The sequence below is a fragment of the Streptomyces sp. NPDC001700 genome, assembly GCF_053596435.1.
In genome coordinates this window covers 56,489-169,727 of sequence record NZ_JBSFGE010000006.1, presented here as the reverse complement: position 1 = coordinate 169,727, position 113,239 = coordinate 56,489, and the positions used below count along the sequence as shown (strand labels likewise).

Genomic DNA, 113,239 nt, shown 5'->3' with positions numbered 1-113,239 from the left:
ACGGGAAGCTGATCGCGCTGTGCTACGGCGTCGCGCTGCTCTTCCTCGTCCTGCTCGCCGTGGCTCTCAAGGCGGTCACCGGGCTGAGCCTCTGGAAGTTCGTCCGGTACAGCCGTGAGGAGATGCTGCTCGCGCTCGGCACCGCCTCCAGCGAGAGCGTGCTGCCGCGCATGATGCAGAAGCTGCGGGCGGCCGGATGCCGCGAGGACGCGGTCGGTCTTGTGCTGCCCACCGGCTACTCCTTCAACCTGGACGGCGCGTCGATCTACTTGTCCATCGGCACGCTGTTCATCGCCCAGGCGGTCGGCGTCGACCTGAGCCTCGGCCAGCAGATCACCGTCATCCTCGTGCTGATGCTCACCAGCAAGGGCATGGCGGGCGTGCCCGGATCGGCCTTCCTCGCCTTGTCGGCCACCGCTTCGGCCCTCGGGACGATCCCGGCCGCCGCCGTGGCGCTGCTGCTCGGGGTGGACCGGATCATGGACTCGATGCGGGTGGCCACCAACCTGCTCGGCAACTGTGTGGCGGTCTTCGCCGTCGCCCGGTGGGAGGGCGCGCTGGACACCGAACGGGCCAAGCGGGTCCTCGCCGGTGAGGAGCCCGGTGACGAGTCCGGCGATCAGCCCGGCGGGAAAGCCGGTGAGCAGGCCGCCGTCCCGGCGGCGGCCCCCGTGGTACCGGCCCCGGCCGCGCGCGGCTGACCGCCTCCCGGCGCCCCCCCGCGTCAGCAGCGGCTGCCGGGGGGCCCGGAGAGGCTGTCGAGCAGGTCGCCGAGGGCGTCACGCTGCTGATCGCTCAGCGGTGCCAGGACGTCCTCGGCGGCGGCCCGGCGCGCGTCGTGCAGGGCGCGCAACGTCGAGCGGCCGGTCTCGGTCAGCTCGATCCGCACCACCCGTCGGCTGGACGGGTCCGGCGCACGGCGTACTGAGCCGTGCGCCTCCAGTGCGTCCACCAGCGAGGTCACCGCGCGCGGGACCACCTCCAGCCGCTCCGCGAGGTCCGCCATCCGCGGCGGCCCGTCGTGGTGTGCCACGGTGCGCAGCAGCCGGGCCTGCGCCGGGGTGATGCCCAGCGGCTCCATGTGGCGCTTCTGGGCGCGCTGCAGTCGGCGGGTCAGGCGCAGCAGCTGCTCCGCGAGGCGACCGGATGCCTCGGGGCCGGATGTCTCGGGGGTGGACATGATCGCAGTCTATCGGACCCCGCTCATTGTGAGTATAGGTAACAGTGAGCTATCCTCGGTAAGTCCGTGCCGTCTGCCATCAGAAGGAGCCCATGCCTCACGACACACCGCCGTGGACCCCGTCCACCCCCGACCCGGAGCGGCCCGCGCAAGTGCGGCGCATCCTCCGGCTCTTCCGCCCCTACCGCGGCCGTCTCGCCCTGGTCGGCCTGCTGGTCGCCGCCTCCGCCCTGGTCTCGGTCGCCTCGCCGTTCCTGCTCCGCGAGATCCTCGACAACGCCATCCCCGAGCGGCGCACCGGTCTGCTGACCCTGCTCGCCCTCGGCATGATCGCGGCCGCCGTCGTCAACAGCGTCTTCGGCGTCCTGCAGACCCTCATCTCCACCACCGTCGGCCAGCGCGTCATGCACGACCTGCGCACCGCCGTCTACGACCGGCTGCAGCGCATGCCGCTCGCCTTCTTCACCCGCACCCGCACCGGCGAGGTGCAGTCCCGGATCGCCAACGACATCGGCGGCATGCAGGCCACCGTCACCTCCACCGCGACCTCGCTGGTCTCCAACCTCACCAGCGTCGTGGCCACGGTCGTCGCCATGCTCGCCCTCGACTGGCGGCTGACCGTCGTCTCGCTGCTCCTGCTGCCGCTGTTCGTCTGGATCAGCCGCCGGGTCGGCAACGAGCGCAAGAAGATCACCTCGCAGCGGCAGAAACAGATGGCGACCATGTCCGCGATGGTCACCGAGTCCCTGTCGGTGAGCGGCATCCTGCTCGGCCGCACCATGGGCCGCTCCGATTCGCTCACCCAGGAGTTCGGCCGGGAGTCCGAGCGTCTGGTCGGCCTGGAGGTGCGGGCCAGCATGGCCGGCCGCTGGCGGATGTCCACCATCGGCGTCGTGATGGCCGCGATGCCCGCCATCATCTACTGGGCCGCCGGAATCGCCCTCCAGACCGGGGGCCCGGCCGTCTCCATCGGCACCCTGGTCGCCTTCGTATCGCTGCAGCAGGGGCTGTTCCGGCCCACTGTGAGCCTGCTGTCCACCGGGGTGGACATGCAGACCTCCCTCGCCCTCTTCGCCCGCATCTTCGAATACCTCGACCTGCCGATCGACATCACCGAACCCGCCCGGCCGGTGCGGCTGGAGACGGTGCGCGGCGAAGTCCGCTTCGACGGCGTCGACTTCGACTACGACGCCCAGGACCCGGCCTCGCCGCAGGGGACCCTGCGCGGGATCGACCTGACCGTCCCGGCGGGCGGCAGCCTGGCCGTCGTCGGGTCGACCGGCTCCGGCAAGACCACCCTCAGCTATCTGGTGCCCCGGCTGTACGACGTGACCGGCGGCCGGGTGCTGATCGACGGGGTCGACGTCCGGGACCTCGACTTCGACAGCCTCGCCCGCGCGGTCGGCGTCGTCTCCCAGGAGACCTATCTCTTCCACGCCTCGATCGCCGACAACCTGCGCTTCGCCAAGCCCGACGCGACCGACGCGGAGATCGTCGCGGCGGCCGAGGCCGCCCAGATCCACGACCACGTCGCCGCCCTCCCCGAGGGCTACGACACCCTCGTGGGGGAGCGGGGTTACCGCTTCTCCGGCGGGGAGAAGCAGCGGCTGGCGCTGGCCCGGACGATTCTCCGCGACCCGCCCGTCCTCATCCTCGACGAGGCCACCAGCGCCCTGGACACCCGCACCGAGCACGCCGTGCAGAAGGCCATCGACGGCCTCACCGCCGGGCGCACCACCATCACCATCGCCCACCGGCTCTCCACCGTGCGCGACGCCGACCGGATCGTCGTCCTCGACGGCGGCCGCGTCGCCGAGCACGGCACCCATGAGGAACTGCTCGCCCAGGACGGCCGCTACGCCGCCCTGGTGCGGCGCGACGCCCAGCTGTCGCCCGTCGTCCCCGTCGCGTAAGCCCCCCCGAAGCCCCTGTAAGCCGTAAGCCGTAAGCCCCGGAGCCCGGTGCGTCCGTCAAGAGAACTCGGCGCGCACCGCCTCCGTGTGCTCACCCAGCGCGGGCACCGGCCGCAGCGCCGCCTGCCGCCCCGCCACCTCGACCGGCGGCAGGAGGCCGCGCAGCGGCCCGACGGGCGAGCCGAACTCGCCCCAGCGCTCCCGGGCGGCCAGCTGCGGATGGTCGGCCAGCCCCGCGACGTCCCGCAGCCGGGCATTGGCGATGCCCGCCCCGTCCAGCAGGGCCACCAGACCGTCGGCCGTATGGTCCGCGAAGGACCGTTCCAGCTCGGCCGTCAGCTCCTCGTCATGGGTGCGGCGCAGCGGATTGTCGGCGAAGCGCGGATCGCGGATCAGCTCCGGGCGGCCCACGACGCGCTCGCACAGGGTGATCCACTCGCGGTCGTTCTGCACGCTGAGGAACACCTGCGCGCCGTCGCCGCAGCGATAGGCCCCGTACGGGGAGATCGACGGATGGCGGGCCCCGCTGCGCGTCACCCCGCCTCCGCCGTAGGCCTGCGCGAAGTACGGATGGCCCATCCACTCGCCCAGCGCGTCGAGCAGGCTGACGCTCACGTCCGTCCCCGCGCCGGTGCGCTCCCGCTCGTACAGCGCGGTGAGGATGCCGGTGTACGCGTACATCCCGCCCGCGATATCGGCGATCGAGATCCCGGGCCGGGCGGGCTCCTCGGGGCTGCCGGTGATCGACAGCAGCCCCGCCTCGCACTGGACGAGCAGGTCGTACGCCTTCTTGTCGCGGTACGGCCCATGGCTCCCGTAACCGGTGATCGCGCAGTTGATCAGGCGTGGATGGCCGGCCCGCAGCGCGTCCGCCGAGAGCCCGAGCCGGTCCACCGCCCCTGGCCCGAGGTTGTGCACGAACACATCGGCACGGGCCAGCAGCGCGTCGAGCAGGGCCCGGTCCGCGGCGTCCTTCACATCGAGGACGACGCTCTCCTTGCCGCGGTTGACCCACACGAAGTACGCCGACATGCCCTTGACCTCACGGTCGTACTCCCGGGCGAAGTCGCCCCGCCCCGGCCGCTCCACCTTGATCACCCGCGCGCCGAGGTCGGCGAGCTGGCGGGTGGCGAACGGGGCGGCGACGGCCTGTTCGAGGGCGACGACGGTGATGCCGTCCAGGGGCTGTGCGGGCATGGGGCGACTCCTTCGGTACGACTCCGCCACGACGGACAGCCCCTGTCTTCCCCGCGGTGAGCGGCCGCCGAACACCGCTCACCGCGCCGGATCCGGCCGGTTCAGCCGAGCAGCTTCCGCAGATAGGCGATCTGCTCACCCTGCTGGTGGGGGCCGCCGCCCTCGTGGCCGTTGAAGGACCACACCTTCAGCTCCTTCTCGCCCGCGTAGTGGTGGTACGCGGCGAAGCCGCACGAGGTCGGGGTGGTCGCGTCGCGCAGGGCGGTCGAGAAGAGCGCGGGCGCGGTGGCCCGGCCCGCGAAGTTGAGGCCGTCGAAGTGGTCGAGGGTCGCGAAGACCCGCTCGGTGAGATCGCGCTGACCGGCGCAGAAGCGGGCCAGCTCGCCATACGGATCGGCGTCCGTGATCTCGACGGCCCGCCGGATGTGCGTCATGAACGGCACGTCCACCAGCGCCGCCGTCAGATCCGGCACCAGCCCGGCAGCCGCGAGCGCCATGCCGCCGCCCTGGCTGCCGCCGCTGACCACGATCCGGCCTGGGTCGACCAGCGGATGCGCGCGGGCGGCCTCCACCGCGCGCACGGCGTCGGTGTACAGCCGCCGGTAGTAGTAGGTGTCCGGGGAGAGGATCCCCTGGGTCATCTTGCCCGGCGCCTCGGGGCCGGTGCCACTCGCCGGATCGGGGGTGACACCGGGGGAGTGCTGGGCCCAGCCCTGGCCCCGGGTGTCCATGACGAAGACCGCGTAGCCCACCGACGGCCACAGCAGCCAGTTGTGCGGCAGGCCCCGGCCGCCGTTGTAGCCGATGTACTGCACCACGCACGGCAGCGGGCCCGTGGCCTCGCGCGGGGCCAGCAGCCAGCCGCGTATCCGGTGCCCGCCGAACCCGGAGAACTCGACGTCGTACGTGTGCAGCCGGGCCAGGCCCGTGTCGGTCTCGGTGAAGACCGCGTCCAGATCCACGGTGCGGGCTTCGGCGAGGGTGCGCGACCAGAAGGCGTCGAAGCCGTCCGGCTCCGGCAGCGGGGGCCGGTATGTGCGCAGCTGGTCCAGGGGAAGATCGACGAACACGGGGCGAAGACCTCCGGGGAATCGGTACGGCGATGGCCAGGGGCGACGTGGCAAATGTGATGCGCGGCCGCCCCGGATTGTTCGGACATCCGATCAGCGTTCGACTTATCGGTCAAGAGGAAGTACGGGCCGGGGGAGCGGTACTGGACCGGACGACGAGCCGCGTGGACAGCTCGGTCCGCGTCCCCTCCGGAACCTCCCCCGCTCTCAGCCGCAGCAGCGTGCGCAGCGCCGTCGCCGCCATCTCGGACAGCGGCTGTCGGACCGTGGTGAGCGCCGGTGTCGTCCAGCGGGCCTGCGGCAGATCGTCGAACCCCACCACACTGACGTCCTCCGGCACCCGCAACCCCCGCTCCCGCAGCGCCCGGTACGCGCCGAGCGCCATCGGGTCCGAGCACGCGAACACCGCCGTCGGCGGCTCGGGCAGCTCCAGCAGCTCCGTCATCCGCTGGTACGCACCGGCCTCGCGGAAGTCGCCGTAGCGTACGTACGACGTCGGCACCCGCAACCCCGCCGCGGCCATCGCCGAGCGGAACCCGGCCACCCGGGCGCCGCTGCACACCTTCCGCCGGTATCCGCCGATCACCGCGATCCGCCGGTGTCCCAGCCCGAGCAGATGCTCCGTCGCGCTCACCCCGCCCTGCCAGTCGGCGGCACCCACGGACGCCACGCCCGGCGGCGGCACCGCCCCGGGGTCGATCATCACGAACGGGACCCGGTGCTCATCGAGCCAGGCGTACTGGGTGGGCGTCAGCTCCAAGAGGTGGAACAGCACCCCGGAACTGCCCCGGGCGCACAGCTTGTCCAGCCAGCCGCGCTCGGGCCGCCCGTCGCGGAGGCGCGGCAGCCCGGCCGACACCACCACCTCGAGGCCCGCGTCGTGTGCCGCCGCCTCCACGCCGTGCAGCACCGCCCCCGACCACGCGCCGTCCAGGGAACGCACCACCAGATCGACCAGGGCGGGCGGCCGGGGCGACTCCAGGCGCGGCTTGCGGACGTACCCCAGGCGGTCCAGGACCTCGCTGACCCGGCGGCGGGTATCGGGCGCCACGTCCTCGCGGCCGTTGACCACCTTCGAAGCGGTCGGCACCGAAACCCCTGCCTCACGGGCGATGACCGCCAGCGTCGGACCCGTCGACCCCGGGGAACGCGCCATCGAGATATCCCTTCCCGAAACCGCCCAAGCGCGACACCGACCGGGCAGAAACCGGTTACTACATTAAGGCCGCCTCAACTCGGACGGGAAGACCCGGGAGTTGAGGCGGCCCCTCGCTCCGAAACCGTCACAGGCCGTAGCGGTTCTTCAGATGGCGCCAGAAGTCCCGGTACATCCACTTGTCGAATTCGGTGATGCGGTCGGCGGATCCGGCCTTCATGAGGAAGCCGCCCACGCCGGTCGGGGACCAGTCGTAGAAGTCGTCCAGACCGTAGGTGTGCCCGATCTCGTGCAGCAGGATGTGAATGTTGTCCTGGTTCACCGTGCTCAGCATGTACTCACTGCCGATGCGCTGCCCCCAGTCGCCCCCGGCGCCGCCGCCGAAGCCCTTGGTCAGCCACAGCGACTGGTCGTAGTGGCGGGCCGCGCCGCCGGGGCACTTGGAGTAGTTGCCGTCCTGGTGGAAGAAGCGGCCGCAGTCCGGGGCGCACTGCGGGGCGCCGCCGCCGTCCAGGAGTCCGGTGTAGATGTCGACCGAGTTGTCGCTCCACTGCAGCGTGGAGCGGTTCTTGACGGCCCAGCCGACGATCTTGACTGGGACTTCCTGGTACGGGAAGTTCTCGAACCCCGCGACCTGGTCGATCCACTTCTTCGACTGGCGCTTGAGCGCCGTATGGATCTGGTCGCGCACCTGCGCCGTGACCGGCTGGTCGGATTCCCAGCGGACGCAGTAGTTCAGGCTGCCCTTGTTGGCCATCACCTGATCCCAGCCGTAGTTCTTGAAGCCGTACAGGTTGGGATAGGTGGACTCGACGTGCCGCCAGACCTCGTTCAGCGGCTGGACGAGGTTGCTCGGCGGGTTCCAGGTGTCCGACGCGCCCGTCCCGGCGGCGTCGGCGGGTGCGGTGAATCCGATGAGGGACAGCGCCCCGGCCGCGGTGGCGGTCAGGAGGGCGCGTAATCCGCGAAATCTTCGTTCGCGCATGGCGGCTCGCTTCCGTGTGGGGAACGGGAGCGGGCGGCGCACCCCCCGGGGAGTGGCCGTACGGGGACGCCGCCCGCACCCTCCAGTCGCCCCCGCGGCCCGGAAAGTTGCCGCCCCTTCCCGGATGCGCGCGGACTGACAAAGCAGCGTGCGCTCAGCCGCCGGTACGGGCGTCCTTGGGGCCGGTGTCCGGGACCTCCCCCACCCGGGCCGCGGCCGGGTCCAGCACCCGGGTGAGGAACGCCCGGGTCCGCGGATGCCGTGGCGCGGCCACCACCTGTTCGGGGCCGCCCTCCTCCACGACCACCCCGTCGTCCATGAACACCACCCGGTCGGCGACCTCCCGCGCGAAGCTCATCTCATGCGTGACGACCAGCATCGTCATCCCCTCGTCGGCCAGCGCCCGCATGACCGCGAGCACGTCCCCGACCAGCTCGGGGTCGAGGGCCGAGGTCGGCTCGTCGAACAGCATCAGCTCCGGGTCCATCGCCAGCGCCCGCGCGATCGCCACCCGCTGCTGCTGCCCGCCCGACAGCTGTGCCGGATAGGCGGCCTCCTTGTCGGTCAGCCCGACGCGGCGCAGCGTCTCCCGCCCGATCCGCGCCGCCTCGGCCTTGTCGCGGCGCAGTACCCGCCGCTGCGCGATGGTCAGGTTCTCCAGCGCGGTCAGATGCGGGAAGAGGTTGAACGCCTGGAACACCATGCCGATCCGCCGCCGCACCCGGTCGATGTCCACATCCGGGTCGGTGACCTCGGCCCCGCCCACGGTCACCGAGCCCGACGTCGGCTCCTCCAGCAGGTTCACACAGCGCAGCAGCGTCGACTTGCCGGAGCCGGACGGCCCGATGACACAGACCACCTCGCCCCGCTCCACGGTGAGGTCGATGCCCTTCAGCACCTCCAGCCCGCCGAACGACTTGCGCAGCCCCCGGATCCGGATCACGCTCCGGTCACCTCGCCTTCGCGGTACGGGCTTCCAGCCACCGGACCAGCTGGCCCAGCGGAACGGTGATGAGCAGGTAGCACAGCCCGGCGACCAGGATCGGGGTGAGGCTGCGGTGCTGATTGAGCGCGTCCCGGCCGAACTTGGACAGTTCGTACTGGTCCAGGGAGAGCCCGAGCAGATAGACCAGGGACGAGTCCTTGGTCAGCAGGATCAGTTCGTTGGTCAGCGGCGGCAGCACGATCCGGAACGCCTGCGGGATGACGATCGAGATCATCGCCCGGCCGTGGGACATGCCGAGCGAACGCGCCGCCTCCATCTGCCCCTTGGGCACGGCCCGGATGCCCGCGCGGATCGTCTCCGCCATGTACGCGGCCCCGACCAGACCGAGTGCCAGCATGACCGTCACATACCGGTCCAGCGCCACCTGGAAGGCGAGCGGCACGCCGAAGCCGAGCGCGATGAACACCAGCAGCGCCGGTACGCCGCGGAAGAACTCGATGTACGCCACCGACAGCCACCGGTACGGCGGCACCTGCGAGAGCCGCATCAGCGCGAGCAACAGCCCGGCCACCAGCCCGAAACCGAAGCCGAGCAGGGTGTAGACCACGGTGTTGACCAGGGCGGTGGTGATGATGTCGGGGAACTGGGACCGGGCGACGTCCGCGTCGAAGAACGCGCGGCGCAGTTCACCCCAGTCCGCGGCCAGGACGATGGCGAGCAGCACGGCGGCGAGCACGGCGTACTGCACCGTCCGTACCGCCCGCGTCCGCTGCCGACGGGTCATTGCCATAACGGTGCGGACTCCTCAGCTCCTGGGCGCGGTGCCGAACCACTTCCGGTAGATCGTGTCGTAGCGGCCGTCCTTCTTCGCGTCCGCGAGCACCTGGTTGATCTTCTTGCGCAGGGCGTCGTTGCCGGTGCGCACGGCGATGCCGTACTTCTCCCCGGTGCTGAACTCGGCCGTCACCTCGGTGTCCGGGTTGTCCTTGACGAAGTCGTACAGCACCCCGTTGTCGTTGATGCCCGCCGCGACCTGTCCGGTCTTGACGGCGGAGACCAGCAGCCCGAGGTCCTCGAACTGGACCAGCGTGGCGCCGACGGCCCGCTTCTGGGCGTAGGTCTCCCCGGTGGTCCCCTGCTGGACCGCCAGCCGCTTGCCCTTGAGGTCGGCGAGGGTGCGGTGCGGCTTGCCCTTCCGGGTGAGCAGCGCCTGGGTGGCCTCGAAGTAGGGGCTGGAGAAGTCCAGGTTCTTCTCCCGGACGGCGTTGATCGTCATCCCGGCCGCGGCGACGTCGCAGGTGGAGGTGTTGAGGTCCTCACCGGACTGGATGCCCTCGAAGGGCGTGTCCACGATCTCCTGCTTCACCTTCAGCTCCGAGGCGACGAGATCGACCAGATCCACGTCGAAGCCGACGATCTTCTTGCCCTGCCGCGACTGGAAGGGCGGATAGGGCAGATGAGTGCAGGTGGTCAGCTTCCCGGACTTCACCAGGCTGATGTCCGGGCCGCCGGAGTCCGACGGTTTGGTGCTGGTACAGCCGACGAGCAGGGCGGCAGCGGCGGCAGTGGCTATGACGGGCAGCGCGGAGCGAGCGGACACGGCACCTCCGGGACATGGTCGGCGAACGACCCCACGAGACACGTGATCAATGCGTCGGCCCGCATCCTGCCACTCTCCGTGCCGCCTTGACCCCGCCGTGTGCGTTGCGAGCGCATAACGGCGAGGAGGGCGCGCCCGCTAGCGCCGCCGTCGCCGCCTGCGGCGCTTGCTCCAGAACCACCCGGCCGGTGGCTCGTCCGCCCGCCAGGGCTGGGGCTCGGGTGCGCCGCGCCGCCGCCAGCGCGCGGTCAGCATGCGGGTGCGCGCGGCGGGCTCGGCGACCTCCGCGCCCCGGATGAAATCCTCGTCGAGAACGACCTCGTCCCAGCCGTCCGCCTCGTCCCCCCGGTCTGTGGAGCCGGTGCTCAAGGGGCACCTCCCGTCCGCCCGTGTGCCACTCGGGCACGAAGCGTGTTCCTGGAGCGGGAAACGTGTAGGACGCCCGCCGAGTTCCGAAGCGCTCAGGTTCCGCGGCGCTCAGGCGGGGATCCAGACCCGCATCGGCCCGGCCTCCCGGTTCGCCCAGGCGTAGTAGGGGATCGCCGTGACGCGCACCGGGTCGCCGACGCCACCGATGTCGCCCCCGCCGCCCGGGTACGGCCACCAGCCGTCGGGCGGGGCCGCCCTGCGCAGCGCCCGGGCCATGATCACGGTCACCCCGCCCAGCAGCCGCCTCCGGTGCTCGGCCACCAGATCGGTGCCCGCGTCGAGCGTGAGGCCGTCCAGCCGCAGCCCGGCGGGCTGGTCCGGCTGCTCCAGGCAGTACACCAGCGGTCCGTACTCGATCGCGGCGCAGCCGCGCACCGCGTCCACCCGTGGGTCGGGGCGGGTCAGCCGGGGCGTCAGCGGCAGGGTCAGGACCACGGTCTCGCCCGGCCGCCAGCGGCGCCGCAGCCGCAGCCAACCGCGCTCCGCGCGCCCGGTCACCGGCTCGCCGCCGACCGTCGCCTCGTACCGGTCGGCCCAGTGCGGAATGCGCAGCGACAGCGTCCAGTCCGCGTCCGCCGGAGCCTCGTCCACGACCACCGCGACCCGGCCCTCCCACGGATAGCCGGTGCCCACCCGCACCGCCCCGCCGCCCGCCGCGTACACCCCCGACGCGTACTGGTGCAGCTGCAGGCCCCCGGCGTCACCGCTGGCCATGTAGTACGGCAGGGAGGCCAGCAGCCGCATCACATTGGGCGGGCAGCAGGCGCAGCGGAACCATGGCGTCCGCCGCGCCTCCTGGTCGCCGTGCGCCGCCGTCCGGCCGTCACGGACCTGGAGCGGGTTCACATACAGCCAGCGCTCGCCGTCCAGGGAGACTCCGGACGCGAAGCCGTTGAACAGGGTCCGTTCGATCAGGTCGCTGTAGCGGGCGTCCCCCGTGAGCAGTGCCATCCGCCAGCTGAACTGGATCGAGGCGATGGCCGCGCAGGTCTCCGCGTACGCCCGGTCCGGCGGGAGTTCGTACGCGTCGCCGAAGGACTCCAGGTCGTGCCGGGAGCCGACGCCGCCGGTCAGATAGGTCTTGGTGGCGACCATGTCCTCCCACAGCCGCACCAGCGCGTCCCGCAGCTCCCGGTCGCCGGTCTCGGCCGCCAGGTCCGCGGCCCCGGCCAGCAGATACAGCTGGCGCACCGCGTGTCCGGCGACCGCCCGCGCCTCCCGCACCGGGACGTGGTCCTGCCAGTAGGGCGCCCCGGGGCGCGGCCCGCCGTCCGTCCCGCCGTCGCCGAGCGCGCCCGTACCGCGCCGGTCCACGAAGTACCCGGCCAGATCGAGATAGCGCCGCTCGCCGGTCTCCCGGTACAGCTCGACCAGCGCCGTCTCGATCTCCGGGTGCCCGCACACCGCGTCCACGGCCTTGCCCGGGCCGAAGACCGCGTCGATGTGATCGGCGAACCGCACCGCCACGCCCAGCAGTTCGTCCCCGCCGGTGGCCCGCCGATGCGCCACGGCCGCCTGGAGGAGATGGCCCGCGCAGTACAGCTCGTGCCCCCAGTGCAGCTCCGTCCACCGCCGGGCGCCGGGTCTGGCCTGGTAGTACGTCTGCAGATAGCCATCCGCGCCCTGTGCGCCCGCCACCAGGGCCGCCAGCCGCGCCACCTGCGCGGCCAGCTCCCCGGCGGCGGGCCCGCCCGGCTCCTCGGCGAGCTGCCAGGACGCGGCCTCCAGCCACTTGTGCACATCGGAGTCCTGGAACGGGAAGTCCCCCGTGAACCCCTCCGCCGCCTCCCCGGCGGCGGCCCGCAGATTGGCCAGATTGCCCGCCTCCTCCAGCCGCTCCGGCCCCTGCGGAACGCTGACCTCGGCGTTGACACGCCGTTTCGCGGCCCAGAACCCTCCGGTGATCCGGGCCGTGACGGGCGGCCGGAGAGCGGTGTGCGCATCCTGCGAGAGCCGGATCGGTCCTACGGACATCTGCCTACCCCTTACCCCGTACGTTCCGTGGCGGCCATGCCTTCCACGGTCTGGCGGGCCGCACGCGCCCTGTGGTCCATTCCACTGCACTTCGGCGCGGGAGTCAGGAGGTGAGACGGGGGAGATCGCGATGCGTGCGACGAGCCCACGGAACGTCAGGCGGCGGGCTCCTCGGCCCCGTCCACCACATGGGCCACGCCACACGTGACGTTGTCGGGCCCGCCCGCGCGGTTGGCGAGGGCGACGAGTTCGCGCGCCGCCTCCCCGGGGTCGGCCACCGAGGCCAGTACGCCCCGGATCTCCTCGGCGGTCACCACAGCGCTGAGTCCGTCCGAACACAGCAGATACCGGTCACCCGCCAGGGCGTCCCGCAGCGCCAGATCGGGTGCGAACGCCGCCCCGCCGCCCATGCCCCGCAGCAGCAGAGCCCGCCCGGGGTGGGACGCGGCCTCCGCCGAGGTGATGCGCCCCTCGTCGAGCAGCGACCGCACCACGGTGTGGTCGTGGGTGATCTGGAACAGCTCGCCGTCGCGCAGCAGATACGCCCGCGAATCGCCGATGTGCACCAGGCCCAGCCGGGACCCCGACCACACCAGCGCGGTCAGCGTCGTCCCGATGTCGCGCAGCGCGGGGTCGGACGCGGCCAGTTCCCGCACCGAAATGTGCGCCCGGCGCACCGCGTCCTCCAGGGCGCTCAGCAGCTCGGCGCCCGGAACCTCGGCCTCCAGCGGCTTGAGCGCCTCGATCGCCGCCTCGCTCGCATGGCGGCTGCCGCCGAAGCCGTCGGCGACGGCGAGCAGACGGGGACCGGCGTACCCGGAGTCCTCGTTGCTCATCCGGACCGATCCCCGGTCGGAGAGCACGGCGTAGCGGACTCCCAGGGTGCTGTGGGCAGAAGACATGGTGACGTCCTTTCCTGACAGCTGTGACAGCTGTGACAGCTGTGACAGCTGTGACAGCTGGTCGGCGAGGAAGGCGGCCAGATCACGCCGGGCCGCCGTATCGGCCTCGACCCGCGCCCAGTACGTACGGACCTCCCGCGCCGCCGCGCCCGGATCCAGCTCGCACACAGTACGGATGCGGGCCAGCGGCATCCCCAGCCGGCGCAGCCAGGCCACCAGCCGGGCGCGCTCCAGTTGCGCCGGGTCGTAGAGGCGGTAGCCGGAGTGCGGGTCGACACGGGCGGGCGTCAGCAGCCCGAGTTCGTCGTACAGGCGGAGCGCCTTGGGGGACAGCCTCGATGCCTTCGCGAACGCGCCGATCGTCAGCAGCCCCATGCTCGCCCTCCTCGCGCCGGGCACCTCGCCCGGTCACCACGATGCTGGAGCTTCCCCCTGGGAGAAGGTCAACCGACGTCAACCAAGGCCAATGAAGGCCAATCAGAGATCACATTCCAACTCGTATACCGCACTCATTTATATTTACCAGTCATATACTTTCATTCATCCTTCTTTAGGTATTCGTTGTGATTAGGGCGGGAACTGACGGGACATCCGCACAGACTCGTGGCAGCCACGAGGCGAGGGAGGACCCATGTCCGTTTCCACCACGCTCGGAACCGTGTGGGGCACCTGGATCAACCTGCAAGGCGGCATCCACTCCGAGCCCGCGCCGGTGGCCCAGGCCGACGACCGGATCCAAGTCTTCATCCGGGGCGGCTCCAACGTCCTCTGGAGCAGACTCGAAACCCGCGACGGGGGATGGGGGCCCTGGCAGCAGTACCCGGGCGTGTCCGTCGACGGCATCCCCGCCCCGATCCGCGGCAAGGACGGCAAGGTGCGGGTCTTCTACCGCACGCCCGGCAACAACCTGGAGGTCATCACCCAGACCTCCATCAACTCCGGCTACGGAGCGCCCCAGATCCTGGCCACCGGCATCGGGGACGATCCGGCCGCGGCGCTCGGCGCCGACGGCCGGATCTACGTGTTCTTCCCCGGCACCGACAACGCCCTGTGGTACCTGCGCAACCTGGATCTTCAGTACGAGACGTACGCCGCCGCGACGTCGCTGGGCGGCGGCATCTTCGCCACGCCGTCGCCCATCCTCGACGGGGGCGGGCGGATCGTGGTGGCGGTCAAGGGCAGCGGCGAGACCCTCTACACCATCCAGCAGCTGGCGCCGAACGCCGCCGTCTGGGAGCCCTTCTCGCTGAGCGCGCCCAACGTGACCAGCCGCCCGTCGGTGTGTCTGGACGCGGCGGGCAGGGTGCAGATCTTCTTCCGGGGGGTCGACGGCTCCGTCCGCCGCGTCGGGCAGAGCGACGACTACGAGACGTTCGGCGCCCCCGTGAGCCTGGGTGCCCAGATCGTGTGGCGGCCGACCTGCGGCCTGGGTCAGGACGGCCGGGTCAACGTGTTCATCAAGGCGACGGACAACGCCTTGTGGGTCGCCGTCCAGACCACGGAGAACGGCAACAGCTACACCGGCTTCCAGTCCCTCGGCGGGGTCATCGGCTCCGCCGGAATCAGCGTCCCCATCGCCAACGAGGAGAACCTGCTGTACGTGTTCCTCCAGGGCAACGGGCCCGCCAGGGACCTCTGGCTGCAGCGCCAGACGTTCGTCTGAGCAGCGCTCCGGGGGCTCCACGGTTTTCGAAACTTTCGCACCTGCCTCAGGGGCTGTCGAAAGTCATCAGAACCCTTAATCTCCGAACAAATTCGATCAATGAGCAGGTTGATCAACGGAGAGCGCAGGAGCCCCCACATGCCCACAGCAGGAGAGCACGGACAGCCCAGCCGCAGACGGGTACTGATGGGTGCCCTGGCCCTGGGAGCGGTGGCAGGAACCCCGGGCCTCGCCGAGGCCGCCACCCCCTCCGCGCGGGAGACCGCCGCCCGGGCCGCCCGGTACGCCAATCCGCTGGTCCGCAACCGCGCCGATCCGCACATCTTCCGGCACACCGACGGCTACTACTACTTCACCGCCACCGCCCCGGAGTACGACCGCATCATCCTGCGCCGCTCCAGAACCCTGAGCGGCCTGGCCACCGCGGCCGAGTCGGTGATCTGGAAGAAGCACACCAGCGGCGACATGGGCGCGCACATCTGGGCCCCGGAAATCCACTTCATCGACGGCAAGTGGTACATCTACTTCGCCTCCGCGCCCGCGAACGACGTCTGGAAGATCCGGATGTGGGTGCTGGAGAACGCCAGCGCCAACCCCTTCGCCGGGACCTGGACGGAGAAGGGCCGCATCGCCACCCCCATCGACTCGTTCTCGCTGGACGCCTCCACCTTCGTCCACCGTGGCACCCGCTATCTGACCTGGGCGCAGAGCAACCCGGACGTCGGCAACAACTCCAGCCTCTACATCGCCAAGATGGCCAACCCCTGGACCATCACCGGGCCGCAGGTGGAGATCTCCCGCCCCACCTACGCCTGGGAGACGATCGGCTACAAGGTCAACGAGGGCCCGTCCGTCCTCCAGAAGAACGGGCGGCTCTTCCTCACCTACTCCGCGAGCGCCACCGACGCCAACTACTGCATGGGGCTGCTCACCGCCTCCGCGGACAGCGACCCCCTGTCCGCCGCCTCCTGGAAGAAGAGCCCCCAGCCGGTCTTCACCAGCAACGACTCCACCAAGCAGTACGGCCCGGGCCACAACTCGTTCACCGTCGCCGAAGACGGCCGCACCGACGTCCTCGTCTACCACGCCCGCCAGTACAAGGACATCACCGGCGACCCCCTCAACGACCCCAACCGGCACACCCGTATCCAGACCCTCGGCTGGAAGGCGGACGGCACCCCGGACTTCGGCATCCCCGTGGCCGACGGGCCCGCTCCGGACACCGGGGCCGCCACCCGCTACACCATGACCGCCTTCACCAACAGCAGCGAATCCAACATGTACGTGTACGAGTCGACCGACGCGCTCACCTACACGCTGCTCAAGGGACCGGCGTTCACCCCGCCTTCGGAGCTGATCCGCGACCCCAGCATCATCAAGCACACCGACGGCTACTACTACATCGTCTACACCACCAACTGGACCGGGAACACCATCGGGTTCGCGCGCAGCCGGGACCGGGTCAACTGGACCTTCGTCCGCAACCACACGCTGCCGCTCGCCGGTGTCGAACGCACCTGGGCGCCCGAGTTCTTCGTCGACGGAGACGGCAGCGTCAACGTCATCGTGTCGCTGGACACCACCGCCACCCCGGACTACATCTTCCGGCCGCATCTGCTCACCGCCACCAACGCCTCGCTCTCGTCCTGGACCACTCCGAAGCCGCTCACCGGCCTGGACAAGGCGAACTACATCGACACCTTCGTGGTCCGCCACGGCGGGCAGTACCACGCGTTCACCAAGCACGAGACGACGAAGTACATCGAGTACGCGACCGCCACCAGCCTCGGCGGCCCCTACACTCTGCGCGGTACCGGCGACTGGGCGGGCTGGGGCAGCTGGCGCGAGGGACCGGCGCTGGTGCCGCTCGGAGGCGGCGGCTGGCGGATCTACTTCGACGGCTACGCCGAGCAGAAGTACTACTACAGCGACAGCCTCGACGGCTTCCGCACCTGGACGCCCATCCGGCAGCTGCCCGGACTCTCCGGCTTCGCCCGCCACTTCACCGTCCTGAAGGAGAGCGTGTGATGCGCGGACGTCTCTGGGCCCTCGTCGCGGCCGCCGTCCTCGCGCTGCTGGCCCCGCTGGCAGGTGCCGGTACGGCGCAGGCGGCTCCCGTCACCGTCGCCAACGCGACCCAGTTCACCACCACCTCGGGCGAAGCGCTGCACGCGCACGGCGGCGGAGTCATCAAAGTCGGCGCGTACTACTACTGGTTCGGGGAGAACCGCAACGCGGACAACACCTTCCGCTATGTGTCCGCCTACCGCTCCACCGACCTCAAGAGCTGGGAGTTCCGCCGCCACGTCCTCACCGAGGCCACCGACCCCGAGCTGGCCACCGCCAACATCGAGCGGCCCAAGGTCATCTACAACGAGCGCACCCAGCAGTTCGTGATGTGGATGCACAAGGAGAACGGCAGCGACTACAGCGAGGCCCGCGCCGCCGTCGCCACCTCCGCCACCGTCGACGGCGACTACACCTGGCGGGGCAGCTTCCGCCCGCTGGACCAGCACATGTCGCGTGACATCACCCTGTTCAAGGACAGCGACGGCACCGGCTACATGATCTCGGCCGCCCGGGAGAACTACGACCTGCACATCTACCGGCTGACCGACGACTACACCGGTGTGGCGAGCCTGGTGGCCAACCCCTGGCCCGGCGGCCACCGCGAGGCCCCGGCCCTCTTCAAGCGCGGCGACGTGTACTTCATGCTGACCTCCGGCGCCACCGGCTGGAACCCCAACCAGCAGCAGTACGCCACCGCCACCAGCCTCGCCGGTCCCTGGAGCGCGATGCGCAACGTCGGCGACGCCACCGCGTACGGCTCGCAGACCGCCTACGTCCTGCCGGTGCAGGGCGCCCGGACGACCTCGTACCTGTACCTGGGCGACCGCTGGGGCAACTCCTTCGGCGGCAAGGTCAACGACTCGCGCTATGTGTGGCTGCCGCTGAACTTCCCCACCGCGACCACCCTCACCATGGACTGGTATCCGCAGCTCACCATCGACACCGAGGCGGGCACCGTGACCGGCTCCGGAGGTCCGTACACCCCGCTGAAGGCCCGGCACAGCGGCAAGTGCGCCGACATCCTCTCCGCCGCGCAGACCGACGGCGCCGCGGCCGTGCAGTACACCTGCAACGGCGGCGGCAACCAGCTGTTCTGGTCCAGGAGCGCGGGCGGCGGATTCGTCCAGCTGATCGCGCGGCACAGCTCCCAGTGCCTGACGGTGGCCGGTGGCTCCACCGCCGACGGCGCGGCGGTCGTCCAGTCGGCCTGCGGCACGGGCGCGAACCAGCAGTGGCAGGTCACGGACACCGGCGGCGGCTACGTACGGCTCACCGCCCGCTCCAGCGGCAAGTGCCTGGACGTGGCCGACGAGTCGGCGGCGGACAAGGCCGCGATCGTCCAGTGGAGCTGCACGGGCGGCACCAACCAGCAGTGGCAGCGCGGCTGAACCTCCGGTGGGCGAGAGGCTGTTGACATCCCCGGAGGTGCCGGTAGCTTCACGTGCGCACGATGTCGGACATTGTTCGTAATTTCGAACCTCCGTGAGGAGAGTCATGAACGAACCAGTCGACAGACGGCACTTCATCGCCACCACCGCCACCGGGGCCGCCGCCGTGGTGCTCAGCGCGGCCGCCGGTGGCACGGCGGCCGCGACCACACCCGGCGGCGGACCGGCCGCGGCGTCGGACAAGCCCAAAGCGCTGACCAGCGTCCGGCCCTTCCCGCTCACCGCCGTGACCCTGCTCCCCGGCGCCTTCAAGGACAACCAGTCCCGCAACACCGCCTATCTGCGCTTCGTCGACATCGACCGGCTGCTGCACACCTTCCGCCTCAACGTCGGCATCGCCAGCAGCGCCCGGCCCTGCGGCGGCTGGGAGAGCCCGACCACCGAACTGCGCGGCCACAGCACCGGCCACCTGCTGTCCGGCCTCGCCCTGACCTACGCCAACACCGGCGACACGGCACTCCTCGACAAGAGCCGGAGCCTCGTGGCCGCACTCGCCGCCTGCCAGGCGAAATCCCCGGCCGCCGGATACGGGACGGGCTATCTGTCGGCGTTCCCGGAAAACTTCTTCGACCGGCTGGAGGCCGGAACCGGGGTATGGGCCCCGTACTACACCATCCACAAGATCATGGCCGGGCTCGTCGACCAGTACCTGCTCGCGGGCAACGACCAGGCCCTGGAGACCGTGCTGCGCCAGGCCGCCTGGGTCGACATCCGCACCGCGAAGCTCAGCTACGACCAGATGCAGCGGGTGCTGGAGACCGAGTACGGCGGGATGAACGACACCTTCGCCGATCTGCACACGATCACCGGCGACAGCCGGTGGCTGAAGGTCGCCGAGCGCTTCACCCACGCCCGCGTCTTCGACCCGCTCAGCCGCAACGAGGACCGGCTCGCCGGACTCCACGCCAACACCCAGATCCCCAAGATGGTCGGCGCCCTGCGGCTGTGGGAGCAGGGGCTGAACAGCCGCTACCGCACCATCGGCGAGAACTTCTGGAAGATCGTCACCGATCACCACACGTACGTCATCGGCGGCAACAGCAACGGCGAGGCCTTCCACGAGCCGGATGCCATCGCCGCCCAGCTCAGCGGCAGCTGCTGTGAGAACTGCAATTCGTACAACATGCTCAAGCTCACCCGGCTGATCCACTTCCACGCGCCCGAGCGCACCGACCTGCTCGACTACTACGAGCGCACCCTCTTCAACCAGATGCTCGGCGAACAGGACCCCGACTCGGCCCACGGCTTCAACATCTACTACACGGGCCTCGCCCCCGGCTCCTTCAAACAGCAGCCGTCCTTCATGGGCCCCGACCCGAACCAGTACTCCACCGACTACGACAACTTCTCCTGCGACCACGGCAGCGGCATGGAGACCCACGCCAAGTTCGCCGACACCATCTACACCCGCGGCGACCGCAGCCTCCTGGTGAACCTCTTCATCCCCTCCGAGCTGCGCTGGCAGGAGAAGGGCATCACCTGGAGGCAGACCACCGGCTTCCCCGACCAGCAGACCACCACCCTCACCGTCGCCTCCGGCGCGGCCTCCCTGGAACTGCGGGTGCGCATCCCCTCGTGGGCGTCCGGCGCCCGCGCCAAGCTCAACGGCACCACCCTCCCCGACCAGCCGAAACCCGGCAGCTGGCTGATCATCGACCGGCAGTGGAAGACCGGCGACCGGGTCGAGGTCACCCTGCCGATGGCGCTGCGGCTCGACCCCACGCCCGACGACCCCGACATCCGGGCCGTGCTGTACGGGCCGGTCGTGCTGGCCGGGGCGTACGGCACCGTCACCGGCATGACCATGCCGCGCCTCAAGCAGGACTCCGTGGTGCAGCAGGCCACCAGCCCGATGCGCTTCACCGCCACCGCCGACGGGCAGAGCGTCACCCTGCTGCCCATCGCCCGTGTCCACCACCAGCGCTACAACGTGTACTGGCTGACCGGGCAGCCGCCCACCCCGCCGCCCGCCTTCGCCGCCTGGTACCGCTTCGACGAGACCTCCGGCACCACCGCCGCCGACGCCACCGGCCGCGGCAAGACCGCCCGGCTCACCGGCGGCGCCACCTGGACGACGGGCAGGACCGGCGGCGCCGTCGCTTTGAGCGGCAGCAACGGGTACGTCACCCTCGCCGACGACCTCCTCGCGGGCGCCACCGCGTACACGGTCGCCACCTGGGTCCGGCTGGACGGCACGCCCACCACCTGGACCCGGATCTTCGACATCGGCACCGGCGTCACCGCCAACATGTTCCTCACCCCGGTCGCCGACTCCGGGAAGCTGCGCTTCGCCATCACCGCGGGCGGAGGCGGCGCCGAGCAGCGCATCGAGGCCGATCCGCTGCCCACCGGCCAGTGGGTCCATGTCGCCGTCGCCTACGGCGGCGGGACCGCCGTCCTCTACGCCGGCGGGCGCGAGGTGGGCCGCAACAACCGCGTCACCGTCGAGCCCGTCCACTTCGGCAACCACATCCGCGCCGCCTACCTCGGCAAGTCGCAGTACCCCGACCCGTACCTCAGGGCCGCGTTCGACGACTTCCGCGTGTACGGCCGGACACTCAGCGCGAATGAGGTCGCCACGCTGGCCGAAAGCTGACAAGCTCGGGCGGGCGGGCCACGGTCCGCCCGCCCCCGAACCGACCGGCATGGACAAGGACGACGTACATGGCCCACCTCGCGGCGGAGAACCGCTACGACTCCATGCAGTACCAGCGCTGCGGGCGCAGCGGTGTGCTGCTGCCGAAGGTCTCGCTCGGCCTGTGGCACAACTTCGGCGACACCCACCCGCTCGAAACCCAGCGCGACGTCCTCCGCCGCGCCTTCGACCTCGGCGTCACCCACATCGACCTGGCCAACAACTACGGGCCGCCGCCCGGCAGCGCCGAGAGCAACTTCGGTTCGGTCTTCGCCCAGGACTTCCGCCCCTACCGCGACGAGCTGTTCATCGCGAGCAAGGCCGGATACCTGATGTGGCCCGGGCCGTACGGCGAGTGGGGCTCGCGCAAGTACATGCTGTCCAGCCTCGACCAGTCGCTGACCCGCATGGGTCTGGACTACGTCGACGTGTTCTACTCCCACCGCTTCGACCCGGACACCCCGCTCGAAGAGACGATGGGCGCGCTCGACAGCGCGGTGCGGCAGGGCAAGGCCCTCTACGCGGGGCTGTCGAACTACCCGCCGGAGGCCATCGCGGAGGCGGCCGCGATCCTCAAGGACCTGCGCACCCCGTACCTGATCAACCAGCATCCGTACTCGATGCTCCAGCGCGGGGTCGAGGGCGGGGTGCTGGAGGCCTCCGCCGAGGCCGGGGCCGGTGTCATCGCCTTCTCGCCGCTCGCCCAGGGCCAGCTCACCGACCGCTATCTGAACGGTGTGCCCGCCGACTCCCGCATGGCGCTCGGCCACTTCCTCAAGCGCGAAGCGCTCACCGAGGAGCGCCTCGCGCTGCTGCACGCCCTCAACAAGATCGCCCAGGGGCGCGGCCAGACCCTGGCCCAGCTGGCGCTGGCCTGGGTGCTGCGGGATCCGCGGGTGGTCTCCGTACTGGTCGGCGCGAGCAGCGTCGCCCAGCTGGAGCAGAACATCGCGGTCCTGGACTCGCCCGGCTTCAGCGACGAAGAGCTGACCGAGATCGACCGCCTCTCCGCCGAGGCGGGCGTCGAGATCCCCTGACCGGGCCCCTGACCGGCCCCTGATCGCGCGCCGCGTCCCCGCTTCCGGCACTGACACCGGAAGCGGGGACGGGCGGGCCATCGCTCAGCGACCGGTGAAGCGCGGAGCGCGTTTCTCACGGAACGCGGCCATCCCCTCGGACTGGTCCTCGGTGGCGAACAGCGCGTGGAAGGAGCGCCGTTCGAAGAGCATCCCCTCGCGCAGCCCCACCTCCAGCGCCCGGTCCACCGCCTCCCGCGCCGCCATGGCGGCCGGTTTGCCGTAGGAGGCGACGGTCGCGGCCACGGCGGCCGCCTCCGCCATCAGCCGGTCGTCGGGGACCACCCGGGAGACCAGCCCGGCGCGCTCGGCCTCCTGCGCGCCCATGGTGCGCCCGGTCAGGATCAGGTCCATCGCCTTCGCCTTTCCGACCAGTTTCGTCAGCCGCTGAGTGCCGCCGATGCCCGGGATCACGCCCAGTTTGATCTCCGGCTGACCGAAGGTGGCCGATTCCGCGGCGAGGATGAGGTCGCACATCATCGCCAGCTCGCAGCCGCCGCCCAGCGCGTAGCCGGACACCGCCGCGATCTTGGGGGTGCGCAGCGCCGCGAAGGCGTCCCACCCCGCGAAGTAGTCCTCGGCGAACATCTCGACGGAGGTCTTCGGCCCCATCTCCTTGATGTCGGCGCCCGCCGCGAACGCCCGCTCCGAGCCGGTGATCACGAAGCAGCCGGTCCCGGGGTCGCGGTCCAGCGGCCGCAGCGCCTCGACCAGTTCGTCCAGCAGTCCGCTGCTCAGCGCGTTGAGCACCTCGGGGCGGTGCAGCGTCACGGTGACGACGCGCTCCTGCCGCTCGATCTTGATGAAGTTCACGGTGTCTCCCTCTCAGCGGGTCGGTCTACGAGTCCCAGATGGCGCCGTACGCGGGGATCCCACGGCACTCCAGGCCGTGGACCACCCGCCAGGTGAGCTTCTTGTTGGAGATGCAGATGACGGCCTCGGCCCCGAAGTCCGCGTACGCCTCGTACGCGAGCCGGACCATGTCGGGCTTGCCGTGTTCGGAGGTGTCCCAGATGACCGCGTCGGGCTGGACGGCCAGGATCTCGTCCACCAGGGCGTCGCCGTAGGTCGTACGGGGTGCGCGGGTCGCCCACACCAGCCGCGCCGGGACCTGCTGGGCCAGCAGATGGGGGAGACAGGGACCGATACCGCTGCCGGTGGCCACGTAGACCACCTTGTGGAACAGCGTCTCGATGTTGGCCACGCCCGCCGTGGTGATGCCCTTCACCCACACCTGGGACGGTGCGTCGTCGATGAACGTCCCGGTCCAGTCGCCGGCGCGGGAGATGGTGAGCCGGAACCCCGACTCACCGGGCGCGGGCACATTGGCGAACGAGTGCCATTCGCGCAGCGGGCTGCGGCTGATCGCCGTCGAGGACCCGGCGAACGGCGTCACCCCGTGGTTGAAGCGGGCGAGCGCCACATGGGTGGAGGGGCGTTCGACCGCCACCGCCACCCGGCGCAGCCGCAGCCACGGCAGCGCCACACTGAAGGTGATCACGGCCAGCACCCAGACGCCCGGGGCCGTCAGCAGCCGCCCGGCGGCCGACCCGTCGCCCGGCGCGTCGAGCGTGGTGAGCACCGTCTGTGCCCAGAAGAGGACGAGCGCCGCCCAGCCACCGAAGCGGTGGGTCTTCTCGAAGTGGTCGTGGAACCGCGCCCGGAAGGGCGGCAGCGCGGTGGCCGTGATCCCGAGCAGCAGGACGACCAGGGCGTACGAGACGGCGAGCGTCGCGGCCGGGGCGGAGTGGCGGGTCAGCGAGCCCACCAGGGCGAGGAACCAGAGCGTGCCCGCGAGAGCCCCGCCGACGTGCACCCCGCCGAAGTGGTAGACCTTCGCCAGCGTCCACCGGATCCTCAGCGGCCAGCTGGTGGGCGGCGCGGTGGCGATGCGGAAGAGCAGATTGATGACGTACTGCTGGCGGATGACGATGGCCACCGCGAAGTTGACGAGTGCCGCGTCGGAGAGCGTGCCGGGCGGCAGGCCGTCACCCGAACGGGACAGCAGGAAGGCCAGGTTGACCGCCAGGACCAGGGCGATCAGCCGGTTGTAGTGCATCAGGCGCGGATGCTTCAGCAGCCCGCGCACCCCCGGTGTCCGGGGCGGCAGCGGCCGCTCCGCGGCGCGCGGCGGCGCTTCGGTGCGGGGTGTGGTCACGACACGGGGTGTGGTCACGACGCCACCTCACCGGCGGTGTGGCGCTCGGCGGCCAGCCGCAGCAGGGCCGACTTATCGACCTTTCCACGGCTGGTGAGCGGAAGCGCCGGGAGGGTGTGCACGGCCACCGGCACGCAGTAGTAGGGGAGGGCCAGGGCCACGGCCTGCCGCGCCGCCTCGGGGTCGACCCGCAGCGGGGCGGCGAAGGACACCAGACTGCGGTCGTCCAGCTTGAGCGTCACCGCGCGCACGCAGCCGGGGACCGCTTCGAGGACGGCCGACACCGAGTCCAGCTCGACCCGGAAGCCCCGCACCTTGACCTGGTCGTCGGTGCGGCCCAGATGTTCCAGCTCGCCGTCCGGCGTCCAGCGGCCCAGGTCGCGGGTACGGAACATCAGCCGCCCGCCACCGAGGAACGGGTCCGGCGCGTACCGTTCTGCGGTGAGGTGCGGATTGCGCAGATAGCCCGCCGACACGCAGTCGCCGCCCGCCCACATCTCACCGGTCTCGCCGATGGCACACGGGCGCCGCTCGGCGTCCAGGACGTACACGGTGTTGTTGGGGGTCGGCCGTCCGATGGTCAGCCGCAGCGCCGCCGGGTCATGGCGCTGCATGGTGTTGACGATGGTGGTCTCGGTCGGTCCGCACGCGTTGTAGAACGTGCAGATCCGGGCCCAGCGGTCGGCGAGCGAGCGCGGACACGGCTCCCCGGCGACGGCCGCGACCTTGATCCGCCCGCACAGTTCCGGGTCGACCCCGCTGAGCACGGTCGGCGTCGCGATGACCACGTCCACCCGGCGTACGGTCTCGGCGATGTCCGCGCCGCGGATGACGAGGGTGGCGCCGTGGCTCAGACACCCGAGGATCTCCCACGCGGCCATGTCGAACGCCACGTTGAGGATCTGCGACACCCGCGTCCCGGGCCGTATCCCCAGGTCGCCGGGGGCGGTGAGCAGGAGGTTGCAGACATTGCGGTGGGTGACGGTGACCCCGTTGGGCGCTCCCGTGGTGCCGGAGGTGAAGAGCACATAGCAGCCGTCGTCCGGTGTCACGGGCCGGTCGGGGACGAACGCGGGTCCGTCCGTCTCGCCGTCGAAGGGTTCGGCCATCGCGGTGTCGAGCGGGATGAGGGTATGGCCGGGCGGCGCGGGGACGCGGTCCGCGTAGGCCGACGTCGTCAGGATCACCCGGGTCGATGCCGTACGGATGACATGGCCGAGCTGGGCCGGGGGCGCCAGCCCCGCGTCCTGCGGCACGTACGCCGCGCCCGCCTTCAGGGTGGCCAGCAGGCCGACGAGCATGGGGAGGGAGCGCCGGACGAACAGCGCGACGTTGTCCCCGGGACGTACGCCCAGCCGTGCGAGCCGGGCCGCCAGCCGTCCGGCCTGCCGGTCCAGCTCCCCGTACGTGATCGTCTCGCCGAGGTGCTCGGCCGCGACGGCGAGCGGGGTCGCGGCGGCGTGCCGTTCGATGGCCTGGTGGATCAGGGAGCAGGGCAGGGTGGCCACCGGACCCTGTCCGAACCGCTGGAACAGCCGCTGGTCCATGGCGGAGAGATGCCGGAGGGGATCGGCGGGTCGTGCGTCGTGAAGCATGGTGTGTATCCGCATATGTCGCCCACTCTCGTTCGACAAGTCGGTCATCGTTCGGCTGATGGAGCCGGGTGCGGGCATGAAGGAGCCCAGTCCGGGGGTGAAGGGTGAAGATGATGAGCCGTATGAGGTGCGCAGGTGGCACTGCGGCGAGGAGATCAGGCCGCCGCCGACCGGGGCACATGCGTATCGTGTGGCACGTGGTCACCAGCCGTCTCGCTTGCTTGAGAGCTTAAGGACCTGTGCGGCGCGCATGGAAGACGGGTGACGGGCGCGAGTTGGCCAGGATCCCACTAGAGTGCGCCCAGGCGGAAAGGTATGCCTTGCGGCCTTGATGCCGAACCTGGTAATGGCTGAAGCGGGGCGGCGCCACCGAAACTGACAGTATGTCAGCTCACTCGCCGATGGCCGAGATCCGCCCCGGGCCGCCGTCCGGATAACATGAACGGCCCGCCCGCACCGCCCACGCATCGCCGCACGGAGACAGAGCCTTGGCCACACAACGGATCCCGGTCCTTCTCCTCACGGGTTTCCTGGGTTCCGGAAAGACCACGATGCTCAACCATCTGATGCGCGACAGCGTGGACACCCGGATCGGGGTCATCGTCAACGACTTCGGCAGCATCAACATCGATGCCATGGCCGTCGCCGGGCAGGTCGACTCGATGATCCCCATCGAGAACGGCTGTCTGTGCTGCGCCGCGGACGCCTCCGAAATGGACGAGATGCTGGACCGGCTCACCGATCCGGAGCTGCGCATCGATGTCATCGTGATCGAGGCGAGCGGCCTCGCCGAACCGCAGAGCATGATCCGTACGCTGCTGTCCAGCGGCAATGAGCGCATCCGCTACGGGGGCCTGGTGGAGGTCGTGGACGCCGCCGAGTTCGCGAGCACCCGCGACCGCCACCCCGAGTTGGACCGCCATGTCCGCGACGCCGACCTGATCGTCGTCAACAAGACCGACCGGGTGGGGGAGGACGAGCGGCGGCGCGTCCTGGACACCGTCGCCGAGATCGCCCCGGGGCTGCCCGTCCTCACCGCCGAACACGGCCGCGTCGACCCCGGCCTCCTCTTCGACCACGAGCCCCGGGAGACGCCCGAGGAGCGCTTCCGGCAGCTCTCGTTCGCAGACGTTTGCGGCGAGGAGCACGACGACCACAGCCGCCATCTGCACGCCGCGTACAAGAGCGTCGAATTCGCCTCGGCCGAGCCGCTGGACCCGCGCCGCTTCATGGCATTCCTCGACGCCCGGCCCGCGGGCCTCTACCGCCTCAAGGGCTTCGTCCACTTCGCCGGTGCCGACCCACGGCGGAAGTACGGGCTGCACGCCGTCGGTGCGTACCTCCGCTTCCAGCCGGTGCCCTGGGAACGGGGGGAGCCCCGCGCCACCCAGCTGGTGCTGATCGGCACCGGCATCGACGCCGACACCCTCACCAAGCGGCTGACCGACTGCGTCGCGACCCATCCGGAAGAAGCCGACGAGCGGCACATGATGGGCGTCCTGCGCTACGTGGACGACGCGGACTAGCCGGGCGTTACGGAGTGCCGAAGTCCGGCAGGGTGACCGTCCCGTCCTCGGCGAGCGGGAACCCGGGGTTGTAGGCGACCTCCCAGGCGTGACCGTCCGGGTCGGCGAAGGCGCTGGAGTAGAAGCCGATGGCGTTGACTGCCGCGGGCTTGGTGACCGTCCCACCGGCCCGCTCCGCCGTCGCGAGCAGGGCGTCGACCTCTGCCTCGGACCGTACGTTGTGCGCCAGGGCGATCCCGCCGAACCCGGCGGCGGGCCCGGGCTCCAGCCCGCAGTCCCGCGCGAGCTTGTCCCGGTCCCACAGCACCACCCCCACCCCGCCCGCCTGGAAGAACACGGTCTCCTCGACTTCCTGCCCCTGCCAGCCCAGGGCCTCGTAGAAAGCCTTGGACCGGGCGAGGTCGGACACGCCCAGCGTGACCAACGTGATGCGCTGTTCCATGCGATATCTCCTTCGCTTTCCGGACGGAGATGGTACGCGTCCGGACGGAGTGCGAGAAAGCCGAAGCCCTGGGGCCTGTGGGTACCGTAAGGGGGCACCGAAGTGCTTTCGGGAAACCACCACAGCCTTTTCCGGCGGCTATTGCCGGTGCGCCTCGCCATGCCCTGTACTTCTCGAGGTGACACGGCGCGCTGAACGTTCCTGACCATCAATCCTGTCGTGAGTGGCAAACCCCTGCACAGGAAGGTGTAAATGGCTATGAGTGGTGCCTACTTAGGCGGCCTCAAGGACTCGCTGACCGGAAATCCCGAAGCCCGGCTGGTCTTTCTCTGCAATTTCGAGGTCGAGCACACGTGGGCGCGCGATTACATCGGACTGCCGCTGCCGAAACTGGCATCGGCTCCCACCACCGTGCAGCGCATGGAGGAACTCGGCGCCCTGCTGGCCGGGAGCGGCGACATGATCTGCCTGGGCGATCCGCTCGACCCCGGCTTCACGCGGTACGCCACCGACCTCGGCTTCCAGCTGCCGGCCGAACTCGTCGTCCCACGGGGCGAACCCGGCGCCAGTACCGGCGAACGCATTCTGGCCTCGCCCGAAACGCTGCGGCGCCTGGCCGACCTGGCCGATGGCCGCACCTATCTGATGCCGATGGGCACCTCCGCCACCGAGCAGAAGATCTCCGAGGCGACCGGCCTGCCGCTGGCCGTCCCGGACAGCGACACGATGGAGCGGGTCAACGGAAAGATCTACGGACGGCGCCTGGTCGACGAACTCGGCATCCGCCCGGTGCCCGGCGAGTGCTGCGAGACCGTGGACGAGCTGACGGCGGCCGTCCGGCGCGGCCTCGATGAGGGCGTGCCGCTGATCGTCAAGGAGTCGTACGGGGTCTCCGGCAAGGGACTCATCGTGCTGGACACGCCCGCCAAGGCCGAGCGCCTGCTGCGGATGGTCGACAAGCGGGCGGCCCGTACCGGTTCCCGCGCCATCCACGTGGTGGTCGAGCGGTTCCTGGCCAAGCAGTGCGATCTGAACTACCAGTTCACCATCGACCGCGTGGGAGGTGTCCACTTCGATTTCGTCAAGGAGGCGCAGACCTCGGGGGGTGTGCACCTCGGCCATGTGATGCCGACCCGCCTGGGCGCGGCCCAGCTGGCGGAGCTGGAGGACACGGCGGGCCGGGTCGGGAAGCGGCTGTACGAGGACGGACTGTTCGGCGTGGTCGGAGTGGACGCCATCCTCGGCACGGACGACACGCTCTACCCCGTGCTGGAGATCAACGCCCGGTTGAACATGTCCAGTTACCAGGGGCCGGTCACCGAGCGGTTTCTCTCCTCCGGTTCCGCGCTGGCCAAGCACTACGCGCTGGACCTCGAGGGCCCGGTCCGGTTCCACGAGATCGCGTCGGCCCTCGGCCCGCTGGCACCGAGCGGACCGGGCGGCACCGGTGCCGTCATCACCTGCTTCGGCACGGTCAACGCCGAGGCCCACCGGCGGCCCCCGTTCGAAGGCCGCCTCTACACCCTGCTGTTCGCCCGTGACCGCGACGCCCTGACCGCCCTCGACGCCGAGGTGCGCGAAGCGCTCGGCACCGTGCCGACCATAGAGGAGATCCGGTGAACGCGATGGAGTTCGAGATTCAGGGCGTGCCGGTATCCGAGCTGGCCCGCGAGTACGGCACCCCCCTGTACGTCTACGACACCGAAGCCCTGCGCACCAACTACCAGCGGCTGCGCGAGAACCTGCACCCGGCGGTCGATGTCTTCTTCTCCCTCAAGGCGAACCCGAACATCAGCGTCTGCTCCTACCTCGGCTCGCTCGGGGCCGGTGCCGAGGTGTCCTCGCTGACGGAGTTGATCACGGCGCAGCGCGCCGGCGTCGCCGCCGGGAACATCATCTTCCTCGGCCCCGGCAAGACCACCACGGAACTGCGCGCCTGCCTCGAGGCCGGTCTGCACGCCGTCGTCTGCGAGTCGCTGGAGGAACTGCGGGCGCTGGATGCCCTGGCCGTCGAGGCAGGCCTGACCGACGTACCGGTGCTGCTGCGCATGAACCCCGACTTCCAGACCAAGGGAGGCGGGCTCTCGATGGGCGGCAAGCCCCGGCAGTTCGGGGTGGACCTGGCGGCGCTGCGGGAGTCGGCCGCGAGCCTGGTCCGGGCCCTCCGGTCGGTGCGGGTGATCGGAATCCACGCGTACATGGGGACCCGCATCCTCGACTACTCCGACGTCGTCAACAACACCACCAACATCCTCTCCATCGCCGAGACACTCTGCGACGAGCTGGGCGTCCCGCTGCGGACCGTGGACTTCGGCGGCGGCCTGGGCGTGCCCTATTTCGACAACGAGAAGGAGCTGGATCTCAACGCCCTGCACGGCGAGGTCAACGCGGTCATCGAGCAGTTCGTCGAGCGCCACCCGCAGACCCGGCTGATCATGGAGCTGGGCCGCTATCTCACCGCGGTGGCCGGCACCTACGTGGTGCGTGTGCTCTACGTCAAGGAGTCGATGGGGGAGCGCTTCGCGATCGCCGACGGCGGCACCAACCACCACATGGCCGCGGTCGGCGTGGGCAGCTTCGTCAAACGCAACTTCCCCATCCGGTCGTTGAGCCGCTACCACGACCCGGCGACCTCCCCCATCACGGTCACCGGACCGCTGTGCACCCCCAACGACGTGATCGGCAAGCGGGTGGCGCTGCCCCCGGTCTCGCCCGGTGACCTGCTGGGAGTCGAGCGGTCGGGCGCGTACGGGCCGACCGCCTCGCCGGTGCTCTTCCTGAGCCACGGCTATCCGGCCGAGGTCCTCGTCCACGAGGGGACGCCGCACCTCATCGCCCGCCGTGACACCCCCGAGGACCTGCTGGACCGGCAGCACCTGGTCCGTTTCTAGCCACACCCCTCTGAACACTCCTCTGACCCGAACGGAGTTCCCATGGACCGCGTCGAACTCGTCCACCAGATCGAGTCCGCGCTGAGCGAGGCCCTTGAACGGCCCGTCGACAGCCTGACCGAGGACGTCCGGCTCTTCGACGACATGCACCTCGACTCCACCTCCGTGCTCGAAGTCCTCATGACGCTGGAGGACTCGGTCGGGGTGGAGGTCGACCCCGAGCAGCTGGAGATGACGGACTTCGCCACCGTCGGCAGCTTCACCGACTACCTGCTCCGGCAGCTGCCTGCCACGGCGGACCAGGCCTGATGGCCGGCAGCACACTGGCCGTACGGCACGGGGCGGCGGTCCTCGCCCCGCACCGCACCGTGCGCCCCGAGTTCTCGATCATGGCGGAGTACGACCGCGACCTCCTCGCGTCCTTCGGCCAGAGCCCGGATCCGGAGGCGGCCGGGGACCGGCCGGTGGTCACCCATGTCGATCTGGTCCGGCGACTGCTCGACGGCGATCCGCTCGGATCCGTGGAGCCGGACCTCGTGATGGTCGCCTATGCGCTGCCCGATGTGCACCCCTTCACCACCAGCTCCACCCAGCTGAACCGGGCGTTCGGCGACCGCGCGGCGAGCTTCGCGCTCGCCGAGCAGGGACTGGCGGCGCCGTTCTCGGCGCTGCGCATCGCCGCCGCGTACAGCCGACTCGGCCACTGCGACCAAGCCGTGCTCGCGGTGCTGGAGCAGACCACCCTGCCCAACCGCGACCCGCTGGTGCACAGCGCGGATCTGGTCGACTCCGGCGTGCTGCTGCTGTTGCAGTCCGGGAGCGAGGGGCCGGGGCTGGACGTGCACGACGTATGGGTCCAGCGCCGACCGGACGACTGCGCCCGGCGGCTCACCGCCCTCACCGCATCGGCCCGGTCCGGCACCTCGCTGCTCGTCGAGGGTCCTCGCAGCGGGCACGACATCCCGGCGGACGGCATGGAGGTCCACCGGCACGCCGAACGGACCTACTGCACCAGCGTCTGGATGGCGCTCGCCCAGAACCCCCAGTGGGCCGGGGAGTACGCCACGGTCGTCCTGCACGACACCGACCCGCGCTCGGGGACCTGCTCGGCGGCGATCCTGCGTACCGCCGCGCACCCGGAGTCCTCGCCGTGAGCCGGACCCCGAGGGGGGCTGGTCCCGGGACCGAGCCCGGGACCGTGCCCCCCTTCGTCGGGGTCGACCTGCTCCGCATCGGCGAACTCGACCGACTGGTGCGGCGCGGGTGGTTCCGGCACCTGCTGTATTCGGCCCCGGAGCGCCGGGAGGCCGGGACGCTGGCTCCCGGCCGATGCCGGGAGTTCCTGGCGGGCCGATTCGCCGCCAAGGAAGCGGTGCTCAAGGTGCTGGGCGTCGGGCTGCTGGCCGGTGTCCCGGCCTGGCAGATCGACATCGGCCGGACCGAGCGCGGCGCCCCTCGGGTGCGCCTGACCGGCGCTGCCGCGCGCCGCGCCGCCGATATCGGCCTGGACCGGATCTCTCTGTCGATCTCGCACAAGGAAGACCTGGTCATCGCCATCGCGGTGGGCTGGCCGACGGCCCTGCCGGTCCAGACGAAGAGGAGGACACCCGGTGCCGACTGATCCGACCGACCCGTCCACGGTGATGCTGCGGGTGCGCATCGGAGCCGAGGAGGCGCACTACGGCGGCGACCTCGTGGACGGAGCCCGGATGCTCCGCCTCTTCGGCGACGTCGTCACCGAGATCGCCATCCGCAGCGCCGGAGACGAGGGCCTGCTGTCCCACTACTCCGAGGTGACCTTCACCGCTCCCGTCCACGCCGGTGACTTCATCGAGGTCACCGGGCGGCTGACCAAGGAAAGCCGACTGCGCCGAACCGTCGAGCTGGAAGCCCGCAAGGTCATCGAGGCCCGCTACGAGGAGGGCCACAGCACCGCCGGGGTCCTCGACGAGCCGGTGGTCGTCTGCCGTGCGGTGGGGGTTGTGGTGGTGCCGGTGCACAAGGCCCGCCGACGCGCGCTGACGGTCTGAGCCCCACCACGCGGCTCAGCAATTCGCAGCTTCAGGAAGCACGGACACGAACAGGAGGACAACGGCGTGACCTTCTCGACCGCCTACACGCCCCGGCCGGGCGATGGGCCGCAGCGGTCCCTGGACGACCAGCCGACCACCCTGGAGGCGTGGGGGGCCTACGTACCGTCCCGCTCGGTCTCCCTGGAGGAGGCCGGCGGCCCCCTGGGCCTGACGCGGGCTCAGATGAAAGTGCTGCGGCGCGTCTACGGCGTCCGCGACATGCGGCTGGACCCCGAACAGTCGCTCTTCGACCTCATCCTGCCCGCCGCCCGCGCGGCGCTGAAGGAGGTGACCGACCCGAGCACGGTGAAGTACCTGCTGTACGGACACGCCACCCAGGAGGTCACCCCCTCCACCATGGACGCCGCCGACATCCTGCGCACCTCGCTCGGGCTCCCTGACGCACAGGCCTTCGGGCTCACCCAGCAGAACTGCGCGATCGGGCTCGCCGCCATCGACATGGCGGGCGCCCTGCTGGCGATGGACGGTGACCCGGCGGCGCGCGCCCTGGTCGTCACCGGCGAGAAACCCTTCGCGAAGCTGAACCAGGACTACCACTCCCTCGGTTCCGTGATGGGCGAGGCCGCCAGCGCCTGCCTGGTCGCCCGGGGCGGGCGGGGAGACCGGGTGCGCTCCTATGTCACCCGCACCCGCGGCGAGTTCGCCGACGGCATCCTGATGGACCAGGAAACCCGGGAGAGGGCCAACAACGCACACGACCCGGAGGTCTCGGACGTCATCCGCGAGGCGGTCGCCAAGGCCGGGCTCCACCTCGACGACATCCACCGGTTCGTGCACTACAACTCGCTGATGGTCGAGGTCTCCACCGAACTCGGCGTGGACCGCGACCGGTTCTTCACCGACAACCTCCCGAAGTACAGCCACTGCTACGCCTCGGACGTCCTGGTCAACTACACGACGATGCGGGACACCGGACAGCTGGAGGCCGGTCGGCACTACCTGTTCACCGCCACCGGCCTGGGCGCCACGTACTCGGCCATGGTCGTCACCCACGCGCCCGAAGGGGACTCCTGACACCGTGCGGAACCTCGAAAAGATCCCCGAACCACCCCGCAGCAGGCTCCGGGCCGGAGCGGGTTCCCTTCACTGGGCCTGGATCGTGGCCGGTGTCTCGTTCCTGGTCCTGATCGGCACGTCCGGCTTCCGTTCCCTGCCCTCGGTGGTCATGACCCCGATCCACGAGGAGATGGGCTGGTCCTACGGCACGATCTCCTTCGCGATCTCGCTGAATCTGGTGATCGTCGGCCTGGCGGCACCGTACGCGGCGGCGCTGATGGAACGCCTCAGCATCCGCAGTGTGCTCTCCGGCGCACTGGTGCTGATCGCGCTCGGCACCGGACTGCCCGCGTGGATGTCGGCGCCGTGGCAACTGGTGCTGCTGTGGGGCCTGCTGGTGGGCGCCGGGTGCGGCGCGATTTCCCTGGCCTTCGTCGCCACCCTCACCGAGCGGTGGTTCGTCAAACACCGTGGCATCGTCTCCGGCGTCCTCACCGCAGGCAGCACCGCCGGTCAACTGGTCTTCCTGCCCCTGCTGGGCGGGCTGAGCGACAACTCGAGCTGGCGCACGGCGTCGATCGTGGTGGCCCTGGGTTCCCTGGTCGCGGTGCCCTTCGTCGTCCTCCTCCTCCGGGACCACCCACGGGACAAGGGCCTGACCGCGTACGGAGCCGACGAGGCGCCGAAGGAGGAAACGGACGCGGAACCGGAGGCTCCGAAGGCTGAGGCGGCCACGGTCGGCGCGTTCGGGGTGCTGCGGCAGGCGGCCCGTACGCAGGACTTCTGGCTGCTGGCCGGTACCTTCGGCATCTGCGGCGTCACGACGTCCGGCTTCATACAGACCGACTTCATCCCGGCCGCGCACGACCACGGGATGACCACGACGGCCGCCGCCGGGCTGCTCGGCATCGCCGGGGTCTTCGACATCGTCGGGACCACCCTGTCGGGCTGGCTGACGGACCGGTTCGACTCGCGCTACCTGCTCCTCGTGTACTACACCCTGCGAGGACTGTCCCTGCTGATGCTCCCGTGGCTGTTCTCCGACACGGTGACGACCGGCATGCTGATCTTCACCATCTTCTACGGCATGGACTGGATCGCCACCGTGCCGCCGACCATCCGGCTGTGCCAGGACGCCTTCGGCTCGTCGGCCGGTGTGGTCTTCGGCTGGCTGTGGACCGCGCACCAGCTCGGCGGGGCGCTCGCCACCGCCGTGGGCGGGCTGATCCGTGACAACTTCGGCAGCTACACGCTCGTCTGGTTCACGGGCGCCGCGGTGTGCCTGGCCGCGGGGGCGATGTCCCTGGCGATCCGTCCGGCCAACCCCCTCGCGCGGAGCGGGGTTCGGCTGTGATGGCCGGGCCCGAAGCTTCCGGCCGGGCGCTGCGGACGGGGACGCGGACGCGGACGTACCGATGGTTGCGGCTCGGCTGGATCCTCCTCGTCGTCCTGGCCCTGCCTGCCACCTCGGCCGCCGCGCTGCCCATCCGGGCCACGGCCCCACCGGCGCCGTCCACCGCCTCGTGTTCCGGGGAACCCGCGGCGGACGGCTGGGCGCCGTCGTCGACCGCCATCGACGCGCAGGACAGCTACCACGCCTTCGTGGCGAACGGCTACCTCGGGCAGCGCGTCCCGCCCAACGGCACCGGGTACTGGGCCAGTGAGCAGAAGACCGGCTGGCCGCTGTACACGCCGCGCTACGACGGCTCGTACGTCTCGGGCCTGTACGCCCACAACCCGGCGACCACCGACGACCGGCAGGTCATCGCCGCCCTTCCCACCTGGACCGGGCTGACCGTCGGCGTCGGTGCCGACGTCTTCACCTCGGCGACCCCGGCAGACCGGATCTCCCGCTACCGGCAGACCGTGCTCCTGCGGTGCGGCCTGGTCCGCACCTCGCTGACCTGGACCACAGCCGACGGACGCGCCACCGACCTGGTCTACGAGGTGTTCGCCGCCCGCGACCGGGAGCACACGGCCGCGGTACGGGTACGGATGACCCCGCACTGGAGCGGTGACGCCACCGTCACCGACCTCATCGACGGCCGCGGTGCCCGGAGGCTGTCGGCGACCGGCGGCGGGCGCGAGCCCGGCCGCACCATGACCGTGGGATTCCGCGCCGATGGCACCGGGACCCGGGGCGCCATCGCCTCCACCCTCACCACCGGCCCCACCGTCCGCGTGCGCGACACCCGCCCGGCCGAGGAGAACCGGAGCCTGACGAACCAGCAGTCCGTCAACTTCCCGGTCCGCGACGCTCACACGTACACGCTCACCAAGTACGTCGGCGTCGACACCGCCCTGACCGCCGACGCGCCACGTCAGGCGGCGGTGGAGGCTTCCCGGAAGGCGGCGGAGCGGGGCTGGCCGGACCTGTTCGCCACCCACAGCGCGGCCTGGGCCGCGCTCTGGCGCGGCGGCATCGAGGTCGCGGGAGCGCCCGACCTCCAGGCATGGATCCGCTCCTCGGAGTACGGGATGCTCTCCAACGTCCGCGCCGGCTCCGGCAACAGCGTCGCGCCGACCGGACTGACCAGCGACAACTACGCGGGCCAGGTGTTCTGGGACGCCGACACCTGGATGTTCCCCGCGCTGCTCGCGAACCAGCCGCAGCTGGCCAGATCCATCGTGGACTACCGCTACCGCACCCGTACGGCGGCCCGCGCCAATGCCGAGCGGTATGGCTACTCCGGTCTGTTCTACTCGTGGACCAGCGGTGGCCAGGGCGACCTCGAAGAGTGTCACAGCTGGGGCCCGCCGCCGCACTGCCTCATGCAGATCCACCTCCAGAGCGATATCGCCCTGGCCGTCTGGCAGTACTACCAGGCGACCGGCGACCGCGACTGGCTGCGGACACGTGGATGGCCCGTACTTGAGGGCATCGCCGAGTTCTGGACCGGGCGGGTCACCCGAAACACCGACGGCAGCTACTCGATCGAGAACGTGGCCGGCCCCGATGAGTACAGCAACGGCGTCACGGACGGGGCGTTCACCAACGCCGGCGCGGCCACGGCACTGCGCGACGCGACCCGCGCCGCGCGGGTGCTCGGACACGACCCGCCCGCCGACTGGACGCGGATCGCGGACCGGCTGCGCGTCCCGTACGACGGCGACCGGCAGGTGTTCGAGCAGTACGCGGGCTACGACGGCTCGAAGATCAAGCAGGCGGACACCGTCATGCTGATGTACCCGCTGCGGTGGCCCATGACCAGCGAGCAGGCGTCCCGCACCCTGGACTACTACGCGGTGCGCACCGACCCGGAAGGCCCTGCGATGACGGACGCGATCCACGCGATCGACGCCGCGGCCATCGGCGAGCCGGGCTGCTCGACGTACACCTATCTGATGCGCTCGATCGAGCCGTTCGTCCGTGGGGCCTTCCATCAGTTCTCCGAGGCGCGCGGCGCCAAGGCCGGAGCGGACGACCCGCTGGCGGGCGCGCCCGCGCACAACTTCCTCACCGGGGCGGGGGGCTTCCTCCAGGCGTTCACCTACGGCCTGGCCGGACTGCGGTGGGAGGAGGACCGGGTACGACTGGACCCGGTGCTTCCCCCGCAGCTGGGGGACGGGGTGCGGCTGAAGGGGCTGCACTGGCGGGGCCGTACGTTCGATGTCGCGGTCGGGCCCCACCGCACGACCGTCCGGCTGACCGGTGGCAGCCCGTTCGAGGTCGAGACCGCCGAGGGCACCCGGACGGTCACCACCACGGCCCCGGCCGTGCTGGAGACCCGTCGCCCGGACCTCGCGGCCACGGCCAACGTCGCCCGGTGCGCGACGGCGACGGCCACCTCCGGGCAGCCGGGCATGGACGCCCGGGCGGCGGTGGACGGCAGCACCGCCACGGCCTGGGTCCCGGCCCAGGCGACCGGCAGCCTCACCGTCGACCTGGGACGCGCACGCCGGGTGACCGGCATCTCGCCGGAGTGGACATCCACCGCGCCCGCCTCGTCCACCGTGGAGGTCTCGGTCGATGGGCGGCAGTGGAGTCCGGTGGAGAACGCCTCTTCCGGCGCGCTCCGGCACCCCGCGCACGTCCGCTACGTACGGCTCACGCTCGAAGCGGACAGCAGCGGGGATCCTCCCGGCCTCGCGGAGCTGACGGTCCGCCAGGGCTCCGCGAGCCGGCCGCCCGGCGACCGGTAGCGGGACCCACACCGGAACCCGGGCCCCCGCCGCACCGTGCGGCGGGGGCCCGGGTTCCGTGCGTCCCGGCCGGCCGTCAGGGCATCGGCAGCGCGCTCTCCCGCCGGGCCGGGGTGGCCGACTGAGCCAGCGCGAAGGCCAGTTCCGGCCTGCCGGAGATCTCCAGCTTGCGATAGGCACTGGTCAGATGGATCTCGACGGTGCGCCGCGTGACGAAGAGGGCCTCCGAGATCTCGCGGTTGGTCCGGCCCTGGGCGGCCAGCTCCGCCACCCGGCGCTCGCTGGGGGTGAGCCGCCGCGCATCCGATGGCCTGGCCGCCCGAAGTCTGCCTCCGACCAGCGGCAGCGTGACGCGGACGCGGTCGGCCAGGCAGCTCGCGGAGCACTCCTCCGCCACCACCAGCGCCCGTTCCAGGGAGGACCGTGCCGCGTCCCGCCGCGCGAGGCGCTGGCAGGCGGCACCGAACTCGTTCAGCGTGTAGGCGAGTTCCACCCGCGCCGGTGAGTGCTCCAGCATGTCGACGGCCTGGGAGAGGAATTCGAGTCCCCGCTGGCCGCCGGTGACCGTGCCCAGCGTGCGGAGGCTGACGCCGATCGCCTTGTGGGTGCCCCATCTGCGCGACAGGTCCAGATCGCGGTTGGCCATGTCGATCGCCGAGGTCCGGTCACCGGCGGCGGCATACGCCAGGGCGGCGTAGGAGCGCCACCGGGCGGCCGCCGGAGTGATCACAGGGCCCGCCTCCTGGTACCGGCCGCACTCCAGCAGGGCCGCCAGCGCGGCTCCTGGATCACCTTGCTCCAGCCGCAGCCGCCCGTGGGCCAGCAGATAGGCGGACCTGGCCCAGGCATCGCTGACGAGGCTGTCGGTCGGGTGCGTCTGCAGCATGTCCTGCGCCATATCGGTGGCCCCCAGGTCCAGCAGCAGGTTGGCCACGGCCGCGAACGACGGTAGGGCGGGACGCTCCGGGGTTTCCCGCCCGACCACGTCGAGCAGGGCACGCGCGTGGCCGAGCCCCTCCTCCACCCGACCGGAGTGCCAGGCCACCGTGGTCAGCCCGAAGCTCGCCATGGCGGACAGCCGCCCGGAGCCGCGCCGTGCGGCGTGGTCGGCCATCCGCTGGAGCCAGCCGGCCGCCATCTCCGGATGGTCGGCGGCGACGAGGGAGAGGAGGAGGGGTGGGAAGAACCGCACCATGGCCCCGTCCAGCTCCATCCCACCCCGCAGGGCGCGCCCCGCCAGGGCGCGGGCGTGCTCGGCGGTGCCGTGACCGGCCTGAGCGTGCAGGGCGCACACGGCCAGCCAGGCCCGCTCGCCGGGAGTATCGCCGCGTAAGGAACGATGCGAACGCGCCTCCACCAGCTCTGTGCCGATCGACGCGGCGGGGCCGTCCTGCCACGCGGTCATGACCAGGTGCGCTTCCAGCCGCAACCGCCACTCGTCGTCCTCGGGCGACTCGCCCAGCTCGGCCAGTACCTGCCGCAGCGCGGTTATGGCCTCCTGGGTGCGCCGGGTGGTGCACAACGACACGGCCAGCCCGCTGACCGTGGCGGCCCGCCCGTGGGCGTCCTGACGCAGCAGCAGTTCCTGCTGGAAGTGGTAAGCCGCGGCGGTGGGATTGTCCAGCATCTCGATCGTCGCGAGTTCCGACCGAAGGGACACCTCCGCCTGCGGGGCCGGGGACTCCGTCAGGGCTTGCCGCAGATAGCGGGCCGAAGTGGCCGGGGCGCCGCGTGCCGCCGCCCGCCGCGCCGCGTCCTGCAGCACCGCGATGCGCCACTCGTCTCCGTTGGGCTGGGTGAGCATCAGATGGTGGGCGACTCTCTCACTGCTTTCGCCCTGGTCGCGCAGCAGCCGGGCGGCGCGCATATGCTCCTCGGCCAGCTGCGCCGGAGTCATGGCGCGGAAGAGGGCGGGCCGTACCAGGGGCTGGGTGAACCGTGGAAGCTCCTCCTCGGCCAGGACGCCCATGCAGCGCATCTCCCGTACCGTCTCCTGCGCGCGGAAGGGGTCGAGACCGGCCAGTGCGGCTACGACGGGAAGCCGTGTGCCGTCACCGAGCACCGCCAGCGCCCGGCTCATCGCCATGACCGCTGTGGACTGCCGGGCCAGGCGCATGGCGATGGTCTTCTCCAGTACGCGCTCGTTGAGTTCGGCCACGCGGCCGGCCTGAGCCGCGTCCGGTCGCACACCGTTCCTCACCAGGACCCGCAGCAACTCGTTGAGCAGCAGGGGATTGCCTTCGCACACCTCGTGGCACGTGGCACAGAACTGCTCGTCGGCGCGTCCGCCCATCCGGTCCTGGACCAGTCGGCGCACGCTGCCGGGGCTGAGCGAGGAGAGTTCCAGGGTGATGGCGCCCGGCTGGAGGGCCAGTTCGTCCAGCATCGGCGCCGATTCGTGCCCGCCACCGCACCGGCGGGTCGTCACCAGCATCACCGGGAGGCCGTCGATGCGGCTCGCCAGGCAGCGAAACCAGCTGAGCGACATCTGGTCGGCCCAGGTGGCGTCATCCAGGACGAGAGCCAACGGGCCCATCTCGCAGGCGTTGACGATCACCTCGTAAAGATCATCGCCGATCTCGCATGACACCTCGGCGTCGTCCCCGGACGCCCGGCACTCCTCACCGGACCGGGCCAGCAGGGCCTGGGCCGCCGGGCGCTCCTGCAGAACACGCCGGTCCGCATCGGAGAGCGCGGCGAGAAGGGAGTCGAACAACTGCCGTGCCACGGTCCATGGCCGGTGTTCCCGCGACTCGATGCCATGCGCACGCGCCACCAGCAGGCCACGGTCGCGCGCACCGGCGATCCAGGCGTTCAGCAGTGAGGTCTTGCCGATTCCTCCCGCACCCTCGATGCATACCAGCGAACTGACACGGTCGGGTAACCGCTCGGTGAGCCGCCCTAACACGGCTAGTTCTTCCCGCCGGTCGAGGAGTTCGTACTGAAGAGTGGTAGTAGCGGGCGAATACGGTGCCGGGCGAGACGTCTCGGGTGAAATCGTGTCCGTGGGGCGAGCGGTCAAGGGGAGATCCCTTCTGGAAAGTCTAGTGTGTCCACTAGTACTTTGACGTGCGACCATGCGGAATTCGGCCGTGTCCGCGCGGCAGGGCATGACTGATGAACGCAGGGCGGGGGGTGAAAGCATGAATGTTCGCAACCCTGTAACATCGGCGTTAAACCTGCTGTTTTGGAGCCCCCGAAATTCCGGTTGTGAGTGGGGGAAGTCAGCATCAGTCAATTGCACCTCTCCTGATTCCTCCAAGGTAATGAGGGGGCTATGGGGAATCAAGAAGGCCCTGCGCGCCATAGTCGAGTGACAGCCGTCGTGCGGAATTCCGCCAGACGTCCGTCAGCGTTCCAGGAGTACCCGGGCGTCCCAGGGCTTCAGCCTCAGCTCCTCCCCGGCCTGGTGATCCGTACCGTCGAGCACGTCCCGGACCCTGGCGGGGAGCCGGACCGCCACCTCGTCCCAGGACCAGTTGTGCACGAAGCGCACCCGGCGGCCGTCGGGAGCGGTGGCGCCCGTGCTGGTGACGCTCTCCTGGGCGAACCTCCAGCCGCCTTCGCGCTCCGGGACGGCCCAGCGGAACAGCGAGGTGGCCAGGGCGGGGTCCGGTACGGTGCCCACGTACGTCACCCGCCCGTCGCCGTGGGAGTGCGTGGTGACGGCGGGCCAGCGGCCGAAGTGCGGGTGGTCGTATCCGGCCAGGACCTGTGCGCCGTCGGCCTGGAGGCCGTCCACCCAGCGCGTGGCCGACGCCCCGCTCGGCAGGGCGAGGGGGGACCCGGGGGCGGGGTGGACCGGCACGTCCTGGGAGAGGTTGCTGAACTCGTCGTACCAGGCGCCCGCCGCCTCCGCGAGGCGCGCGGGCATGACGTCGGTGCGGGCCCGGGCACACGGGTTGCCGTAGCCGGTGCGCGGGCCGAGCACGAGGTGGCCGCCCGCGGCGGCGTAGGCGGCGAGCCAGTCGAGCGTCGCGTCGTCCGCGGTGTAGAGGCCCGGCACGACGAGGACCGGGTGCCGCTCGGCGGCGACGCGCGCGGTGGTGCCGGTGAGGCGGTCGGCGTGCAGGAGGCGGACCTGGAGCCCGGCGTCGAACGCCCCCCGGTAGAAGGGCTCGAAGACGCCCTGGTACGAGCGCCGGTCCGGGCCGCCGTCCGGCTCGGCCAGCGGCGGCTGGAACGCCAGCGCCCACTTGCTGGCGGACGAGTAGACCATCGCCACATCCGCGTCCGGTGTCAGCCCGGCGACCAGGTCGCCCGCGCTCTCCAGCTCCTGGCCGATGCGGGCGATCTCCCGGTAGACGCGCCCGGGACGGCCGTTGTGCGGCAGGACACCGCCCCAGTAGGTCTCCGTACCGAAGTGCAGGGTGTGCCAGTGCCAGTACTCGATCATGCGTGCCCCGCGCGAGATCAGCGCCCAGGCGGCCTGTCGCCACTGGCCGTCGTACGCGGGCCGGTTGTTCCAGGAGTGTCCGATGGCCTGGGCGTCGGTCTCGGTGACCAGGAACGGCTCCTGGCGCGAGGAGAACATCCGGTCAGCGCTCTGGTACAGCGCCCATGTCCCGTTGGTCGTCCACGTCTGGCCGCCGGTGCCCGGGTCGGGCAGGGCGAGGCCGTCCTGCATGGTGTAGTACGGGTTGCCCGCCGTGATGTCGAGTCGGCTCGTCAGGGCCTGGTCGTCCAGGGCAGGCCGGTCGTAGGCGACGCAGGTGGTGACGAAGTGTTCCGGGCGGGCGTACTCGCGCACGATGTCCGCCTGCCAGCCGATGAACCGCGTGGTCTCCTCGGCCTGGAAACGCCGCCAGGCCAGGTCGTACTGCGGCTGCGCGTTGCCGTCCGGGGTCCACAGGTCGGCCCAGGTGGAGAGCCGGTGCGACCAGTAGACCAGGCCCCATTCCCGGTTCAGGGTCTCCACGTCGCCGTAGGCCGCGCGCAGGTGGTCCACGAAGCGCTGGAACACGCCGTGGTTGTGGAACAGTTCGTTGCCCGGTTCGTTGTCGACCTGGAAGCCCAGCAGCGAGGGGTGGTCGGCGTAGCGGGCCAGGATCGCGCGGACGACGCGTTCGGCGTGGAATCGGAAGGCGGGGTGGGTGAAGTCCACTTCCTGGCGGGCGCCCCAGGGGATGCGCTCGCCGGTGCGCCGCTCGCCCGCGATCTCGGGGTACAGCCGGGCGAGCCACGGCGGTACGGCATAGGTCGGCGTACCGAGGACGACACCGATGCCGCGCTCATGCGCCCCGTCCAGCACCGGCCGCAGCCAGTCGAGGTCGAACCGGCCGTTCTCGGGTTCCCAGGTGGACCACACCGACTCGCCGACCCGGATGACGGAGAATCCCGCCCGCTCCATGAGGTCCAGGTCGGTCTTGAGCCGGTCGTAGGGCTGGTACTCGTGGTAGTAGGCGGCGCCGAACAGCACACGCGGGGGAAGCTGGGGCAAGAGTCCTCCTCTATCGACGGTGACGGGAGAGAGCCGGGACGGCGGACGTGGCCGAGGGGCGGGATCAGCCCTTGACCGCGCCCGCCGACAGTCCTTCGAGCAGTTGCCTGCGCAGCAGCAGGAAGACCAGGACGGTGGGCACGGTGGCGAGCACCGATCCGGCCAGGACGAGGTCGTACTGACGGTTCTCCGCCTGGAAGAGCGTCTGGAGCCCCAGGGGGAGGGTGAACTGATGGATGTCGGAGACCAGGACCAGCGGCCACAAGAAGCTGTTGTAACTCTGCAGGAACGTCCATACCGCCAGTGCGCCCAGCGACGGGCGCAGCAGTGGCAGTACGACCTGGCAGAAGATACGGAATTCCCCGCAGCCGTCGATGCGGCTCGCTTCCAGCAACTCGTCCGGGACGCTCTGGATGATGTACTGCTGCATCATGAAGATCCCGAACGCGGGCGCCACCCACGGCACGATCAGGGCGAACCAGGGATTGCCCAGCCCGGTCTTGACGAGGATCACGAAGAGCGGCACGAGGATGACGGCGAACGGAATCGACAGCGAGCTGAACATCACCGCGAACAGGAATTTCCGTCCGGTGAAGCGGTACTTGGCGAACCCGAATCCGGCCAGCGCGCAGACGAAGACCGATACGGCGGTCGCCACGATCGCCACCACGGTGCTGATCAGGAACCAGCTCAGGTATGGCTGGCTGTCCAGCAGATGCCGGTAGTTGGCGAGGGTCGCCGGGCTGGGCAGCAGCCGGGGCGGGTAGGCGAAGATGTCGCCACGCGGCTTGAACGACCCGCTCAGCGCCCACAGCAGCGGCCCGGTGAAGGCCAGCAGCAAGGCGGTCAGGGCGGCGTAGAGCAGTGCGCGTGGAGCGGCCCGGGGCCCGCGGGCGCGTGCCGGGGACGAGATCCTCATGAAGACCTCCCGATGCCGAGCAACCGGTTGAAGACCTGGCTGATGGTGAAGACGAGGACGAACAGCACGACCCCGGCCGCCGCCGCGTAGCCGAACTGCTGGCGTTCGAAGGCCGCCCGGTAGATGAACATCGCCACCGAGAGCGTCGCGTCGCCCGGTCCGCCGCGGGTGAGGAGGAACGGCTCGTCGAAGATCTGTGCCGCGCTGATGAACGAGGTCACCGCGACGAACCCGGTCACCGGCTTCAGCGCCGGGAGGGTGACGGTGGTGAACGTGCGGAACCGGCCCGCTCCGTCCAGCTCCGCGGCCTCGTACAGCTCACGGGGGACGTTCTGCAGCCCGGCGAGGAAGAAGACCGTCAGGTAGCCCGCCCAGCGCCAGAGCATGATGAGGCTGATGCTCGCCTTGGCCAGGGTCGGATCGCCCAGCCAGTCGAATCCGCCGAGCCCGAACACCGCCCGGAGCACCGAGTTGGCCAGGCCGAACTGCCGGTCGAACACAAGGCTGAAGATGAGGGCGACCACGATGGGCGAAACCACCATGGGAATGAAGAAGGACACCCGGAACAGATCCCGTGCCCCAAGGCCCCGGGCGTTCAGCCCCTGGGCCATCATCAGCGCGACGGGGACGATGACGACCACGCTCACCAGGACGTAGACGCCGGTGTTCTGCAGCGCGCGGTGGAAACTGACGTCGGTGAGCAGATGCGCGTAATTGCGCAGTCCCACCCAGCGCGGGGGGCCGAGCCCGACCCATTCGCACAGGCTCAGATACATCGACACGAGGATCGGCACGACCATGAACAGGACGTACAGCACGTAGAACGGCGCGATGAACAGGTACGGAGCACGGGAGGGACCGCGCGGTGGCCGCGACGCGCGGCCGCCGGACGCGACCGCCGGGGGAAGGGGCTCGCGGAGCCGTTCCGCGGGGATGCTGGTCATCTGCGGTTCCTATCGGCTCGCCTGGGCACGGAAGTCGGAGGCGGCGCGCCGCAGCGCCTCGCGCGGGGACAGGTCGCCCCGGTACGCGCGGATCAGATAACCGCTGAGAACGTCCGTGAGGATGGACTGGTCCGGGCTCTGGTAGTAGGCGGGCACATGGTCCGCCAGCGGGGCGTACACCTCGAACAGGCGCTGTCCGCCGCAGAACGTGTCCTCCAGGGCGAGCAGTTCGGGGCTGCGGAAGACCGAGCGGCGGGTCGGCAGGTAGCCCAGTTCGCGGTAGCGGCGGATCTGGGCGTCTTCGGTGAGCCAGGTGGTACGCAGGAAGTCGGCGCTCGCGGTGGTGTTCGCCTTGCCCGTGATCGCGGTGAAGCCCGTGCCCCCGGCGACCGAGGTGCGGCCGCCCCCGGCCGAGAACCTCGGGAGCGCGCGGATACGCCACCGGCCCGCCTGCTCGGGGACGTTCGGCCGCAGCCCGAAGGTCTTGTACCAGCTCGCCATCCACAGTCCCGCGACGCTGCCGCGCTTGAGGGCGGTCTGCATGCTGGGGCCGTAGAAGTCGGCGACGTCCACGAGGAAACCGCTGCGCAGCCCGTCACAGATGAACCGAAGCGTCTCCTCCGCCTCGGGCGAGTCCAGGGTGCTGCGCCGGTGTGCGTCGAACAGCGCGCCCCCTCTCTGGTAGAGGAGGATGGCGAAGAGCTGCACCACTTGGTTCAGATCGCTGCCGGTGGCCACCGCGCCCAGGGAGACCCGGTGCTTGCGGTACAACTTCTCACCGGCCCGGGCCAGTTCCTCCCACGTACCGATGTCCACTGGTATGCCGTATTCGGACAGGAGATCGTCGCGGTAGTAGTAGACCGTGACGGGTGTGTCCGAGTCGAGCGCGTAGAGCCTGCCGTCGACCGTGTACGGGGCCCGCCGCGCGGCGATCAGGTCGTCGCCGAGGGGTGCGACGTCCTTCGTCCAGTCGCGCAGCAGCCGGGCCGAGAGGTCGCCGCGCAGCATGCGCGCGTAGTTGCCGATCTCGAAGCCCATCACATCAGGGGTGCCGCGTCCCGCCACGGCCTGGGCCAGGAGTTTGGTCACCAGGTCCTGGGCTCCGGCGCGGGTGACACGCAACCGGTAGGAGAACCGGGTGGCGCGTTCGGCCCGGGGCGCGGCCCCGGTGAAGTAGTCCTGGTATCCCTGGTCGTGGGTCCACAGGGACAACGTCACGGGACCGGAGGTACGCACGCTCGGCGCCCGGCCGCCTCCGCAGGCCGAGGCCGTTCCGGTCGCGGCGAGGGCGCCGGCTCCGGCGGCCCAGCGCAGCACGGACCGGCGCGGGGCCGTGCCGTGCCCGGCGCTCGGCGGAGGCGGCGGGGGTGGTGGTGCGCGGTGTGGTCCTGAGGCCGCTGTGGGTGCGGGGAATCGGGGGAGGCTCTTCATGTGCGGCTCCTCGTCAAGAGGTGCGATGTGCCGAGTGGTGTGGGCATGACATATCCATGCGTGATGCCGGGCGTGGTGCCGGGCGCGGTGCGATATGGAGGGGCTGCCGGTCCTACGGGCGTGGGGGCCGCGCGCTGGACTGGCGGACCACCAGCCGGGCGGGCGGATCGGCCCGGGTGGGTGCGGGGGTGTCCGGCGTCTCCAGCTGATGGGCCAGCAAGTCGAGTCCGTGAGCCGCCACGGTGTCGAAGTCCTGGCTCACGGTGGTGAGCGGCGGCGAGAGGTAGGCCGCGGACGGAATGTCGTCGTACCCCACGACACTGACCTGGTCCGGTACCGCGCGGCCTGCCTCGGACAGCCCGCGCATGACACCGATGGCCATGTCGTCGTTGGCCGCGAACACGGCCGTGACCCCCGGAGTACGGGCCAGCCGCAGCCCCGCCTCATAGCCGGACGAGGGCGACCAGTCGCCCTCGATCCACTCCGGTTCCGGCGCCCCCGCCTCCCGCAGCGCCTTTCGCCAGCCCTCCATGCGGTCCCGTGCCGCCCACCACCTGTGAGGTCCGGCCACATGCCACACGGTGTCATGCCCCAGGGAGAGGAGATGCCGCGTGGCCGCCACGCCGCCGCCCACTCCGTCCGCGCCGGTGACCAGGGCCCGGGTGCCCGGGGCCAGGGCCGGCATCCGGCCGAAGCTGAGGATCGGGACCTTCGGGTCGAGGGGAGCGGCCTCGCCCTCGTCGATCGGCTCGGACAGCACGATGCCGTCCACACCCTGGTTCAGCAGGGACTCGACGGCACCTTCGATACCGGCGGGTTCGCCATTGAGCGTGGTCACGACGCTGAACGAGTAACCGGCGGCGCTCGCCGCCCGCTCCAGCGCGAACAGCAGCGACGAGGGGCCGTAGAGCGCGGTTCCCAACGACACCACGCCGATACGGCGGAAGCGCCCTCGCAACAGCGCCCGGGCAGCGGTGTTGGGCCGGAACCCCAGCTCGCGGGCGGCCCGCAGCACCCGGTCGCGGGCCTGGTCGCTCACATAGGGCTCCCCGTTGACGACCCGGGACACCGTCTTCTGCGACACCTGGGCCAGCCGGGCGACCTCCTGCATCGAAGGGGGGCGATGCCCCTGCCCGGCCCCGGAAGAGGCGTTCTGGGATTCGGTGGTGGGCACGGACGCTCCCTTCGAGCACGATCCCGGACGGTGCCGGATCAGGTGTTGACTACGTAGTCACACTGACCGGCACAACGTCCCGTCTGCTCTGACTACGTAGTCAGGCGACTATGCGTCCGTCCTCCGGGCACGTCAACCCTTCGCGCGAACCGTCCTGGTTCAGCCCTGGCCGGTGTCCGTTCCCGGAGCCTTGCGCGTGACGTCGCCGGGGGCGGTCCGGATGACGCGCGGGGTGTTCGGGGTGTCGGCCGAAGCGTCGTCGGCCTTCATGGCCTTGGCCTCGCTCTTGAAGATGCGGGCCGCCTTGCCCGCGGAGCGGGTGAGGTCGGGGAGCTTCCTGGCGCCGATCAGGACGATGGCGACGATGAGGAGGAGAGCGAGCTCGCTGAGGCCGAACATGGGTGGGTGGTCTCCTCCGGTTGATGGCGGCCCGTGGCGAGGGGCCGCGAACGACGACGTCAATCTACAGCACTGTAGAAATGCGGGCCAGGGCGTCATTGAGCCGCGTGCGACTCGGCGGTCTGTGGTGTCGGTGCCGAGGGGGCGAGCAGGTAGGAATGGAGCTGCCCGAGGAGTTCGGCGATGTTCTCCTGGTCGGCGCGGTAGCGGACCAGTTTGCCGGTACGTATCGACTGGAGCAGCCCTCCGCGCCGGAGGACGGCGAGGTGTTCGGAGGTGGTCGACGGGCCGAGCCCGGCACGTTCGGCGGCCTCGCCGACCGTCAGCTCCTCGCCATCGGCGAAGTGCGAGAAGAGCTTCTGGCGCGTCCCGCTGGCCAGCGCCTTGAGGAACACCTGAAGCTCGTCTCCGGGCAGGGCGGCGGCCCCGGGGTGCGTCTCCCGCTCCACCCCGCCCTGATCATCGGCCGCGAGCGGTTCGAGGTCGAACTCGGCCGGAGGGATGTCCAGAGCGAAGCAGGCCTCGCGGACGACGGCCCGTTCGTTGTCGTCGAAGTGGCCGTCGGCGCCGCCGATGACGATGCCGATCTGGATGACGGCCCGCGCCTCCGCGGGCTTCTTCTTCGCTTTGGCGATCTCCTGCACCGCACTGACCTTGCCGAGGTCGAAGTCCACCGTCAGCTTGTCGAGGTTCCCCTCGAAGCGGCGGTGCAGATCGTGCGAAGGGAAGGTCTGGAGCACGTCGTTGGTGGCGATGAGCTGGGCGACGCGTTCCCGCTCCGAAGGGTCGATCCTGCCGTCCGCCGCCGCCACCAGGGCGCACATCGCCATGCTGGCGTCCCGGAAGGCTCCGCTCTTCAAGTCGCTCTTCTTCGCCGTGAGCTGAGCCTGCATCGATTGGACGGAGTCCTTGAGGCGGTCCCACAGCGCCATGTGCATCTCCTTGTCGGTGCTCCCCGTCGCGTGACGCGGAAAGAGAAAACTACAGGTTTGTAGAGAGGTACCGCGAAGGCGGCCGCGCTTTTGGTCCATACCAATCTCTTGACGGGGTCCTCTCTCACTTCTTAAATCACGTAGTGAACTGAGCATCTGTCAGGTTTCTGGAAGGGAGAGCCATGGGCTCCTCGCGCCTTTCCCGGCGGCTTTTGCTGTCGTTCGTCCCGGTCCTCGCCCTCGCCTCGCTGTCCACGGGGCTGGCGCAGGGCGTGCCCGCTTCCGCGGCGAATTCCGTCGCGCCACCGGCGGCGGCCGCCGCCGTCACCTTCTCCGACGAGTTCGACGGGCCCGCGGGGTCCGCCGTCGACGGCGGCAAGTGGCAGATCGAGACGGGGGACAACGTCAACAACCATGAGCGGCAGTACTACACGGCGGGCAACCGCAACGCCGCCCTCGACGGACAGGGCCATCTGGCCATCACCGCCCGCCGGGAGAACCCGGACAACTACCAGTGCTGGTACGGAAGGTGCGAGTACACCTCCGCCCGGCTGAACACGTCGGGCAAGTTCACCACCACGTACGGCCGGGTCGAAGCCCGGATGAAGGTTCCGCGCGGGCAGGGCATGTGGCCGGCGTTCTGGATGCTCGGCAACGACATCGGACAGGTCGGCTGGCCCAACTCGGGTGAGATCGACGTCATGGAGAACGTGGGTTTCGAGCCGTCAACGGTCCACGGCACCCTTCACGGCCCTGGGTACTCGGGGTCCGGCGGCATCGGCGCCGGGTACACCCTGCCCGGCGGCCAGTCGTTCGCCGACGCCTTCCACACCTTCGCCGTCGACTGGAGCCCGAACGCGATCACCTGGTCCGTCGACGGAACCGTCTACCAGCGGCGCACCCCAGCCGACCTCGGCGGACGGCAGTGGGTGTTCAACAAGCCCTTCTTCCTGATCCTCAACCTCGCGGTCGGCGGCTACTGGCCCGGAGACCCCGACGGCAGCACGGCCTTCCCTCAGCAGCTCCTCGTCGACTATGTCCGGGTGAGCACCGACAGCGGTCAATCGGGCGGCGGTGCCATCACCGGCGTCGGCGGGAAGTGCGTGGATGTGGCGGGCGCCAACAACGCCAACGGCACACCCGTCCAGCTCTACGACTGCAACGGGTCGGCCGCACAGCAGTGGACCGTCGGCGGCGACGGCACGATCCGCGCGCTGGGGAAGTGTCTGGACGTGGCATCGGGCGGCACGGCCGACGGCACCCCGGTCCAGCTCTACGACTGCAATGGCAGCGCGGCCCAGCAGTGGGCCGTCCCCGCGGCCCGCGACATCGTGAACCCGCAGGCCGACAAGTGCCTGGACGCCAGTGGCGGCGGTTCGGCCAACGGCACCCGACTCCAGATATGGACCTGCACCGGCGCCGCCAACCAGAAGTGGACGGTAGCCCGGAAATAGGGCGCGTTTGCCATGAGTGCGTGGTCGGCGCGCTGGGCTTCGCGACCGTCCCCCGCTGCAGAAGCGGGTGCTGGACCGTGCGGCCGGTGCGCGGGACGCTCAGTAGCCGACGCGGAAGGTCGCGTCCTGCCGCTCGGTCGCCGTGGAGATGGGATCGACGCGCAGGACGTAGTCGGAGTGGCGGATGTAGCGGGTGGGGTTGTTGTACGAGCGGAAGGAAGCCCAGGTCGAGTCGGCCAGACCCGCCGTGCGGTAGAAGGTGGCGTCCGCGGCGAACGCCGATGTCCCGTCGTTGACGTCGAGCCGGAGCTGGTAGTCGTAGTGGCGCAGGTGGCGGGTGGGGTTGTTGACCGACTGGAAGGAGACCCCCGAGCTGTCGGCGAGGCCCGGCACCAGCTTCCACAGCGCGTCGGTGTACAGGTCGAAGGGGTACGTGTCGATACGGCCCGCGTAGCCGAAGTGGCGGACGTAACGGTCCGGATAGTTGTACGACTTCAGCCGGTTCCAGGCCGGGGCGCCCCACGTGGCGATCAGGTTGTTGTACTCGGTCATCGTGATCGTCGTGATGCCGCAGTGCTTGGAGTTGACGGGCTGGGTGTAGGTCTTCTGGTCCAGCGCGGTCCAGGTGCCGGAGGCGAGGTCGGTGCTCCGCCAGGCGTAGAAGACCCCGTTGGGGGTGTAGGTGTCGCCCCACAGGTACCAGGTGTTCGAGGTCAGGGACTTGTAGACGGTCGGGGCCTCGGTGCCGCCGTGCGCGACACCGGTGCTGAACTCCCTGAAGCTCCCCGGGCTCAGGGAGGTGGAGCGGGCCGCCACCAGTGTCTGGTTCTTCTTGAAGAACAGGTAGTGGTAGCCGTTGACGCCGACGGCCATGTTTCCGTCGATCACGTCATAGCCGGGGTCGAAGAAGACCTGCGGTGCGGAGGCGGTGACGAAGTCGCTGGTGTAGTTGACCATGATCACGTTGTGGCCGCTGGAGTTGACCGAGGAGTAGATGACCGCGTACTGCCCTCTGCCCGCGTCCCAGAACGCCTCGGGGGCCCAGCTGTGGGTGGTCATGTCGTGCAGCTTCAGCCGCCGGTAGCCGGTGAAGGTGCGCAGGTCCGTGGAGTCCCAGACATGGATGTACTGGCTGTTGTAGCTCCAGTCGGTCCCCTTGAGGTCGGTGGCGAGGACGGCGAACGTGCCGTCCTGCTTACGCATGAGGAACGGGTCGCGCAGACCGAGGGCGCCCGCGGTGGGGGTGACCAGGGGGTTGTTCTGGTTCAGCGGGGTCCAGTTGAGGGAGTCCGTGCTCACGGCGAGGTGGAGGCCGTAGTCGGTGCCCGCGCCGAGGCTGGTCGACTCGGTGAAGTAGCACATCGCATAGGCCGAGTCGGCGGCGTGGGCGGTTCCGGCGCCGAGGGTCAGTGCGCCGGATACCACCAGGGGAGTGGCGGCGGCCATGCCGAGGAAGCGGCGGCGGGACGGCTCGGCGGGGCCGGAGCGGAGCACTGCACTCATCTTGGTCTCCCCGGGATATGCGGCCAGGCACCGGATGGCAGGTCGATATTTCGAACAGAGTTCGGTGAATCGATCAGAAGGTAGACCGTGGCAGCGGGTGCGTCAATCGTTGGGACGCGGGCCTGGGTTGATCGAAGAGGCGCCCCCTAGGGGATTCCCTAGGGGATTCCCTAGGGGGCGGTGCGCAACCGTTCGGCGACCCCGGCTGTCCTGGTGGGTGTACTTGAGGTAAACGCTCACCAACGAGCTGGAGGATCTGTGCGGTCCCGTTCCCTTTCCGCCGTCGCGCGCTGCGCGACGGTGGTCGCGCTTGTGACCACCCCCGTCTTACTCGCCGCCCCCTCGGCGGGCGCCGCCGAGGCGGGCACCACCGCCGCGGCCTCCGCGCCGCAGGTCGACTTCAACAAGGACGGATACGCCGACCTCGCCGTCTCCGCGCCGAGCGGCACGGTGGGCGGCCAGGCCAAGGCCGGTTATGTCGCCGTCGTCTACGGCTCGGCCTCCGGTACGGACACCGGACACCGGCAGATCGTCAGCCGGGCCACCGAGGGCGTCCCCGGTGACCCCACCGCCTCGGCGTACTTCGGCCAGGAGACGGTCGCCCGCGACCTGGACGGCGACGGCTACACCGACTTGGCGGTCCAGGCGGGCAACCAGCCCGCCACCACGGTCCTGTGGGGCTCGGCGAACGGCCTCGGCGGCGGCACTCAGCTGCCCGCGGGCGACGGCGACAACTTCGGCCTCAGTACCATCGCCGGTGGCGACTTCAACGGTGACGGCCACGCCGATCTGGTCGACCAGGTCATCGTCAACAAGGGCTCGGACTTCGACGAGACCACCGGGCTGCGCGTCCGCTTCGGCCCGTTCACCCGTGAGGGTGCCGCGGCGGGGAGCGCCACCGTCGACACCGGAGAGATCGACCGGCCGACCAGCCTGACCGCGGGCGACATCACCGGCGACGGCAAGGACGAACTCGTCAGCACCCACGCCTTCGAGGAGATGTCCCAGGACACCCTCGTCTGGAAGGGTGGCACGGACGGCCTCGGGAAGACGCCCACCAGGCTCACCGACGCCGCCACCACCACAGTCGGCGACGTCGACAAGGACGGCTACGGCGACCTGATCATGCGCACGGTCCCCGGCAATGTCGTCGAGGACCTGCCGTACGACCACGGCACCCTCAAGGTGTTCTACGGCACCGCGTCCGGGCCGAGCACCACCCGCACCGCGACCATCGACCAGAACACCGCGGGTGTGCCGGGCGTCAACGAGGAGGGCGACCAGTTCGGCAACGCGCTGAGCGCCGGCGACGTCAACGGCGACGGCTACGCGGACGTCGCGGTCGGCATCCCGTACGAGGACCTGGAGGCCGGCCAGAAGGACGCGGGCAGCGTCGTTCAGCTGTTCGGCGGCAAGGGCGGGCTGTCCGGCACCGGCGCGCAGGCGTTCACCCAGGACACCGCCGGGGTTCCGGGCGCAGCCGAGGCGGGCGACTACTTCGGCGCGGCGGTCCAGCACGCCGACACCAACGGCGACGGCACGGCCGACCTGTCCGTGGGTGCCCCCGGTGAGGACGGCGCCCACACCTCCAGCGGCGCCGCCTGGGTGCTGCGCGGCGCGTCGGCCGGTCTCACGACCGACGGCATCGTCTCCTTCGGTCCCGACGGGCTCGGCGCCCCGGAAGCGGGTGCGGGTCTGGGCAGCGGTTTCCCTCGGTAACCCGATTGTCCTGATGCGTCGCGAAGGCCGAACGATCCGCTGAGTGCCGCTAGTTGACGATTCCTCATGTCTACTGGACGGTAGTCTCCATGGCGACGCATGCGACGCGAGGCATCGCGACTTCACGTATACGGAACGGCCGGTCCCGAGCGGGCCGAACAGGGCTGCTCGGGGCGGCCGTTCTGCTGGTGGCCGCGATCGTGGCCCCGGGCACCCCGGCGACCGCGGCCGAGCCGCCCTGGTTCGACGGGCGGGCCGCGGACCAGGTGACCACGGACGGGACCCGGTTCGCCGACGGCCACGGCCGCGAGGTCGTGCTCCGCGGCTTCAACGTCTCCGGCGAGACCAAGCTGGAGGAGAACAGCGGCCTCCCCTTCGCCAGCGTCGCCGACGCCCGGAAGTCCGCCGCCGCGATGCGCAACCTGACCGGGGCGAACTCGGTGCGCTTCCTGCTCTCCTGGGCCCACGCCGAACCCCAGCCCGGCCAGGTGGACACCGGCTACCTGGAGCAGGTCACCGCCCAGATGAAGGCCTTCCTCGACGCCGGAATCCGGGTCTATCCCGACTTCCACCAGGACCTCTACTCCCGCCACATCTTCGACAAGGACAGCTGGTACAGCGGCGACGGCGCCCCGAAATGGGTCGTCGACGCGGGCGGCTACGGCAAGGAATCCTGCGGCATCTGCGCCCACTGGGGCCAGAACATCACGCAGAACCAGGCCGTCATGAAGGCCACCCGCGACTTCTGGCACAACCGCGCGCTGACCACCAGCGCCGGGACCGTGCGCGTGCAGGACGCCTTCCTCGCCACCGCCGAGAAGACCATGTCCTACCTCGCCCAGCACCTCCCCGTCGACGCGTTCGCCCGCGTCACCGGCTTCGACCCGCTCAACGAGCCCTACGCGGGCGTCTACGACGACGGCCAGAACAGCCGCGCCTGGGAGAAGAACGTGCTGTGGCCGTTCTACGAGAAGTTCCGCGCGCGCATGGACGCCGCGGGCTGGCGGGACAAGCCCGCCTTCGTGGAGCCCAACATGTTCTGGAACTCCAACCTGTCCTTCCAGCGCCATGAGGGCGGGCTGCTGGACGCGGGCAAGCCGGGCTCCCGCTATGTCTTCAACACCCACTACTACGACCAGAAGGCCATCTCCGGCGTCTTCATGCCCGGCAAGGCCGCCGATGGCCAGTACTCGACCGACTTCGGCGCCGTCCGCGACCGCGCCACCGCGCTGAACACCCCCGCCGTCATGAGCGAGTTCGGACATCCGCTCACCGGCTTCACCTCGGACAAGGCGCCCACCGTCCTCAAGGGCATGTACCAGGCGCTCGACTCCCGCCTGCCCGGCGCCAGTTGGTGGACCAAGCCCGCCACTTCCGGCTCCGTCCTCTCCTCCAACCAGTGGCAGTGGGACATCTACAACGGCCGCCACCGCGAGGCGATGAACGGCAACGCCTCGAAGATCCTCACCGAAGGCGACGCCTGGAACGACGAGGACCTCTCCGCCGTACGCCTCGACGACTCGGGCAACGCCCAGCTGCGCCAGGACGCCCGGCTGCTCGACCGCCTCTACCCGAGCGCGGTGGCGGGCCGCACGCTCGCGTTCACCTTCGAGGACCGCTCACGCGACGGCAACACCACCCTCAGCTGGGACCGCATCCCCAGCTCCCTCCCGAACGTCGCCAAGCTCACCGGATCCGGCCGCTACGGCCTGCTGGTGTGGCGCTCCGACGGCCGCACCGACGCCCCCACCGAACTGCACCTGCCCCGCGACTTCGACCCCGCCACCACCACCGTCGTCTCCGACCTGGGCACGGTCACCGGCCCGCCCGCGTACACCGCGCAGGGGCACACCGCCGACCACCCCATCGCTACCGCGCCCGAGCCCGGTGGCCCGGACGCCCGCCGCCTGGTGCTCTCCGCAGCCAGTGACAGCGGCACCCTGCACTACGCCCTGGTCGCCGACGGCACCGCCGCCCCCTCCGCGGAGCTGCGCGCCGCCGCCCAGCGCGAACTGACCGGATGGGCGGCGAACGCGGGCTTCTGAGCCCATCAGCCCAGGAAGAACCTCACCACCGGTGGTGCACCTGCGCACGGATCCGCCGGTCGTACAGCTCCCCGATGGCGTCCAGGGTGGACTGCGGCAGCGGCGGCAGCGCCGCTGCCGCCGCGTTCGCCCGCGCCTGCTCGGGGCCACGTGCGCCGGGGATGACCGAGGTCACCCCCGGCTGCTGGACGATCCACCGCAGCGCCGTCTGCGCGGGAGTTGCGCCCTCCGGCGCCAGCTTCCCGAACTCCACCGCCGCCTCGACGCCCTCCTCGAAGTCCACCCCCGAGAAGGTCTCACCCTGGTCGAACATCTCGCCGTGCCGGTTGTACGTGCGGTGGTCGTCGTCGGCGAACAGCGTGTCCTTGGTGTACCTGCCCGACAGCAGACCGGACGCCAGCGGCACCCGCGCGATGATGCCCACCCCGGCCTCCGCCGCCGCCGGAACCACCCGCTCCAGCGGCTTCAGCCGGAACGGGTTGAGGATGATCTGCACACTCGCCGTCCCCGGCCGCGCGATCGCCGTCAGCGCCTCCTCACAGGTCTCCACGCTGACCCCGTACGCCGCCACCCGGCCCTCGTCCACCAGCGTGTCCAGCGCGTCGAACACCGCGTCGGTGGCGTGCACCGAGGACGGCGGGCAGTGCAGCTGCACCAGATCGAGCGTGTCCACACCCAGGTTGGCGCGCGAACGGTCGGTCCACGCGCGGAAGTTGTCCAGCGTGTAGTTCTCCGCGACCTGCGGCACCCGCCGCCCCATCTTGGTGGCCACGAAGATCCCGGCGTCCGGCCGGTCCCGCAGAAAGCGCCCGATGAGCTGCTCGCTGCGCCCGTCCCCGTACACATCGGCGGTGTCGAAGAACGTCACCCCCGACTCGACGGCCGCCTCCAGCACGGCCAGGGCGTCCGCCTCGCTGACGTCGCCCCAGCCCGCGCCCAGCTGCCAGGTCCCCAGCCCGACGACGGAGACCTCGCGCCCGGTCCGGCCGCACACCCGCTGCTCCATGGTCACGCTCTCCTCCTGCGATGTCCCGCGATCTCCTGTGATGCGGCTCACCGTACCCCCACCTGCGGTACAGCTCGCCGGGGACCGCCCTCTTACCAGCGGCCCCGGGTGCCCGGTAGCGTGGCGGGCATGCTTTGACGCCCGCCCCGCGCCCGGGGTCCACCGGCCACTCCTTCGCCTCCGCTCCATCAGCCGACGAAGGAGAGACCAGCCATGACCACCCTGACCGTCGCCCTCCTCCAGCTCGCGCCTCCCGGCCGCGACGTACGGGCGAACCTCGCCACCGGCGATTCCGCCTGCCGCCGGGCCAAGGCCATCGGCGCGGACATCGCGCTCTTCCCCGAGATGTGGAGCAACGGCTACCGCCCGGCCGTCGCCGTCGCCGACGACGCGGACGAGGCCACCGGCGACCTCTACCGCCACCCCCGGCTGTGGGACGGCACGCCGCCCCCGCCGCCCGCGCCCGAGGCCGTCTGGGGCGATGCGGCGATCACCCGCGACGGGCCCTTCGTCGGCCACTTCCGCGCGCTGGCGGCCGAACTCGACATGGCGATCGCCCTCACCTACCTGGAGAGCTGGGACGGGGCGCCACGCAACACCGTGTCCCTCATCGACCGCCACGGCCACCTCGCCCTCACCTACGCCAAGGTGCACACCTGCGCCTTCGACTGGCCCGAGGCCGCCCTCACCCCCGGGGACGGTTTCGAGGTGTGCGCCCTGGACACGGCGGCGGGCGAGGTCATGACGGGCGCGATGATCTGCTACGACCGGGAGTTCCCGGAGAGCGCCCGGGCCCTGATGCTCGCCGGGGCGGAACTCGTCCTCACCCCGAACGCCTGCGATCTGGAGATCAACCGGCTCGGCCAGTTCCGGTCCCGCGCGTACGAGAACATGACCGCCCTGGCCATGGCCAACTACGCGGGCCCCGGCTGCGGACACTCCATCGCCTTCGACGGCATCGCCTTCGCCGACGGAAGCTCCCGGGACATGCTCGTGATCGAGGCGGGCGAGGCCGAGGGGGTCTACCCGGCGGTCTTCGACCTCGACGCGCTCCGCGACTACCGGCGCCGCGAAACCTGGGGCAACGCGTTCCGGCGCCCCGCCACGTACGGCGCGCTGACGGATCGTGAGGTGCGCGAGCCGTTCGTCAGGGTGGACCGCAGCGGTGCCAGGCCACCCGGCGCACAGGCTCCGTAAGGCTTGTCAAGTACCTACAAAAGCAGGGTGTGAGCTGGGGTGATTGCTGGCGCGGTACCGGACAAGTATGGTGTGCCGCATGTCAGCACTCAACGTTGAATTCAGCGATCGGGAACTTGAGGACCTCCGCCAGATCGCCAAGGAACGCGGTACGACGATGAAGGCCCTCGTTCGCGAGGCCACCGTCGCCGACATCGCCCGCCACCGCGCCCTGCAGGAAGGCGCCGAGGTCTTCCGGCGCTTCTTCGCGGACAACGCGGACGCCTTCGCGGACGCGTTCCCGGACGACGAGCACCGCCACCCCGGGCAGGCCGCGTGACGATGCCGCCGCTGCACATCGACATCCCGTGGCTGCTCCAGCGCCATGAGGAGGTCCTGCCCGAACAGCCGGCCATCTCCGACTTCTCGGGGCTGGTCGCCGCCGTGGCCCGCCACCGCGTCGACCCGCCACGCCTGGGCGTCGATCCCGACCCGGCGTGGCGGGCCGCGGCGCTGCTGCACACGCTCGCCACGCTCAGGCCGCTCCCGGCGAGCAACGCGCGCTTCGCCAGCGCGACCGCCGTGGCCTATATGCACGCGTCCGGCGAGGGGATCGACCCGCCGTACGGCGCGCTGATCGACCTGGTCCGGGACATCCTGTCCAGCAAGGCGGACGTCTTCGACGCGGCCGGGCGCATCCGCTCCTGGCGCATCTGACGACGGAGTCCGGGCCCGACGCCCGCCCGGGCTCAGCGGAAGATGCCGGTGTGGCCGAGGGAGTAGCGGCCCGGCTGCGGATAGACGGCGAGCCCGTGCGGGCCGCCGCCCACCGGGACCCGGGCGCGGAGCCGCCCGGTGCGGGTGTCGATCGCGTACACCTCGCCGTTGTAGCGGCCCGAGAGCCACAGCACCTTGCCGTCGGCGGACACCCCGCCCATGTCGGGGCTGGTGCCGCCGGGCAGCCGCCAGCGGTCGGTCAGCTTGCCGGACTTGAAGGACAGCAGGGAGACGGTGCCCTCGCCTCGGTTGGAGATGTAGAGGGTGCGGGAATCCCGGCTGACGTACAGACCGTGGGCGCCCTTGCCGGTGGGCAGCAGCCGGGGGCGGCGGAAGGTGTCCCCGTTCAGGACCCACACCCCGTTCGCCACCATGTCGGCGACGTACCAGGTCTTCCCGTTCGGTGAGATCTTGACGTCCTGCGGCATCGCCCCCGCGAGCGGCAGCCGCTGCTGACCCACCACCTTCATCCGGGCCGTGTCCACCTTCAGCAGCTCGCCCGAGAACTCGCACGAGACGATGAAGTAGCGCCCGTCGGGGGAGAAGTCCGCGTGGTTGACGCCGAAACACGTCACCGGCACCGACTTCACGACCCGCATGGTGTGCGCGTCCCGGAACACCAGGGCCCGGTCCTTGGAGGCCATCACCACGGCGTGCTTGCCGTTCGGGGTGAAGTAGAGGTTGTACGGGTCGTGGACGTCCACCGGGCGGCCCACTTTGCCGTTCGCGGGGTTGATCGGGGTGAGGGTGTTGCCGAGGTCGTTGTTGACCCACAGCGTCTTCAGATCCCACGACGGCACCACGTGCTGCGGCTGGTGGCCGACCTGGATGGTGCGGACCACCTTGTACGTCTTCGGGTCGATCACGCTCACCGTGTCCGACAGCGTGTTGGGCACGTACACCCGCGACGGGAACTTCTTCACCGTCCGCGACAGCTTGCCCGGCCGGTCCGCCGCGTACAGATCGTGCGGGTCGAGCGGCGCGGGCATGCCCGGCAGCAGCCGGGCCCGGGCCGCTTTCGCCGCCTTCTCGGCCTTCTCGGCCGCGGACCGCGCCCGCGCCGAGTCGTGTGCCGCCGCCGACTTCCTCGGGTGGGAGGACTGCTCCGGGGCGGAGGCGCAGGCGGGCACCGCCGCACCGCACAGCAGCAGCGCCGCGACCGCGCGCAGCACGGTACGCCGCGCCGCACGGCCCGGCGTGGTGAGGAACGGGCTGGCCACGGACGTCCTCCAGCGGTGAGGGGAGCGCGGCCGTGCGCGGACTGCGGCGGGGCCGTGGCCCAAGATTGTCACCGCCCCCACCCCCCGGCACCCGCCCACGTCCAAGCAGGTGAGCGGCGTACCCCCGGCGACGTACGGGCGACTGCGGCGTAGGATCGCGCCCGGCCACGGGAGCGACCCGCGGCGGACCGGGAGATAAGGGCGGACGGATGCGCTTCGGACTGCTGGGAACCGGACACTGGGCCGCGGAGACCCACGGCGCGGCCCTCGCCGCGCACCCCGACGCCGAACTCGCCGGGATCTGGGGCCGCGACCCGGCCAAGGCGGCGGCCCTGGCCGACCGCTACGGCACCCGCGCCTACCCCGACGCGGACGCGCTGATCGGCGACGTCGACGCGGTCGCCGTCGCCCTCCCGCCGGACATCCAGAGCGAACTCGCCGAGCGCGCCGCACGGGCCGGGCGCCATCTGCTGCTCGACAAGCCGGTGGCGTTCACCACCGCCGCCGCCGACCGGATCGTGGCCGCCGCCGACGAGCACGCGGCGGCCTCGGTGGTCTTCTTCACCCGGCGCTTCGCCGCGCCCATCGCCTCGTTCCTGGACAGTGCCGCCACGGCCGGGGGCTGGGACGGCGGCCGGGCCACCGGCTTCGGTTCCATCTTCCGCACCGGCAGCCCCTACGGCAGCTCGCCCTGGCGCCGCGAACGCGGCGGGCTGTGGGACGTCGGTCCGCACGCACTGTCCCTGCTGCTGCCGGTGCTGGGCCCGGTCGCCGAGGTCACCGCCCTCGACGGGCCGCGCGGCGCCGCGCACGTCCTGCTGCGCCACGACTCCGGCGCGGTCGGCACCCTCGCGCTCACCCTGGACGCCGCGCCCGCCGCCGCCGGATTCGGCTGCGACTTCTACGGGGAGCAGGGGACGGCCGAGGTGCCCGACCCCGGAACCACGGCGGTGGAGGCGTTCAGCGCGGCCGTCGACCGGCTGCTGCACAGCGCCCGCGATGGCGTGGCCGACCCCTGCGACGTGCGGTTCGGCCGTGAGGTGGTCGCCGTGCTGGAGGCCGCCGACCGCTCCCGCCGCGAGGGCCGCACCGCTGTACCGAGCTGAGTGATTCCGCGTACGCACGTCCGCGTACACACGCCGGAGAAATCCGCCGCATAATCCGGCGGACGCGGGGGATCCGGGGGCCATGACGAAGCTCTGCCTCCCGGCGGGCATCCGGGCCTGCCTGTTCGACCTCGACGGCGTGCTGACCCGGACCGCGGTGGTGCACGCGGCGGCGTGGAAGCAGATGTTCGACGAGTTCCTGCGGCGCCGCGACGGAGCCTCCTTCCGCCCCTTCGACAAGACCACCGACTACGACGAGTACGTCGACGGCCGCCCGCGCGCCGACGGCGTACGCACCTTCCTGGCCTCCCGGGACATCGACCTCCCCGAGGGCGGCGCGGACGACCCGCCCGACAAGGACACCGTCCAGGGGCTCGGCAACCGGAAGAACGCCCTCGTCCTGGAGAAGATCCGGGAGGACGGCGTCGAGGCGTACCCCGGATCGGTGCGCTTCGCCGAGGCCGTACGGGAGGCCGGGCTGCGCACCGCGGTCGTCTCCTCCAGCGCCAACTGCCGCGACGTCCTGATCGCCGCCGGGATCGAGCAGCTCTTCGAGGTGCGGATCGACGGCGTGGTGGCCGCCGAGCGCAAGCTCCCGGGCAAACCCCATCCCGACACCTTCCTGGAGGCCGCCCGGGAACTGGGCACCGCCCCAGCCGAAGCGGCCGTCTTCGAGGACGCCCTCGCGGGCATGGAGGCGGGCCGCGCCGGGCGTTTCGGCCGCGTCATCGGCGTGGACCGGACCGGGCAGGCGGACGCGCTGCGCGCACACGGCGCCGACATCGTCGTCAAGGATCTCGCCGAGCTGCTGGAGGGCCCCTCGTGATCACCGATGCCTCGTATGCCGTCGAGCCGTGGCAGCTGCGCGAGACCGAGCTGCGCCTCGATCTGCTGCCGCAGAGCGAATCCGTCTTCGCGCTCTCCAACGGCCATGTCGGCTGGCGCGCCAACCTCGACGAGGGCGAGCCGCACGGCCTGCCCGGCACCTACCTCAACGGGGTGCACGAGCTGCGCCCGCTGCCGTACGCGGAGGCCGGATACGGCTATCCCGAGGCCGGCCAGACCATGATCAACATCACCAACGGCAAGGTCATCCGGCTGCTGGTGGACGACGAGCCCTTCGATCTGCGCTACGGGCGGCTGCGCTCCCACGAGCGCGTGCTCGACCTGCGCGGCGGCGTGCTGCACCGCACCTGCGAATGGACCTCCCCCTCGGGAACCAGCGTGCGCGTGCGCTCGACCCGGCTGGTCTCCCTCACCCAGCGGTCCATCGCCGCCATCGCCTACGAGGTGGAAGCGGTGGACGCCGAGATCCGGGTCGTCGTCCAGTCCGAACTGGTCGCCAACGAGCAGCTGCCGGAGCGCGGCGGAGACCCCCGGGTGTCCGCCGCGCTGGAGAGCCCGCTGGAGGCCGAGGAGACCGCCGCCGTCGACAAGCGGCTGCTGCTGATCCACTGCACCAGGGACAGCGGGCTGCGGGTCGGCGCCGCCGCCGACCACCTGATCACCGGGCCGCCGCCCACCCGCTACGCCAGCGAGAGCGGCGACGACGTCGCCCGCCTCACCGTCACCTCCGTCCTCAAGCCGGGCGAGAAGCTGCGGCTGGAGAAGCTGGTCGCCTACGGCTGGTCCGGCGCGCGCTCCCTGCCCGCCGTCCGCGACCAGGTCGAGGCGGCGCTCGCCGGAGCCGTCTCCACCGGCTGGCAGGGCCTGGTCGACCAGCAGCGCGGCTGGCTGGAGGACTTCTGGGCCCGCGCCGACGTCGAGGTCGAGGGCGACGCCGAGATCCAGCAGGCCGTGCGGTTCGGCATCTTCCACGTCCTGCAGGCCGGTGCGCGCGCCGAGGAACGCGCCATCCCCGCCAAGGGCCTCACCGGCTCCGGCTACGACGGCCACACCTTCTGGGACGCCGATACCTTCGTCCTGCAACTGCTGACCTACACCTTCCCCGAGGCGGTCGCCCAGGCGCTGCGCTGGCGCCAGTCCACGCTGCCCGCCGCCCGGGAGCGGGCGCGCCAGCTGGGCCACGAAGGCGCCGCCTTCCCCTGGCGCACCATCGACGGCTCCGAGTGCTCCGCCTACTGGCCCGCGGGGACCGCCGCCTTCCACATCAACGCCGATGTGGCCGACGCCGTGGTGCGCTACATCGCCGCCACCGGCGACGAGGAGTTCGAACGCGAGACCGGGGTGGAGATCCTGGTGGAGACCGCGAGGCTCTGGCGCTCCCTGGGCCACCACGACCACCACGGCCGCTTCCACATCGACGGGGTGACCGGGCCGGACGAGTACAGCGCCATCGCGGACGACAACGTCTACACCAACCTCATGGCCCAGTCGAACCTGCGCGCCGCCGCGGACGTCGTGGAACGCCACCCGGACAAGGGCTCGCTGCTGGGCGCCGACGACGAGGAGGCCGCGACCTGGCGGGACGCGGCCGAGGCCATGGCGGTCCCGTACAACAAGACACTGGGCGTCCACGAGCAGTCCGCCGACTTCACCGGCCACCAGGAGTGGGACTTCCAGAACACCCACCCCAGCCAGTACCCCCTCATGCTCCACTTCCCCTACTTCGACCTGTACCGCAAACAGGTCATCAAACAGGCCGACCTGGTGCTCGCCCTGTATCTGCGCGGCGAGTGCTTCACCGACGAGGAGAAGGCCCGCGACTTCGCCTACTACGAGCATCTGACCGTCCGCGACTCCTCCCTGTCCGCCTGCGCCCAGGCCGTCATGGCCGCCGAGGTCGGCCATCTGCGCCTCGCCTACGACTACCTGGGCGAGGCCGCCCTGATGGACCTGCGGGACCTGGAGCACAACACCCGCGACGGCCTGCACATCGCGTCGCTGGCCGGGACCTGGATGGCGCTGGTCGCCGGGTTCGGCGGGATGCGGTACCGCGAGGGCAGCCTGTGCTTCTCGCCGAAGCTGCCGGAGAAGCTGGCCCGGCTGGCCTTCAGCGTGCAGGTGCTGCGGCGGCGGCTGCGAGTGGAGATCACCGACCTCACCGCCACCTACACCCTGGTCCAGGGCGCTCCGCTGGAGATCCAGCACTACGGACGGCCCATCACCGTCTCCGACAAGTCGCCCCAGACCTGCGACGTGCCCGAACAGACCGCCCGCGCCGAGCCCCGGCAGCCCCCGGGCCGCCGCCCGGACCGGCGCGCCTGAGCCATCGCGGGGATGATGGAGGACGTGGTGGACCCGCTGACGGCGCTGGACCGGATCGCGTTCCTGCTGGAGCGCGAGCAGGCGCCGACGTACCGGGTGCGCGCCTTCCGTAACGCTCAGGCGGTGCTCGCCGAGCTGTCCCCTGACGAGGTGGAGCGACGGGTGGCGGCGGGCACGCTCGGCTCGCTCAAGGGCCTCGGCCCCAAGACCTCACAGGTGGTCAAGGAGGCGCTCAGGGGCGAGGTGCCCGCCTATCTCCGGAAACTGGAACCCGGCGGCGGGGAGGGCCCTGACGGGTCTGATGAGGCCGTCGCGCTGCGGGCCGCGCTGCGCGGCGACTGCCATCTGCATTCGGACTGGTCGGACGGCGGTTCCCCGATCGAGCTGATGGCCCGTACCGCTGCCCGGCTGGGGCACGACTGGGCCGTGCTCACCGACCATTCGCCGCGGCTGACCGTCGCCCGCGGGCTCTCGGCGGACCGGCTGCGCGAGCAGCTGGACGTGGTGGCGGCCCTCAACGAGACGCTGGCCCCGTTCCGGCTGCTGACCGGCATCGAGGTCGACATCCTGGCGGACGGCTCGCTGGACCAGGAGCCCGAGCTGCTGGACCGGCTGGACCTGGTGGTGGCCTCCGTACACTCCAAGCTGCGGATGGACGCGCGCCCGATGACCCGCCGGATGGTGACCGCGGTCGGCGATCCGCACGTCGATGTGCTGGGCCATTGCACCGGGCGGCTGCTGGGCGGCAAGCGGCCCGAGTCGGCGTTCGACGCCGCCGAGGTCTTCGCGGCCTGCGCGGAGTCGGGCACCGCCGTGGAGATCAACTGCCGTCCGGAGCGGCTGGATCCGCCGCGTCGGCTGCTGCGGGAGGCGGTCCACGCGGGCACGTTCTTCTCGGTCGACACCGACGCCCACGCGCCCGGTCAGCTGGACTGGCAGATCAACGGATGCACCCGGGCGGTGGAGTGCGGCGTGCCGAAGGAACGGATCATCAACACCTGGACGGCCCGGCAGCTGGGGGAGTGGACCCGCACCCGCAAGCCCCCGGGCCGTTAGCGGTCAGCCGCTCAGGTACGCCCGCCCTCGGGGTCGAGGACGGCCTCGACGTCGAGGGTGATGTCGACCATGTCGCTCACCACGACCCCGCCCTTGTCCACCGTGTCGTTCCAGGACACCCCGAAGTCCTGCCGGTTGACCCGGCCCTTCGCGAGGAAGCCCGCCCGCTGCCTCGGTCCGAGGTCCCGGTCGCCCTCCCACCACGGCGTGCCCCACTGCCCCAGATAGGTCACATGCAGCGGCACCCGGCGGGTGACACCGCGCACCGTGAGATCGCCCGCGACCTCGAACTCGGTTTCGCTCAGCTGGGTGACGCCCGTGCCGGTGAACGTCCAGGTCGGATGGTGCTCGACATCGAAGAAGTCCGCACTGCGCAGATGGGCGTCCCGCTGCGGCTGCCCGGTGTACACCTGCGTGGCGTCGATCGTCGCCTCGATCCGGGCGTTCTCCGGCTGCTCCGGATCCACCTCGATCGAGCCCTGCACGTTCTTGAGCTGCCCGCGTACGTACGTGACCATCATGTGCCTGGCCTTGAATTCGGCGGCTGTGTGTCCGGGCTCGAAGAACCATTTGGTGATCGCCATATCCGCTTCCTGACGTGTGATCCGCTCGGTCGCCCCGGAACGATCATGCGTCAGACGCGGGGGATCCGCCGCTCCGGCGGCGGCAGGGACACCCCCATGCCCCGGCCGCCGCCGCGCGTGTCAGGACCGGTCGCAGCTGGTGACGCCGGGGCGCCAGCGGCAGGCGATGGCGGCGAAGCCGCCGTCCTTCACCACGGGGACGGACACGGTGTCGCCGCCGCGCACCACCCGTGGCGCGCGCACCAGGCCGTCCGCTCCGTCGAGGACGAGGTCGACCAGCCACTTCCCCTCGCCGAGCCGTAGCGGCACGACGGCGGTGTGCGCGTCCCCCGCGAAGATGCCGCCGATGAACCAGCGCCCGTCCTTCTCGCGCGCGAGCACCGCGCTCTGGCCGGGCCGCCCCGCCAGCAGCCGGGTGCGGTCCCAGGAGGCGGGTATCTGCTCCAGGAAGCGCCGGGCCTGCGGACGGGCGTCGTACGACTCCGGGGTGCCCGCCAGGTTCTGGATCCCCGACTCGTACAGCACCGACAGCCCCAGCTCACCCGCGTCCGACGCCGCGTTGGGGCGCTCGGCTCGCTGGAAGGCGCCCGGGGTGAAGTCCATCGAGCCGATGACATTGCGGGTGAAGGGGAGCGTCGTCAGGTGCTGCGACGTGTTCACCCGCTTCTCCTCGCCGTTGACGCCCTCCAGCGTCATCACCTGCGGCCAGGTGCGCTGGATGCCCTTGGGGATGGTCGAACCATGGAAGTTGACGAGCAGATGGTGGGCCGCGGTGGCCGGAAGGATCTCGTCGTACCAGCGCAGTGTCGCCTGGGACTCGGAGTCCATGAAGTCGATCTTCACCCCCTTCACGCCCCACTTCTCCAGGGTCGGCAGCCACTGCTCGCGCTCCTGCGCGGTGTCCAGATCGCGCTGGTGGATCCAGACCTGGATGCCCACCTCGCGCTCCTTGGCGTACCGGACCAGCTCCGGAATCCAGCTGGTGCGCTGCCAGTCGGGGTCGGTGACGTCCCACTGCTCCGGGTCGAAGTACCAGCCCGCGTCCACCACCACATACGGCCAGCCGCGGTCTGCCGCGTAGTCCACGTACCCCTTCTGCATCGACAGGCTCTGCCCGGCCGGACGCCCGCCCGCGAGCCAGGTCCACAGCGCGGGCCCGGGCCGGATCCACGAGGTGTCGGCGACCTTCGAGTCGGGTGCGAGATCGTCGGTGAAGGTGGACTCGGTGACCGTCGCCAGATCGCCCACGACCATCGCGCGCCAGGGTGTGCTGAGCGGACCGTCGGACTCGACCCGCTGGTCCCACAGCCCGATGCGGTACGTCGGCTGCCCCTCGTCGTGGACCAGGCGGGCGGCGGAGTAGCGGCCGGTGAGGTCCGATTCGGCGATCAGGGTGTAGACGCCGCCCGTTTCGAACAGCGCCTGCGTCATGTACTCACCGGCGGGCGCCGTCGCCGCGGTGTACTGCTTGAACAGGTTCTCGTTGTCCTTGCGGTAGGTGCCGAGCCACGCGTCCGCGTCCGGGGGCAGCGTGAACGCCGAGGTCTCGTTCAGCACATCACCGCTGCCGGACGGCAGGACGTAGCGGTAGGCGACCCCGTCGGCGGACGCCCGCACCAGCAGGTCCAGCCGGGCGCCGCCGCTGCCCCGGAACCGGAACCGCGCCTCGGTCATCCGGACCGTGCGCGAGCGCTCCTTGCCGACCGTGGACCGGTACCGCTCGGCCACCGTACGGTCGGCTCGTCCCAGGAACCGCAGCCCGCGCGACAGGTCCGCTCGCTCGGTGACGATGCCCACGGGCGAGGGCTCGACCACCGTACGACCGCCTCGGGACACCTGAAGCGTCAGCGCGCCCGAGTCCCGGTCGAGCCGCAGCCGGGCGAGCGGACCGGAGCCGGAAGAGCGTGACGACGGCTCGCGCACCGTCCACTCGGAGTCCTTCGCCTGCCCCTGCGCCTGCGCCGGGCCCATGCCGAACAGCGTCATGGCCAGGGCGCCGCAGAGGAGCAGGACGAGGGCGGAGCGTCTGACAGATCTCTCCATGTTTGCCTCCCGAAGCGGACACGTTACCGATTCATCCGACAACTGGGGAGAGGGGAGGCGGGATTACGGTCCATCAGGGGTGCGGGAGGGGTGTATAGATCGGAGGTATCTGCGGAGTGGGATGCTGATGCTCAGGGGAACAGACTGGAGAGAGGAACACCGACGATGGGCGACACCGAATCCCGGCAGTCCTCCCCGGACCGCGCGCCCGCCGAACCCGAAGGCGGGGACGCCGCCTGCTGGCTGGACCGCGTCTGCCCCGCCTGCGGCGCCCTCCAGGACGCGGCCCCCTACGCCCGCTGCCACCATTGCGGCACGGCCGCGGAGGCCCACTGACCTGACGGCGGCCCCTCAGCCCCGCTCCCCGTCCACGAGCCGCTCCGTCTCCCCGCCGAAGGCCAGATGCGTGGTCCGCGAGACCAGCAGCCACCGCCCCTCGACCCGGCAGAACGTGTCCTCGTAATGCCCGACATTGACCGGCGGCCGCGGCGGGACGATCCCGCCGCGGTAGCCGTCGACCCGGTACGTCGCGAAATGCGACGTCGCAGCCGCCGTCGTCGCGGAGTCCACGGTGACCAGGACGTTGGAACACAGCCGACGCGACAGCCGGTCCGGGGGACGCGAGACGAAACACTCGCGCCGTCCGTCATGCCCTCACGGTACGAGGCGCCACTGACAACCGGCGGTGATTAGCGCGGGCCCTCGATCGCGCCGAGGTCGGGGGCGCCGTCGTAGAGCGGGGTGCCCCGGTAGTCGCGGCCGCCGTTGTCGGGGGTGGGGGCGCCGGTGTCGATCAGAGGGGAGCCCGGGCGGGGAGCGAAGGCCAGGCCGGTGCGCAGCTGCGGGCCGCTGGTGGGGGTGCCGTACGGGCCGGACACGGCCGGGTTGACGAACAGCGGGTCGCCGGTGCGGGCGTTGCCGTCCGTGGCGGGTACGGGCAGCGGGGCGCCGCCGTAGAAGTTGCGGTCGTAGGTGATGGTCGGGCTGGTGGTCAGGGTCGCGTCGGGGACCGCCGAGGAGAACACGTTGTCGTGCAGGTTGTAGCGCGCGTTCAGTGACGAGCCGTAGCCGTAGACGAGGTACTTGCTCGTCGCGTTGTGCACCGTGTTGTTGTAGACCTCGGCCGACGCCGCCCGGTCCGAATGCAGATACAGCGGATACCGCGAGTTCCCGTTCAGGACGTTGTACCGCACCACGACGTCGCCGAAGGCGAACTGGCAGAGCAGGATCCCGTCGCCGTTGTCATGGGCGAAGTTGTACTGGATGACGACCCGCGTGGTGCCCTTGTCGGCGTCGATGCCGTTGGAGTCCGCGCCCCCGGCCTTCCGCTCCGTGCGGTACACCTCGTTGCGCTGGATCACCACGTCGTCCGCGTAGTACGCCTCGATGCCCGACGTCCCGGCCTGGTCGACCACGTTGCGGTCGACCAGCGCGCCGCGCACGTTGGTCAGATACATCGCGTTGCAGCCGTAGGCGGTGCCGCCCTGGGAGAGGTAGTTGTTCCGGATGGTGATGTCCGTGTGCGGGGTGAACGTGGTGTCGGCCGCCGAGGTCCGGGTGCCCCAGCCGGTCGGCTTGGCGACCGGATTGCCATCGGCGTCCTTCATGTCGCCGGTGTACTGCTTCACGACGATGCCCGCGAACGAGGTGTTCCGCACCGTGGAGTTCTGCACCCGCACATCGTTGAGCACGGTCGCGGCGGCGGGTGGCGCGGTGATGTCGGGCACCGTGGTGTCGAAGACGATGCCACCGGTCTTCTTCGACCGGTCCCATCCGGTCTTGAAGCGCACGCCCGGGGCGTTGCCCGCCGTGTCGCCGCTGATCCAGTTCACCTCGCCGGTGACATCGTGGACGTCGACCCTGTCGATCACGAAGTGGTCCAGCTGCCGCGAGTCGTCCCCCGACACATGGATGCCGCGCAGATCGCGCAGATTCTCGCCCGGAGTCCCCGTGGCGGGCAGCGCGTTGCTGACGTCGAGATCGCGGATCTCCCAGTACTCCTGGTTGAACAGCCGCACCGCGTCGTCGACCCGGCCCTCCCCGCGGATCCGGGGCTTGGGCCCCGTACCGTAACGGCCGATCGTGATGGGCCGGTTCTTCTCGCCCGAGCCCTTCGGCCACAACTGGCCCTTCCAGGAACCGCCACCCTTCAGCAGGACGCGGTCCCCGGGCCGGAACGTCGTTCGGCCGACCCGCCCCAGGCTGCGCCATGCCGCGCGGACGCTGGTGCCGGACGCGCCGTCGTGCCCGGACCGGGAGTCGACGTAATAGGTGGTGCCCGAGCCCGCCGCAGCGGGCTGCGCGGAGGCGGAAGCGGAGGCGAGGGCGGGCGCGGGGAGCGCCGTGAGCGTGGCGGCGGCGCCGAGGGCGGCGGCCGTGAGCAGGCCGAGCGGCCGTCGGCCGGGTCTGACGGATCGTCGTCCAGAGGTCGTCATCACGCCATAGAAAGCGCTGTCATCGGCGGTGTCAAGGTGCCCAACTGGGCGGTAACGTACGAAAGTCCGCGATGATACCGGCCGAGTGCCGCGTGCGCTCATGGCCGGAAGAACGGCAAGGAAAAGCATGTCGCACGAGATCAGCCCGGAGCCCATTCTGCAGGTGGGGCTCGGTTATATGGCGTCGAAAACCCTGCTCACCGCCGTGGAACTCGGTGTCTTCACCCGGCTCGCCAAAGGCCCGTGCGAGGGCGGCGATCTGGCGGGGGCGCTGGGTCTGCATCCCCGGGGCGCGGCGGACTTCCTGGACGCGCTGGTCGCGTTGGGATTCCTGGAGAGAACGGGAGACGAGTACCGCAACAGCCCGAGCGCCGACGCGTTTCTCGACCGGGCGAAGGACACGTACATCGGCGGCGTCCTGGAGATGGCGAACAGCCGTCTCTATCCGTTCTGGGGATCGCTCACCGAGGCCTTGCGCACCGGAAAGCCGCAGAACGAGCAGAAGCACGGCGGAGACGTCTACGACGCCATCTACCACGATCAGGCGGGCCTCGAACGATTCCTGCGCGGGATGACCGGGATCAGCATGGGAATGGCGCGGGTGATAGCCGAGAAGTTCCCCTGGGGCGACTACCGAACGCTGCTCGACGTCGGCGGCGCCCTGGGCTGCGTGCCGGTGGCGGTGGCCCAGCGCCACCCCCACATCAGCGGCGGCGTCTTCGAGCTGCCCCGGGTGCGGCCGGTCTTCGACACGTATGTGGCGTCCTTGGGCCTCGCCGACCGCGTCACCTTCCACGGCGGCGACTTCTTCGCGGACGACCTGCCCACCGCCGATGTCATCGTGCTGGGCCAGATCCTGCACGGCTGGGGCCTGGACGAGAAGCGGGTGCTGCTGAAGAAGGCGTACGACGCGCTGCCCGCCGGGGGAGCGGTGCTCGTCTACGACGCGATCATCGACGACGAGCGGCGGCAGAACACGTTCGGCCTGCTGGCCAGCCTGAACATGCTGATCGAGTCCGTCGCCGGGTTCGAATACACGGCGGCCGACGGCCGGTCCTGGCTGGCGGAGGCGGGGTTCGGCAACACCTGGACCGAACCCCTGATGGGCGGCTACTCCATGCTGGTCGGCATCAAGGACCGCCCGGGCGCCGGGCACGCCCCGTGACGGCGGACGGCTAGAAGCGGTAGCGCAGAATGCGGCCCACGTCCTTGAAGCCGGGCAGACGCGCCATCACCTTCATGCTCATCCTGCCCGTGGTGGGCATCGCCTCCATCCCCGGCATGTCGACGCTGCGCACCGCGTCCATCAGGGTCAGCCCGTCGTGCCACGCCTCGATCTCCCGGGGGTCGTCGAGGCCCCAGTGCAGCGTCGCGCCCGCGTTGCGCACGGCGGGCACCATCTTCTGGAGGCGGATGCCCAGCGATCCATAGACGTCGAAGAGCAGTTGCCCGCCGGGGAACCGGTCGGTGATCCGCTGGATGAGGCGCTTGCCCTCCTCCTTGTGCAGATACATCGTCAGCCCCTCGAAGACGGCCACGGTGGGCCGGTCGTCGGGGACTTCGCGCAGCCACGCCTCCTCGGTCACCGAGGAGGCGATCATCTCGTAGCTCCCCGACGGCTGCGGCAGCAGCTGCCGCCGCAGGTCGATGACGTCGGGGTAGTCGACGTCCAGCCAGCGCACCGACGACGACGGGTCGAGCCGGTGGACCCGCGTGTCCAGCCCGCACGCCAGGTGCAGCACGGTCGCCTTCTGGTGCTCGGCCAGGAACGCGGAGGTCCAGTCGTCGAGTTGTTTGGCCCGGAGCGCGATGCCGACCGCGGTGGTATCCGTCATGCCGGTCTTGCCGAAGTCGTAGGCGACGCGCTCCACCGCCTCCTGGGCCGTGTGATCGCCCAGGACGGAGTGCGGTGAACGGCTGTCCACCGCCCTGCCGTACAGCGTGGCGAGCATCGTCTCCTGCGTACCGGTGAGAGTGATCTTTTCGCGATCCATGGTTCCTCGGTCGAGTGCGGGGGTACCGACGGCCATTTCCGGCGATTCATCCGGGATGGGCGGAATCCGTGATGCGTACCGTCCCACGAGTGCCCCGGCCAAGGCGACCGCGCCCTGGGCCATTCGTGTCCTTCACGCCAGAATCCGGGCCCGGTGGCTGCCGGAGACGACCGAAAACAGCGGTCGGGTGGCCGGGGTCGGTCCTGGGCCAGTCCTGGGTCAGTCTTGAGCGAGCCACAGATCGGGGCCGAAGACCTCGTAGTGGATGGCCGACGGCCGCACGCCGCGCTCCAGCAACTGGGCGCGCACCGAACGCATGAACTCCAGCGGCCCGCAGAGATAGGCGTGGAGACCGTCGGGGATGTCGATGCCGGACAGGTCCATCCGGCCGGTGTGCGTGGTGGGTCCGTGGTCCTCCGGCCGCTCGTACCAGAGGTGCGCGGAGCCCCGGGCGAGCTTGGTGACCAGCCGCTCCTGATCGGCGCGCAGCGCGTGGTCGGCGGGGGAGCGGTCGGCGTGGACCGCTGTCACCGGGGCCTGGTGCCCCCGGTCGACCAGGTCCTCCAGCATGGCGACGATCGGGGTGCAGCCGATACCGGCCGATGCCAGCAGCAGCGGTGCGTCCCCGGAGCCGAGCACGAGGTCCCCGTACGGTGCGGACACGCTGATCACATCGCCCTCGTGGACGTGCTCGTGCAGATGAGCCGAGACCTCGCCGTCCGGGCCCGAGCCGCCGCGCACCCGCTTGACGGTGAGGGAGCGCATCGTCGCCCCGGGCGGGTTGGTCAGGCTGTACTGGCGGATCTGGCGCGCCCCGTCGGCCAGTTCGACCTGGACCGAGACGTACTGGCCCGCCGCGAAGGCCGGTGCCGGGCGGCCGTCCGCGGGCCGCAGCCGGAAGGTGACGACATCGGCGGTCTCCTGGACCCGCTCGGCCACCTCCCACGGCCGCCAGGTCCCGCCCGCCAGGACGCCCTGCTCGGCGTAGAGCCGCCGCTCGATCTCGATGAGGGCGCCTGCCATCAGCCAGTAGACCTCGTCCCAGGCGGCCGCCACCTCCTTGGTGACCGCGTCACCGAGCACCTCCGCGATCGCGGCCGACAGATGGCGGTGCACCAGCGGGTACTGAGCGGGGCTCACCCCGAGCGACGCGTGCTTGTGCGCGATCCGGGTCAGCATCGCGTCGGGGCGGACATCGGGGTGCTCCACCAGCGCGGTGGCGAACGCGGCCACGGCACCGGCGAGGGCCTGCCGCTGGACCCCGGCGGCCTGGTTCCCCCGGTTGAACATGTGCCGCAGCAGCTCCGGGTGGGCCTCGAAGAGCTTCCGGTAGAACAGGTCGGTGATGGACCCGATGGCCGCGCCGACGGCGGGCAGGGTGGCACGGACGGTGTCAGCGGACTTCTGGGAGAGCATCACCGGCTCCTAAGTGGTACGTGAGGTTCGTATTTAACGGCGCGAAGAAATCTGGCGCGAAGAAGCCCGGCAGGGCGGGCGCCGAAGCGGGGGCCCGGGAGAGAGCGATCGGCGTCACCGGTCCGCCCCCGGGCCCCGGCCGACCAGTCCGAGCAGTACGGGCCCGGTCGGGGAGTCGACCAGATCGGTGACCGTCAGCGGATCGAGCGAGGAGAAGAACGCCTCCTGTGCCTGCCGCAGCGCCATCCGCAGTCGGCAGCCCTGCCGGAGCGGACAGGGGGTGTCGCCCTCGCAGTCGACCACCTCACCGGCCCCTTCGAGTTCCCGGACCAGTTGGCCGACCGACGCGGTGCGGCCGGTCTCGGTGAGCACCAGCCCGCCGCCGCGCCCCCGCCGGGTCTCGATGAGGCCGAGATGCTGCAGCCGGGCGGCCACCTTCGCCAGGTGGCTGTACTGCACCCGCATCTCCCCGGCGATCTGCCGTGCGGTGCACGGCTCGGTTCCGGTGACCGCCAGTCGCATGATGGCGCGGAGAGCCAGGTCGGTTGATTTCGTCAGCCGCATGACAGCAGATTAGATAATGCGAATCTAAGATGCAATTTAGGGAGGCGGGGTGCGCAGCGCACGGCTCACGGACCAGGCCACCGACACCACGGGCACGGCCACGATCGCGCCGACCACCCCCGCCACGATGCCGCCCGCGATCACCGAGATCGCCACCACCACCGGATGCAGCCGCACCGCCCAGCTCATCACCAGCGGATGCAGCACATGCCCCTCGAACTGCCCGACCACGACGATGAGCACGAGCACCACCGCCGCGATGACCGGCCCCCGCCCCGCCAGCGCCACCACCGTGGCCACCGCCAGCGCGATCGGTGAACCGATCAGCGGGATGAAGGTGGCGAAGAAGACCAGCAGGGTCAGCGGCAGCGCCAGCGGCACCCCCAGCAGCAACAGGGCCAGGCCGACCACGACCGCGTTGGCGGCCGCCACCAGGATGATGCCCCGGGTGTACCCGGCGAAGGTGCTCCAGGCCGCCCGGCCCGCCCGGTCCCACCGGGAGCGGGCTCCTTCCGGAAGCTGCTCGCGGAACCACCGCCACATCCCGTCTCCGGAATGGACGAAGAACAGCGAGCAGAACAGCGCCAGCGCCGCCGCGGTCAGCGCCTCCACGACCCGGCCCGCGCTGCTGAGCGCCCTGCTGATGAGCGTGGCGCGATGGGCCGAGACGAACGAGCTGATCCTGTCGTGCAGCCCGGTCAGAGTGCGGTGCCGGACGTGGAACGGCGGCCCCTCCAGCCACCGCGTGATCCGCCCGATCCCGCCGCGGAACTCGCCCACCAGCCTGCCCGCCTCACCCGCCGCCGCGTTGCCCACCAGCGCCAGCAGCCCCAGCACCACCAGCAGACTCCCGAACACCGCCAGCGCCACCGCGAGTGGCCGGGGCAGTCCGCGCGCCAAGAGATCGGCCAGCGGCCGCAGCAGCGCCGTGCCCACCAGTGCCAGGAACACCGCGACCGCCACCAGCTGAAAGCGCCCCAGCACGGTGAACGCGAGATAGACCGCCACCCCGACGGCCAGCAGCCGCCACGCGTACGCGGCGGCCAGCCGCAGCCCGGGGTGCACCCGGTCGCCCGCCCCGTCCGTACCGGGTGGCCCCGGAGGGGGAGACTCGCCGCTCACGCCGATGCCACCACCCTCCGCACGCCGGTCCGCCCCGGCGCCACATACGGTGCGGTACGGGGCGCCCGTTCATCCCGTTATCGGCCTGATGTGATGATTCAATCAGGGCGGCCGGATCCGCGCCTGATCACGCTCCAGGCGCTGTTCCCCACAGCCCCGGCGAACTCCATAATCGATCACCACGGTGCCTCACCCGCCGACCGCCCGCCGCACCGCAGCAAGGAGTTGCCGTGACGTACGACATCACCGCCATCCGCGCGCAGTTTCCCGCCCTGAAGGCCGGTACGGCCCACTTCGACGGCCCCGGCGGTACGCAGACCCCCGTACCCGTCATCGAGGCCATCACCGACGCACTGGCGCACCCGCTGGCCAACCGGGGCCGGACCACCTCGGGCGAGCGCAACGCCGAGGCGATCGTGGCGGCGGCCCGGCAGGCGATGGCCGACCTGCTCGGCGCGGACCCCGCCGGGGTCGTCTTCGGCCGCAGCGCCACCCAACTGGCCTACGACTTCTCCCGCACGCTCGCCACGGAGTGGTCACCGGGCGACGAGATCGTGGTCACCCGCCTGGACCACGACGCCAACGTCCGCCCCTGGATCCAGGCCGCGACCCGCGCCGGGGCCACCGTGCGCTGGGCCGACTTCGACCCGGCGACGGGCGAGCTGACCCCCGATGACATCAGCGCCGTCCTGAGCGAGCGCACCCGGCTGGTCGCCGTCACCGCCGCCTCCAACCTCATCGGTACCCGCCCGGCGATACCGGAGATCGCCCGGCGCGTCCACCGGGCCGGGGCGCTGCTGTACGTCGACGGTGTGCACTACACCGCCCACTCCCTCGTCGACCTCGACCGGCTCGGCGCGGACTTCTTCGCCTGCTCCGCGTACAAGTTCCTCGGCCCGCACCTCGGCGTCCTGGCCGCCCGCCCCGAACTCCTGGAAACCCTCCACCCCGACAAGCTGCTTCCCTCCACGAACGCCATCCCCGAGCGGTTCGAGCTGGGCACCCTGCCGTACGAATTCCTCGCCGGAACCCGCGCCGCCGTCGACTTCCTCGCCGGTCTCGACCCGCGAGCGCACGGCAGCCGCCGCGAACGCCTGGCGGCGGCGTACGCGGCACTCGAAGAACACGAGGACGCGCTGCGGCTGCGCCTCGACAAGGGGCTCGCCGCTCTCGACCCGATCACCGTCCTGTCCCGCGCGGCGGACCGCACCCCCACCCTCCTGCTGACCATCGACGGCCGCGACACCACCGACGCCTACCGCTACCTGGCCGCTCGCGGCGTGGCCGCGCCCTCCGGAGCCTTCTACGCGATCGAGACCTCCCGCTGGCTGGGCCTCGGCGACACCGGCGCACTCCGCGTCGGACTGGCCCCCTACACCAGCACCGAGGACGTGGACCGGCTGCTGACGGGCCTGTCGGACTTCCTGTCGGACTCCCCGCCGCCGGACGCCGCCGAGCAGCGCTAACGCAGGGTGTGACCAGGGACCACGACCGGCGCCGAGCGGACGAACTCGGCCAGCAGCCGCCGGGTCACCGACGGCCCGAGCAGGCCTCGCCCGTGGCCAGTGTGCGAATGCCCACGGCGCGGATAATGCCTCGCGCCCTGCGGACCGCCGTTGACACCCTTCCGCCATGGAACACACCGAAGTACTCGTCATCGGAGGACGCGCGGGCGTCGGCAAGACGACCGTCGGCTGGGAGGTATCCGCGCAGCTGCGCGCCGCGTCGGTGCCCCACACGATCCTGGAGGGGGACTACATGGCCCAGATCCACCCGGCCCCCGAGGACGACCCGCACCGCAGGAAGATCGCCGAACGCAACCTGACGGCGATCTGGGCCAACTACGCCGCGCTCGGCCACCGGCGCCTCGTCTACACGAACACCGTGAGCGTGCTGCCCGAGGCCACGGACATGATCGAGCGCGCCACCGGGCCCGGCGCCCGGATCGTACGGGTCCTGCTCACCGCCTCGGACACCACGACGGAGGAGCGGCTGACCGGCCGGGAACTCGGCTCGGAACTGGAGCATGAACTGCGCGGCAGCGCCCGCAAGGCCCGCCTCCTGGACGAGCAGGCCCCGGCGGACACCCTGCGCGTGGCCACCGACGGGCGGCTGGTGGTGGACATCGCGCGAGAGCTGGTCACCGCCACCGGCTGGGCCGACGCCCCCTGACGACAACCGTTCAGCGGAGCACGTCCACCCGGGGCAGATCACGGTGGCGGTGATGGGCGGCGGCGATCCCCGCCAGCGCGGGGCGGTCCAGCGCACCGTAGGCCGCCGCCAGGAGATCCCGCGCGAACTCCTCCAGTACCGGTTCGCGCCCTGACGCCCAGTGCAGATCGCGCCCCAGCACCAGCGCCTCCGCCGGATCCCCCGCCGCACACCGCCGCCGCGCCTCCGCCACGCTCTGCTCCACGGCCGCGCGGTCGTCGAAGAACCCGTACATGAACTGCGCGAACGCGTAATCGTCGGCGCCGTTGTGCGGCGGCCGGTCCAGCGCGGTGCCACCCGCGACGAGCGCGCCCGCACCGTCCAGGGTGGTGATCCGCGTCGGGTCGACAGGCAGGGCGGCGGCGTCGTGGAGCATGGAGTAGGCGATCCCCACCTCCGTCCGGTCCCCGGTCTCGAAGCCGGTCAGCGCCAGCCGCAGCGCCTCGAGCCCAGAGCGTCGCCCGGCCACGTACTCCGCGTCCCCGTCGTCGTCCGCGAGGTCCTGCCAGTGACGTTCCAGGAGCGCCCGCACCGCCTCCAGCGGTGTCCCCGGGCGCCGTTCGATCCCGCCACCGTCGTTGGTGTAGTACGAGGCGATCCCCTCGCACGTGCGGCCGTCGTCGGACCACAGCCCGTAGTGCAGCCCGTCGGACCCGCCGTGCAGAAACGTCAGGAACTCCGGCGGGTCCCGGTAGTAACGCCCGTGCACCCGCACATCGACGCCCTCGCGGGGCCGCGCGCCCGGGGCGTCGTACAGGTCCGCGACACCGCACGGGGACACGTCCATGTCGGCCAGCGCCCGGCGCTCGACGGGCCCGAGCCGTCCCAGGAACTCCATTAGCCGGAAGAACGACTCCGGCAGCGTGAGCCCCCAGTCGCGCCGGACCCGCTCCTCGACGTCCGCCCTCGTCCCATCCACCGAACATCCCCCGATCCGCACCCGGCCACCGTGACGAGGGCCGAGGCTACCGAACCGCCCCCGACCGCCGACGCCCCGTCCGGGGCGATCGGATCCCGCCCACCGCCCGGCTAGGCTCACCCGTGCGGTGTGATCCACGGCATGCCGTACGCCCACGGGCGTACACCCATGGGCCGTACGCCCACGGAAGGAAGGCGCGGAGGACGTGAGGGACGGTCAGGAATCCATACGGTCGAAGCCCCCGATGCGAGCCGACGCCCGCCGCAACCAGCTGCGCATCCTGGACGCGGCCCGCGCGATGTTCAGCGAGCACGGCACCGCCGCGCCCCTCGACGACATCGCCCGCCGCGCCAACGTCAGCATCGCGACGCTCTACCGCCGCTTCCCCGACCGCGCCGCACTCTGCCGCCAGGTGGCCGTCGAGGGCTACGAAACCGTGCTGGCCGAAGCGCGGGCCGCGCAGGAAGTGGCCGAGGAGAACGGCCCCGACGCCCCGCTGCGGGCCGTCGAACGCTTTCTGACCGGCGTCGTCGAACAGCGCTCCCGCCTCGTCCTCCCGCTGTTCGGAGGCCCGGCCTTCCACGACGAGGAAGCCGCCGTCCTGCGCCACCGCATCACCGGCTGCCTGGACGCGGTCCTCGCCCGTGGCCGGGAGCGTTGCGCGGTGCGCGACGACGTCAACGCCACCGACCTGCTGATGGCCGCGGCCATGATCAGCCGCCCCCTCCCCAACACCCCGCCCGAGTGGCTCGACGCCACCGCCCGCCGCCACATCGCCGTCCACCTCGACGGCCTCCGCCCCGGCGCCGCCCACCACCTCGCGGGCCCCGGCCCCGGCCACCCGGAACCGGAGCACGCGTTCAGCCGCGAGACCCCGACGACGGCGGAGAACGCCCCCACCGAACACCGCGCCTGACCAACGGACCGTGGCCCCCACCCTCTGGGGGCGGAGGCCACGGTCACCGGCAGATCCGGTCCGGTCAGGTGCGGTACGCGTAGTACAGCGAGTTCGGGTTGGAGGCGATGATGCTCGCCACCGACTTCCGGTACGTGTTGACCGAGTGGTACGTCAGGTACGGGACACCGCTGGAGGAGCGGTACGTGACCATCATGGTGTGGTCCTTGGACCCGTCCCGGTCGAAGTCCATCTGCATGACGTCCCCGACACCCATGTGGTACACGTTCGCCAGGTTGGTCGCCCGCTTGGAGTCGAGGGTGAACCACGACCACTCATTGGCGCCCACCCAGGAGGTGGCCTGGGTGGAGGTGTCGTACCACCAGGTGCGGTAGTCCAGCGCGTCGCCCGGCGCGTGCTTCCAGCCGCCCGCCTTCAGGGCCTGGCTGATGAAGTTGGTGCAGTCCCCGCCGGCGTCGTTGAACTTCCGGTACGCGGGGTTGTAGTTGCTCCAGTACTTCTCCGCGTACGTGGCCATCGCCGCGTAGTTGTACGCCCCGGCGGGCTTGGTCACCTGCTGGGACGGCTTCGTCGTGGCCGCGGGCTTCGCGCTGGGCAGCGCCGCCGCCGACTTCACCGACACCGTGGCGGGCTCGTTGATGGCCACGGGCCCCTCGTCCGTGGGCCTGATCCCCGTCAGCTCCCACTTCCCGCCGGTCCCGGCGGTGAAGCTCAGCTCGTGGTGAGCCTCGAAACGGGTCGTCGCGGGCTCGTCCCCGCGGATCTTCTTGTACGTCAGCGTGGTGGTCTCCGTGGCCTGGACGGTCGCCCGCCCGCCCGCGACAACGGTCTTGCCCACGGTCACCTTGGTGTCGGCGTCCGTGTACGCCTCGCCGAGCGCGGCCAGCCGCGCCTTGCGGGTCCGCAGCGTGGACTGCGCCGTGTTCTCGGTCCGCGTCAGACCGGCCGACAGCCGCGCCTTCTTGGCGACCGGTGCCGCCGCACGCCGCGCCTGCTGCCCGTCCAGCAGCGCCGCCGTACGCTCGGTGAGCACCGCGTCGGCCAACTGCCCGAAGGACGTGGCGGTCGCCCCGTCCACCACACCCGTCTGCGCCGCACTCGCGGCAGAGGCGGGCAGTGCCACGGCCGTCAGCGCCACCGTCAGTGCCGCCCCGGCAGCGGATCTGAAGGTCATTGATTTCACGATGGTTTCCCCTCCGCATCCCGGGCCGGATCGACCCGGGGGGTCGGATACTTGCATATGCGCCGCTACTTTGGTGATTTTGTGCGCAGGATGCGAAGTGGCGTTCACGGGTTCTCCATCTACGGGATAATGCCCACTTTCACTGATGCATCGGATTGACGGAGGCACCATGCTGGTGCACCGGGGCGGAGGCTCGCTGCCCGCGCCCCACGGGACATCACGCTCTACGACGCCTATGCCGCTGTCGAGGAGGGGCGAATCCTGTCGAGGCACGCCCATCCATCCACCTGCTCCAGCAGGTGCTGGATGCCGAGCGCGAACCCGCGCCTCCGCGTCAGACACCGCCCGCTCCAGGGCCCGCATACAGCACCCGGTGGGCGGCGATGTGCTCCAGCAGCGGCACCGTGGCCAGCGTCGGCGATGCCGGAGAAGTGCGTGTAGAAGGAGTTGCGGCTGATGGCCGCCCGGGCCGCTGCTGCCGTACGCGCTGGTGTGGCGGAGGGAGGCGGAGAGCGAGCCCATCCGGGCCCTGGCCGGGATCATCCGTCACCCTCGGGTGGGCAGCCGACCAGGACGATTACGAATGATCGAAGGGGGCGGGGGAGTGGCCTTCCCAGATCTGGCGGGATGCCTGTTCGGGATAGGGCAGAGTCTTCGACTCGGCGTCCAGGACGCGGGTGAGGCGCCCGCCGGGCCGGTGGGCGGACCAGCCCGCGTCGCCGGTGGTGACGAAGCGAACCCATGCCTCCTGGAGGTCGCGGGAGAGCGCGACGGCCTCCGGAGTAGGCTCCTCGCCGATGAGCTCGGTGCCGACGGGGCTGTCCAGCGTGCCGAACGCCAGGGGCGCGTCGAGGCTGTGGCAGGCGCCCAGGATGCCGCCGAGGGCCGGGGCAACCCAGCACAGTTCGAACAGGTACGAGGTGCCGCCGGCCGCGGTGTTCGCCTCGGCCAGCTTCTGTGACGGCATGCGGAAGAGGGCGTCGGAGTACACCGTCTCCACCAGCTCCTCCGGGCCTGCCTGCGGGAACGCGGCACGGTAGGCCCGCGCGCCGTCCGGTTGCGGGGCGTGCAGTTCCAGGGCTGCGTGGGCGTCCTCCTCGGTGAAGGTGCCGTACCGTCCGCTCATGACGCTGAAGTACCGGAATTCGTCCCGGGTGTGGCCGACGAGCAGTTCGGTCCCGCTCGCGCGCGCGCCGGTCAGCGCGGGCCAGGGCGTTTCCGTGAGGACCTCGCCGTCGACGACGGGGCACAGCGCGGTGCCGGTCTCCGTGAGGCGTCCCCAGCTCTCCCGGTGCGCGTGGAGGCCGGCGTTGAAGGAGGTGAGCTCGGCGGCCAGGTGCCATGGGTCGATGTCGCGCAGGGCCTCGGCGGTGGGGGCCGCCGCGCCAAGCCGGTCCGCGAACGCGGCGGTGACCTGCCGTGCCAGCGCGGGGGTGCTGTGCAGCCCCGGCACCGAATGGGCGATGGCCCGCCGGAACAGGCCGCGCGCGGACTTCATCGTCAGCAGGGCGGCGACCGAGCCCGCCCCGGCGGACAGCCCGCCCACGGTGACCCGGCCGGGGTCGCCTCCGAAGGCGGCGATGTTGCGCTGCACCCATTCCAGCGCCGCGATCTGGTCGAGGAATCCGCGGTTGGGCGGCACGTCGTCGAGGAACGCGAATCCCTCCGCGCCCACGCGGCAGTTGATGGTCACCACGACGACTCCCGCCTCGGCCAGCGCTGCAGGGTCGTACATCGGGTCGCTCGACGCCGCCGAGAGGTAGCCGCCCACGGGGATCCACACCAGCACCGGCAGTCCCGCCGCGCCGGGATCCGGAGTGCCGACGTTGAGCGTCAGCCAGTCGGTGCCCTGCGGGGGCACGTCGATCGGCAGGGACAGCGGCACCACGGGGCCGAACTCGACCGCCTGCCTCGTCCCCTCCCAGCGGTGCGGCGGCGCGGGCGCGGCGAAGCGGAGCGCTCCGACCGGGGGCTGGGCGTAGGGGATACCGCGGAACACCGCGTTCCCCTGCCGCCAGCGCCCCTGCACCACGCCTTCCGTGGTCCGTACCTTTGGCTGTTCGGGCATGACGGTTCCTTCCCTTGAGTGGGCCCCAGGGTTATGGGTCGGGTGTATTATGTCAACTGTATTGGAACAGTCTCGGGGTACGAAGGAGGGGCCGGCGATGCCGAAACAGGTGGATCACCGCGGACGCCGCGAAGCGATCGCCCGCGCACTGTGGCGGGTGGTGGAGCAGCGCGGCGTCACACAGCTGACGATGCGCGTGGTGGCGCAGGAGGCGGGCATGTCACTCGGGCAGCTGCAGCACTACTTCGCCTCCCGGACCGCCATGCTCTCCTTCGCCATGGATTTCGCGTCCGAGCAGACCTCGGTGCGCGTACACCAGGGGCTCGAAAAGCTCGGTGACCGTCCGCACCCCCGTGACGTGCTGCGACTGACGCTCGCGGAAATGCTCCCCCTGCATGCCGACGCCCGCGCGACCAGCCGGATGAGCGCCGCCTACGTCCTGGAGGCGCTGCACGACCAGGCCGTGCACGAGCAGGCACGCCGCGGCCTCGTCCAAGGGCGGGCCCTCGTCGAGCAGTTGGTCCGCCAGGCGATCGCCGACGGGCACGTCGACTCCGGCCGCGACCCGGCGACCGAGACCAACCTGCTCCTCGCCCTCACCGGCTTCACCTCCCTGATCGAACTCGACGTGATCGAGCCCCAGGACGCGCTCGCCGCGATCGACGTCCATCTGGACCGGCTGTTCAGCAGTATGTGACCTGCCCCCGGACATGGGGGCAGGTGGGAACAAGATCAGCCCGCCGGGCGCCGGTCCTGCGTCGCTGGTTGTCGGAGCGTGGGCGGGGCGGCCGGGGCGAGGTCGAGCCGCCGGTCCATCTCCAGCCGGAAGGTGCCGTAGGGATTGATCTTCGACCAGAACAGTGCCGTCAGGCCGCGCCGGTCCTCGGCGCCTCAGCCTCGATGCCCAGGCCGGTTCGGCCAAGACCTGCTGGAGCAGCAGAGTGTTGACGTGGACGAGCGCGGACTGGAGCAGGTGCAGCGCGAGCATCGACGTCTCGGCGTGTTCCTTGTCCGGGCCAGTCAGGGCGCCGTCCTTGCCGTAGTGCAGCACGGTGTTCGCCGAGTTCCAGTTCTCCACGACCTGGAGGCCGCCGTGGATCTCGCGGCGCGGATCGGGGCTGGCGAGGTAGTCGCAGGCGAAGATCGTGCGTACGGCGCGGCCGAGTTCTTCGAGGGCCTGGTAGGTGGGGTGCTTGGGGCCGCCGCGAGTGAAGCGTCGCAGCACCTGTTCGGCCTCGGCCGTTCCCAGCCGGAGCGCGGTGGCGTACTTGACCATCTGGTCGTACTGCTGATCTCGGCGTCCGTGCAGTGCCGCAGCAGGCCCTCGATCATCGCGGCGACCTCGGAGGAGGAACAGCTCTTGAGCTGGGAGTAGATGACTCAGACGAGGAGAACGCACGTCCCGGATCGGGACGCGTGAGCTGATCTACATCAATCGAAGCACGGCTGGACGGAGCGGTCATCGACCTGACGGAGTGATCTTCGCCTTCGAGAAGGACGTGCAGGACGGCTACCCCGCGTACTCGCCACGGCCTCACTTGGCGAGTCCTTTCGGTGATCCGTCAACCGTTACCTCAGACGGGAAGTTCGGTGATGCTGAGGGCGAAGTCCAAGTTACCCACCCCGTGGTTGGCGAGGCCCACCGTGACCACGCCCGCTCCTTCCAGCCAGTGCGCCATTTTCAGGCCGCCGACGTCCAGCGGGCGCAGCCCGAGGGTCTCGATGAACGCCTCCACACTTGCCTTGGCCCGCGCATTATCGCCAGCGATGAATACGTCGGGCCGACCCTTCTCCAGGACATGGCGGAAGATGGTGTTGAACGCCTTCACCACGCTGGCGCTTGCCGGGGCGGCCTTGGCGACTTCCTGCGCGTTCGAGGTCTCCTCGCGGTGGGCCAGTCCGTCGAACGTGGAGTTGAAGGGATTGCTGATGTCGACGATGACCTTGCCCGCGAGAGCGTCTCCGTACTGGGCGACGACCGGCACGACGCCGTCGTACAGCAGGGCTACGATGACGATGTCCCCGGCCGGGGCGGTGCCCCATTCTCCCGTCGTGGCGCCGCCACCGAGAGCCTTGGCCAGGTCAGCGGCCTTGGACTGATCGCGGCCCATGACCTCGACGGTGTTGCTGCCCGCAATCGCCCGCGCGCCGATGGCGCGGGCCATGTTCCCGGTGCCGATGATGCTGATGTTGCTCATGAGATGTCCTGCCCTGGTCGTGGTTGTTCGGTTTAGATGGCAGTGGTGCCGCCGTCGGCGACGAGTTCCATGCCGTTGACGTAGCTGGAGTCGTCGGAGGCGAGGAAGAGGGCGGCGGTGGCGATTTCGTCGGGGCGGCCCATCTGGCCGCGGGGAATGAGGGACTCGAACTGGCGCTTGGTGGCCTCGTCGAAGAGTTCTTCCTGCTTGGCGGTGGCGACCTGGCCGGGAGTCAGGACGTTGACGCGGATGCGGCGGTCCTTGAGCTCGTTGAGCCAGACGCGGGCCCAGGCCTGCTGGACGGCCTTGCTGCCGGCGTAGACGCTCCAGCCGGGGAAGGCGCCGAGGGAGGCGTTGGAGCCGGTCATGAGGATGGAGCCGCCGTCGTTGAAGAGCGGGAGGGCCTTCTGGACGGTGAACAGGGTGCCGCGGGCGTTGAGGTGGAACGCGGCGTCGAAGTGGGCCTCGGTGATCTCGCCGAGCGGGGCGGGCTCGCCCCCTCCGGCGCTGGCCCACAGCACGTCGAGGCTTCCCTTCTCCCGCTTGACGGTGTCGTACAGGCGGTCCAGGTCATCCAGGTCGGCGGCGTCGCCTTGGACGCCGGTGACGTTGCGGCCGATCTGCTTCACGGCCTCGTCCAGAGCATCCCGGCGGCGGCCGGTGATGAAGACGTGCGCGCCCTCGTCGACGAACAGCTTCGCGCCGGCCAGCGCCATGCCGGTGGTGCCGCCGGTGATGACCGCGACCTTGCCGTCGAGCTTTCCCATAGTCGTTCCCTTGAGTCGGTGGTGCCGTGTGTACCTGGGGCGACGACATTATGTACACCGCCCTGTGTGCTTACGGTAATGGGCGGGTGGCCGGGACACAAGCTATGTACACCGGTCGTTACCTGGTTGCGGTACGATGGGGCCATGACGGAGTTGGAGAAGGGCCCCACGGGCCGCCGCCGCGGCCGGGGCGCCCGCGAGCGCATCATCAGCGCGTCCCAGCAGCTGTTCCGCGAGCAGGGCATCAACCGCACCGGCATGGACCAGCTTTGCGCGGCGGCCCAGGTGTCCAAGCGCACGGCCTACCAGCACTTCACCGGCAAGGACGAACTCGTCGCCGAGTACCTGCGCCGGTTCGACCCCTCCGTTCTGTCCGGCGTGTTCGGCCGCACCGACCTCACGCCCCGCGAACGGCTCCTCGCCGCCTTCGAGATCCCCCCCACCACCCCCCTGTGCCCCTACATCGCCGCCGCTGTCGAACTCCACGACCCCCAGCACCCGGCATCCCAGTACGCGCGCGAGTACAAGGAAGCCGTCGCCGCGCGGCTCGCCGACACCGCCCGCGAAGCCGGCGCCGCCGACCCTGAACAGCTCGGCGAGCAGCTCGCGCTGCTCATCGACGGTGCCGCGGCCCGCACCCGGGTCCTCAACGCCGACGCCTTCCCGACCGCCGCCGCCATCGCCGCCGTCCTCATCGACAACGCCATCCCCGCCACGGCCAGCGATGACCGACGACGGGAGGAAGCGTCGAGTTAACGCGGTATATCGCGGCTGGGCTGGACGTGCTGCCGGTCACGCGGCTGCACCGGCTGGTACGCGATACCAGCCGCGCGGCACCTGGCATTGCAGGCTTTTACGGAACTGGCCGCCCCGCCTGCCTATTGAAGGCCGCAGCAAGAGCCGCCGGGGAGAATGGCGACCCTCGAAGGTGCGCAAGAACTCGTACCAGCCGGCTCCCGACGCTACGAACGGCAGACCGTCGGTGAACGGCTCCGCTCCGACGACGGGGCGATCAGCCGTGATGAACGGGGTCAGTCGAACTGCTCAAGCGTGCCTTGTGGCGGCATCGCCTCCAAGCTGCCACATCTCATAGTTCCCGCATTCTGCCGTGATCTCGGCCGTCGACTGAGCCGCGGTGACGAAGTCATCCACGACCAGCGAGGTGTGCGCTGCCGCCACCGCGAGGCACACCTGTTCGGGCGCCAGATCCGGGATGGGCACATAGGCGACGTCTGGATGCGAGTAGAACACAGACGCCGAACGGGCCAGGAAGGAGATGCCCCGTCCGGCCGCGACATGCTCGAGTGTCTCGTCCACCCCGCGCACCGGGTAACCGGCGTTGCGGAGCGGGCGTTTGGCGGGCTGCGTGCTCGGGTCACCGTGCCAGACCAGTGGTTCACCGGCCAGGTCGGCCTCAGTGACCTGCTCCTTGCTGGCAAACCGGTGTCCGGCGGGCAGTACCGCTACCCGCGGCTCGGTGTACAGCGGGGTGACGCGCAGGCCGGCCTCGTCGATGGGCAGCCGCACATAGCCGACGTCGATGCGGCCGTCGAGCAGCATCGCGGCCTGGTTGTCCCCTTCGATCCGCTGCACGTCCACGACCACGTCCGGGTGCCGGTCCTCGAACGCACGGGCCGCCGGGGTGACGGCGATACCGGCCCGGAAGCCGACCATCAGCCGCCGCTTGCCGCTGGCGGCCGCGGACACCCGGCGGCGGACCGCGTGGGTTGAGGCGAGCAGCGGACCGGCGTCGGCCAGCAGTTGCCGGCCCGCGTCTGTCAGCTCTACTCCGTGGCGATCCCTGGTGAACAGCGAGGCGCCGAGATCCTGCTCAAGTGCGCGGATCTGGCGGCTGAGCACCGGCTGCGCGATATGAAGCTCTTCGGCGGCGCGGCCGAAATGCAGCCGGTCGGCCACGGTGACGAAGTAACGCAGTTTGCGCAGATCCAGATCCATGGCACCTCTCGGCCCGGTGATGCCTTCAGGGTATCACCACAGCTTCAAGAGGTCTTGGACTCCCACTCAGACCCGATGGCAGCCTGAAACAGGCGCTTAAGGGCGCCGAAGTGAATTCGACCCAAGAATTCGATACTGGAAGTTGCCCGCAGGGCCAAAGCCCGGAAAGCAGGAACATCGATGAGCGGTATCAGCATTATCGGACTGGGGAATATGGCCCGGGCACTGGAGAACGTCGGTCTGCTGGAGTTGGGCCTCATGAACCACTCCGTCAAGCACACCAATTTCTCCCTCGGCATCACCCTTCTCGGCTGAGTGCACCCCCTACCACTACCTCTCGTGCCGCATTACGCCAGTTCACTCACGGCACGAAAAGACCCTGCACCTACTCTCGCAAGGACAGTTAGATGCGCGTTTTCGTCACTGGGGGGACCGGCCATTCCGGTTCGCACATCATCCCCGAGCTCATCGCCGCCGGGCACGAGGTCACCGGCCTGGCCCGGTCGGACGCGGCCGCGGCGGCCGTGTCCGCGCTCGGCGCGAAGGTGCGTCGTGGCGACCTACAGGATCTCGACGGGCTCAAGGAGGCAGCCGCGGACTCCGACGGCGTCATCCACGTCGCCCACAGGCAGGATCTGCTTCCCTCCGGCGGGCTCGACGCCGTGGCCACCGCGGAGCTCCCGATCATGCTCGCGTACGGCGAGGCACTCGCGGGAACCGGAAAGCCGCTGGTCACGGCGGGAAGCATGGGCTCGCCCGGGAACCTGGGCCGGCCGGTCACCGAGGAGGACCCGGCCCTCCCCGCCGGCGATGAGCACAAGGGCACCTTGCGGGTCCGCAACATCGTGGAAAGGGCCGTTGTGGACCTCGCCGGGCAGGGGGTGCGGTCTTCGGTCGTGCGGATCGCCAACATCGCGCACAGCACGGCCGATCGTGCCGGCTTCCTCCCCACGCTGATCGCGCTCGCGAAGGAAAAGGGGTTCGTCGGCTACCCCGGGGACGGCGCGAACCTGTGGAACGCCGTGCACATCCGCGATGCCGCCACCTTGTTCCGCCTGGCGCTGGAGAAGGGGCCGGCCGGCACATACTGGCACGCGGTCGAGGACGGGGGCATCCCGTTCCGCGACATCGCCGAGGCCATCGCCAGCCGCCTGGGCCTGCCCGCCGTGAGCGTTCCCAACGATGCCCTGATGACGCCGGGGTACTTCGGGTTCCTCACGAATATCGTCACGCAGAGCTACCCGGCGTCCAACCTCATCACCCGCCGGACCCTCGGCTGGGAACCCGCCCGGCCCGGCCTGCTCGCCGATATGGACAACGGCCATTACTTCCCCGCCAGCTGACGGCAGGAACCCGGATCGTAACGACCCCGGCAATCAGCAAGTTCGGCTCTTCTGAAGGACGTTGAGATTATGACGACTGTGGGATTCATCGGAAGCGGAAGCATCGGCAGGACCCTCGCGCGACTCGCTGTCGGGGCCGGGCACCAGGTGGTGCTGAGCAACTCGCGCGGTCCCGAAACGCTCGTGGACACGGCCGAGGAACTGGGGCCGCGGGCGTCCGCGGCGACGAGCGAAGAGGCCGCGGCGGCCGGTGACATTGTCCTGGTCACGGTGCCGGTCAGCGCCTTCCCCTATGTGCCCGCCGCGCCGCTGGCCGGGAAGACGGTCATCGACACCTGCAACTACGGCCCCGAGCGTGACGGGCACATCCCCGAGCTCGACAGCAAGTCCCTCACCTCGAGCGAGCTGCTTCTGCGGTACGTCCCGGACGCCCTGCTCGTAAAGGCGTTCAACAACATCTTCTTCAAGCACCTGCTGTCACTCGCACGCCCGGCTGGGGTGGCCGACCGCTCCTACCTGCCGATCGCCGGTGACTCCGCACCGGCGAAGGCGGCGGTGACCGAATTCATCGACTCCATCGGCTACAGCGTGGTGGACGCGGGAACGCTGGCCGACAGCTGGCGGCAGGCGACGGGCACGCCGGTGTGGGGAACACCGTACGGGCCGTACTCGAACGAGAAGGGCCAGCCGGTCGGCGAGGACGCCATCCGCGCGGCACTGGCCACCGCAACGCGGTAACCGTCAATCATCGCGGACCATGATGTGGTCCGGCGGTGCCATGCCCCCGCCCGGTGGATACCGGGCGGGGGCACAGGTCAGGTTCCACGGCGCCGGGTCAGATCGCGGACTGTTCCCTGGGCGGCCACTTGCCCGCGCGGGCTCGCTCCTCGCCTTTCCAGAACAGCCGCCACTCGTACGCCACGCCCACGCCCTGCACGGTTTCGTCCCGCTGTCGGCGCACCAGCCCTGGGTGGCCCTCTGGGCGGAGGGCCATGGCGACGCCTGGCGCGGGACGCCGCAGTGGCCGCACCCCTGCTCAGCGGCTGAAGGAGTGCAGCCGGTCGACCTCGGTGAAACCGGCCCGGTCGTACAGGGCGTTGGCGGCGGTACGGTCGCGCTCGGCGTCTCCGGGCGGGGCGTCGTCGTCGACGTAAAGGATCGCCTCGTGGGCTCCGAGCCGGGTGAGCAGGTCCAGGGCCCGGCCGAGCAGGGCCAGGCCCAGGCCGCGGCCCCGGGCGGAGGGGACGACGGCGATCCACCACAGCACCCCGACACCGGCCACCGGGTGGCCGACCGTGGCCTCCGCGACCCGCTCGCCGCGCTCAACGGCCTCTACGCTCATGCCCCGTGGATGGTCGGATTCGTGGAGGGTGATGTGGTCGGCACCACGCGGCAGACCGTCGACCGGCAGCGCAGCGCGCAGGTACCGCCACAGGTCGCGGCCGGTGAATCCGGCCTTCCGCAGTGCCCGGTGGGTTGCCGGGCGGTGGCGGGCCGGAAGGCCCTCCAGACCGAGGGTGAGCGCGGAGGCGAACTCGAAGGCGTACACGGTCCGCGTGCCGAGCCGGTCGAGCGCGTGAGCGATCAGCCCCTCGGCGAGCAGCGGGTCCTCGCGGCAGTACAGCCACAGCAGGAACCCGGCGCCGTCGCCCGGTCGGACGCGCCGCCAGCTCGGCCCACCAGTCGCCGTCCACGGGGGAGCGGCTCGCCAGCGCTTCGGCGAGCATCGCGGCGGTGCGAGCCACGTCGCATGACTCCCCGGATGGGGGCAGGGTAGGCGGTGAGCCGAGCCGTACACACATGCTTCAGGAGGTGGCCGAGTTGAGCACCGCTGGCCAGAAGGAATTCGCCCGGTCCGGGCCGCACTTCTCCGACCGGATCACGGCCGACGGCCGGGACGGCTGGCCCGTCGAGGCCGGGCGCTACCGGCTGGTCGTCAGCCGGGCCTGCCCCTGGGCCAGCCGGGCGCTGGTCTCGCGGCGGCTGCTCGGTCTGGAACCGGCCCTTTCGCTGGCGATCGCGGACCCCATCCAGGACGAGCGGAGCTGGCGCTTCACGCTGGACGCGGGGGAGCGGGACCCGGTACTGGACATCGCGTACCTCAGCGAGGCGTACGACGCCCGCGAGAGCGAGTACCCGGGCGGGGTGAGCGTCCCCGCGATCGTCGACATCCCCAGCGGGAAGCTGGTCACCAACGACTACCAGAGCCTCACCCTCGACCTCGCCACCCAGTGGACCGCCCTGCACCGGAAGGGGGCGCCCGACCTCTACCCGGAGCGGCACCGCGAGGAGATCGACGAGGTGATGGAGGTGGTCTACCGCGATGTGAACAACGGCGTCTACCGGGCCGGTTTCGCCCAGCACCAGCACACGTACGACGATGCCTTCCGGCGGCTCTTCGACCGGCTGGACTGGCTGTCGGAGCGGCTGGCCACGCGGCGCTATCTGGTCGGGGACACCATCACCGAGGCCGACATCCGGCTGTTCACCACGCTGGTCCGCTTCGACGCCGTCTATCACGGCCACTTCAAGTGCAATCGGAACAAGCTGAGCGAGGACCGGGTGCTGTGGGGGTACGTACGCGACCTCTTCCAGACGCCCGGATTCGGCGACACGGTGGACTTCGACCACATCAAGCGCCACTACTACCAGGTGCACACCGACCTCAACCCGCGCCGTATCGTCCCCCTCGGCCCCGACCTCTCCGGCTGGTCGGCCCCGCACGGACGCGAGGAACTGGGCGGGCGCCCCTTCGGCGACGGCACCCCTCCCGGCCCGGTGCCACCTGAGGAAACGGTCCCGGAGGCCGGACGCGCCAGCTGACGTATCAGGGGCGGCGGGCAGCGGTGTCCGCCGCCGTCAGCCCGAAGACGAGGGCGGACGCGATACCGCCCGCGTAGGCGCGGTGCCACAGGCCGCCGGTGTCCGAACCGGCGGCGAGAAGCCCCGGCAGCGGCTCCCCGTTCGCCGCGAGGACCCGGGCCCGGTCGTCGATGCGCACGCCGTGGAACGGGAAGGTGATGGCCGGTACCGTCTCGATGACGTAGTACGGCGGCTCGTCCAGCGGCAGCGGGTCCAGCTCCCGGCCGGGGGCCGTGGCGAGCCCCGCCGAGGCGCGCTCGTTGAACCGCTTCACACCGTCGCGGATGGCGTCGCCCCGGTAACCCCACTCCTCGGGCAGACAGGCCAGCTCGTCGAGGTCTTCGGCCAGCCCCGCGCGGCCGCCCCGCTTGCTGGCCAGCGCGAACTTGTCGACGGCGACCGCGCCGTCCACGTACGAGCCGGTGATCCAGTCGCGGAAGACCCGGGCGTCGGCGACCAGCAGGCCCCGGCTCTCCGGCTGGTCCAAGAGCGCCATCGCGGTGAGGTGGTCGCCCAGCGTCTCGTCCGTGAACCGCTCGTCGCGCAGGTTGAACAGCAGCGCGTGCTCGCTGTAGTACAGCGACAGATCGACGAAGTCCACCGGGTCGGCGAAGGGGACGCCGCTCGGGATGAGGTGGCCGTAGAACCCGGCGTCCACCTGGCCGGTGGCCGCGCCCACGCCGGTGGCCAGGCGGTAACCACCACCCCGGCTGTGGGGATTGGAGCGCAGCTCCATGCGGTCGGCGTGGGGGTGCACATGAGCCGTGCGGAGCGCGGGGTCGCCCTGGAACCCTCCGGTCGCGAGGAGCGTGGCGCGGGCGCCGATCTCCCTGACCGTGCCGTCGGATGACCTCAGCCGGGCTCCCACGACGGCGCCGTGGTCGGTCAGCAGGTGTTCGGTGTGGGTGGTGAGCAGGACCCGGCCACCGCCGTCGAGGATGAGCCGACGGCAGGTGTCGAGGTAGTGGTTGGTGTCGAATTGGTGTCCGCGGCCGAAGCTCAGGATGCGCTGTGCGTCCTTGACCTCCACCCCGGTGGAGCGGATCCATGACACGCCCTCGTCGAACCGGTCCACGAGGGCGCGCTTCAGCGCGCGGTCCCCTCGTGGATTGTGCTGCTCCATGACCTCGTGGCTCGGAGCGGTCCAGGCGTAACCGGCGAAACGCGCGGAGCCGCCGACATCCTCGCCCGTCTCCACGACCACCACGGACAGACCATCGCGCGCGGCGCGGGCACCGGCGGTCAGGCCTGCCATGCCCGCCCCGATGATGAGCAGATCGACGACTTCCGTGTCCACGCGAATCTCCTCTGCCCGGCTCCGGTGTCCGCAGGTCCGCATCTCAGTAGAACCGAATCCAATTCACATCTCAATACCACTGCCCGGGTCTTGTTGGTTCCGTGGCCGACGCGATAGGAGAGGTGAAGTCAGTTCAATGCCGGTAGCGGGAGGTCGTCATGACAGATGAAGGAGCGCACACGGGCCGGTTCGCGGGCAAGGTCGCCCTGGTGACGGGCGCGGGCTCGGGCATGGGAGCGGCGGTCGCCCGGCGGCTGGCCGTCGAAGGGGCCCGGGCCGTGGTCCTGGCCGACGTCGACGGCGCGAGCGCGGCGGCCGTCGCGCGGGACGTGCCGGGCGGCCGGGCGATCAGCGTCGACGTGGCGGACGCCGCGGCGGTCGACGGCGCCGTGGACGACGCGACGCGGCGGCACGGCGGGCTCGACCTCGTGGTGCACGCCGCCGGGGTCGACGATCCGCAGGCCAAGCAGCGGATCGCGGACGCCCTGGTGGAGGGCCGCGTACCCGAGGTGACCGACGCGCTCGACGACGCGGCCTGGCGGCGCGTCATGCGGATCAACCTCGACGGCACCTTCCATGTGCTGCGCGCCTCGGTACGGGCCATGCGCCCGGCGAAGGCGGGGGCGATCGTCGTGATCGGCTCGTCGTCGGCCTTCGACACCCCGGCGGGCTACCCCCACTACGCCGCGTCCAAGGCGGGGGTGCACGCCCTGTGCCAGGCCGTGGCCAAGGAGGTCATCCCCTCCGGGATCCGGGTGAACGTGGTCGCGCCGGGGCCGACCGAGACGGGCATGGCCGCGCGCACCCCGGAGGTTCTGCGCACGGGGTTCGCCGATCCGCGGGTGCGCCCGTACGCGACCCCGGAGGAGATCGCCGACATCGCCCTGTTCCTGGCGAGCGACGCCGCGGCGAACCTGATCGGCGCGGTGCTGCTCGCCAACGGCGGCCGGTTCACCGTCTGAACCCCATCTACCGAATCAAATTCAGATCACCGCGCGTAGCCTCCCGTGACGCTTCCCCGTTCATCCGAGAAATCCGTACCTAAGGCTAGCTGTACTGAGTTCAGTTCTGTAGCGTCCCGGGCGTCGGCAAGGCACGGATCCGTGCCATTCGGAAGGAGAGCCGGATCATGAGCACCACTGAGCAGCCCGCTCCGCCAGGGGCGGAGCCAACGGCCTACGATCCCCGCACGGTGCGTCGCGCGATGCTCGCCGGAAGCATCGGCACACTGATCGAATACTACGATTTCAGCGTATACGGCTATCTGGCCGTGGCCATCGCCCCGCAGTTCTTCCCGAACGAGGATCCGACGGCCTCGACGCTGGCGGCGCTCGCGGTGCTCGCCACCGGCCTCGTGGTGCGGCCGCTCGGCGGTGTCTTCTTCGGGTGGCTCGGCGACCGGTGGGGCCGCCGCAAGGCGCTGGTCTCCTCCGTGCTGTGCATGGGCGTGGCCAGCAGCATCACGGGGCTGCTGCCGACCTACAGCCAGATCGGCGTGCTCGCCGCGGTGCTGCTCTTCCTCACCCGGCTGGTGCAGGGCATCTCCTCGGGCGGCGAGTCGGTCGGCGCCTACACCTACATCTACGAGTCGGCGCCGCCCCAGCGCAGGGCGTTCCTCGGTGCCGTCACACCCATCGGCTCCAACCTCGGGTTCATGTTCGCGGCCGCCACCGCCGGGGCGATATCCGCCCTCACCACCCAGGATCAGATGTCCGACTGGGGGTGGCGGCTGCCCTTCCTGATGGCCGTACCCCTCACCCTGATCTGTCTGTGGGCCCGGCTGCGGATCGAGGACACCCCGGAATTCAAGGAGGCCGCGCGGCGCGCCGACATCCCCACCGCGCCGATCCGGGAGGTCCTGTCCACCCACCGCACCGCGCTGCTGCAGTCCATCGGCCTGGCCATGGCCCAGGGGGGCGCCATCTTCCTCGGGCTGACGTACATGGGCATCTACATGACCACGAACCTGGGCTACGACTCCACGCACGTGTTCTGGCTGACCGCGGGCGTCGTGCTCGTCACCGTGCTGCTCATGGTCCCGGCGGGCAAGCTCGCCGCCCGGTTCGGCTGCCGTCGCGTCCTGCTGTGCGGGCTGCTGGGCTTCCTGGTGACGGCCTATCCCGCGATGTCGCTCATGGGGCGGCACAGCCTGGCCGTGGCGGGGCTCGCGTACCTGCTCTTCATGCTGAGCAGCGCGTTCGTGCAGGTCCCGGCGGCCAGCCTGTGGCCGCATCTGTTCGAACGCCGGGTCCGGTACACCGGGATGGCGATCGGATACAACATCGGCACCGTCCTCGCGGGCGGCACTGCCCCCTACATCGCGGCGTGGCTGGTCCAGCGGACGGGGAACCTGCTCTCACCGGCGTTCTTCGTGATGACGGTCTGCCTGATCGGGCTGGGCGCCCTGTTCACCGTCCGCAAGGATGTGTAGGGGCGTGGGAAGCGAAAGGGGCCGCGGGTCACCCACCGTCCTCGTCCGCCGCGTGGGCGTGGCCGACATGGCCGATGGTCTGGCCGCCGTCGATGGGAAACTCCCCGCCCGTGGTGTAGGAGGCGTCGTCGCTCGCGAGGAAGAGCACCATGCGGGTGACCTCGTCGGGCTCGCCGATGCGGGCCACCGGCTGACGGGCGAACAGCGCGGGTGAGGCGCTCTCACCCATGGGCGTGCGGATGACGCCCGGATGCACGGAATTGATACGTATCCCCGTGCCCGCCATGTCGAGAGCTGCGGCCTTGGTCATCCCACGCACCCCCCACTTGCTCGCCACATAGCCGACGCCATTGGCGAACCCCATGAGTCCGGCCGCCGAGGAGACGTTCACGACCGCTCCCCGGCCACGGGCGCGCATGCCGGGCAGGACGGTGTGCATGCCGAGGAAGGCGCCCACCAGATTGACGTCCAGGATCTGGCGGAACTGCTCGGGCGACTGCTCTTCCACACCGCCGAAGTGAATGATCCCGGCGTTGTTGACCAGGACGTCCACCGGGCCGAGGGTGTCCTCGACGGTGCGGACGACGGACTCCCACCGCGCCTCGTCGGTGACATCCAGATGGCAGTACCGCGCCTGGGGGATCTCGCCCGCCAGGGCCTCTCCCTCGTCGTCCAGCAGGTCGCAGACGGCGACCCGGGCCCCTTCCGCGGCCAGTCCGCGGACATGTGCGGCGCCCATGCCCCGGGCCCCGCCGGTCACGATCGCGACCTTTCCTTCGAAGCGCATGCCGATTCCCTCTCCATGTCGATCAGTCGGTACGTATCGATCAGTCGGGCACGAGCACGGCCCGCCCCCGCACCCGGCCCCGGCGCAGCCGGTCGATGGCCTCAGGGGCGGCGGACAGCGGGAACCGCTCCGTCTCGACGTGCAGCACTCCCGAGCGTGCCAGCGCGACCACCTCGGCGAGCTGGGGGCGAGGTCCCCAGAAGGGCAGCGAGAGCCGGAAGCCGGGTGGGAGAACGCCCGGCTTGGTGACGGTCAGAGAGCCGCCTCCGCTGCCGACGACGGCGAGTTCGCCACCGGGCCGCAGGACGCCGGTGGCGAGTGCCAGGGTGTCCGTGGTGCCGACGAAGTCGAGCACGGCGTCCGCCCCCGCGCCCCCGCCACGCGTCCTCAGCACCCGGGCGGTGTCCGCGCGCAGCAGGGTGCCGAAGTCCGCGCCGGAGCGCTCCGCGAGGGCCAGGGCCTCTTCCCGGACGTCGACCGCCAGCACGCGGCACGCCGTGGTCGCGCGGAGGATCTGCACCGCCAGGTGGCCGAGCCCGCCGATGCCGATGACGACGGCGGTGGCGCCCTCCCCGAGCGCGTGCCGGAGCCCGGCCACCGCGTGGTACGAGGTCAGACCGGCGTCGGAGAGCGGGGCCGCCTGCTCGGCCGTGAGGCCGTCGGCCGACACCAGCTGGCGGGCGGACGGGACGATCACGTACTCGGCCATCCCGCCGTCCCGGCCCAGGCCCGCGCCGTGCCAGGGGAGTGTGTCGCGCCGGTCGCAGTAGTTGTCCCAGCCCGCGGCGCAACGGCCGCAGGCGCCGCAGCCCCACGGTCCGTAGAGCACCACGGGCTCGTCCACCCGCACTCCGTCGGCGTCGGGCCCCAGGGCGGCCACCCGCCCGGCGACCTCGTGGCCGAGCGTGAACGGCAGCCGGTAGGGGAGCACCCCCGGCGCCGCGTCGATGACGTGCAGATCGGAGTGGCACAGCCCGGTGGCTTCCACCCGCACCAGGACCTGTGCGCCGTGGGGGACGGGCCGCTCGACATCGGCCGGTGCCGGGGGCTCGCCCCACACCGTCAGCCGCACTGCCCTCATCATCACCGTCCCAGGTCGTGGCGGGCCGCGGCCGCCACGGTAACAGAGGTGAAGTGAGTTCAGTAGATGGTCAGGGAAAGGGCCGGGGCGTACGGAGGTCTTGCCCGGTCGGGATTCCATGCTTACGGTCGTGAATTGAGTTCAATTTTAGCCCTGAATCCCGTCGTACGAGCACGATGGAGCCCCCATGCACCCTCGCCACCCCGAGATCGCCCCCCGGCTGCTGTCCGAAACGGACGAACAGCGGCAGCTGCGCACCGTCCTGCGGGACCTCTTCGCCGAGGCGTGCGGCCCCGAAGACCTCCGTAAACACCTGGCCGCACCGCGCGGATACGACGAAGCGCTCTGGGCGCGGCTCGCGGGCGAGATCGGGGTCCACGGGCTGGCCGTTCCGGAGGAGTACGGCGGGGCGGGCTTCACCTTCGCCGAGCTGGCGGTCGCCCTGGAGGAAGCCGGGCGGGCCCTGGCCTGCGCGCCGCTGCTGCCCACGGTGGTCCTGGCCGCGCACGCCCTGCTGTACGCCGGTGACCGCACGGCGTGCGAGCGCTATCTGCCCCGCATCGCCGACGGCACGCTCACCGCGACCGTGGCCGGGTTCGGCGACGGGCTCGGTGAAGGGCTCGGGGGAGGGTCCGGCGACGACGGGCCCGGGGTCACCGCCGAGCCGGGGAGCGCCGGATGGGTGCTGCGCGGGCGGGCGGACTTCGTACTCGACGGGGCCGGGGCGGACCTGGTCCTGGTGCGGGCCGGAACCCCCGGCGGGCCCCGGCTGTTCGCCTGCGAGCCAGACCCCGGCACCTGCCGCAGGACACCGCGCCGCGTCCTGGACGGGACGCGGCGCCAGGCGCTGCTGGAGTTCCGGGGCGCGCCCGCCACCCCCGTGGGCACGGCCGAGGGCGCCGGGGCCACCGTATCGGCGACGCTGGATACCGGGCGGGCCGCGCTGGCGGCCGAACAGGTCGGCGGCAGCGGGCACGCCCTGGACGCCACGGTCGAATTCGTCGCCCAGCGCCATCAGTTCGGGCGTCCCATCGGGTCCTTCCAGGCCGTCAAGCACCGGCTGGCCGATGTGCTGGTCGCCCTGGAGGCGGCGCGCTCGGCGTCCGCGTACGCGACGGCCTGCGTCGCCGTCGCCCCGCCGCAGCTGCCGGTGGCCGCCTGTGCCGCCGCCGTGGTCTGCTCCGAAGCCTTCCGGCTGGCCACGGCCGAGTACGTCCAGCTGCACGGCGGTATCGGCTTCACCTGGGAGCACCCGGCCCATCTGTATGTGCGCCGCGCCCGCGCCGGTGAGGTGCTGTTCGGCACGGCGGACCGGCATCGGACCCGGCTCGCCGGACTCGCGCTTGAACCATGTTCGGTTTGACCGTCGCGTCAGCTGTCTCGATCAAGGGGGTTGACAGCGGAGCCCCCGCCTTACAGAGTTGTAGTGAATTCAGTTCAGTTTAGAGGGGTGAGGATATGACAGTGGAAGACGAGATCCAGTTCGAGCGCGACGGCCACATCGCCCGGGTGTGGCTCAACCGCCCCTGGAAGAAGAACTGCGTCACCGTGCCGATCCTGGACCGGCTCGACGAGATCATCACCGAGGTCGACGAGGACCCCGAGCTGCGGGTCCTGGTGGTCCGTGGCCGTGGCGGCACCTTCTGCTCGGGCTTCGACCTCGACAGCCTGAAGGCCGAGTACGTCGGCAAGTCGAACGCGATCGACGTGGCGGTGAAGTCCGCGAAGGTGTGCGACCGCCTCTACTCGATGAAGACCCCCTCGGTCGCGGTCTTGGAGGGCCACGTCACCGCCGGTGGCTTCGAGATCATGATCTCCTGCGACTTCGCCATCTCCTCCGATGACGCCAAGATCGGCGACTTCCACATCCGCCGCGCGCTGTTCGGCGGGGCCGGACCGATCTACCGGGTGCCGCGCATGATCGGCATCCGCAAGACTAAGGAGCTGATGCTCACCGGCAAGCTCCTCTCCGGCGTCGAGGCCGCCGAGTTCGGGCTCATCAACCAGTCCGCACCGGCCGACGAGCTGGACGCGACGGTCGAGGAATTCATCGGGAACCTCACCGACAAGAGCCCCTTCACCATGTGGCTCACCAAGATGACGATCGACCGCAGCCTGGACGCCGACACCCAGTCGCTGATGGTGATGGAGCACCTCGCCGTGGGCGTGGCGCTCAACTCCGACGACGCGAACGAGGGCGTGTCGGCGTTCCTGGAGAAGCGTGAACCCAAGTGGCAGGGGCGCTGAACCTGATGGCCGCGGAACCGCGGAGTCCGGGCGCCGGGCTCCAGGGCTCGCGCTGCTCCGGCTGCGCGGTGACCGCCTACCCCGCACAGGGCGCGTGCCCGCGCTGCGGAGGGGCCGCCGAGCCGGTGGCCCTCCAGGGCACGGGCACGCTGTGGACCTGGACGGTGCAGCGGTACGCCCCCAAGTCGCCGCCCTACCAGCCCCCGCCCGGTGGCTTCGTGCCGTTCGCGCTGGGCTACGTCGAGCTGCCGGAGGGCGTGCGGGTGGCCGCCGTCCTCGACGTGGACGACCTGGCGGACGTACGCATCGGCATGCCCCTGACCGTGACCGCGGGCCCCGGCGTCCCCCGGGCCAGGCCCACCATGCGCGGCGAGGAGACCCCATGAGAGAGGCGGCCATGAGCGAGGAGGGTCCATGAGCACCGACGTCCTGATCTGCGGCGCCGGGCGCACCCCGTTCGGCCGGTCCGAGGCGACCGGCCGACAGCTGGCCGTCGACGCGGTGAACGCCGCGCTGGCGGACGCCGGAATCGCGTGGTCGCGCGTGGGGGCCGCGTTCGGTGGCAGCGACAGCGCGGGCCTCGCTGACACCCTGGTGGCCCAACTCGGCCTCACCGGGCTGCCGTTCGTCAATGTCAAGAACGGCTGCGCCACCGGCGGCAGCGCGCTGATCTCCGCCGTCAACGCGATCCGCTCCGGGATGGCGGACGTGGTCCTCGCGGTCGGCTTCGACAAACACCCGCGCGGCGCCTTCGACCCGAGGCCCGAGGACTGGGGCCTGGGCGAGGAATACGGCAGCGACGGGCTGATGGTGACCACCCAGTTCTTCGGCATGAAGACCCAGCGCTATCTGTACGACCACCAGGTCACCCCGCGCACCCTCGCCCTGGTCGCCGAGAAGGCCTACCGTAACGGCGCCCTGACCCCCGAGGCATGGCGGCAGAAGCCGCTGTCCGCCGAGGAGATCCTCGACTCGGGCATGGTCAGCGACCCCCTGACCCGCTTCATGTTCTGCTCACCCGGAGCGGGCGCGGCCGCGCTGGTCCTCTGCTCCCCGGAGGCCGCCCGCACCATGGACGGCTCGCCGGTCACCCTGCGCTCGGCGGCGCTGCGCACCCGGCGCTACGGCTCGTTCGAGGTCTTCAGCCCGTCGGTCCCGGCGGGCGAGCCGACCAGCGTCAGCCGCGACGCCTCGGCCGAGGCCTTCGAACAGGCCGGGCTCGGCCCCCGCGATGTCGACGTCTGCCAGCTGCAGGACACCGAGAGCGGCGCCGAGGTCATGCACATGGCCGAGTGCGGGTTCTGCGAGGACGGCGAGCAGGAGCGGCTGGTCGCCTCCGGCGCCACCGGCATCGGCGGTGCGCTCCCGGTCAACACCGACGGCGGCTGCATCGCCAACGGCGAACCCATCGGCGCCTCGGGGCTGCGCCAGGTCTACGAGATCGTCCAGCAACTGCGCGGCCGGGCCGGTGAACGGCAGGTCCCGGGCAGTCCCCGGGTCGGCTTCACCCATGTGTACGGCGCCCCCGGCGTGAGCGCCTGCACGGTGCTGTCCCGCTAAATGTGTCCCCACTTATGGGAGGAGGTGGCAGAAGAGATGAGCGGCATCCCGGAAGCCGAGGAGTTCCGCACCCGCGCCCGGCAGTGGCTCGGCACCGTCGCCCGGCCCCGCACCGCGGACGGGGAGTGGGGCAGCGGCTCCGACTCCGTCGCCGTGTTCGACAACTGGACCGAGGAGCAGGAGCGCGCGCACACCGCCCGCGTCCAGGAGTGGGAACGCACCCGCTACGACCAGGGGTGGTCCGCGCTCACCTGGGAGGAGCCATACGGAGGCCGGGGCCTGCCCGCGTACTACGAACAGCTCTACCGTGCCGAGGAAGCGGCCTTCGACGTGCCGCACCGCCCCGAGATCTTCCCGGTGACACAGGCACTCGTCGCCCCCGCCATCGCCATCTGGGGCACCGGCGAGCAGAAGGAGCGCTGGCTGCGGCCCATGCTGCGCACCGACGAACTGGCCTGCCAGCTGTTCTCGGAGACCGAGGCCGGATCCGACCTCGCCGCGGTCCGCACCAGGGCGGTGCTCGACGGCGACACCTGGACGCTGACCGGGCACAAGGTGTGGACCTCCGGAGCCCGCGTCGCCACCTGGGGCGTCGCCGTGTGCCGTACCGATCCGGCGGTGCGCAAACACGCCGGGATCACCGTCTTCCTGGTGCGCATGGACGCGCCCGGCGTCACCGTACGGCCCATCCGGCAGATGACCGGCGGCACCAGCTTCAACGAGGTCTACCTCGACGGCGTGCGCGTCCCCGACACCGACCGGCTCGGCCCGGTCGGCGAGGGCTGGCGGGTCACGCTCAGCGTGCTGGCCGCCGAGCGGCTCGACTCCGGCAGCCTCGGCCTCGACAACGCCGACCGGGCGCTCGACCTCGCCGCCCACCTGCCCCGCCCCCTCACTGGCGCCGAACAGCAGCGCGCCGCCGACCTTCACATCCGCACCCTGGTCCAGCGGCTCATCGGACTGCGGGTCACCGCCGCCCTCGTCGCCGGACGCGAACCCGGCGCGGAGGCCTCGGTCGGCAAGCTGTACGCCACCGAGACCATGCGCCGCACCAGCGACCTGGTGTCCGAACTGCTGGGCCCGAGCCTCGTGGCGGACACGGGGGAGTGGGGCACCTACGCGTGGACGGAACATCTGCTCGGCGCCCCCGGCTACAGCATCGCGGGCGGCACCGACGAGATCCAGCGCACCATCCTCGCCGAACGCGTCCTCGGCCTGCCCAAGGAGCCCGTCCGATGAGCACCGCCACACAGACACCGGAGCTGGCCGCCCGGGTCCGCCACCGGCTCGCCCGCCACCACCCGGGCGCGCCCATCGGCGAGCTGACCGTACTGCCGGGCGGCCACTCCGGGCTGACGTACTCGGTCACGGCGGGGGAGGCCCGCTACGTCGTCAAGGCGGTGCCGCCCGGACAGCGGCCCGTCGGACGCAACGACGTGCTGCGCCAGGCCCGGGTGCTGGGCGCGCTGGACGGATCCGCGGTGCCGGTGCCGGGCGTCGTGGCCGTCGACGAGACCCAGCCCGCCTGGTTCGCCATGGACTTCGCGGCCGGGGAGGCCGTCGAACCGGTCCTCGACGAGCACGAGCTGCCCGCCGCGACGGCCCGCGCCCGGATGCTGGAGATCACTGGCGTCCTGCGGCGGCTGCACACCACCGATGTACGGGCGCCCGCGCTCGGCGCGCCCGAACCCCTCGACGCCGCCGGTGAGCTGGAGCGGTGGAGCCGCACCCTGCACGCCGTCCCCTCCGAACTGCGGCCCGGCGGGGAGGAGTTGCTGGCACGCCTCGCCGACGGTGTGCCGAGCGCCCTCCCGCCGGTGCTGCTCCACGGGGACTTCCGGCTCGGCAATGTGCTGTGCGTGGACGAGCGCGCCGTGGCCGTCGTGGACTGGGAGATCTGGAGCGTCGGCGACCCGCGCATCGACCTCGGCTGGTTCCTGCTCTTCGCCGACCACCGCAACTTCCCCCGCCTGGGCCACCCCGTGCCCGGCCTGCCCGGCGAGACCGACCTCCTGGACACCTACCGCGACGGCGGGCCCGCCCTGCCCGCGATGGACTGGTTCCGGGCGCTCGGCCGCATGAAGATGGCCGCGATCATGGGCCACAACCTGCGCCGCCACCGCGAGGGCAAGCACCACGACCCGGACCAGGAACGCCTGCCGCCCACCATCGCCGCGATGATCCGCACGGCACGCGACATCCTCGGCTGATCGCCCCATTGAACAGGAGCAAGCGTGGATTTCGGATTCTCGCCCCGCGCGAGTGAACTCCAGGACCGCATACGGTCGTTCATGGAGCAGCACGTCTTCCCGGCGGAAGCGGTCTACGACCGGCAGCTCGCCGAAGCGGACGACCCGCACGCGCTGCCGCCGGTCATGGCCGGGCTGAAGGAGAAGGCCCGCGCCGAGGGCCTGTGGAACCTCTTCATGGCACACGGCGACTGGGGCGCGGGCCTCACCAACCTCGAATACGCGCCCCTCATGGAACTGGCCGGGCGCTCCATCATCGGCCCCGAGGTGTTCAACTGCTCGGCGCCCGACACCGGCAACATGGAACTCCTCGCCCTGTACGGCACCCCGGAGCAGCAGGACCGCTGGCTGCGCCCCCTGCTGGAGGCGGAGATCCGCTCGTGCTTCGCCATGACCGAGCCGGAAGTCGCCAGTTCCGACGCCCGCAACATCCGCACCCGCATCACCCGCGACGGCGACACGTACGTCGTCAACGGCCGCAAGTGGTACACCTCCGGGATCCTCGACCCCGACTGCAAGCTCATCATCCTGATGGGCAAGACGGATCCGGAGGCGCGCACCTACCGGCAGCAGAGCATGCTGCTCATCCCCCGGGACACCCCGGGCATCACCATCCTGCGCGACCTGCCCATGTTCGGCTACACCGACCGGCTCGGCCACGGCGATGTGCTCTTCGAGGACGTCCGCGTACCGGTGGCGAACATCCTCGGCGGCGAGGGCGAGGGCTTCGCGCTCGCCCAGGGGCGGCTGGGACCTGGGCGGATGCACTACGCGATGCGCGCCGTGGGCTTCGCCGAGCGCGCCCTCCAGCTGATGTGCGAGCGCGTCACCGCGCGCACCGCCTTCGGCGGGCCCCTCGCCGACCGGGGCGTGGTGCGGGAGTGGATCGCCCGCAGCCGCATCGAGATCGAGCAGCTGCGCCTCCTCGTCCTCAAATCGGCCTGGCTGATGGACACCGTCGGCAACGCCGCCGCCCGTATGGAGGTGGCCGCCATCAAGGTCGCGGCGCTGGAGGTCGCCCACAAGGTGGTCGACCGCGCGGTGCAGGCACACGGCGCGGCGGGCGTCAGCGACGACACCGTACTGGCCCGGCTGTACGCCATCACCCGGGCACTGCGCATCGCCGACGGCCCCGACGAAGTACACCTGCGCACGGTGGCCCGCCAGGAACTCGCGCCCTACAAGGAAGCCATCAAGAAGACCGGCCGGAAGACCGAGACGGGGGCAGCGTGAGCGCCAACAGCCTCGACGGCAAAGTGGCCGTCATCACCGGCGGATCCCGTGGCATCGGCCTCGGCATCGCCACCGCCTACCGGGCGGCCGGAGCACACGTCGTGATCGCGGCCCGCAAAGCCGCCGGACTGGACGGGGCGCGGGAGGAACTGCTGCGCGTCAAGGGCGACGGAGACATCCACACCGTGGTCGCCAACGCCGGTGAACCCGAGCAGGCGCAAGGCTGCGTCGAGGAGACCATGGCCCGCTTCGGCCGCCTCGACATCCTCGTCAACAACGCGGCGACCAACCCGTACCACGGCGATCTGCTCGACCTGGACCTGCCGCGCGCGGAGAAGACCGTCCGCGTCAACCAGTACGGCATGGTCGCCTGGACCCGGTACGCCTGGCAGGCGTGGATGGCCGACCACGGGGGAGCGGTGGTCAACATCTCCTCTGTCGGCGGGCTCGTGGTCGATCCGCACATCGGCTACTACAACGCCACCAAGGCCGCCATGCTGCACATGACCCGGCAGCTCGCCTACGAACTCGGGCCGCGCGCCCGCGTCAACGCCATCGCCCCCGGCCTGATCAAGACCGAGCTGGCGCGCGCGGTGTGGGAGGTCCGCGAGCCGATCCTCACCGCCAAGCTGCCACTGCGGCGCCTGGGCACAGTGGAGGACGTGGCCAACGCGGCGCTCTTCCTGGCCTCCGACGCCTCCTCCTGGATGACCGGCCAGACCCTGGTGCTCGACGGCGGCGCGACCGTCCTGCCGATCGGGGTGGAGGGATGAGCGCACCGCGACCCGCCGCCCAGCTGTTCTCGCTCCAGGGCAGGACGGCCCTGGTCACCGGCGCCTCCGCCGGGCTCGGCGCCCGCTTCGCCACCGTCCTCGCACAGGCCGGTGCCACCGTGTTCGCCGCCGCCCGGCGCCTGGACCGGCTGAAGGAACTCGCCGACTCCGACGCACGCATCCGCCCCGTGGTCTGCGACGTCGCACGGGAGGCGGACCGTGCGCGGCTGGTCGAGACCGCGCGCGACGCCACCGGACACGTCGACATCCTCGTCAACAACGCCGCGAGTTCCGGCGAGACCCGCGCCGCCGACGAATCCCCGGACGCCTTCGCCGATGTCCTCGGCGTCAACCTCACCGCGCCCTTCCACCTCGCGCGTCTGGTGGCCGAGGCACCCGCGGAGGAGAGCGGGCCGCCCCGCAGCATCATCAACGTCTCCTCCATCCTCGGCCTGGTCACCGCCGCCCCGCTCGGCGGCGCGAGCTACTCCGCGTCCAAGGCCGGACTGATCGGGCTGACCCGGGAGCTGGCCGGACAGTGGGGCCCGGGCGGCACCCGCGTCAACGCGCTCGCCCCCGGCTGGTTCCGCACCGAGATGACCGCGGACCTCTTCGGCGATGAGCGCTCCGCCCGCTGGGTCGAGCGCAACACCTTGCTGCGGCGCGGCGGCGACGGCCATGAACTCGACGGCGCGCTGCTGTTCCTCGCCTCCGACGCCTCCTCGTACTGCACCGGGCAGATCCTCACCGTCGACGGCGGATGGACCGCGCGATGACGGTCTCCCTCGACATCGACGACGGCCTCGCCCACCTCACCCTGCGCCGCCCCGAGGCGGGCAACGCCATCGGCCTGGACCTGGCACGCGGACTGCTGGACGCGGCACGGACCTGCGCGGCCGAGGGCGTACGGGCCGTACTGCTCACCGGCGAGGGCAAGTCCTTCTGCGTCGGCGGCGACCTCAAAGAGTTCTCCGGGCTCTCCGGCGCGGCACTGGAGAAGCACCTCACCGCCGTGACCGACGCCCTCCACGACGCGCTGCGCACCTTCGCGGCGAGCGACGCGCCCGTGGTGGCCGCCGTCCAGGGCGCCGTCGCGGGCGCGGGGATCGGCCTGGCCGCGTCCGCCGATGTGACCCTCGCCGCCGACACCGCCTCCTTCACCGCCGCGTACACCGGCATCGGCTACACACCCGACGCCGGGGTCAGCTGGTTCCTGCCCCGCTTCATCGGCCCCAAGCGGGCCCTGGACCTGCTGCTGACCAACCGCCGCGTCCCGGCGGCCGAAGCCGCGGACCTCGGGCTGGTGAGCCGGGTGGTCCCCCCTGACCGGCTGGCCGAGGAGGCCGCGCGTACGGCCGAGGCGCTGCGCCGCGGACCCACCGCCGCCTTCGGCGCCACCCGCCGGCTCGTCGCCGAGGGACTGACCGCCGACCTCGGCCCGCAGCTGGACCGGGAGGCCCGCGCGATCGCCGCCGCGGCCACCTCCGACACCGGAGCCGAGGGTGTCGCCGCCTTCCTGGGCAAGCGTGCGCCCGACTTCGGCCCCCCTGCCTGAACCCGTTCCGAACCCCATGGAGCCCGCCATGTCCGAAGCGTTCATCGTCGGAGCCGTCCGCACCCCCGTCGGCCGCCGCAAGGGCGCGCTCAGCGGTGTGCACCCGGCCGACCTCGGCGCCCATGTGCTGCGCGCCCTGCTGGAGCGCACCGGCGCCGACCCGGGCGCCGTCGACGACGTGTACTTCGGGTGCGTCGGCCAGATCGGCGCCCAGACCGGCAACGTCGCCCGCACCGCCTGGCTGTCCGCCGGACTGCCGCAGCACGTGCCCGGCACCACCATCGACCGCCAGTGCGGTTCCTCCCAGCAGGCCGTGCATTTCGCGGCCCAGGCGGTCGGCTCCGGCGCCGCCGACCTGGTGGTCGCGGGCGGGGTGGAGGTGATGAGCCTGGTGCCCATCGCCAGCCCCATGTACGTCGGCGAACAGGCGGGCCTCGGCAGCCCCTACGCGGGGGACGGCTGGCGTGACCACTTCGGCGACCAGGAGGTGTCCCAGTTCCGTGGGGCCGAACTGATCGCCGAGAAGTGGGGCATCTCCCGTACGGAGATGGAGGAGTTCGCGCTCACCAGCCACCAGCGGGCCGTCGCCGCCCAGGCCGACGGCGCCTTCGACGACGAGATCACCCCGGCCTTCGGCCTCACCGCCGACGAGGGCCCGCGCGGCGACACCACCCTGGAGAAAATGGCCGGGCTCAAGACCCTCACCGAGGACGGCCGCCTCACAGCCGCCGTTTCCAGCCAGATCTCCGACGGCGCCGCCGCCCTGCTGATCGCCTCCGGGGACGCGGTGCGCCGCCACGGTCTGACCCCGCTCGCCCGGGTGCACACCATGGCCGTCGTCGGCTCCGACCCGATCTACATGCTGACCGGCCCGATCCCGGCCACCGAGAAGGTCCTGGACAAGGCTGGGCTGCCGATCGGCGCGATCGATCTGGTCGAGATCAACGAGGCCTTCGCCTCCGTCGTCCTGGCCTGGCAGAAGGAGACCGGCGCCGCGCCGGAGCGGGTCAACGCCTTCGGTGGCGCGATCGCGCTCGGACATCCGCTCGGTGCCACCGGCGCCCGGCTCATGACCACGCTCGTCCACCAGCTGCGCAGGACCGGGGGACGCTATGGCCTGCAGACGATGTGCGAGGGCGGCGGCATGGCGAACGCGACCGTGCTGGAGCGCATCTGACCCGAGCCGGGCCGAGTCACGCCGGGTCGGCCCGAGCCGATTGGCAACTGAGTTCAGCTTGGGTCTACTCTCGGGTACCGACGAGGTGGACGGCGGCCAGGAGACGGGGTCATGGCGACAAGGGTTGAACCGGAAGCGGGACCGAGGTCCAAGCGCGCCGCCATTCTGGCGGCCGCCGTCGGCTGCTTCGGCGAGACGGGCTTCGAGGCCACCAAGTGGTCCACCGTGGCGGAGCGGGTCGGCATCGGCCAGACCGCGCTGTACCACTACTTCGAGTCCAAGACCCACTGTCTGCTCACCATCATGCGGCTGGAGCTGCAGCGCTCCCACGACAAGTTCACGGAGGCCACCGCCGACGTCACCGACCCGGTCGAGGCCCTCAGGGCGGCCGTGCACGCGGCGTACGACGTCTCCGACCACGAGGTTCTGCAGATGCGCATCCTGCACAACCACATGGACCTGCTCTCCGGCCCCCGGAAGTCCAAGCGGGAGGAGGCCGAGCGCGTCGAGGCCCGCCGACTGGTCCAGCTCGTCGAGCGGGACTGGACGAACCTGCTGGTGAGGGGCATGTCGCAGGGCGCGTTCCCGCTCCGGGACGCCCAGCTGCTGGGCGCGGGTGTGCTCGGTCTGATCGTCAGCGTCTGGCGGTGGTACCGGCCGTCCGGGCCCACGCCGCTGTCGGAGATCAGCGAGCTGATCGAGGGCGCCTGCGTACGGATGGTCGCCACGTGACGCGCTGAGCGACCCCGTTCGCTCCCGGCCCCCGGTGGACTTCCGCCGGGGGCCGTCTTCCGTTCGTACGGACTCTTGTCAGTCTTGTTTCCGCAGGATTAGCATCCGTATTGAACTGAACTCAGGTTGATCTAGAAGGTCGCGGACCTGGGTCCCGGGGCGCTTGGCCGCCAATCGAAGGGGCACCCTCATGGTGTTGCGCGCGTATTTCGCCGGTATGGACAGCCATCAGCCGGAACAGACGCTCGAACTGCTGGAACCCGATTTCCGGTTCCTCATCGCCCTGCCGGGCAAGGAGGTCACCGGCACCTCCAGGGATGACTTCGCCGCGTACATCGCGGGCCGCCATCCCGTGGACCGGACACACGAGATCCTGCGCCACGGCCGGGACGGCGATCTGGAGACCGTATACGGAGTGGTGACCGAGGGCGGGGAGTACAAGGGCTCCTTCCACTCGGCCGCGGTGCTCTCGCCCGGCGGACTCCTCGCCCGCTACCAGGCCTTCTTCCACATCGACTTCCAGCTGATCGACTGGGCCGGGGAGAGGAGCCGGGTATGACGGACACCCCGGCGGCGGCCCCCTTCCTCACCGCGTGGTTCGAGATCCTCGACGGGGACGAACCCTCCCGGATCCTCGACCTGATCAGCGACGACTTCGCCCTGTCCATCCTCTTCTCCACCGGCGACGGCAACGCCACCGACTTCGCGGGAGGCCGCGCCGCCCTCGTCGGCTACCTCGAACAGCGCGAGAAGGGCACCCGCACCCACCACCGGCTCGCGGCGACCACGCTCGGCCGGGACGAATTCTTCCTGGGCGAGGTGCGGCGCGCGGGGGTCCCCGAGGCGACCTTCGTCGCCACCGGGCGGATGAACGGCGAGGGCAGGCTGCGGCGCCTGCTGATCGGGCGCTCGTCGGAGATCCGCTTCACCTGACCCCTGACCACTCACCCTGCGGAGGAGCTTCATGTACAACCTGGTCCTGCTGGCAGCCCGGCCCCCGGAGTGGACACACGAGCAGTTCATCACGTGGTGGCGCGGCGACCACGCCGAGCTGACCTGCCGCCTGCCCGGACTGCGCAGCTGGCGGCACACCGAGATCGACGCCGCGCTGGAGCCGCGCTCCGACGGCTGGGACGGCCTCTCCGTCCTCGGCTTCGACTCCCCCGAGGACCTGAAGAAGGCCCTCGCGAGCCCCGAATGGGCCGCTGCCGTCGCCCAGGTGGGCGACATGAAGGGCCGCCGCATCGCGGTCATGGGGCACGAGGCGGAGCTGTTCGCCGCCTGAGGAGGGGACGAGATGCGAGAAGTAGTGCGGGAGTTCCAGCGGCGGGCCGCCGAGGCCGACTTCATCGCCGTCATCGACGACACGGGCAGCCATACGGCCCGGCAGCTCCTCGACGAGGCCACCCGGCTGTCCGCGGCGCTGGCCGAGGGCACGGCCGACGGATCCGTCGGTACCGTCATGATCCAGGCGGACAACTCATGGCGCACCGTCGCCGCCACCCTCGCCGCGGGCCTCAGCGGCGGCGACGGCGGGGTCATCGCCCTGGTCAACCGGCACACCACCCAGGCCGAATTCGCCACCGCATGGGCGGACATCCGCCCGGACGCCGTGATCGCCGAGGACTCGGCGATCGACGCGTGGGCGGTGTCGACACGGCTGCCCGGCCCGGCGCGGACCGTGCTCGACGGCTGGACGTGCCTGACCGCACCCGGCGAACGCGAGGTGTCCCGGTGGTCGGGCGGCGTCCTCATCGGCCTGACCTCCGGATCGACCGGGCGGCCCAAAGGCGTCGTCCAGTCCGAGGAGGCCCTGCGCTACGCCGCCGCGACCACCATCTCCGTCAACGGCCTGTCGCCGGGCGACGCCGTCGCCGCGATCGTCCCGCTGTCGTCGACGGCCGCGTACTGCTTCGGCGTCTATCTCGCCCTCCTGCTGCGCGGGCCGCTCGTCATGACGGCGAAGTGGGACCGGGCCCTCGCGCTGCGGCGGATGGCCGAGACCGGTGTCCGCTGGACCATGTGCGTACCGACCATGGCGCTGCAGATGGGCGACGAGGCGGCCGGTTCCGGCGTCCTGGGGGGCGTCCGCTCGATCACCGTCGGCGGCGGACCCATGGACCGCACGGCCCTGGCCCGGGCCGAACGGTCCCTGGGCACCAAGATCCTGCGGGTCTTCGGCATGTCCGAATGCCTCGGCCACACCTCGCCGCGCCCCGACGACCCCGAGGAGATCCGGCTCGGCAGGGACGGCCGCCCCTTCCCGGGCACGGACGTGCGCGCCCTCACCCCCGACGGCCAGGTGGCCGGGCCCGGGGTGACCGGCCGGGCGCAGGTGCGCGGCCCCTCCCTCTTCCTCGGCTACGCGGGCGACGGGCGGGCCGTTCCCCCGGCGCTGACCGAGGACGGCTATCTGCCCACCGGCGATCTGCTGATGGTCCACGAGGACGGCACCCTCACCATCATGGGACGCGAGAAGGACATCATCATCCGGGGCGGCCGCAACATCGACATCACCGAGATCGAGCGCGCGGTCGCCGGACACCCGCGCGTGGCCCGGGCGTGTGTGGTGCCGGTCCCCGACGACATCCTCGGCGAACGCGTGGCGCTGCTCGTCGTCACCACGGACGGCCGGCCCGTCGATCTGGCCGAGGTGACCGGCCACTTGGAGAGCATCGGATTGTCCAAGACCAAGTGGCCCGAATACGTGTACGGTACCGACGAGTTGCCCCAGACGAAGGTCGGCAAGCTCGACCGGGGCGGGGCCCGGGAGTTGGCCGCGGGCCTGCGGGCTCAAGAGCCCGGCCGGGCCTGACGAGGGGGTGCGTGCGCGAGCGGCCGCCGCCGCGGCATGTCCGCTCGCGTGATCCAGGCAGTTCAGCAACGAGGAGGATCATGACAGCGCGGTTCGACCAGGGCCCGTGGGCAGCGGCCGGAGTCCAGACGGTACAGCCCGGGGTACACCGCGTACCCCTGCCGCTCCCCAACGACGGCCTCCACGCCGTGAACGTCTACCTCCTGGAAGACCTGGACGACGACGGCGGCATCGTCATGATCGACGGCGGCTGGGCGATCCCCGAGGCGCGCAAAACACTTGAGGAAGCTCTGGCCGCCATCGGCCGCGACCCCGGCGACATCAGCCACATCCTGGTCACCCACATCCACCGCGACCACTACACCCACGCCGTGGAACTGCGCCGCCTGCTGGGCTCACGCGTCTACCTCGGCGCGGGGGAACGCCCCGGACTGGAGATGCTCGACCGGCTGCGCAGCGACCGGCCCGCAGGCTCGCTGCGCACCCTGCGCGCGGCGGGAGCCGGGGAACTCGCCGACCAGATCGAGGCGATGGACCACGGCGGCTACGACCCGAGCGTATGGGAGGCCCCCGACCGCTGGCTCGCCGCCGAAACCCTCCGCTTCGGCGACCGCGCACTGCGGGTCGTGCCCACCCCCGGACACACCAAGGGCCATGTGGTCTTCCTGGACGAGCAGCGCGGACTGCTGTTCTCCGGGGACCACGTCCTGCCGCACATCACCCCCTCCATCGGCTTCGAACTGGCCGAACCGGGTGGCGCTCCGCTCGCCGACTACCTCGACTCGCTACGGCTGATGACCCGCTACGCCGACGCCCGGCTGCTGCCCGCCCACGGTCCGGTCACCGACAGCGCCCACACCCGGGTCGGCGAACTGCTCGCCCACCACGACGACCGGCTGGCCGCGAGCCTGACCGCGCTGGGCGAGGACACGCTCGACGCCCACGCGGTGGCGCGCGGACTCGCCTGGACGCGCCGTGCCGTGCCGTTCGGGGACCTCAGCGCCTTCAACCAGATGCTCGCGGTCAACGAGACCGCGGCGCACCTGGACGTCCTCGTGCTCCGAGGGCGAGCGACGGTGGCGTTCACCGACGGCGTCAACCAGTACACCCGCGTGGGCTAGTGACCCCTCGTCAGGGAGTGTGCGGTCAGCGGGTGCGCAGGCC

General features: G+C 70.9%; 101 protein-coding genes and 3 pseudogenes (2 of these 104 cut by a window edge). 56 read left to right on the top strand and 48 right to left on the bottom strand.

The genetic code is table 11. The features are described from left to right. Positions 1 to 701, top strand: the 3' portion of a protein-coding gene (locus ACWC5C_RS14280) for a cation:dicarboxylate symporter family transporter (RefSeq protein ID WP_450875688.1). It extends 691 nt beyond the left edge of the window; 701 of the gene's 1,392 nt are visible here — the last part of the coding sequence; its start codon lies beyond the left edge, outside the window; the stop codon is at positions 699 to 701. A 23-nt stretch (positions 702 to 724) separates the two neighbouring features. Here the strand turns inward: ACWC5C_RS14280 and ACWC5C_RS14275 are convergent, their stop codons facing one another. Continuing rightward, positions 725 to 1,180 (bottom strand): MarR family winged helix-turn-helix transcriptional regulator, encoded by a 456-nt coding sequence (locus ACWC5C_RS14275; RefSeq protein WP_450875687.1) that lies wholly within the window; start codon positions 1,178 to 1,180, stop codon positions 725 to 727. Positions 1,181 to 1,272: 92 nt separating this feature from the next. Between ACWC5C_RS14275 and ACWC5C_RS14270 the strand changes: the two genes are divergently transcribed. Next, positions 1,273 to 3,093, top strand: a complete 1,821-nt coding sequence (locus ACWC5C_RS14270) for an ABC transporter ATP-binding protein (RefSeq protein WP_450875686.1) — start codon at positions 1,273 to 1,275, stop codon at positions 3,091 to 3,093. 57 nt (positions 3,094 to 3,150) lie between these two features. Here ACWC5C_RS14270 and ACWC5C_RS14265 read toward each other — a convergent pair whose 3' ends face one another. The 10 genes from ACWC5C_RS14265 to ACWC5C_RS14220 form a co-directional block, all read right to left on the bottom strand. Further along, a complete protein-coding gene (locus tag ACWC5C_RS14265; RefSeq protein WP_450875685.1) occupies positions 3,151 to 4,290 on the bottom strand; it encodes a CaiB/BaiF CoA transferase family protein in 1,140 nt (379 codons plus the stop codon). 101 nt (positions 4,291 to 4,391) lie between these two features. Beyond that, positions 4,392 to 5,360 (bottom strand): acetylxylan esterase, encoded by a 969-nt coding sequence (locus tag ACWC5C_RS14260; RefSeq protein ID WP_450875684.1) that lies wholly within the window; start codon positions 5,358 to 5,360, stop codon positions 4,392 to 4,394. Between the two features lie 112 nt (positions 5,361 to 5,472). Next, positions 5,473 to 6,516: a LacI family DNA-binding transcriptional regulator gene (locus tag ACWC5C_RS14255; RefSeq protein ID WP_450875683.1), complete on the bottom strand. Its 1,044-nt coding sequence runs from the start codon at positions 6,514 to 6,516 to the stop codon at positions 5,473 to 5,475. Between the two features lie 127 nt (positions 6,517 to 6,643). Continuing rightward, complete coding sequence (locus ACWC5C_RS14250; protein WP_450875682.1) at positions 6,644 to 7,501, bottom strand: hypothetical protein; 858 nt, start codon at positions 7,499 to 7,501, stop codon at positions 6,644 to 6,646. Between the two features lie 154 nt (positions 7,502 to 7,655). Then, a complete protein-coding gene (locus ACWC5C_RS14245) occupies positions 7,656 to 8,444 on the bottom strand; it encodes an amino acid ABC transporter ATP-binding protein (protein WP_450875681.1) in 789 nt (262 codons plus the stop codon). Between the two features lie 7 nt (positions 8,445 to 8,451). Further along, positions 8,452 to 9,237 (bottom strand): amino acid ABC transporter permease, encoded by a 786-nt coding sequence (locus tag ACWC5C_RS14240; RefSeq protein WP_450875680.1) that lies wholly within the window; start codon positions 9,235 to 9,237, stop codon positions 8,452 to 8,454. 15 nt (positions 9,238 to 9,252) lie between these two features. Next, positions 9,253 to 10,047: an ABC transporter substrate-binding protein gene (locus ACWC5C_RS14235; protein ID WP_450875679.1), complete on the bottom strand. Its 795-nt coding sequence runs from the start codon at positions 10,045 to 10,047 to the stop codon at positions 9,253 to 9,255. Positions 10,048 to 10,185: 138 nt separating this feature from the next. Then, positions 10,186 to 10,416, bottom strand: a complete 231-nt coding sequence (locus tag ACWC5C_RS14230) for an SGM_3592 family protein (protein ID WP_450875678.1) — start codon at positions 10,414 to 10,416, stop codon at positions 10,186 to 10,188. A gap of 108 nt (positions 10,417 to 10,524) precedes the next feature. Beyond that, positions 10,525 to 12,450: a glycoside hydrolase family 127 protein gene (locus tag ACWC5C_RS14225; RefSeq protein ID WP_450875677.1), complete on the bottom strand. Its 1,926-nt coding sequence runs from the start codon at positions 12,448 to 12,450 to the stop codon at positions 10,525 to 10,527. 155 nt (positions 12,451 to 12,605) lie between these two features. Further along, entirely contained in the window at positions 12,606 to 13,727 is a 1,122-nt protein-coding gene (locus ACWC5C_RS14220) for a MerR family transcriptional regulator (RefSeq protein ID WP_450875676.1), read from the bottom strand. 256 nt (positions 13,728 to 13,983) lie between these two features. On the opposite strand from ACWC5C_RS14220, the gene ACWC5C_RS14215 reads away from it, so the two are divergent. The 5 genes from ACWC5C_RS14215 (at position 13,984) to ACWC5C_RS14195 (ending at position 22,205) form a co-directional block, all read left to right on the top strand. Then, positions 13,984 to 15,015 carry a hypothetical protein gene (locus tag ACWC5C_RS14215; RefSeq protein WP_450875675.1) on the top strand — a complete coding sequence of 344 codons (1,032 nt, stop codon included), beginning with the start codon at positions 13,984 to 13,986 and terminating at the stop codon, positions 15,013 to 15,015. Between the two features lie 138 nt (positions 15,016 to 15,153). Then, positions 15,154 to 17,043: a family 43 glycosylhydrolase gene (locus ACWC5C_RS14210; protein ID WP_450875674.1), complete on the top strand. Its 1,890-nt coding sequence runs from the start codon at positions 15,154 to 15,156 to the stop codon at positions 17,041 to 17,043. Then, positions 17,043 to 18,473: an RICIN domain-containing protein gene (locus ACWC5C_RS14205; protein ID WP_450875673.1), complete on the top strand. Its 1,431-nt coding sequence runs from the start codon at positions 17,043 to 17,045 to the stop codon at positions 18,471 to 18,473. The genes ACWC5C_RS14210 and ACWC5C_RS14205 overlap by 1 nt, the downstream gene beginning before the upstream one ends. A gap of 106 nt (positions 18,474 to 18,579) precedes the next feature. Then, the gene (locus ACWC5C_RS14200; RefSeq protein ID WP_450875672.1) at positions 18,580 to 21,129 is read left to right on the top strand and encodes a beta-L-arabinofuranosidase domain-containing protein; all 2,550 of its coding nucleotides are present in this window, start codon (positions 18,580 to 18,582) and stop codon (positions 21,127 to 21,129) included. 68 nt (positions 21,130 to 21,197) lie between these two features. Then, a complete protein-coding gene (locus ACWC5C_RS14195; protein ID WP_450875671.1) occupies positions 21,198 to 22,205 on the top strand; it encodes an aldo/keto reductase in 1,008 nt (335 codons plus the stop codon). 84 nt (positions 22,206 to 22,289) lie between these two features. Here ACWC5C_RS14195 and ACWC5C_RS14190 read toward each other — a convergent pair whose 3' ends face one another. From ACWC5C_RS14190 to ACWC5C_RS14180, 3 genes are read right to left on the bottom strand one after another with little or no spacing between them, the layout of a single operon-like run. After that, positions 22,290 to 23,057, bottom strand: a complete 768-nt coding sequence (locus ACWC5C_RS14190; RefSeq protein ID WP_450875670.1) for an enoyl-CoA hydratase-related protein — start codon at positions 23,055 to 23,057, stop codon at positions 22,290 to 22,292. A gap of 25 nt (positions 23,058 to 23,082) precedes the next feature. Continuing rightward, positions 23,083 to 24,420 carry a hypothetical protein gene (locus tag ACWC5C_RS14185; protein ID WP_450875669.1) on the bottom strand — a complete coding sequence of 446 codons (1,338 nt, stop codon included), beginning with the start codon at positions 24,418 to 24,420 and terminating at the stop codon, positions 23,083 to 23,085. Continuing rightward, positions 24,417 to 25,997, bottom strand: a complete 1,581-nt coding sequence (locus tag ACWC5C_RS14180) for an amino acid adenylation domain-containing protein (RefSeq protein WP_450875668.1) — start codon at positions 25,995 to 25,997, stop codon at positions 24,417 to 24,419. Before ACWC5C_RS14180 ends, ACWC5C_RS14185 begins: the two co-directional genes overlap by 4 nt. A 488-nt stretch (positions 25,998 to 26,485) precedes the next feature. Between ACWC5C_RS14180 and ACWC5C_RS14175 the strand changes: the two genes are divergently transcribed. Beyond that, positions 26,486 to 27,523, top strand: coding sequence for a CobW family GTP-binding protein (locus ACWC5C_RS14175; RefSeq protein ID WP_450875667.1), 1,038 nt, complete (start codon positions 26,486 to 26,488; stop codon positions 27,521 to 27,523). 7 nt (positions 27,524 to 27,530) lie between these two features. Here ACWC5C_RS14175 and ACWC5C_RS14170 read toward each other — a convergent pair whose 3' ends face one another. After that, positions 27,531 to 27,965, bottom strand: coding sequence for a VOC family protein (locus ACWC5C_RS14170; RefSeq protein ID WP_450875666.1), 435 nt, complete (start codon positions 27,963 to 27,965; stop codon positions 27,531 to 27,533). A gap of 252 nt (positions 27,966 to 28,217) precedes the next feature. Here ACWC5C_RS14170 and ACWC5C_RS14165 point away from each other — a divergent pair, with 252 nt between their 5' ends. From ACWC5C_RS14165 to ACWC5C_RS14125, 9 genes are all read left to right on the top strand, one after another. Next, entirely contained in the window at positions 28,218 to 29,585 is a 1,368-nt protein-coding gene (locus ACWC5C_RS14165) for a preATP grasp domain-containing protein (protein WP_450875665.1), read from the top strand. A 5-nt stretch (positions 29,586 to 29,590) separates the two neighbouring features. Further along, positions 29,591 to 30,856 (top strand): type III PLP-dependent enzyme, encoded by a 1,266-nt coding sequence (locus ACWC5C_RS14160; protein WP_450875874.1) that lies wholly within the window; start codon positions 29,591 to 29,593, stop codon positions 30,854 to 30,856. Between the two features lie 42 nt (positions 30,857 to 30,898). Then, the gene (locus tag ACWC5C_RS14155) at positions 30,899 to 31,165 is read left to right on the top strand and encodes an acyl carrier protein (protein ID WP_385442744.1); all 267 of its coding nucleotides are present in this window, start codon (positions 30,899 to 30,901) and stop codon (positions 31,163 to 31,165) included. Next, positions 31,165 to 32,010: a hypothetical protein gene (locus tag ACWC5C_RS14150; RefSeq protein WP_450875664.1), complete on the top strand. Its 846-nt coding sequence runs from the start codon at positions 31,165 to 31,167 to the stop codon at positions 32,008 to 32,010. Before ACWC5C_RS14155 ends, ACWC5C_RS14150 begins: the two co-directional genes overlap by 1 nt. 44 nt (positions 32,011 to 32,054) lie before the next feature. Then, positions 32,055 to 32,477, top strand: coding sequence for a holo-ACP synthase (locus tag ACWC5C_RS14145; protein WP_450875663.1), 423 nt, complete (start codon positions 32,055 to 32,057; stop codon positions 32,475 to 32,477). After that, complete coding sequence (locus tag ACWC5C_RS14140) at positions 32,467 to 32,886, top strand: 3-aminobutyryl-CoA ammonia lyase (protein WP_450875662.1); 420 nt, start codon at positions 32,467 to 32,469, stop codon at positions 32,884 to 32,886. The genes ACWC5C_RS14145 and ACWC5C_RS14140 overlap by 11 nt, the downstream gene beginning before the upstream one ends. Before the next feature lie 66 nt (positions 32,887 to 32,952). Next, a complete protein-coding gene (locus ACWC5C_RS14135) occupies positions 32,953 to 33,963 on the top strand; it encodes a 3-oxoacyl-[acyl-carrier-protein] synthase III C-terminal domain-containing protein (protein WP_450875661.1) in 1,011 nt (336 codons plus the stop codon). Between the two features lie 4 nt (positions 33,964 to 33,967). Beyond that, positions 33,968 to 35,299, top strand: coding sequence for an MFS transporter (locus ACWC5C_RS14130; protein WP_385442733.1), 1,332 nt, complete (start codon positions 33,968 to 33,970; stop codon positions 35,297 to 35,299). Next, the gene (locus ACWC5C_RS14125; protein ID WP_450875660.1) at positions 35,299 to 38,088 is read left to right on the top strand and encodes a discoidin domain-containing protein; all 2,790 of its coding nucleotides are present in this window, start codon (positions 35,299 to 35,301) and stop codon (positions 38,086 to 38,088) included. The genes ACWC5C_RS14130 and ACWC5C_RS14125 overlap by 1 nt, the downstream gene beginning before the upstream one ends. Positions 38,089 to 38,164: 76 nt before the next feature. Here ACWC5C_RS14125 and ACWC5C_RS14120 read toward each other — a convergent pair whose 3' ends face one another. From ACWC5C_RS14120 to ACWC5C_RS14080, 9 genes and pseudogenes are all read right to left on the bottom strand, one after another. Beyond that, on the bottom strand, positions 38,165 to 41,167 hold the full coding sequence (locus ACWC5C_RS14120; protein WP_450875873.1) for an ATP-binding protein: 3,003 nt from the start codon (positions 41,165 to 41,167) through the stop codon (positions 38,165 to 38,167). A 270-nt stretch (positions 41,168 to 41,437) separates the two neighbouring features. Continuing rightward, entirely contained in the window at positions 41,438 to 43,528 is a 2,091-nt protein-coding gene (locus ACWC5C_RS14115) for a beta-galactosidase (protein WP_450875659.1), read from the bottom strand. A 64-nt stretch (positions 43,529 to 43,592) separates the two neighbouring features. After that, complete coding sequence (locus tag ACWC5C_RS14110; protein ID WP_385443908.1) at positions 43,593 to 44,447, bottom strand: carbohydrate ABC transporter permease; 855 nt, start codon at positions 44,445 to 44,447, stop codon at positions 43,593 to 43,595. Next, entirely contained in the window at positions 44,444 to 45,391 is a 948-nt protein-coding gene (locus tag ACWC5C_RS14105) for a carbohydrate ABC transporter permease (protein WP_450875658.1), read from the bottom strand. The genes ACWC5C_RS14110 and ACWC5C_RS14105 overlap by 4 nt, the downstream gene beginning before the upstream one ends. Positions 45,392 to 45,400: 9 nt before the next feature. Next, positions 45,401 to 46,609 (bottom strand): ABC transporter substrate-binding protein, encoded by a 1,209-nt coding sequence (locus tag ACWC5C_RS14100; RefSeq protein ID WP_450875657.1) that lies wholly within the window; start codon positions 46,607 to 46,609, stop codon positions 45,401 to 45,403. A gap of 325 nt (positions 46,610 to 46,934) precedes the next feature. Further along, positions 46,935 to 47,933: a LacI family DNA-binding transcriptional regulator gene (locus ACWC5C_RS14095; protein ID WP_450875872.1), complete on the bottom strand. Its 999-nt coding sequence runs from the start codon at positions 47,931 to 47,933 to the stop codon at positions 46,935 to 46,937. Positions 47,934 to 48,155: 222 nt separating this feature from the next. Next, positions 48,156 to 48,395, bottom strand: coding sequence for a twin-arginine translocase TatA/TatE family subunit (locus tag ACWC5C_RS14090; RefSeq protein WP_450875656.1), 240 nt, complete (start codon positions 48,393 to 48,395; stop codon positions 48,156 to 48,158). Positions 48,396 to 48,490: 95 nt separating this feature from the next. Next, complete coding sequence (locus tag ACWC5C_RS14085; protein WP_450875871.1) at positions 48,491 to 48,790, bottom strand: ArsR/SmtB family transcription factor; 300 nt, start codon at positions 48,788 to 48,790, stop codon at positions 48,491 to 48,493. Positions 48,791 to 48,874: 84 nt separating this feature from the next. Continuing rightward, positions 48,875 to 49,327 (bottom strand): annotated as a pseudogene (locus ACWC5C_RS14080) (tellurite resistance TerB family protein); the annotation flags it as partial. Between the two features lie 182 nt (positions 49,328 to 49,509). On the opposite strand from ACWC5C_RS14080, the gene ACWC5C_RS14075 reads away from it, so the two are divergent. Next, a complete protein-coding gene (locus tag ACWC5C_RS14075) occupies positions 49,510 to 50,781 on the top strand; it encodes a ricin-type beta-trefoil lectin domain protein (RefSeq protein ID WP_450875655.1) in 1,272 nt (423 codons plus the stop codon). 99 nt (positions 50,782 to 50,880) lie between these two features. Here ACWC5C_RS14075 and ACWC5C_RS14070 read toward each other — a convergent pair whose 3' ends face one another. Next, positions 50,881 to 52,284 (bottom strand): glycoside hydrolase family 43 protein, encoded by a 1,404-nt coding sequence (locus tag ACWC5C_RS14070; protein ID WP_450875654.1) that lies wholly within the window; start codon positions 52,282 to 52,284, stop codon positions 50,881 to 50,883. A 312-nt stretch (positions 52,285 to 52,596) separates the two neighbouring features. Here ACWC5C_RS14070 and ACWC5C_RS14065 point away from each other — a divergent pair, with 312 nt between their 5' ends. Then, the gene (locus ACWC5C_RS14065; protein WP_450875653.1) at positions 52,597 to 54,003 is read left to right on the top strand and encodes an FG-GAP-like repeat-containing protein; all 1,407 of its coding nucleotides are present in this window, start codon (positions 52,597 to 52,599) and stop codon (positions 54,001 to 54,003) included. A gap of 89 nt (positions 54,004 to 54,092) precedes the next feature. Next, positions 54,093 to 56,048 (top strand): cellulase family glycosylhydrolase, encoded by a 1,956-nt coding sequence (locus tag ACWC5C_RS14060; RefSeq protein ID WP_450875652.1) that lies wholly within the window; start codon positions 54,093 to 54,095, stop codon positions 56,046 to 56,048. Positions 56,049 to 56,070: 22 nt separating this feature from the next. On the opposite strand, the gene ACWC5C_RS14055 is transcribed toward ACWC5C_RS14060, so the two are convergent. Continuing rightward, on the bottom strand, positions 56,071 to 57,054 hold the full coding sequence (locus tag ACWC5C_RS14055) for an aldo/keto reductase (RefSeq protein ID WP_385443919.1): 984 nt from the start codon (positions 57,052 to 57,054) through the stop codon (positions 56,071 to 56,073). A gap of 213 nt (positions 57,055 to 57,267) precedes the next feature. Between ACWC5C_RS14055 and ACWC5C_RS14050 the strand changes: the two genes are divergently transcribed. The 3 genes from ACWC5C_RS14050 to ACWC5C_RS14040 all read left to right on the top strand — a co-directional run bounded on the left by ACWC5C_RS14050 (position 57,268) and on the right by ACWC5C_RS14040 (position 58,947). Further along, complete coding sequence (locus tag ACWC5C_RS14050) at positions 57,268 to 58,251, top strand: carbon-nitrogen hydrolase family protein (protein WP_450875651.1); 984 nt, start codon at positions 57,268 to 57,270, stop codon at positions 58,249 to 58,251. A gap of 79 nt (positions 58,252 to 58,330) precedes the next feature. Further along, complete coding sequence (locus tag ACWC5C_RS14045; protein ID WP_014057435.1) at positions 58,331 to 58,570, top strand: hypothetical protein; 240 nt, start codon at positions 58,331 to 58,333, stop codon at positions 58,568 to 58,570. 2 nt (positions 58,571 to 58,572) lie between these two features. Beyond that, positions 58,573 to 58,947, top strand: a complete 375-nt coding sequence (locus tag ACWC5C_RS14040; RefSeq protein WP_385443918.1) for a toxin Doc — start codon at positions 58,573 to 58,575, stop codon at positions 58,945 to 58,947. A 32-nt stretch (positions 58,948 to 58,979) separates the two neighbouring features. Here the strand turns inward: ACWC5C_RS14040 and ACWC5C_RS14035 are convergent, their stop codons facing one another. Further along, a complete protein-coding gene (locus ACWC5C_RS14035; RefSeq protein ID WP_450875650.1) occupies positions 58,980 to 60,227 on the bottom strand; it encodes a YncE family protein in 1,248 nt (415 codons plus the stop codon). A gap of 209 nt (positions 60,228 to 60,436) precedes the next feature. Here ACWC5C_RS14035 and ACWC5C_RS14030 point away from each other — a divergent pair, with 209 nt between their 5' ends. The 4 genes from ACWC5C_RS14030 to ACWC5C_RS14015 all read left to right on the top strand — a co-directional run bounded on the left by ACWC5C_RS14030 (position 60,437) and on the right by ACWC5C_RS14015 (position 65,557). Beyond that, positions 60,437 to 61,333 (top strand): Gfo/Idh/MocA family protein, encoded by an 897-nt coding sequence (locus ACWC5C_RS14030; protein ID WP_450875649.1) that lies wholly within the window; start codon positions 60,437 to 60,439, stop codon positions 61,331 to 61,333. An 82-nt stretch (positions 61,334 to 61,415) separates the two neighbouring features. Beyond that, positions 61,416 to 62,159, top strand: a complete 744-nt coding sequence (locus ACWC5C_RS14025) for an HAD family hydrolase (RefSeq protein ID WP_450875648.1) — start codon at positions 61,416 to 61,418, stop codon at positions 62,157 to 62,159. Beyond that, entirely contained in the window at positions 62,156 to 64,501 is a 2,346-nt protein-coding gene (locus ACWC5C_RS14020) for a glycoside hydrolase family 65 protein (RefSeq protein ID WP_450875647.1), read from the top strand. The genes ACWC5C_RS14025 and ACWC5C_RS14020 overlap by 4 nt, the downstream gene beginning before the upstream one ends. A 27-nt stretch (positions 64,502 to 64,528) precedes the next feature. Next, a complete protein-coding gene (locus ACWC5C_RS14015; RefSeq protein WP_450875870.1) occupies positions 64,529 to 65,557 on the top strand; it encodes a PHP domain-containing protein in 1,029 nt (342 codons plus the stop codon). An 11-nt stretch (positions 65,558 to 65,568) separates the two neighbouring features. Here ACWC5C_RS14015 and ACWC5C_RS14010 read toward each other — a convergent pair whose 3' ends face one another. Next, on the bottom strand, positions 65,569 to 66,141 hold the full coding sequence (locus ACWC5C_RS14010) for a YceI family protein (RefSeq protein WP_450875646.1): 573 nt from the start codon (positions 66,139 to 66,141) through the stop codon (positions 65,569 to 65,571). Between the two features lie 120 nt (positions 66,142 to 66,261). Further along, positions 66,262 to 68,184 carry a glycoside hydrolase family 97 catalytic domain-containing protein gene (locus ACWC5C_RS14005; RefSeq protein ID WP_450875645.1) on the bottom strand — a complete coding sequence of 641 codons (1,923 nt, stop codon included), beginning with the start codon at positions 68,182 to 68,184 and terminating at the stop codon, positions 66,262 to 66,264. Positions 68,185 to 68,349: 165 nt separating this feature from the next. Here ACWC5C_RS14005 and ACWC5C_RS14000 point away from each other — a divergent pair, with 165 nt between their 5' ends. Then, positions 68,350 to 68,520: a hypothetical protein gene (locus tag ACWC5C_RS14000; RefSeq protein WP_450875644.1), complete on the top strand. Its 171-nt coding sequence runs from the start codon at positions 68,350 to 68,352 to the stop codon at positions 68,518 to 68,520. Between the two features lie 15 nt (positions 68,521 to 68,535). Here the strand turns inward: ACWC5C_RS14000 and ACWC5C_RS13995 are convergent. Continuing rightward, a pseudogene (locus ACWC5C_RS13995) lies at positions 68,536 to 68,823 on the bottom strand (nuclear transport factor 2 family protein); the annotation flags it as partial. A 50-nt stretch (positions 68,824 to 68,873) separates the two neighbouring features. Further along, complete coding sequence (locus ACWC5C_RS13990; protein WP_450875643.1) at positions 68,874 to 70,619, bottom strand: right-handed parallel beta-helix repeat-containing protein; 1,746 nt, start codon at positions 70,617 to 70,619, stop codon at positions 68,874 to 68,876. Between the two features lie 127 nt (positions 70,620 to 70,746). Between ACWC5C_RS13990 and ACWC5C_RS13985 the strand changes: the two genes are divergently transcribed. Continuing rightward, positions 70,747 to 71,784 carry a methyltransferase gene (locus tag ACWC5C_RS13985; protein ID WP_450875642.1) on the top strand — a complete coding sequence of 346 codons (1,038 nt, stop codon included), beginning with the start codon at positions 70,747 to 70,749 and terminating at the stop codon, positions 71,782 to 71,784. Between the two features lie 10 nt (positions 71,785 to 71,794). Here ACWC5C_RS13985 and ACWC5C_RS13980 read toward each other — a convergent pair whose 3' ends face one another. The 4 genes from ACWC5C_RS13980 to ACWC5C_RS13965 all read right to left on the bottom strand — a co-directional run bounded on the left by ACWC5C_RS13980 (position 71,795) and on the right by ACWC5C_RS13965 (position 75,721). Beyond that, entirely contained in the window at positions 71,795 to 72,613 is an 819-nt protein-coding gene (locus tag ACWC5C_RS13980) for a class I SAM-dependent methyltransferase (RefSeq protein ID WP_385443874.1), read from the bottom strand. Between the two features lie 219 nt (positions 72,614 to 72,832). Beyond that, a complete protein-coding gene (locus ACWC5C_RS13975; RefSeq protein WP_450875641.1) occupies positions 72,833 to 74,029 on the bottom strand; it encodes a globin domain-containing protein in 1,197 nt (398 codons plus the stop codon). 114 nt (positions 74,030 to 74,143) lie between these two features. Then, positions 74,144 to 74,593 (bottom strand): RrF2 family transcriptional regulator, encoded by a 450-nt coding sequence (locus tag ACWC5C_RS13970; RefSeq protein ID WP_385443870.1) that lies wholly within the window; start codon positions 74,591 to 74,593, stop codon positions 74,144 to 74,146. A gap of 36 nt (positions 74,594 to 74,629) precedes the next feature. Beyond that, positions 74,630 to 75,721 (bottom strand): AI-2E family transporter, encoded by a 1,092-nt coding sequence (locus ACWC5C_RS13965; RefSeq protein WP_450875869.1) that lies wholly within the window; start codon positions 75,719 to 75,721, stop codon positions 74,630 to 74,632. Positions 75,722 to 75,945: 224 nt separating this feature from the next. Between ACWC5C_RS13965 and ACWC5C_RS13960 the strand changes: the two genes are divergently transcribed. Further along, positions 75,946 to 77,181, top strand: coding sequence for a cysteine desulfurase-like protein (locus ACWC5C_RS13960; RefSeq protein ID WP_450875640.1), 1,236 nt, complete (start codon positions 75,946 to 75,948; stop codon positions 77,179 to 77,181). A gap of 166 nt (positions 77,182 to 77,347) precedes the next feature. Then, positions 77,348 to 77,887 (top strand): AAA family ATPase, encoded by a 540-nt coding sequence (locus tag ACWC5C_RS13955; RefSeq protein WP_450875639.1) that lies wholly within the window; start codon positions 77,348 to 77,350, stop codon positions 77,885 to 77,887. 10 nt (positions 77,888 to 77,897) lie between these two features. Here ACWC5C_RS13955 and ACWC5C_RS13950 read toward each other — a convergent pair whose 3' ends face one another. Continuing rightward, positions 77,898 to 78,845 carry an ADP-ribosylation family protein gene (locus ACWC5C_RS13950; protein ID WP_450875638.1) on the bottom strand — a complete coding sequence of 316 codons (948 nt, stop codon included), beginning with the start codon at positions 78,843 to 78,845 and terminating at the stop codon, positions 77,898 to 77,900. Positions 78,846 to 79,089: 244 nt separating this feature from the next. Here ACWC5C_RS13950 and ACWC5C_RS13945 point away from each other — a divergent pair, with 244 nt between their 5' ends. Continuing rightward, positions 79,090 to 79,761, top strand: a complete 672-nt coding sequence (locus tag ACWC5C_RS13945) for a TetR/AcrR family transcriptional regulator (protein ID WP_450875637.1) — start codon at positions 79,090 to 79,092, stop codon at positions 79,759 to 79,761. A gap of 64 nt (positions 79,762 to 79,825) precedes the next feature. On the opposite strand, the gene ACWC5C_RS13940 is transcribed toward ACWC5C_RS13945, so the two are convergent. Together ACWC5C_RS13940 and ACWC5C_RS13935 are read right to left on the bottom strand one after the other, a co-directional pair. Continuing rightward, complete coding sequence (locus ACWC5C_RS13940; protein WP_450875636.1) at positions 79,826 to 80,935, bottom strand: amidase domain-containing protein; 1,110 nt, start codon at positions 80,933 to 80,935, stop codon at positions 79,826 to 79,828. 586 nt (positions 80,936 to 81,521) lie between these two features. Then, entirely contained in the window at positions 81,522 to 83,012 is a 1,491-nt protein-coding gene (locus ACWC5C_RS13935) for a carboxylesterase/lipase family protein (RefSeq protein WP_450875635.1), read from the bottom strand. A gap of 97 nt (positions 83,013 to 83,109) precedes the next feature. On the opposite strand from ACWC5C_RS13935, the gene ACWC5C_RS13930 reads away from it, so the two are divergent. Then, the gene (locus ACWC5C_RS13930; RefSeq protein WP_450875634.1) at positions 83,110 to 83,709 is read left to right on the top strand and encodes a TetR/AcrR family transcriptional regulator; all 600 of its coding nucleotides are present in this window, start codon (positions 83,110 to 83,112) and stop codon (positions 83,707 to 83,709) included. Positions 83,710 to 83,744: 35 nt separating this feature from the next. Here ACWC5C_RS13930 and ACWC5C_RS13925 read toward each other — a convergent pair. The 3 genes and pseudogenes from ACWC5C_RS13925 to ACWC5C_RS13915 all read right to left on the bottom strand — a co-directional run. Next, positions 83,745 to 84,389: pseudogene (locus ACWC5C_RS13925) on the bottom strand (Tn3 family transposase); the annotation flags it as partial. Between the two features lie 197 nt (positions 84,390 to 84,586). Then, on the bottom strand, positions 84,587 to 85,210 hold the full coding sequence (locus tag ACWC5C_RS13920; protein ID WP_450875633.1) for an NADPH-dependent F420 reductase: 624 nt from the start codon (positions 85,208 to 85,210) through the stop codon (positions 84,587 to 84,589). A 32-nt stretch (positions 85,211 to 85,242) separates the two neighbouring features. Then, on the bottom strand, positions 85,243 to 85,977 hold the full coding sequence (locus ACWC5C_RS13915) for an SDR family NAD(P)-dependent oxidoreductase (RefSeq protein ID WP_450875632.1): 735 nt from the start codon (positions 85,975 to 85,977) through the stop codon (positions 85,243 to 85,245). 144 nt (positions 85,978 to 86,121) lie between these two features. On the opposite strand from ACWC5C_RS13915, the gene ACWC5C_RS13910 reads away from it, so the two are divergent. Continuing rightward, positions 86,122 to 86,733, top strand: coding sequence for a TetR/AcrR family transcriptional regulator (locus ACWC5C_RS13910; protein WP_450875631.1), 612 nt, complete (start codon positions 86,122 to 86,124; stop codon positions 86,731 to 86,733). A 288-nt stretch (positions 86,734 to 87,021) separates the two neighbouring features. Here ACWC5C_RS13910 and ACWC5C_RS13905 read toward each other — a convergent pair whose 3' ends face one another. After that, the gene (locus ACWC5C_RS13905; RefSeq protein ID WP_450875630.1) at positions 87,022 to 87,933 is read right to left on the bottom strand and encodes a LysR family transcriptional regulator; all 912 of its coding nucleotides are present in this window, start codon (positions 87,931 to 87,933) and stop codon (positions 87,022 to 87,024) included. Between the two features lie 407 nt (positions 87,934 to 88,340). On the opposite strand from ACWC5C_RS13905, the gene ACWC5C_RS13900 reads away from it, so the two are divergent. Together ACWC5C_RS13900 and ACWC5C_RS13895 are read left to right on the top strand one after the other, a co-directional pair. Further along, on the top strand, positions 88,341 to 89,276 hold the full coding sequence (locus ACWC5C_RS13900; RefSeq protein ID WP_450875629.1) for an SDR family oxidoreductase: 936 nt from the start codon (positions 88,341 to 88,343) through the stop codon (positions 89,274 to 89,276). A gap of 78 nt (positions 89,277 to 89,354) precedes the next feature. Next, a complete protein-coding gene (locus ACWC5C_RS13895) occupies positions 89,355 to 90,014 on the top strand; it encodes an NADPH-dependent F420 reductase (protein WP_450875868.1) in 660 nt (219 codons plus the stop codon). Positions 90,015 to 90,111: 97 nt separating this feature from the next. Here ACWC5C_RS13895 and ACWC5C_RS13890 read toward each other — a convergent pair whose 3' ends face one another. Next, entirely contained in the window at positions 90,112 to 90,270 is a 159-nt protein-coding gene (locus ACWC5C_RS13890) for a hypothetical protein (RefSeq protein WP_450875628.1), read from the bottom strand. 42 nt (positions 90,271 to 90,312) lie between these two features. Continuing rightward, positions 90,313 to 91,074, bottom strand: coding sequence for a GNAT family N-acetyltransferase (locus ACWC5C_RS13885; protein ID WP_450875627.1), 762 nt, complete (start codon positions 91,072 to 91,074; stop codon positions 90,313 to 90,315). 2 nt (positions 91,075 to 91,076) lie between these two features. Between ACWC5C_RS13885 and ACWC5C_RS13880 the strand changes: the two genes are divergently transcribed. Further along, on the top strand, positions 91,077 to 92,099 hold the full coding sequence (locus tag ACWC5C_RS13880; RefSeq protein ID WP_450875626.1) for a glutathione S-transferase family protein: 1,023 nt from the start codon (positions 91,077 to 91,079) through the stop codon (positions 92,097 to 92,099). Positions 92,100 to 92,103: 4 nt separating this feature from the next. On the opposite strand, the gene ACWC5C_RS13875 is transcribed toward ACWC5C_RS13880, so the two are convergent. Continuing rightward, positions 92,104 to 93,435 carry an FAD-dependent oxidoreductase gene (locus ACWC5C_RS13875; RefSeq protein WP_450875625.1) on the bottom strand — a complete coding sequence of 444 codons (1,332 nt, stop codon included), beginning with the start codon at positions 93,433 to 93,435 and terminating at the stop codon, positions 92,104 to 92,106. Positions 93,436 to 93,593: 158 nt separating this feature from the next. Here ACWC5C_RS13875 and ACWC5C_RS13870 point away from each other — a divergent pair, with 158 nt between their 5' ends. Together ACWC5C_RS13870 and ACWC5C_RS13865 are read left to right on the top strand one after the other, a co-directional pair. Beyond that, positions 93,594 to 94,397: an SDR family NAD(P)-dependent oxidoreductase gene (locus tag ACWC5C_RS13870; protein WP_450875624.1), complete on the top strand. Its 804-nt coding sequence runs from the start codon at positions 93,594 to 93,596 to the stop codon at positions 94,395 to 94,397. Positions 94,398 to 94,564: 167 nt separating this feature from the next. Beyond that, positions 94,565 to 95,866 (top strand): MFS transporter, encoded by a 1,302-nt coding sequence (locus ACWC5C_RS13865; RefSeq protein WP_450875623.1) that lies wholly within the window; start codon positions 94,565 to 94,567, stop codon positions 95,864 to 95,866. A 28-nt stretch (positions 95,867 to 95,894) separates the two neighbouring features. On the opposite strand, the gene ACWC5C_RS13860 is transcribed toward ACWC5C_RS13865, so the two are convergent. Together ACWC5C_RS13860 and ACWC5C_RS13855 are read right to left on the bottom strand one after the other, a co-directional pair. Continuing rightward, a complete protein-coding gene (locus ACWC5C_RS13860; RefSeq protein ID WP_450875622.1) occupies positions 95,895 to 96,653 on the bottom strand; it encodes an SDR family oxidoreductase in 759 nt (252 codons plus the stop codon). A gap of 40 nt (positions 96,654 to 96,693) precedes the next feature. Further along, entirely contained in the window at positions 96,694 to 97,734 is a 1,041-nt protein-coding gene (locus ACWC5C_RS13855; protein WP_450875867.1) for an NAD(P)-dependent alcohol dehydrogenase, read from the bottom strand. A 187-nt stretch (positions 97,735 to 97,921) separates the two neighbouring features. On the opposite strand from ACWC5C_RS13855, the gene ACWC5C_RS13850 reads away from it, so the two are divergent. The 17 genes from ACWC5C_RS13850 (at position 97,922) to ACWC5C_RS13770 (ending at position 113,196) form a co-directional block, all read left to right on the top strand. After that, positions 97,922 to 99,097 carry an acyl-CoA dehydrogenase family protein gene (locus ACWC5C_RS13850; RefSeq protein ID WP_450875621.1) on the top strand — a complete coding sequence of 392 codons (1,176 nt, stop codon included), beginning with the start codon at positions 97,922 to 97,924 and terminating at the stop codon, positions 99,095 to 99,097. A 95-nt stretch (positions 99,098 to 99,192) separates the two neighbouring features. Continuing rightward, on the top strand, positions 99,193 to 99,981 hold the full coding sequence (locus tag ACWC5C_RS13845) for an enoyl-CoA hydratase/isomerase family protein (RefSeq protein ID WP_450875620.1): 789 nt from the start codon (positions 99,193 to 99,195) through the stop codon (positions 99,979 to 99,981). A 5-nt stretch (positions 99,982 to 99,986) separates the two neighbouring features. Next, a complete protein-coding gene (locus tag ACWC5C_RS13840) occupies positions 99,987 to 100,367 on the top strand; it encodes a Zn-ribbon domain-containing OB-fold protein (RefSeq protein ID WP_450875619.1) in 381 nt (126 codons plus the stop codon). A gap of 28 nt (positions 100,368 to 100,395) precedes the next feature. After that, positions 100,396 to 101,541 carry a thiolase family protein gene (locus ACWC5C_RS13835; protein WP_450875618.1) on the top strand — a complete coding sequence of 382 codons (1,146 nt, stop codon included), beginning with the start codon at positions 100,396 to 100,398 and terminating at the stop codon, positions 101,539 to 101,541. Positions 101,542 to 101,577: 36 nt separating this feature from the next. Then, positions 101,578 to 102,780, top strand: a complete 1,203-nt coding sequence (locus ACWC5C_RS13830) for an acyl-CoA dehydrogenase family protein (protein WP_450875617.1) — start codon at positions 101,578 to 101,580, stop codon at positions 102,778 to 102,780. Continuing rightward, positions 102,777 to 103,751, top strand: coding sequence for a phosphotransferase family protein (locus ACWC5C_RS13825; RefSeq protein ID WP_450875616.1), 975 nt, complete (start codon positions 102,777 to 102,779; stop codon positions 103,749 to 103,751). The genes ACWC5C_RS13830 and ACWC5C_RS13825 overlap by 4 nt, the downstream gene beginning before the upstream one ends. A gap of 24 nt (positions 103,752 to 103,775) precedes the next feature. After that, entirely contained in the window at positions 103,776 to 105,023 is a 1,248-nt protein-coding gene (locus ACWC5C_RS13820) for an acyl-CoA dehydrogenase family protein (protein WP_450875615.1), read from the top strand. Continuing rightward, a complete protein-coding gene (locus ACWC5C_RS13815; RefSeq protein ID WP_450875614.1) occupies positions 105,020 to 105,796 on the top strand; it encodes an SDR family oxidoreductase in 777 nt (258 codons plus the stop codon). Before ACWC5C_RS13820 ends, ACWC5C_RS13815 begins: the two co-directional genes overlap by 4 nt. Beyond that, on the top strand, positions 105,793 to 106,572 hold the full coding sequence (locus tag ACWC5C_RS13810) for an SDR family NAD(P)-dependent oxidoreductase (protein ID WP_450875613.1): 780 nt from the start codon (positions 105,793 to 105,795) through the stop codon (positions 106,570 to 106,572). The genes ACWC5C_RS13815 and ACWC5C_RS13810 overlap by 4 nt, the downstream gene beginning before the upstream one ends. Further along, positions 106,569 to 107,351 (top strand): enoyl-CoA hydratase/isomerase family protein, encoded by a 783-nt coding sequence (locus tag ACWC5C_RS13805; RefSeq protein WP_450875612.1) that lies wholly within the window; start codon positions 106,569 to 106,571, stop codon positions 107,349 to 107,351. The genes ACWC5C_RS13810 and ACWC5C_RS13805 overlap by 4 nt, the downstream gene beginning before the upstream one ends. A 28-nt stretch (positions 107,352 to 107,379) precedes the next feature. After that, positions 107,380 to 108,528 (top strand): acetyl-CoA C-acetyltransferase, encoded by a 1,149-nt coding sequence (locus tag ACWC5C_RS13800; RefSeq protein WP_450875611.1) that lies wholly within the window; start codon positions 107,380 to 107,382, stop codon positions 108,526 to 108,528. Between the two features lie 111 nt (positions 108,529 to 108,639). Beyond that, complete coding sequence (locus ACWC5C_RS13795) at positions 108,640 to 109,260, top strand: TetR/AcrR family transcriptional regulator (protein WP_385443785.1); 621 nt, start codon at positions 108,640 to 108,642, stop codon at positions 109,258 to 109,260. A 190-nt stretch (positions 109,261 to 109,450) separates the two neighbouring features. Beyond that, positions 109,451 to 109,819 (top strand): nuclear transport factor 2 family protein, encoded by a 369-nt coding sequence (locus tag ACWC5C_RS13790; RefSeq protein ID WP_450875610.1) that lies wholly within the window; start codon positions 109,451 to 109,453, stop codon positions 109,817 to 109,819. Beyond that, a complete protein-coding gene (locus ACWC5C_RS13785) occupies positions 109,816 to 110,193 on the top strand; it encodes a hypothetical protein (protein WP_450875609.1) in 378 nt (125 codons plus the stop codon). Before ACWC5C_RS13790 ends, ACWC5C_RS13785 begins: the two co-directional genes overlap by 4 nt. Before the next feature lie 31 nt (positions 110,194 to 110,224). After that, positions 110,225 to 110,545, top strand: coding sequence for an EthD family reductase (locus ACWC5C_RS13780; protein ID WP_385443779.1), 321 nt, complete (start codon positions 110,225 to 110,227; stop codon positions 110,543 to 110,545). A 12-nt stretch (positions 110,546 to 110,557) separates the two neighbouring features. Next, positions 110,558 to 112,075, top strand: a complete 1,518-nt coding sequence (locus tag ACWC5C_RS13775) for a class I adenylate-forming enzyme family protein (protein ID WP_450875608.1) — start codon at positions 110,558 to 110,560, stop codon at positions 112,073 to 112,075. A gap of 80 nt (positions 112,076 to 112,155) precedes the next feature. Further along, positions 112,156 to 113,196, top strand: a complete 1,041-nt coding sequence (locus tag ACWC5C_RS13770; protein ID WP_450875607.1) for an MBL fold metallo-hydrolase — start codon at positions 112,156 to 112,158, stop codon at positions 113,194 to 113,196. Between the two features lie 25 nt (positions 113,197 to 113,221). Here the strand turns inward: ACWC5C_RS13770 and ACWC5C_RS13765 are convergent, their stop codons facing one another. Further along, positions 113,222 to 113,239: the final stretch of a serine/threonine-protein kinase gene (locus ACWC5C_RS13765; protein ID WP_450875866.1), read on the bottom strand. It continues 1,497 nt past the right edge of the window; 18 of the gene's 1,515 nt are visible here — the last part of the coding sequence; its start codon lies off the right edge, out of view; the stop codon is at positions 113,222 to 113,224.

What these genes read in the sequence shown, in the direction of transcription:
- ACWC5C_RS14165 (WP_450875665.1), top strand. Translation starts at nt 28,218, where the DNA reads ATGGCTATGAGTGGTGCCTACTTAGGCGGCCTCAAGGACTCGCTGACC.
- ACWC5C_RS14090 (WP_450875656.1), bottom strand. Translation starts at nt 48,395, where the DNA reads ATGTTCGGCCTCAGCGAGCTCGCTCTCCTCCTCATCGTCGCCATCGTC.
- ACWC5C_RS13770 (WP_450875607.1), top strand. Translation starts at nt 112,156, where the DNA reads ATGACAGCGCGGTTCGACCAGGGCCCGTGGGCAGCGGCCGGAGTCCAG.
- ACWC5C_RS14220 (WP_450875676.1), bottom strand. Translation starts at nt 13,727, where the DNA reads ATGGGGCTGCTGACGATCGGCGCGTTCGCGAAGGCATCGAGGCTGTCC.
- ACWC5C_RS14010 (WP_450875646.1), bottom strand. Translation starts at nt 66,141, where the DNA reads ATGGCGATCACCAAATGGTTCTTCGAGCCCGGACACACAGCCGCCGAA.
- ACWC5C_RS14210 (WP_450875674.1), top strand. Translation starts at nt 15,154, where the DNA reads ATGCCCACAGCAGGAGAGCACGGACAGCCCAGCCGCAGACGGGTACTG.
- ACWC5C_RS14000 (WP_450875644.1), top strand. Translation starts at nt 68,350, where the DNA reads ATGGGCGACACCGAATCCCGGCAGTCCTCCCCGGACCGCGCGCCCGCC.
- ACWC5C_RS14160 (WP_450875874.1), top strand. Translation starts at nt 29,591, where the DNA reads ATGGAGTTCGAGATTCAGGGCGTGCCGGTATCCGAGCTGGCCCGCGAG.
- ACWC5C_RS14120 (WP_450875873.1), bottom strand. Translation starts at nt 41,167, where the DNA reads ATGGTCGCACGTCAAAGTACTAGTGGACACACTAGACTTTCCAGAAGG.
- ACWC5C_RS13790 (WP_450875610.1), top strand. Translation starts at nt 109,451, where the DNA reads ATGGTGTTGCGCGCGTATTTCGCCGGTATGGACAGCCATCAGCCGGAA.
- ACWC5C_RS13940 (WP_450875636.1), bottom strand. Translation starts at nt 80,935, where the DNA reads ATGACCTTCAGATCCGCTGCCGGGGCGGCACTGACGGTGGCGCTGACG.
- ACWC5C_RS13975 (WP_450875641.1), bottom strand. Translation starts at nt 74,029, where the DNA reads ATGCTCTCCCAGAAGTCCGCTGACACCGTCCGTGCCACCCTGCCCGCC.
- ACWC5C_RS14125 (WP_450875660.1), top strand. Translation starts at nt 35,299, where the DNA reads ATGGCCGGGCCCGAAGCTTCCGGCCGGGCGCTGCGGACGGGGACGCGG.
- ACWC5C_RS14045 (WP_014057435.1), top strand. Translation starts at nt 58,331, where the DNA reads ATGTCAGCACTCAACGTTGAATTCAGCGATCGGGAACTTGAGGACCTC.
- ACWC5C_RS13915 (WP_450875632.1), bottom strand. Translation starts at nt 85,977, where the DNA reads ATGGGAAAGCTCGACGGCAAGGTCGCGGTCATCACCGGCGGCACCACC.
- ACWC5C_RS13780 (WP_385443779.1), top strand. Translation starts at nt 110,225, where the DNA reads ATGTACAACCTGGTCCTGCTGGCAGCCCGGCCCCCGGAGTGGACACAC.
- ACWC5C_RS13840 (WP_450875619.1), top strand. Translation starts at nt 99,987, where the DNA reads ATGGCCGCGGAACCGCGGAGTCCGGGCGCCGGGCTCCAGGGCTCGCGC.
- ACWC5C_RS14050 (WP_450875651.1), top strand. Translation starts at nt 57,268, where the DNA reads ATGACCACCCTGACCGTCGCCCTCCTCCAGCTCGCGCCTCCCGGCCGC.
- ACWC5C_RS13865 (WP_450875623.1), top strand. Translation starts at nt 94,565, where the DNA reads ATGAGCACCACTGAGCAGCCCGCTCCGCCAGGGGCGGAGCCAACGGCC.
- ACWC5C_RS13985 (WP_450875642.1), top strand. Translation starts at nt 70,747, where the DNA reads ATGTCGCACGAGATCAGCCCGGAGCCCATTCTGCAGGTGGGGCTCGGT.
- ACWC5C_RS14265 (WP_450875685.1), bottom strand. Translation starts at nt 4,290, where the DNA reads ATGCCCGCACAGCCCCTGGACGGCATCACCGTCGTCGCCCTCGAACAG.
- ACWC5C_RS14170 (WP_450875666.1), bottom strand. Translation starts at nt 27,965, where the DNA reads ATGGAACAGCGCATCACGTTGGTCACGCTGGGCGTGTCCGACCTCGCC.
- ACWC5C_RS14240 (WP_450875680.1), bottom strand. Translation starts at nt 9,237, where the DNA reads ATGGCAATGACCCGTCGGCAGCGGACGCGGGCGGTACGGACGGTGCAG.
- ACWC5C_RS13990 (WP_450875643.1), bottom strand. Translation starts at nt 70,619, where the DNA reads ATGACGACCTCTGGACGACGATCCGTCAGACCCGGCCGACGGCCGCTC.
- ACWC5C_RS13900 (WP_450875629.1), top strand. Translation starts at nt 88,341, where the DNA reads ATGCGCGTTTTCGTCACTGGGGGGACCGGCCATTCCGGTTCGCACATC.
- ACWC5C_RS13835 (WP_450875618.1), top strand. Translation starts at nt 100,396, where the DNA reads ATGAGCACCGACGTCCTGATCTGCGGCGCCGGGCGCACCCCGTTCGGC.
- ACWC5C_RS14195 (WP_450875671.1), top strand. Translation starts at nt 21,198, where the DNA reads ATGGCCCACCTCGCGGCGGAGAACCGCTACGACTCCATGCAGTACCAG.
- ACWC5C_RS14225 (WP_450875677.1), bottom strand. Translation starts at nt 12,450, where the DNA reads ATGTCCGTAGGACCGATCCGGCTCTCGCAGGATGCGCACACCGCTCTC.
- ACWC5C_RS13805 (WP_450875612.1), top strand. Translation starts at nt 106,569, where the DNA reads ATGACGGTCTCCCTCGACATCGACGACGGCCTCGCCCACCTCACCCTG.
- ACWC5C_RS14030 (WP_450875649.1), top strand. Translation starts at nt 60,437, where the DNA reads ATGCGCTTCGGACTGCTGGGAACCGGACACTGGGCCGCGGAGACCCAC.
- ACWC5C_RS13775 (WP_450875608.1), top strand. Translation starts at nt 110,558, where the DNA reads ATGCGAGAAGTAGTGCGGGAGTTCCAGCGGCGGGCCGCCGAGGCCGAC.
- ACWC5C_RS14095 (WP_450875872.1), bottom strand. Translation starts at nt 47,933, where the DNA reads ATGCAGGAGGTCGCCCGGCTGGCCCAGGTGTCGCAGAAGACGGTGTCC.
- ACWC5C_RS13905 (WP_450875630.1), bottom strand. Translation starts at nt 87,933, where the DNA reads ATGGATCTGGATCTGCGCAAACTGCGTTACTTCGTCACCGTGGCCGAC.
- ACWC5C_RS13825 (WP_450875616.1), top strand. Translation starts at nt 102,777, where the DNA reads ATGAGCACCGCCACACAGACACCGGAGCTGGCCGCCCGGGTCCGCCAC.
- ACWC5C_RS13945 (WP_450875637.1), top strand. Translation starts at nt 79,090, where the DNA reads ATGCGAGCCGACGCCCGCCGCAACCAGCTGCGCATCCTGGACGCGGCC.
- ACWC5C_RS13860 (WP_450875622.1), bottom strand. Translation starts at nt 96,653, where the DNA reads ATGCGCTTCGAAGGAAAGGTCGCGATCGTGACCGGCGGGGCCCGGGGC.
- ACWC5C_RS13890 (WP_450875628.1), bottom strand. Translation starts at nt 90,270, where the DNA reads ATGGCCCTCCGCCCAGAGGGCCACCCAGGGCTGGTGCGCCGACAGCGG.
- ACWC5C_RS14275 (WP_450875687.1), bottom strand. Translation starts at nt 1,180, where the DNA reads ATGTCCACCCCCGAGACATCCGGCCCCGAGGCATCCGGTCGCCTCGCG.
- ACWC5C_RS14105 (WP_450875658.1), bottom strand. Translation starts at nt 45,391, where the DNA reads ATGACCAGCATCCCCGCGGAACGGCTCCGCGAGCCCCTTCCCCCGGCG.
- ACWC5C_RS13795 (WP_385443785.1), top strand. Translation starts at nt 108,640, where the DNA reads ATGGCGACAAGGGTTGAACCGGAAGCGGGACCGAGGTCCAAGCGCGCC.
- ACWC5C_RS13785 (WP_450875609.1), top strand. Translation starts at nt 109,816, where the DNA reads ATGACGGACACCCCGGCGGCGGCCCCCTTCCTCACCGCGTGGTTCGAG.
- ACWC5C_RS14040 (WP_385443918.1), top strand. Translation starts at nt 58,573, where the DNA reads ATGCCGCCGCTGCACATCGACATCCCGTGGCTGCTCCAGCGCCATGAG.
- ACWC5C_RS13845 (WP_450875620.1), top strand. Translation starts at nt 99,193, where the DNA reads ATGACAGTGGAAGACGAGATCCAGTTCGAGCGCGACGGCCACATCGCC.
- ACWC5C_RS14075 (WP_450875655.1), top strand. Translation starts at nt 49,510, where the DNA reads ATGGGCTCCTCGCGCCTTTCCCGGCGGCTTTTGCTGTCGTTCGTCCCG.
- ACWC5C_RS14180 (WP_450875668.1), bottom strand. Translation starts at nt 25,997, where the DNA reads ATGCTTCACGACGCACGACCCGCCGATCCCCTCCGGCATCTCTCCGCC.
- ACWC5C_RS14055 (WP_385443919.1), bottom strand. Translation starts at nt 57,054, where the DNA reads ATGGAGCAGCGGGTGTGCGGCCGGACCGGGCGCGAGGTCTCCGTCGTC.
- ACWC5C_RS13830 (WP_450875617.1), top strand. Translation starts at nt 101,578, where the DNA reads ATGAGCGGCATCCCGGAAGCCGAGGAGTTCCGCACCCGCGCCCGGCAG.
- ACWC5C_RS14070 (WP_450875654.1), bottom strand. Translation starts at nt 52,284, where the DNA reads ATGAGTGCAGTGCTCCGCTCCGGCCCCGCCGAGCCGTCCCGCCGCCGC.
- ACWC5C_RS13970 (WP_385443870.1), bottom strand. Translation starts at nt 74,593, where the DNA reads ATGCGGCTGACGAAATCAACCGACCTGGCTCTCCGCGCCATCATGCGA.
- ACWC5C_RS13930 (WP_450875634.1), top strand. Translation starts at nt 83,110, where the DNA reads ATGCCGAAACAGGTGGATCACCGCGGACGCCGCGAAGCGATCGCCCGC.
- ACWC5C_RS13935 (WP_450875635.1), bottom strand. Translation starts at nt 83,012, where the DNA reads ATGCCCGAACAGCCAAAGGTACGGACCACGGAAGGCGTGGTGCAGGGG.
- ACWC5C_RS14150 (WP_450875664.1), top strand. Translation starts at nt 31,165, where the DNA reads ATGGCCGGCAGCACACTGGCCGTACGGCACGGGGCGGCGGTCCTCGCC.
- ACWC5C_RS14270 (WP_450875686.1), top strand. Translation starts at nt 1,273, where the DNA reads ATGCCTCACGACACACCGCCGTGGACCCCGTCCACCCCCGACCCGGAG.
- ACWC5C_RS14005 (WP_450875645.1), bottom strand. Translation starts at nt 68,184, where the DNA reads ATGGAGAGATCTGTCAGACGCTCCGCCCTCGTCCTGCTCCTCTGCGGC.
- ACWC5C_RS14060 (WP_450875652.1), top strand. Translation starts at nt 54,093, where the DNA reads ATGGCGACGCATGCGACGCGAGGCATCGCGACTTCACGTATACGGAAC.
- ACWC5C_RS14205 (WP_450875673.1), top strand. Translation starts at nt 17,043, where the DNA reads ATGCGCGGACGTCTCTGGGCCCTCGTCGCGGCCGCCGTCCTCGCGCTG.
- ACWC5C_RS13850 (WP_450875621.1), top strand. Translation starts at nt 97,922, where the DNA reads ATGCACCCTCGCCACCCCGAGATCGCCCCCCGGCTGCTGTCCGAAACG.
- ACWC5C_RS14200 (WP_450875672.1), top strand. Translation starts at nt 18,580, where the DNA reads ATGAACGAACCAGTCGACAGACGGCACTTCATCGCCACCACCGCCACC.
- ACWC5C_RS13920 (WP_450875633.1), bottom strand. Translation starts at nt 85,210, where the DNA reads ATGAGCAACATCAGCATCATCGGCACCGGGAACATGGCCCGCGCCATC.
- ACWC5C_RS13910 (WP_450875631.1), top strand. Translation starts at nt 86,122, where the DNA reads ATGACGGAGTTGGAGAAGGGCCCCACGGGCCGCCGCCGCGGCCGGGGC.
- ACWC5C_RS14250 (WP_450875682.1), bottom strand. Translation starts at nt 7,501, where the DNA reads ATGCGCGAACGAAGATTTCGCGGATTACGCGCCCTCCTGACCGCCACC.
- ACWC5C_RS14110 (WP_385443908.1), bottom strand. Translation starts at nt 44,447, where the DNA reads ATGAGGATCTCGTCCCCGGCACGCGCCCGCGGGCCCCGGGCCGCTCCA.
- ACWC5C_RS14215 (WP_450875675.1), top strand. Translation starts at nt 13,984, where the DNA reads ATGTCCGTTTCCACCACGCTCGGAACCGTGTGGGGCACCTGGATCAAC.
- ACWC5C_RS13855 (WP_450875867.1), bottom strand. Translation starts at nt 97,734, where the DNA reads ATGAGGGCAGTGCGGCTGACGGTGTGGGGCGAGCCCCCGGCACCGGCC.
- ACWC5C_RS13800 (WP_450875611.1), top strand. Translation starts at nt 107,380, where the DNA reads ATGTCCGAAGCGTTCATCGTCGGAGCCGTCCGCACCCCCGTCGGCCGC.
- ACWC5C_RS14025 (WP_450875648.1), top strand. Translation starts at nt 61,416, where the DNA reads ATGACGAAGCTCTGCCTCCCGGCGGGCATCCGGGCCTGCCTGTTCGAC.
- ACWC5C_RS13810 (WP_450875613.1), top strand. Translation starts at nt 105,793, where the DNA reads ATGAGCGCACCGCGACCCGCCGCCCAGCTGTTCTCGCTCCAGGGCAGG.
- ACWC5C_RS13880 (WP_450875626.1), top strand. Translation starts at nt 91,077, where the DNA reads ATGCTTCAGGAGGTGGCCGAGTTGAGCACCGCTGGCCAGAAGGAATTC.
- ACWC5C_RS13955 (WP_450875639.1), top strand. Translation starts at nt 77,348, where the DNA reads ATGGAACACACCGAAGTACTCGTCATCGGAGGACGCGCGGGCGTCGGC.
- ACWC5C_RS14255 (WP_450875683.1), bottom strand. Translation starts at nt 6,516, where the DNA reads ATGGCGCGTTCCCCGGGGTCGACGGGTCCGACGCTGGCGGTCATCGCC.
- ACWC5C_RS14155 (WP_385442744.1), top strand. Translation starts at nt 30,899, where the DNA reads ATGGACCGCGTCGAACTCGTCCACCAGATCGAGTCCGCGCTGAGCGAG.
- ACWC5C_RS13870 (WP_450875624.1), top strand. Translation starts at nt 93,594, where the DNA reads ATGACAGATGAAGGAGCGCACACGGGCCGGTTCGCGGGCAAGGTCGCC.
- ACWC5C_RS13980 (WP_385443874.1), bottom strand. Translation starts at nt 72,613, where the DNA reads ATGGATCGCGAAAAGATCACTCTCACCGGTACGCAGGAGACGATGCTC.